The following is a 115343-nucleotide window of genomic DNA, read 5'->3' on the forward strand; positions in this document are numbered from 1 at the left end:
CCGGGCCAGCCCGGGTCCCTCGACATGGCTCAGTTTGCTTGTCCGGGTGAGGATTTCTTGGACCATCAACGCGGGCAGCTCGCCGTCGTGGTCGACGAACGTCAGCGCCACCTGGCGATCGAGCGCGATGTCGAGCGCATGCCAGAACTGCAGATCGGGTGGACCACCGTGGAAGACGAGCAGGCGGTAGCGGCCGTCGGCGACGACCGCGCCGGCCCGCAGCGCGGCATCGTCGCCGCTGCCTGAGGTATCCGAGATGTGGGCGGATCCCTGGTCCGCGGGTGCGTCGGTCACCGCAAATCCTTTCCGAAGCCCGCCCGTGGTACCACCTTCCGGGTTTGTCCCGCCTGTGGCGGACGCGCCGGGCCGCCGTGGTACCGGAGATGAATTGCCGTGTCCAGGGTACGGGACCGCGGTCCGTCCCGAGTCCGGTACAGCCGAGCTGACCTGGACTGCGGGAGTCGGTGCCGGCGTGCCGCGGCCTAGTCGGCGCCGCACGAAAGCCACCGCGGCCAGGGCATCGGGCACCTTGGCCGCCACCAGTACCGCCACGATCACCGGCAGCATGATCAGGCCGAGCAGAAACAGCCGCAGCAACGATCCAGCGGCGCCGCCGTGCTCGGTCAGCCCATCGAACCCCAGCAAGCGGTCGGCGACGTAGGCCAGTAGCCCCGAACCCAGGGAGGCGCAGATGGTTACGAGGATGGTCCGGATCACCGGCAGCTCGATCATCCGGCCGCGCGGCGGCCGCAGCGCGGACCGCAACAACACGTAGCCGACGGTCGCGCCCGCCAGGAAGCCCAACCCGTTGGCCAGGCCCAGGTACCCGGCGACCAGTTCCCGGTCATCGGTCAGGTGGGGTGCGATGAGCGAGCCGACGATCTTCACGATGGTGATCACGACGATCAGGACGATCGGGATCCACGGTTGTTCGCGCGCGTAGAACACCCGAAGTTCCAGCAGCACCATGGAATACGGGATGAGGGTGAACGCCGACAGGGTGATGGCCATGCCGAGATAGCCGGCGTCGGCGGCACCGAAGTTGCCGTACGCGAACAGGGCGGTGCCGATGGCGGGGCCACCCACGGTCATGAAAGCGACGATCGGGATCAGCGTCACCATGGTCAGCCGGGTGGCCAGCGAGAAGTCGGCGAGCACGGCGGGGTTGTCGTTCGCGGCGGCGTTGCGGGACAGCCGCGGCATCACCACGGTCAGCACCGTCACGCCGATCATGCCGAACGGCAACTGCAGCAGCAGCCAGGCGTAGTTGTAGATGGCGGGGCCGGATGCGGCTGCGTGGCTGGCGATTTCGTTGCCGACGATCAGGCCGATCTGGCTGATCAGGACGTACAGCATCATGGCGACGGCCATGGTCCCGAACTTCTTGAGCCGGTCGTCGATACCCCACAGTGGCCGGAGGTCGACGCGGTGCTGGTGCAGTGAATACAGCAGCACCGCGGCCTGGGCGACGACGCCGAGGGTGGTGCCGATGCCGAGCACCAGCAGCTTGGCGTTGCCCATCTCGACGGGATCGATCGAGAGTTCGCCCGGGACAAGCACATACACGCACAGCGTGATGATCGCCACCACGTTGTTGATCACCGGCGCCCAGGCCGGTGGCCCGAAGACGTTGCGGTTGTTCAGGATTGCCATGTAGACCGAGGTCAACCCGTAGAAGATGATCTGGGGCAGCAGCAGATACGCGAACGCGGTGGTGAGCGGCTGATTCACCTGCGGGTCGCTGCCCAGCATCAGTCGCACCAGCAGCGGTGCCGCCGCGACCGACAGCACCGTCGTCACCAGCAGCAGCGCCGTGGCGAGCGTGACCAGGCGCCGGACGAACGCGGCGCCGCCGTCAGGGTCGTCGCGTTCGGCCCGGGCCAGCACCGGCACGAAGATCGCGGTGAAGGTGGCCTCGAGCACCAGGGCGGCCACCATGTTCGGCAGCTGGTTGGCCACCGTGAACGAGCTGGACAGTGCCGCACCGAGAATCGCGGCGAGCAGCACGATCCGCAGGAAGCCGGTGATGCGGCTGACCAGGGTGGCCAACGCCATGCCCCAGGACCGGGAGACGACGGCGGCGTCGGACAGCTCGGCTCGTCGCGGCGGCGGACCGGCGGCAGCGGCGGCAGCACGGGGACTGCGCGGCGCGCTCATGAATCCTCCGGAGCGTGCGCGATGGCGGTGTCGAGAGGATCGGGCCGGATCGGCCGGGCATGGTGTGGACGGTCCAGGTCGGCGCGGTCGGGCTGACCGCGGAACCGGTGCCACAGCCGTCGGCCGGCCAGCAGGAACAGCACCGCGCCGGCTGACAGGGTGATGAAGAACAGCACCTTGCCGTAGGCGTTGGAATGCACCGACAGCCGGACCGGTTCGCCGAGCGTCAGTCCGTTGGCGGTGCGCAGGGCGACGTCGACGGCGACGCGCTGGGTGAAGTGCACCTCGATGGGCACGCGCAGCGGCAGGTAGCCCGGAGGCAGTTCGATCTCGCCCATGTCGGTGACGGTCATGCCGGGCGGCGCGTCGATGACCAGCCGCACCCGGATGGGCAGCGGCAGATCGTTGCGCAGGGCCAGGGGGAGGGGACTGCGTTCGGTGGCCAGCGTGTACGAGCCGCCGGGGTTGACGACGGTGACGGCGTGGAAGAGGTCGTTGATGGTGTGCTGCGTGGTGGTGATGCGCTGCTGGGCCAGGGCCTCGCGGACGCTCGGCGGCACCGACTGGGTCAGTGCCCGCAGCATGTCCTCCCGCAGCGGCGCCGTGTACTGGTCGCCCGTCAGCCCGGTCTGGGTGTTGACGGTCAACGCGGCGGTCAGGCCCCAGATCCGTTCCATGGTGGTCGAGATCTGGCTGGTGATGCCGTCGCCGTAGCGGGCCTTGGGGTTACCCGTCCCGTTGTCCGGCGGGGTGGCGGACGAGGTGGGCGGCAGGGCCTGGGCATCGGCGATCACGGCGGGCATCGGGCGGGCGACGGCCAGCCCGGAGTGGATCGCGGTGGCCACCGACGTCAGGATCGCCTGGGCGTCGTCGGGTGTCACGTCCCAGGCCAGCGGCGGCATCAGGATCTGGTTGCGGGGCTGGGCATCGGGTTGCAACCCACGCCACAGCACGGAGGCGATGGCGTCCTGGCGACGCGCCACCGGTGAGTCATGGATGAGCGGCACGTGCAGCGAGGTGTCCAGGTATCCCGGCGAGATCGGGGTCCGCCCGGCGCCGGCCAGGGCCGCGGCCACGCACGGGTCGAACGGCGCGACGGTGACCTTGCTGCTGTAGCGGCGCGGTGCGGTGTCGGCGGGCTGGCCGGACTCGTCGGCGGTGACGGGGGCCGCGGCGATTGCGACGGTCGGTTCGGGCTGCGCGGACAGCAGCCGCACCGCCGGGCCGGTGAGCGGGCCGTCGCCGACGACCGTGGCGCCGCGCAGGGACTGGATGCCGAGCAGCTGATTGACGATCGGGCCGGTGTCCGTGGTGGCGGTGGAGCTCAGGACGGCGTCGCCGACGCGTTGCAGCGCGCGCAGGTCGGCCTGGGCGTACACGGTGGGGGTGACACACACCCGCTGGGCGAGTTGCCGCAGCCGGTTCAGCCACTCGGTCGCGGCTTGTTGTCCGGTGCCCGGGTGGGTGGGTGAGTTCAGGCCGGCCGCCGGGTCGTCGGATACGACGTAGCCGCCGCTCATCGCGTTGACGGTGATCAGCAGGTCGGGGTCGATGGCCAGGCACATCGCGCCGCGCATCAGGCCGCCCGGATCCACCTGGTCGTTGGTGGCGAAGTCCGCCGCGGCCAGCAGGGTGTCGAGGCGGCCGCCGTTGGCCAGCGACGTGGCGAGATCGTCGTCGGCGAGGCGGGCGGGTTCGGTGCGTCCGGGGACGCCGCCAGCCAGGTGCGGGCGGTCGGCCAGCGGCCACAACAGGGTCAGTGCGACGGGGTGCGCGGTGTCCGGTGGCACGACGGCGTCGATCGGCTGCTGGCCACCGGTGCCGCCCGGGGTGGCCGGGGTGGCGGGCACGCCCAGGACCGGCAGCAGGAAGCGGGCGTCGTCGAGCCGGGCGGCCGACCCGTAGTCGGGTGTGCCGTTGACGTTGACCAACAGCGGATAGACACCGGGACGGTCGATGCCCAGGGCGGGATGTTCAGCCGACCGTACCGGGTACGCCAGCCGGAACGGCACGCTCTGGCCGCGCGCGAGATCCTGCGAGACCGTGGTGAAGTCGCCGACGGCCGAGAAGTCGGTCGGCTCCCCGGCCAGCGTCGTGCGCAGCCCGGACGACGACGTCACCGCGGATGCGTGTTCGAGACGCACCATGACGTCGTGCACCGGACGGTCCCCGACGTTGGTGACGGTGCCGCTGACCGTCACCACCGGCTCGCTGGTGGTGGTGACGACATCAGGGGTGACGTGGTCGATGCGCAGCTGCAGGAACGTCGTCCCGCCCGGCTCCCCGGCCGACGAATGCGGCGTGACCGGAGCGGTGAGCAACAACAGCAGGGCGGTGACCGCAAGCACGCGCAGCAGTGCTGTCGAGGCCAGCCCCGACAGCACCGACCTGACGTTCACGACCCGGGTCCGCAGCCGTTCGCGCGGCGGCCGGGCTGAGTATGGGCGGAGTCGTCGGTGCGATGGTTCCGCGTGCGGGAATGGGTCTGTGGGCGGCGGCGCGGCGCGGTGCGCGGCAGCGGCGGCAGGGCGCCCGGTCCATCGGTGTGCAGCTTGTCGATCAGTTCGCCGGCCACTTCGGCGAGCTTGCGCTCGTCGGCGTAGGCCAGGCGGGACGGCAGTTCGCGCAGGGGTACCCACGCCACTTCGGTGACCTCGACGTCGTCGTCGGAGAGTTCGCCGCCCAGGAATCGCATCAGGTAATGGTGCACTGTCTTGTGCACGCGCCGGCCCTCGGTCACGAACCAGTAGTCGATGCTGCCGAGTGCGGCCAGCACGCTGCCCTGCAGTCCGGTCTCCTCGGCAACCTCACGGATGGCGGTCTGTTCGGCCGTCTCGCCGAGTTCGATGTGCCCCTTGGGCAGTGACCACAACATCCGGCCACGCCGGTCGATGCGGCCGATGAGCGCGGCCATCTGGGTATCTTTGGGGCCGTCGAGGCCGTCGATCACCAGCCCGCCGGCCGACGTCTCGTGGACGGTGCGCAGCCGATCGTTGTTGGCCTTGCGGGCGGCCGGTGCCACGGGAGCCGCGGCGGCAGGGACCGGTTGTGCGTTGTTGTTGCGGGGGGCAGCAGCCGAATCGGAGTCGGTGCGCTGGGCGCTGTCGCTGGGCGGACCTGCCGAGCGTCGACCGCGACGTCGCCCGCGGCGCCGTCGTGGTTTGGCACGCTCGCCTTCCGACACCCAAGCGATAGTAGCTGCTCAGGTTGGGCGCTCTATCCCCACTCGCCGGTCAGTGGCCCAGTTGTGACCGTGCCGCGATGGTCGGTACTCCGGCGGCGGGGTGGGCGCATTAGGCTCATCGGACGTGCCGAACGATGCAAGTGCCGATGCCGGGTTGCTGACCGCTGCTGCGGTCGCACTGAACAAGCATGCGGATTTGCTCGTGGACTTGGGCCGGGTGTTCGCCGCGGCGGGCCATGAGCTCTATCTGGTGGGCGGCAGTGTGCGTGACGCGCTGCTGGGCCGCGAGCTGAACGACCTGGATTTCACCACCGACGCCCGCCCGGCGCAGCTGCAGAAGATGCTGCGCGGCTGGGCAGAAGCGTTGTGGGACACCGGGATCGAATTCGGCACCATCGGTGCGGCGAAGTACGGGGAACGCATCGAGATCACCACGTTCCGGGCCGACAGCTATGACCAGGTGTCGCGCAACCCCGAGGTGGTGTTCGGCGACCGGCTCGAGGACGACCTGGTGCGCCGGGACTTCACCGTCAACGCGATGGCGGTCCGGATCAACCCGGATCTGCCCGGCGGCATCGGCGAGTTCCACGATCCGCTGGGCGGGCTGACCGCGCTGGCCGGCAAGGTGCTCGATACCCCGTCGGCGCCGCAGGTGTCGTTCGGTGACGATCCGTTGCGGATGTTGCGGGCCGCCCGGTTCGTCTCACAGCTGGGGTTCTCGGTGGCGCCGCGGGTACTGGAAGCGCTGCTCGAGATGGCGCCGCAGCTGGGCCGGATCACGGTCGAGCGGGTGGCCGCCGAACTGGACAAGCTGATGTTGGGCGCCGACCCGATGGCCGGTGTGGACCTCATGGTGCAGACCGGGCTGGGCGACGTCGTGCTGCCCGAGGTCGGTGCCATGCGGATGGCGATCGATGAACACCACCAGCACAAGGACGTGTACCACCACTCGCTCACCGTGCTGCGGCAGGCCATAGACCTCGAGGATGAGGGACCCGACCTGGTGTTGCGTTGGGCCGCGCTGCTGCACGACATCGGCAAGCCCGACACGCGTCGCCACGAGGCCGACGGCGGCGTCAGCTTCCACCACCACGAGGTCGTCGGCGCCAAGATGACGCGCAAGCGCATGCGCGCGCTGAAGTACTCCAAGCAGATGGTCGACGACGTCTCGCAGCTGGTTTACCTGCATCTGCGGTTCCACGGCTACGCCGACGACAAGGGCACCGGCCAGTGGACGGACTCCGCGGTCCGGCGCTACGTCACCGACGCCGGCCCGCTGCTGAGCCGGTTGCACAAGCTGGTGCGTGCGGACTGCACGACGCGCAACCGTCGTCGCGCCGCGCGCCTGCAGGCCAATTACGACGGTCTCGAGCGGCGCATCGACGAGCTGGCCGCTCGGGAGGATCTGGCGCGGGTGCGCCCGGACCTGGATGGCAACGAGATCATGAGGCTGCTGGGCATTCCGGCCGGGCCGCAGGTCGGCGAGGCCTGGCGGTTCCTCAAGGAGCTCCGGCTGGACCGCGGCCCGCTGGACCACGACGAGGCCATCGCCGAATTGCAGAAATGGTGGAACGCCAGGGGCTGATCAGCCGTCCATTCAGGTATGGACTATTGCCTGAGTGATGGGGATGGGTCGGCGTCGTGGTGGCCGGGGGAGCCGGCCGTGGACGCCGACGGTGACGGCACGCTCGACGGCGTGCGGCTGGATGTGGACGGCGACGGGTTGTTCGACGACGCATTGGCCGACTTCGACGGTGACGGCCGGGCCGACCACGCCGTCGTCGACGTCGACGTCGATGGGGCGCGGGTGGCGTTCACCGATGACGGGTCGGGTACCTGGGCCGTCGGCTCGGGGCTGCGGTGGTTCGGCTTGGACGGCACCGAGCAGAGCGGGGGAGCGGTCGTCGACTTCGACGGTGACGGTGCGGCCGACGACCGCCTGATCGACGCCGACGGCAACGGGCTCGCGGACCGGGTGCTGGCCGGACCCGTCGCCTACGCGGACACCGACGGCGACGGGCGGTGGGACGTGCAGCTGTCCGACGCCGACGGCGATGGGGCGGCGGACGGTGCCGCGGCGGTGAGCCCGGCCGAAACAGGGAGCGCCCACAACGGGCATCCGCCGAATTAAGGTCACCCTAAGTTGCGCCTGAGGTAGGCGCGGGGAGGGTGATCGTGACTGTCGGACCCGGCTTTTCGCTGATCGTTGGCTACGGCACCGACATGGGTAATGCCGAGGACGCCGCGATGTCGTTCGCCGAGGCTTTCCAAGAGGCCACCGGGATCACCACCGTGGCCACCGAGCTGAACCAGGTCGACGTCGCCGCGCTGGCGTCGGTCAGCCATTTCGTGGCGGTCACGTCGACGTTCGGCGACGGCGAATTTCCCGACACGGCAACGCTCTTCTGGGAAGCGCTCAGCGCTGACACGGCCGGCCGCCTCGAGCAGTTGAGCTTCGCGGTGCTGGCCCTGGGGGACAGCGGTTACGACTTGTTCTGCCATGCGGGTCGGCTGCTGGACGAACGACTCGAGGCACTCGGCGCGACCCGGCTGGCGGGCCGCGTCGACATCGACGGCCCCTACCGGGAAGAGGCCGCAGCCTGGACCACCGAGGTGGTGAAGCTGCTGATCGAGGCGCAGCCCACCGCGTCCACCGACCGAGTCGTTGCGCCGGCGACCCCGGAACGTGCGGGTCGGTCCGACCCGAATCAGCCGGTCGACGTGCGGATCGCGGTCAATCGGTTGCTGACCGCGCCCGAGTCGGACAAGGAGGTCAGGCACTACGAGCTGGATCTCGCCGGCACCGGGATCAGCTATGCGGCAGGTGATTCGATCGCGGTGCATGCCATCAATGACCCGATTCTGGTCGAGGAGATGCTGACCGCGCTGGGCGCCGATGGCGGCGAGGTCGTCGACGGCCAGGACGTCCCGCTGCGCGCCATGCTCACCGAGCAGCTGGAGATCCGGTTGCCGTCGCGAGCCTTGCGATCACTGGTGGCCGGCCGGGTGGCAGAGGCGCCCGACGCCGATGAACTCGGCGACGGGCCGGGCACGTGGTGGTACGGCAAGGATGTGCTGGACCTGATCCGGCTGGCCGAGCTGACCCTCGACGAGGTGCTCGACACCCTGCGGCCGTTGCAGGCCCGCGACTATTCGATCGCCTCGAGCCCGCTGCGCCACGCCGACACCGTGCATCTGACGGTGGCGACGGTGCGGTACGCCGAGGCGGATCGCCGCCACGGTGGTGTGGCGTCCACGTTCCTGTGCGACCGCGCCGAGACGACACGGGTGCACCTGCGGCCGAACCATCATTTCCGGTTGCCTGCCGCCGACGTGCCGATCATCATGGTCGGCCCGGGGACGGGGATCGCGCCATTCCGGGCCTTCCTGCAGGAGCGGGCCGCTGCGTCAGCGCCCGGCCGGTCGTGGTTGTTCTTCGGCGACCGGCGCCGGGCCACCGATTTTCTGTACGCCGACGAGCTCGAGGGCTTCCTGGAATCGGGCACCCTGACCCGACTCGATCTGGCGTTCTCCCGCGACGGTGGGACGAAGGAGTATGTGCAGCACCGGATGTGGGAACAGGCGGCGGAGGTATTCGACTGGCTCGAAGCCGGCGCGTACTTCTGCGTCTGTGGCGATGCCGAGCGAATGGCCAAGGACGTCGACGCGATGCTGCACCAGATCGTGGCCGACCGCGGCGGGCTGGACCCGACGGCTGCGCACGCCTACGTCAACGATCTGATCAAGAACCACCGCTACCTGCGGGACGTCTACTAGGCGGTCAGCCCCGGCCCGCTCCCGGCGGCCCGGCGAAGGCCTGGGCGATGGTCAGCCACTTCTGGGCGTCTTCGCCGACGGCCGTCACGTCCAGCTCGCGAAGCGGCCGTCGCTGGGTCACCAGCAGGCAGAAATCCTCGGCTGAGCCGGTGACCCGCTGCGCGGCGTCGTCCGGACCCCAGGCCCACACGCCACCGTCGGGTGCCGAAAGTTCCACGTGAAACACGTCGGCCGGCGGGGTCAGCTCATGGAGTGAGAAGGCGAAATCCCTTGTCCGCACGCCGATGTGCGCGATGGACCGCAGTCGGGCCGTCGGCTCGCGCCGGACCCCGAGGGTGTCGGCGACGTCAGCGCCGTGCGCCCAGGTCTCCATCAACCGGGCGCTGGCCATGGACGCGGCGCTCATCGGCGGGCCGAACCAGGGCAGTTTGCGGCCGTCGGCCACACCTTCCAGCGCGTCGTGCAGCGTGGTCCGGGTGGCGCGCCACTGCGCCAGCATCTCGGCGGGCGGAGTCTGCGCGAGTTCCTCGGCCGCCACGTCGACGAACCCGAGCGGGTTCTTCCACGCCTCGGTGAGCGTCGCGGCGAAGGCGTCTTCGTCGGTCACCGCCAGCACGGACACCTGGTCCGTCCACCACAGATGTGCGATCTGATGGGCGATGGTCCAGCCTTCGGCCGGGGTGGCAGTGGCCCATTCGGCGGGCGGCAGATCGGCCACCAAGCGGTCCAGGTCGTCACTCTCGGCACGCAGATCGGCGATCACACCGGCAGCAGCATTGGGGGCCATGGCAGCACCCTAGACGGTACCGGCGGTCCTGCTGCGCTTGGCCAGTGTCGCGTGCAGGGCCAGGCCCACCAGGTAGACGACGGCACCGCTGGCCATCAGCGCCGAGGACTTGCCGTCGGCCGGAATCACGGCCGCGGACACCGTGATCGCGGCGATGAACGCCATCCAGAACAGCGCATCCTGGACCGCGAACACGTGGCCGCGCAGGGCGTCGTCGACGTCGAGCTGCATCGCCGAATCCGCGCACAACTTGACCACCTGCCCAGCCGTGCCCAGAACCAGACTGCACGCGATCAGCACCGGGATCTGCAGGCCCGCACCGGAAAGCTGAACCACCGCGGCGATGGCGAGGGCCCCGTTCGCGGTGGCGTAGCGCCCCCAGCGTCGTACCGCGGCCGGCATGACGACGTTGCCGAGAAACGACCCGAGGCCCGCGGCGGCCACGAACACGACGGTCACCGCGAAGCCCGCGACGTGTTCGCCGCCGCCGTGCCGGACCAACACCAGCACCATGAGGGTGTTGATCCCGAACACCATGCGGTGTGAGGCCAGGCCCGTCAGCGTCGCGGCGACCGTCGGCACATTGACCACCGACCGCAGTCCGTAGACCCAGCCGGTGACGACGGCGTAGAAGGCCGACCCGTGGACCGCGCGGGCGCTGTCATCAGGTCCCAGGAGGTGGGGGTGGAAGCGCACCACCAGCCACAGCGCGAGAGCGACCGGCAGCGCCGCCAGCCAGATCACGACGGCCGAGCTGGCGTCGCCCGCGCCGAGCAGCCACCGTGGCAGCAGCATCAGGTTGGCGCCGGCGAACGCTGAGACGGCCCCGCACGCGGTGACCACCGAGTTCATCGACACCACCTGTTCGGTGGGTACGACGTGCGGCAGGGCGGCCGACATACCCGAGGAGACGAAGCGGGTGAAGCCGTTGATGATCAACGCGCCGAACAGAATCGACGTGTCGCCCGAGGCGGTGGCCAGCAGCGCGCCGACGCCGATCATCAGGAGCAGTCGCGCCAGGTTTGCGACGATGAGCACCTGCCGGCGATCCCAGCGGTCCAGCAGCGCGCCGGCGAACGGACCCAGCAGTGAATACGGCAGATACAGCGCCGCGAAGGCGCCGGCGATCGCCCACGGGTCGGCCTCGCGCTCGGGATTGAACAGCAGGCCGCCGACCAGACCGGCCTGGAAAAGTCCGTCGCCGAACTGGCTGACCACGCGCAGTTCCAGCAGCCGGCGAAAGTCCGGCAGCGCCTGCACCGCATGCAGGACGACGTGGTGGGGGCGGCGGTCGGTCACTGGAATATTCGTGTCCTGATTTGTGAGTGCCGGGCGTGATTGAAGCGACCTGCTCCACAGTACAAATATCCTGGCAAGCCGTGTGCGTTGGTCACGGCGAGCGCCTGTGGATGCCATGATGGAGGCGTGGCGCAGTCAGAGGAACCGGAGGATTTCATCGCCCCTGCCACGCACCGGATTCGGGCGGGGACGCTGCTGCTCGCCAACACCGATTTGCTGGAGCCGACCTTCCGGCGCAGCGTCATCTACATCGTCGAGCACAACTCTGGTGGCACGCTCGGCGTCGTCCTGAACCGGCCCAGCGAGACGGCCGTCTACAACGTGTTGCCGCAGTGGGCGAAGCTCGCCACCAAACCCAAGTCCATGTTCATCGGCGGTCCGGTGAAGCGTGATTCCGCGCTGTGCCTGGCGACCATGAAAGTCGGCGTCGACGCATCATCGGTGCCTGGGCTGCGGCATGTGCAGGGCCGCATCGCGATGGTCGATCTGGACGCCGAACCCGAGGACATCGAAGACGCCGTCGAGGGCGTCCGGATCTACGCCGGCTACTCCGGGTGGTCGGTGGGCCAGCTCGACGGTGAGATCGAGCGGGACGACTGGATCGTGCTGTCGGCGCTGCCGTCGGACGTCCTCGTGGAACCGCGCGTGGATCTGTGGTCGCGGGTGCTCCGGCGTCAGCCGATGCCCATGGCGATGCTGGCGACGCACCCGATCGATGTGAGCCGCAACTAGCGGCAAATTCAGCTGCAGGACAGCGTGCAGCTGGCGCAGCTGCCGGCGCAGCTGTCAGCGGCGGGGGCGTTGTCCCGGGCCATCATGGCGGCTCCGGCCTTTGCGCCCTGGTAGCAGCCCGCGGCGAAGGTGCCGACGGCTCCGATGACGCACACCATCAGCACCATCACACCGGTGCTCGGCGGTGCGACGAGAGCGACGGCGCCGCCGGCGGCCAGCATCACGGCCGTCGCCAGTTGGATCGGCGCCACCGAGCGCAGCACGCGCGGCACGGTGTCGGTGGAATCGGGGCGACGCAGCGACCAGGCGCCGACGCCCGCGGTCACCACGGCCGCGCACAGGCACAGCACCGCGGCGATCAGCATGCGTCTCAGAATAGGGGCGGCCGGGCGGCCGCTCCAAACCGGCGACCGGTCAGCGGCCCACGCCGGGGATCGACGCGGTGAGGGGCACGGCGCCTGCGGTGTGCGGCACGACAGCGGCCGGTGCCGGAACCATCGGGGCCGGGGCGGGAGCCGGTGCGACAGGTGCGACAGGTGCGGGCACCGCGGCCGGCGCGGGTACGGCGGCCGGAGCGGGTACGGCGGCGGGTGCAGGAACAGCGGCCGGTGCGCCCGGCACGCTGACCTTGAACCCGTTGACGATGGCATCGGTCGCGTTGCCGGAGGCGACGGTCACCTGCGCACTGGTCGTCACCGACAGCGTCACCAGGTAGCGGTCCGCGCCGGACGTCGCGATGAGGTGTCGCCGTGAGGTGTTCAGCGTCATGTTGTTCTCGCGGAACGTGCCTTCGATGATCGCCGACGGCATGCCGTAGAAATCGGCCATCGAGCCGTCGGTGGACCGCCACGCGACCTGCTGCTGGCTGTCGATGAAGCCGTGGCTGATGGCTTCCCTGGGATCGAAGTCGCCCGCCAGCTTGTAGACCTGCAGGGCGGCGTTCGAGGTGTAGAGGCCGTCGCCGCCGACGCGGTCTGCGATCACGGCGAACGCGTCGGGCACGTTCGGATCCGGGACCGGGGCCCAGCCGGGAGGCACCGGCAGGACGATGTTCAGCGCCGTGAAGCCCGCGGGCGTCTGCCGCTGCATGGCGACGTTGTGGGCGCGGAGGTATTCGGCAATGGTGCCCGAGGCGGCCGGCGCGATGGTCGGCGTGGGCACCGGGGCCGGCGCGATGACGGGTTGGGCCACGGCAGGCTGGGGAAGCGTGGCCGGCTGGGGGACCCCGGCGGGCTGACCGGCGGGGATGAAGGCGGGGCCGGCGGGCTGCGCGGCCGCCACCGGCGCCGGCGCGGCCTGCACGGTGACGGTCTGGGTCACGGTCGCGGGTGCCGGGAGGACGGGCTGGGGTGGCAGCGGGTCAGCGGAGGCGGTGCTGCCGGCGAAGCCGACGACGCCCGCCAGGCCTGCGGCGACTCCTCCTGCCAGCAGTCGCCAGTGGCGGGCGTTCTCGAACATGTGGCGCCGGTCCTTCCGCTTCACTTCTGCATCACGCGTTGCACTCGAGCCGACTGTATGTAGGTGGGTGCCCTGCCCACCAGGTCCGGCGCGCACCTGCAACCGTGCTCTGACCGCACTGCAACGGAACCGAGACCAACGCCGATCGGCTGGCGTGATGCAGGTCGCGCCGGGGGTGTTGACTACCCTGTGCACGTGAGCGAATCCACGAATGCGCAGGCCAACGCGCGTCCCGAGGCGGCTGTGGCCGTAGACGCCGACAGCCCGCAGCACCGTTACACCGCCGAACTGGCCGGCGCGATCGAGGCCGACTGGCAGCAGGTGTGGACGGACCGCGGCACCTTCAACGTGCCGAACCCGGTCGGCTCGCTCGCGCCCACCGATGGTTCGCCGGTGCCGGCGGACAAGATGTTCGTGCAGGACATGTTCCCGTACCCCTCGGGTGACGGCCTGCACGTCGGGCATCCCCTGGGCTACATCGCCACCGACGTGTACGCCCGCTACTTCCGGATGACGGGCCGCAACGTCCTGCACGCCTTGGGTTTCGACGCCTTCGGCCTGCCGGCCGAGCAGTACGCGGTGCAGACGGGGACGCACCCGCGCACGCGCACCGAGGCCAACATCGTCAACTTCCGCAGGCAGCTGGGGCGCCTCGGCCTGGGGCACGACGCCCGGCGCAGCTTCGCCACCACCGACACCGACTTCTACAAGTGGACGCAGTGGATCTTCCTGCAGATCTACAACGCCTGGTTCGACGCGTCGGCGCAGAAGGCCCGCCCGGTCTCTGAGTTGATCGCCGAATTCGATTCCGGTGCAAGGTCTCTCGACGACGGCCGGGACTGGTCGGCGCTGTCTGCCGCTGAGCGCGCCGAGGTCATCGACTCGTATCGCCTGGTCTACCGCTCCGACTCGATGGTCAACTGGTGCCCGGGCCTGGGCACCGTGCTGGCCAACGAAGAGGTCACCTCCGACGGCCGCAGCGAGCGCGGCAACTTCCCGGTGTTCCGGAAGCGCCTGCGGCAGTGGATGATGCGCATCACCGCGTACTCGGACCGGCTGCTCGAAGACCTGGACGTGCTGGACTGGCCCGACAAGGTCAAGGCCATGCAGCGCAACTGGATCGGCCGCTCCACCGGTGCCGCGGTGCTCTTCTCGGCCGGTGACGCCGACATCGAGGTCTTCACCACCCGCCCGGACACCCTGTTCGGCGCGACCTATCTGGTGCTGGCCCCCGAACATGACCTGGTCGACTCGCTGGTGGCCGATGCCTGGCCCGCCGATGTCGACGCGCGCTGGACGTCCGGCGCGGCCACCCCGGCCGAAGCGGTCGCCGCCTACCGCGCCGCCATCGCGGCCAAGTCCGACCTGGAGCGCCAGGAGAACAAGACCAAGACCGGCGTCTTCACCGGCGCCTACGCCACGAATCCGGTGAACGGACACCAGGTTCCGATCTTTATCGCCGACTACGTGCTGGCCGGCTACGGCACCGGCGCCATCATGGCGGTGCCCGGCCACGACCAGCGTGACTGGGAGTTCGCCACCGCGTTCGGGCTGCCCATCGTGGAAGTCATTGCCGGAGGCGATCTTTCGGAGTCCGCCCACACGGGAGACGGCGCGCTGGTCAACTCTGACTACCTCGACGGCCTTCAGGTTGCCGATGCGAAAGCGGCGGTCACCGAGAAGCTGGTGGCGGCCGGCCGCGGACAGGCCCGTGTCGAATTCAAGCTCCGCGACTGGCTTTTCGCCCGCCAGCGGTACTGGGGCGAGCCCTTCCCGATCGTCTACGACGCCGACGGCCGGGCCCACCCGCTGCCGGACTCGGCGCTGCCCGTCGAACTGCCGGACGTGCCGGACTACTCGCCGGTGCTGTTCGACCCGGACAACGCCGACAGCGAGCCGTCGCCGCCGCTGAACAAGGCCACCGAATGGGTGCACGTCGACCTGGATCTGGGTGACGGTCTGCAGCCGTACACGCGCGACACCAACGTCATGCCGCAGTGGGCAGGCAGCTCCTGGTACGAGCTGCGCTACGCCGACCCGCACAACTCGGAAACGTTCTGCGCCAAGGAGAACGAGGCCTACTGGATGGGTCCGCGCCCCGAGACCCACGGCGCCGACGACCCGGGTGGTGTCGACCTGTACGTCGGCGGCGTCGAGCATGCGGTGCTGCACCTGCTGTACTCGCGGTTCTGGCACAAGGTGCTGTTCGACCTCGGCCACGTGTCGTCGCGCGAGCCGTACCGGCGCCTGGTCAACCAGGGCTACATCCAGGCGTTCGCCTACACCGATGCCCGCGGCGCCTATGTGCCGGCAGCGGAAGTCGTTGAGCGCGAAGGCAAGTTCTTCTGGACCGGCCCGGACGGTGAGATCGAGGTCAACCAGGAGTTCGGCAAGATCGGCAAGAGCCTGAAGAACTCCGTCTCGCCCGACGAGATCTGCGAGGAGTACGGCGCCGACACCCTGCGCGTCTACGAGATGTCGATGGGCCCGCTGGAGGCGTCGCGGCCGTGGGCGACCAAGGACGTCGTCGGCGCGCACCGGTTCCTGCAGCGCGTGTGGCGCGTCGTCGTCGACGAAACCACCGGTGAGCCAAGGGTTTCCGATGACGCCCTGTCCGACGACACGCTGCGTCAGCTGCACAAGACCATCGCCGGGGTGAACGAGGACTACGCGGCGCTGCGGAACAACACCGCCGCGGCCAAGCTCATCGAGTACACCAACCACCTCACCAAGGAGGGCGTCACCGCCCGCGCCGCGGTCGAGCCGCTGGTGTTGATGGTCGCGCCGCTGGCCCCGCACCTGGCCGAGGAACTGTGGCGCCGGTTGGGCAGTGCCGCGTCACTGGCGCACGGCCCGTTCCCCGTCGCCGACGAGCGCTACCTGATCGACGACACCGTCGAGTATCCGGTGCAGGTCAACGGCAAGGTGCGCGGCAAGATCGTCGTCGCCGCCGATGCCGACAAGGCCACGCTGGAAGCCGCCGCCCTCGCCGACGAGAAGGTGCAGGCCTTCCTGGCCGGCGCGGCCCCCAAGAAGGTCATCGTGGTGCCCGGCCGGCTGGTCAACATCGTCGCCTGACTCGTGATTTGTGCACGATTTTCCGCGGTCGGCGCGGAAAATCGTGCACAAATCCCACGGATCAGCGCGGGCGGATGATCACCTCGTGCTGGTGGGCGTCGTCGGGGGTGGCCACCACCTGCGCGATCACCTGGGCGACGGTCGAGGGCTTCAGGAACCGCTCGGGCTTGTACTCGCCGCCTTCGTAGGCCACCAGGTTCCATTGCATGTCGGTGTCGATCCGTCCCGGGTAGACCGTCGTCACCCGCAGTGACGGTTCGTCGGTGCGCAGGGCGTCGGCGAAGGCCCGCAGCGCGAACTTGCTCGCCGCGTACGACGCCAGGCCGGGGGACGGGCTGCGGCCTGCGCCGGAGTTGACGAAGATCACCTGACCTCGGGCCGCGCGCAACGCCGGTAGCAGGGGCAGCGTAAGTCCCACGGCGCCAATCACATTCACTTCCATGGTGGCCCGCCACTCTTCGACGGACGATTCGCCGACCCGGCCGGGGTACGCGACGCCGGCGTTGTGCACCAGCACGTCGAGCTCGACGATCGGCTCGACCGTCGCCTCGACGCCTTCATAGTCGGTGAGGTCCATGGGCCAGGTGGTCGCGCCGAGTCGCTCGGCGACGGCGTCGAGTTCGGCCGACGGCCGGCCCGCCAGGAACAGCGTGTGGGTCGGGGCCAAGGCTTCGGCGATGGCCAGTCCGAGGCCCCGGGAAGCGCCGGTGATCATTGCGGTCGGCATGGCGCGAGCCTACCGATCAGCGAATCCCGGAGCCGCGACGCACAATGGACAGCGATGCCACCCGACCACAGCTTCGCGCCCACCCAGCTCTCCGCCCGCGCCGCCTACCTGCTGCGCGGTAATGACCTGGGCGTCATGACGACGGCGGCGCCGCTGCTGTACCCGCACATGTGGAGCTGGGACGCCGCGTTCGTGTCGATCGGGCTGGCGTCGCTGACCGTCGAGCGCGCTGTCGTCGAACTGGACACGTTGTTGTCGGCGCAGTGGGCCAACGGCATGATCCCGCACATCGTGTTCGCCAACGGCGTCGACGGCTACTTTCCCGGGCCGGCTCGATGGGAGACCTCCACACTGGCGATCAACGCGCCGCGCAACCGGGACACGTCCGGCATCACGCAGCCTCCGGTGCATGCCATTGCGGTGCAACGGATTCTGGACCACGCGCGCACCCGCGGGCGGTCCACCCGGGTGGTGGCAGAGTCGTTCCTGGACCGCAGGTGGGACGACCTGGTGCGCTGGCACCGCTGGCTGGCCGAGGCGCGTGATCCGCAGGAGCGCGGCCGGGTGACGCTGTATCACGGCTGGGAATCCGGCATGGACAACTCGCCACGGTGGGATAGCTCCTACGCCAACGTGATTCCGGGCGCGGTGCCCGAATACCAGCGCGAGGACAACGCGATCATCACCGACACCAGCCAGCGCCCGTCCGACGTCGAGTACGACCGGTACCTGTGGTTGCTGGAGGAGATGAAGTCCGTCCGGTACGACGACGCGCTGCTGCCGAAGGTGATGAGCTTTCAGGTCGAGGATGTGTTCGTCTCGGCCATCCTGTCGGTGGCGTGCACGGTCCTGGCAGAGATCGGCGAGGACTACAAGCGGCCGAATGCCGATGTGCGCGAACTGTATTCGTGGGCCGAGCGGTTCCGTCAGGGTGTGGTGGCGACCACCGACGAACGCACGGGCGCGGCCCGCGATTTCGATCTGCGGGCCGACAAGTGGATCCCGAGTGAGACCGTGGCGCAGTTCGCCCCGTTGCTCTGTGGCGGTCTGCCGCATGACCGCGAACGCGCGCTGCTGCGGCTGCTGGAGGGTCCGCGGTTCTGCGCGCACCCCGACCTCAAGTACCCACTGATCCCGTCGACGTCACCGGTGTCCCGCGACTTCCGCCCGCGGGAGTACTGGCGCGGCCCGGTGTGGCCGGTGATGACGTGGCTGTTCTCGTGGTGTTTCGCGCGCCGCGGGTGGTCGGAGCGGGCATCGATCCTGCGCCGGGAAGGCCTGCGGCAGGCCAGTGACGGCACGTTCGCCGAATACTACGAGCCCTTCACCGGGGAACCGCTCGGCAGCATGCAGCAGTCGTGGACCGCCGCGGCCGTACTGGACTGGCTGGGTTGAGCTAGGCCGTATTGCCGCGCTTCTCATCGCGGCTCGTTCCTCGCCGCTTGATCCTCGCGCGGCTAGTCGTCGTTGCTGGTGGCCAGCTTCTCCAGTGGCGCAAGGGCCTTGGAGATGTTGTCGATGTCCTCGGGTGTCAGCTTGGCCATCATTGCGATCAGGACCTTGCGACGGGCCTCGAGGGCCTCACGGTGCTGCACGAGTCCGCGCGGCGTCACGTTCACCAGGACGGCGCGCAGATCGGAAGGGTCACGCGACCGCTTGACCAGTCCCAGCTTCTCCAACCGGCGGATCGCCACCGTGGTGGTGGGCGTGCGGACCCGTTCGTGCGCGGCCAACTCCGTCATCCGGATGGGGCCGCGGTCCAGCAGGGTCAGCAGGATGGACAGCTGCGCCAACGTCAGATCGGCACCGGCTTCGGCGTCCTTGGGGATCTCGACGCGTCGGCGCATCACGTTGAACAGCTTGGAGAGGACCTGTTGCAGGTCTCCTGCAAGGTCCGCCACCTGCGGCTCCGTCGACGACATAGTTCGATAGTCTAACGTGTATGCCGGATACTGGTCGGTATTAGACAACCTGCGCCAGAAATTGACGTAAACGTTGAGTTTCGGCGGATTCGAAGATGTGTTCGGGCGTTCCGGTCTCGATCACCCGGCCGCCATCCATGAACACCACGGAATCTGCCGCTGACCGGGCGAAACCCATCTCGTGGGTCACCACCACCATGGTCATGCCGTCCGCTCCGAGTTCGCTGATGAGCGCCAGGATGCCCTTGACCAGTTCGGGATCCAGCGCCGAGGTGGCCTCGTCGAAGAACATCACCTGGGGGCTCATGGCCAGGGCGCGGGCGATCGCGACACGTTGCTGTTGCCCGCCGGAAAGGGTTGCCGGGCGCACGTCGGCCTTGTGTTTGAGCCCCACGCGGTCCAGCAGTTGCAGCCCGAGTTCGCGGGCCGCAGCGCCGTCCAGGCCCTTCAGTTTCCGGGGCCCCAGCGTGACGTTCTCCAGCACCGTCCGGTGCGGGAACAGATTGAAATGCTGGAAGACCATCCCGATCCGCTGACGCAGCTGATCGGGGTTGTCCTTCAGCACCGACCGCCCGTCGAGCAGGATGTCGCCACGATCCGGCTCGTACAACCGGTTCAGGGTGCGCAGCAGCGTCGACTTGCCCGAGCCCGACGGGCCGATGACGGCCGTCGTGGTGCCGGCGGGCACGTCCAGGTCGACGCCCCGCAGGACGGTGCTGGTACCGAAGGAGAGGTGAATGTCGTTGGCGGCCAGGGAAACCGGCTGCGGGGCGGTCATGCGATCTCCTCGGTCGCGGCGGTGAGCTCGGGTTCGGCGGGCCGACCTTTACTGAGTCGCCGGTCGATGTAGTTGACCAGGTGGGTCAGAGGCACGGTCAGGGCCAGGTAGAACAAGCCGGAAGCAACCAGGGGAGAAAGGTTTCCGGTCTGCGCGTTGAGGTCGCGGCCCACCTGGAACAGCTCGCGCTGACTGGCGATCAACCCGAGGAAGTACACCAGCGACGACGCCTTCAGCAGCGAGATGAACTGGTTCATCAGCGCCGGCAGCACTCGGCGGACGCCCTGCGGCACCACCACCAGCCGCATCGATGCCGGGTAGCCGAAGCCAAGCGCACGCGAAGCCTCGAGCTGGCCGGCGTCGACACTCTGAATACCCGAGCGCAGAATCTCCCCGATATAGGCGCCCGCCATCAGACCCAGCGCGGCAATTCCCAAGGGGTACGGGTTGTTTCCGGTCAGCGATCCCACCACCGGACCGATGCCCAGCCCGATCACCAGGATGATCACCACTTCAGGCAGCCCGCGGAAGATGTCGGTGTACACCCGCGCCGGCCACCGCAGCCAGCGTGACCGGGAGATGCCCGCGATGGCCAGCGTCATACCTATGATCAGGCCGATGATGCTGGCGCTGACGGTCAGGATGAGGGTGTTCGGCAGGCCGGTCTTGAACAGATCCGGGATGGCCTGCCGATACAGCCGCCAGTCCAGGAATGCGTCTTTCAGTTGGGACAGGGTGGATTTCGGTGCGGGACCGGACGTCGGCGCCGTGGACGCATGCGACGCGGCGATGGCGTTGAAGTCGGGCAGTTGCGGCAGCGGAGCGGCCTTCGATCCGGGCTTCCAGCCCGGCGGCAGGGCTCGCGGCACCCAGTCCGAATAGAGCCGCGCCCAGGTGCCGTCGGCGATCACCGCGTCGAGGCCCGCGTTGAGCGCGTCGATCAGCGGCTTGTTCTCCTTCGCGACCGCGTAGGCGACGAAATTGTCCAAGCTGAAGGTGTTTTCGACGATCCGCGCCGGGTCACCCGGCTGCACGGTGCCGGAGGCCTGCTGCGAGGGCGCCACCCAGGCATCGATCTGCCGGGTCTTGATGTTGGCGTAAACCGTTGCGTAGTCCGGGAATTTGACCGGTTCCAGGTGCAGGGTGTCGACGACGTAGGCCTCCTGCACGGTGCCCTGCACGACGCCGATGCGCTGTCCCGCCTTCAGTGCACCGAACCCGTTGATGGCCGACCCGCTCGGTACGACGAGCGAAAAGTAGCCGAAGTCATAGCCATTGGTGAATCCGACGGTGCGGCGGCGGGCGTCGGTGGTGGTGATCGATGACGACCCGACATCGAATCGACGGGAGGCGACCTGGGCGAGCAGCCCGGCGAAGTCGGTGCCGACGAAGTTGACGCGCAGCCCGATCTTCTCAGCGATGGCCCGCAGCAGCTCGTTGTCGAAGCCGGTGAATTGGCCGCCCGAGTTGATACAGATGCTCGGCGGCGCATCGGACAGCGTGCCGACGGTCAGCACCCCGGGGGTGCCCAGCCCCAAGGTGTCCGGCCGCACTGTCGAAAGCGGTTGGGTACCAGGCGTCGTGTACTTGTCGGTGCCGTCGCCCTGGGCGGCGGTGGCCAGGTTGGTGGGCAGCGCGCTGGCGCTCTGCACGCCCGGCGGAGCGCACTGGTCGGTGGTGGCGCGGGCCGGGACGCCCACGGACAGCGAGCAGACCAGGAGTGCCACCAGTATCGCTACCGTCGCACGCAGGAAAGAGGTCACGCAGGTCAACCTAGCGGGTGCCCGGCCGAATGCAGCGGCTTCAGCTCGCCCGGAATTGATCCGGCCGGGCCGCGTCGGTTACTGGCTGTCGCGCCACCGGCACAGGGTTTCGGCGTGGCTCAGGTCGTAGTCCGGTCCGTTGACGCCCACAGTCAGCAACGAAACACCCAGCGCGGTCAGGGCTTCGGCGTTGGCGATCAGGCCGTCGCCGCTGTCGTCCACGCCGGCCGAGCGGACGATGGTGCTCGGGTCGCGGCTGACGTCGGCGCAGTGCCGGTCCAGCACGGCGGCCTTCTCCGGATACGTCGACGCCGTGGTGAAGCTGTGCCACATCTGGGCGTACTGGGCGACGAGCTTGAGCGTCTTGCGTTCGCCCTGGCCGCCGATCAGGATCGGGATCTCGCGCACCGGGGCCGGATTGAGCTTGCCCAACCGCGAGATGATGCGCGGCATCGCCGCCGCCAGGTCGTCGAGTCTGCTTCCGGCCGTGCCGAATTCGTAGCCGTACTCGTCGTAGTCCTTCTCTTTCCAGCCCGATCCGATGCCCAGGATCAGCCGCCCGTCGGAGATGTTGTCGACTGTTCGCGCCATGTCCGCCAGCAGTTCCGGGTTGCGGTACGAGTTACAGCTGACCAGCGCACCGATCTCGATCCGCGAGGTCTGCTCGGCCCACGCGCCGAGCATGGTCCAGCATTCGTAGTGCGCGCCGTCGGGATCGCCGTACAGCGGGAAGAAGTGGTCCCAGTTGAAGGCGACGTCGACGCCGAGGTCCTCACTGCGACGGACCGCGTCGCGCATCAGGCCGTAGTTGGGGGAGTGCTGGGGCTGCAGTTGAACCCCGATGCGGATGGGAAAGGTCATGTCCCCACGCTAGCGGCCGAGGACGCCCCGCAGGATGTCCACGAGCGCCGCGGGCTGATCGCCCTGCACCGAGTGCCCGGAATCGGCGACCAGGTGGGTCCGCTGGAAACCCGGCGCACCGGCGGCGAAGGCGGCGGCATCGTCGTCGTTGACGAAGTACGACTTGGCGCCGCGCACCAGGGTGGTCGGCATGGTGATGGACGGGACGTCGTCCCACAGTCCGGCAAAACCGTCACCGACGCGGAGCGAATCGTAGCGCCAGGTCCAGGTGCCGTCGTCGAGTTGCTTGGCGTTGTGAAAGACGCCGCGGCGCAACGAGTCCCGGCTGCGGTGCGGGGATGCGGCCATCGTGACGTCGAGCATCGCGGCGAAACTGGGGAAGCTGCGGTCGCCCTTCACCAGCGCGACCGCGCCCAGCTGGGCCTGGGTCATCTGCTCGTGCCGCTCCGGCGCCGACGGGGTGACGTCGATCAGGACCAGCGAGGGCACCAGGGCAGCCTCGGTCGCCGCGATGCGCAGCGCGGTCAGCCCACCCAATGACATCCCGACCACCAGCCGGGCCGACGGGGCGTGCGCGCGCAGCACCGGCCGCAGGGTTTCCGCGTTGAGCTTGGGCCCGTAGTCGCCGTCCTCGCGCCAGGCCGACCGCCCGTGCCCGGGCAGGTCGATCGCCAGCGCCGGCACCCCGAGACCGAGAATGACCGTGTCCCAGGTGTGCGCGTTCTGCCCGCCGCCGTGCAGGAACACCACCTCGGGTTCCGAGGTGCCCCACTTCAGCAGGCTGATCGGCCCGTCCTCGATCCGGGACACCGCGGGCAGCGGACCGGTCGCGCCGATCTGCTCGGCGTTCTCGGGCAGCAGCGCGAACTCGTCGAGCGCCAGCAGGTCGTCGTCGGAAATCTCGAGGGCCACGTTTCGGACACTACCCCCGGTGCCGGGGAGCGCTCAGCTGCCGACCGGGGCGGAGGTCCGGATCAGGTGATCGAACGCCGACAGTGCCGCTGTCGCACCGGCTCCCGCCGCGATGACGATCTGCTTGAACGGCACCGTCGTGCAGTCGCCGGCGGCGAACACGCCGGGGACCGACGTCTGGCCGCGCTCGTCGATGACGATCTCGCCGCGCTTGGACAGTTCGACGCTGCCTTCGAGCCACTCGGTGTTGGGCAGCAGGCCGATCTGGACGAAGACGCCCTGCAGCTCGAGGGTGTGCGCCTCGCCGGTGGTGCGGTCCTGGTAGGTCAGGCCGGTGACCTGATCGCCGTCGCCGAGCACCTCGGTGGTCAGCGTGCTCAGCAGGATGTCGACGTTGGGCAGGCTGCGCAGCTTGCGCTGCAGCACCTCGTCGGCGCGCAACACCGAATCGAACTCGATCAGCGTCACGTGGGAGACGACGCCGGCAAGGTCGATCGCGGCCTCCACGCCGGAGTTGCCACCGCCGACGACGGCGACGCGCTTGCCCTTGAACAGCGGTCCGTCGCAGTGCGGGCAGTAGGTGACGCCCTTGTTGCGGTACTCGGCCTCGCCCGGCACGTCCATCGAGCGCCAGCGGGCGCCGGTGGACAGGATGACGGTGCGAGCGGTCAGCGAGGCGCCGCTTTCCAGCGAGATCTCGATGAGCCCGCCCTCGTCGATCGCGGGCAGCAGCTTCGCGCCGCGCTGGGTGTTCATCACGTCGACGTCGTACTCGCCGACGTGGGCTTCCAGCGCCGCGGCGTACTTCGGTCCTTCGGTGTGCGGGACGGAGATGTAGTTCTCGATCGCCATGGTGTCGAGGACCTGACCACCGAATCGCTCGGCGACCACGCCGGTGCGAATTCCCTTGCGGGCAGCGTAGATTGCGGCCGCCGCTCCTGCGGGTCCGCCGCCGATCACCAGCACGTCGAAGGGGTCCTTCTCGGCGATCGCTTCGGCGGTGCGCTGCGCTGCGCCGACGTCGACCTTGCCGATGATCTGTTCGAGGGTCATCCGGCCGGAGTCGAACACCTCACCGTTGAGGAAGACGGTGGGCACCGCCAGTACCTTGCGCTGCTCGACCTCGTCTTTGAACAGCGCGCCGTCGATGGCGACGTGGGTGATGCGCGGGTTGAGGATCGCCATCAGGTTCAGTGCCTGCACCACGTCGGGGCAGTTCTGGCAGGACAGCGAGAAGTAGGTTTCGAAGTGCAGGTCGGCGTCGAGGCCTCGGACCTGTTCGAGCAGTTCGGGGGCTTCCTTCGACGGGTATCCGCCGACCTGCAGCAGGGCCAGGGCCAGCGACGAGAACTCGTGGCCGAGGGGGATGCCGGCGAACCGGACCTCGACGTCGGTGCCGGCCCGGCGGATGGCGAACGATGGCCGACGGGCGTCGTCGTCTGCACGCGAGTAGGTGATCTTGTCCGACATCGCCGCGATCTCGGTGAGCAGTGCGGCGAGTTCGGTGGACTTGGGGCCGTCATCGAGGGAGGACACCAGCTCGATGGGCGCGGTCAGGCGCTCCAGCAGGGACTTCAACTGGCCGGCGAGTGAGGTGTCGAGCATGCGGATCAACTCCATCGATGAGAGGACTGGCAGGGCCATTCGTGGCCCGAAAGATATTGGTGGAAAACAGTTTTGATGGGCGGTGCGGGCCGGACGAACCAGACCCGCACCGTCAACCAACAGTGCAGAGCTAGATCTTGCCGACGAGTTCCAGCGACGGGGCCAGGGTCTCTTCGCCCTCTTCCCACTTGGCCGGGCAGACCTCGCCCGGGTGGTTGCGCACGTACTGGGCGGCCTTGACCTTGCGGACCAGCTCGGCGGCGTTGCGGCCGATACCCTCGGCGGTGACCTCGGTGAACTGGACGACGCCGTCGGGGTCGACCAGGAAGGTGCCGCGGTCGGCCAGGCCCTGGTCCTCGCGGAGCACCTCGAAGTTGGTGCTGATCTGCAGGGTCGGGTCGCCGATCATGGCGTACTGGATCTTGCCGATGGTGTCGGACGAGTCGTGCCACGCCTTGTGGGTGAAGTGGGTGTCGGTGGACACCGAGAACACCTCGACGCCGAGGCGCTGCAGCTCCTCGTAGTGGTCGGCGAGGTCGCCGAGCTCGGTCGGGCAGACGAAGGTGAAGTCGGCCGGGTAGAAGAAGAAGATCGCCCACTTGCCCGCGATGTCGGCGTCGGACACGGGGATGAAGGTGCCGTTCTTGTACGCGGTGGCGGAGAACGGCTTGATCTGCTTGTTGATCAGGGCCACGGGAACCTCACTTCGGGTCACTATCGGATGTTGGTTACGAGTCCGTAGCTTAGTCCCATTTTCTGGACTAGTTCCAGTTTGAGGAGGGCGGTTGTGGCCAGTCTCACAGCGCCGGACCCGATCATCCCGGCGTACCAAATACAAAGTGGGCGGCCAGGTTTCACCTGGCCGCCCACTCTGACGTCGATATTTACCCCTCGATGAAGGCTTCCAGCTGAGTGCGGGCGAGGTCGTCGGCGACCTGCTCCGGCGGGCTCTTCATCAGGTAGGCCGAGGCCGGCAGGATCGGGCCGCCGATGCCGCGGTCCTTGGCGATCTTCGCGGCGCGCACGGCGTCGATGATGATGCCGGCCGAGTTGGGGGAGTCCCAGACCTCGAGCTTGTACTCCAGGTTCAGCGGCACGTCACCGAAGGCGCGGCCCTCGAGGCGGACGTACGCCCACTTGCGGTCGTCGAGCCACGCGACGTAGTCCGACGGGCCGATGTGGACGTTCTTGTCGTAGACCTTGTCGGCCAGCGAGCCGGTCAGGTTCGAGGTGACGGCCTGGGTCTTGGAGACCTTCTTGGACTCCAGGCGCTCGCGCTCGAGCATGTTCTTGAAGTCCATGTTGCCGCCGACGTTCAGCTGGTACGTGCGGTCCAGGGCGACGCCGCGGTCCTCGAACAGCTTGGCCATCACGCGGTGGGTGATGGTGGCGCCGACCTGGCTCTTGATGTCGTCGCCGACGATCGCCACACCGGCGTCCTCGAACTTCTTGGCCCAGACCGGGTCGGAGGCGATGAACACGGGCAGCGCGTTGACGAACGCGACCTTGGCGTCGATGGCGCACTGCGCGTAGAACTTGTCGGCCTCTTCCGAGCCGACGGGCAGGTAGGAGACCAGAACGTCGACCTCGGCGTCCTTGAGTGCCTTGACCACGTCGACGGCCTCGGCGTCGGACACCTCGATGGTCTCGGCGTAGTACTTGCCGATGCCGTCCAGGGTCGGGCCGCGCTGCACCGTCACATTGGTGGGCGGCACGTCCGCGATCTTGATGGTGTTGTTCTCGGAAGCGAAGATGGCCTCGGACAGGTCGAAGCCGACCTTCTTGGCATCCACATCGAACGCGGCCACGAACTTCACGTCGCGCACGTGATACTGGCCGAACTTCACGTGCATCAGTCCCGGCACGATCGTGTTCTCGTCAGCGTTCTGGTAGTACTGCACGCCCTGGACGAGCGATGCCGCGCAGTTGCCTACGCCGACGATTGCGACCCGAACCTCGTTCGACTCAGACATGTGACGGTCTCCTTTTCCTACTCTTTCAGTGCGTTCGCCGGGGCGTGAGCGCTCAGGTTTGGTCGGCGTGACCCTGCGCCACGCGCTCGGCTGCAATCAGTTCGTTGAGCCATTTCACTTCGCGCTCACTGGACTCGAGACCGAGCTGATGCAGCTGGCTGGTGTAGCGGTCGAGTGAACTACTGGCCCGTGCGATCGCCTCGCGCAGACCTTCGCGACGCTCCTCGACCTGACGGCGCCGCCCTTCCAGGATTCGCATCCTGGCTTCGGCGGGCGTCCGATTGAAGAACGCCAAGTGCACACCGAATCCGTCGTCGGTGTAGTTCTGGGGGCCGGTGTCCGCGACGAGTTCGGTGAACCGTTGCTTGCCGGTATCGGTGAGTTGGTAGACGCGGCGCGCGCGGCGCACCTTCGTCGAACCGAGCGGTGCGGCGTCTTCGACGATCAGGCCGTCGGCCTGCATGCGACGCAGCGCCGGGTAGAGGGAGCCGTAGGAAAAAGCCCGGAAGGCTCCCAATAGTCCGGTCAGGCGCTTGCGCAGCTCGTAGCCGTGCATGGGGGACTCCAGCAGAAGCCCCAGGATGGCCAGCTCCAGCACAGTGTCACCTCCCGATTTGACTGACGGCGTTACCTATCAGGCGCTACGACGCCTCAACACCTCGCACAATAGTATCGCGCCGATATATACGGAGCCAATCGAGCGCTCACATGGAGATGAACGGCATTCGATGCGGGCGTCAACGCGGCCCGAACATGGGGCGAATCAGCCGGGGTAGTTGATCTGCTTCTGGTTGCCGTCCGGGTCGAGATTGATGTAGCCGCTGTTGTTGAACTTGCCGGACACGTAGATCGAGATCTCGACGGTGTCCTGCGGCGCCGTGATGTCCTTGCCGGCCTTGATCGAGATGTAGACGGTGTTGATCTCGTTGCGCTTGATGCCCAGGGTCTCGGGGGCGCCGTGCAGGATTCCGGCGATCTTCTCGACGTTGAACTTGCCCAGGTCGACGACGCGCTCGTCGCTGCTCACCGAGGTGGTGTCGGGGTCGTCCCAGCCTCCGCGGTAGTCGTACCGCAGCACTCGGCGCGGTTCGCCCGGGTCGGGGCGCTCGAGGATCGCGTAGTCCCCGTAGATGTTCAGCTCATAGCCGGTGGTGTCGCCGAACTTCTTCTTCATCTGGGTCAGCAACCCGGTCAGCCCGCCGAGCGACTGCAGCTGGCGCGGCGGGGTCAGCACGATCGGCGCGATCCCGTCGGGCTTGGCGCCGGGGTCTTCGGCTGCGCTCAGCGGCGACTGACCGGGCGCGGCGTAGACACCCCAGCCGATCGCGAGACCGACCACGAGCATCACCGCGGCGCCGGCGGCCAGCACGCCCCAGCCGGTCGACGGCACCGCGCGGCCCGCGCCCGTCTTCAACTTGGGCAGCTTGACCGACGAGTTCCCGGTCTGCAGATCGGTCACCAGCGAGCGCAGCTCCCCGAGGGTGACGGCCTTGGTGGCCGTTGCGACGCGCTGCCGGTGCTCCTCGGCCGACAACTGGCCGTCGGCCAGCGCCGTGTCCAGAATCTGGCAGGTGTCGTTGCGGTCGCTGTCTTTCGCCCGGGTCGCTGCGGTGGCCACCGGGAAAGAGTAAAGGTCAGGTGGCACGGCCGCGTGAGCCCGGCCACAAGCCGTCTACCACTGCACCTCTCAAGCTGGCTACAACCCGGCTACATGCGTGCCATCACGCATCGGCGTCCAGCTGCCCGACGTACTCTGGTCAACGTGCGATTGCAGCGGCAGGTGGTCGACTATGCGCTCCGGCGCAGGTCGCTGCTGGCCGAGGTCTACTCAGGCCGTACCGGCGTCACCGAGGTGTGTGACGCCAATCCCTACCTGCTGCGCGCAGCAAAATTTCATGGCCGGTCCAGTTCGGTGATGTGCCCCATCTGCCGGAAGGAACCACTGACATTGGTGTCGTGGGTGTTCGGCGATCACCTCGGGGCGGTGTCGGGTTCGGCCCGCTCCACCGAGGAGCTCGTCCTGCTGGCCGCCAAGTTCGACGAATTCGCGGTTCACGTGGTGGAGGTATGCCGCACTTGCAGTTGGAATCATTTGGTCAAGTCATATGTATTAGGGACGCCGAGTCCCCCGAAGTCGGCGAAGCCTCGTGGCACGCGCGCGGCGCGCTCGAAAGCGCGCACCGCCAGTGAGTGACGGAGTGAGTGGGGCTGGGCGTCACAGCCGGTCCGGCGACGACGCGACCAGAGGAGCGGCCGCCGGCGCGCAGCAAGGTCGCCCTGGCCCCGTGCCGCCGGATGACCGGCGCACCATGATCCTGCCGTCGGTCGGGAAGGCCGACGACCCGCGGCTGCGGGATCCGATCGACGCCGTGAAGGCGGCGCTGGACGGCACCAAACGGCCGAGCCAGCCCCCGATGAGCGCGGGCGGCGGCATGAACCCGCCGCCGAAGTCGCCGCCGCCACCGCCCCCGCGGACCGGCGGCGGAAAGTCCGGCGGACCCCAGCTGCCGAAGTTCAAGTGGAACTGGAAGCTGTTCCGGCGGCTCTGTTACGCCGGCATCGTCGTGTTGCTGGTGCTGCCGATCGTCACGTTCGGCATGGCGTACCTCATCGTCGACATCCCCAAGCCGGGTGACATCCGCACCAACCAGGTGTCGACCATCCTGGCCAGCGACGGCACCGAACTGGCGAAGTTCGTCCCGCCGGAAGGCAACCGGGTCGACGTCAACATCGACCAGATTCCCGTGCATGTGCGCAACGCGGTGATGGCCGCCGAGGACCGCGATTTCTACACCAACCCCGGTTTCTCGTTCTCCGGCTTCGCGCGCGCGTTCAAGAACAACATCTTCGGCGGCGACCTGCAGGGCGGGTCGACGATCACGCAGCAGTACGTGAAGAACGCGTTGGTCGGTGATGCCCGCTCCGGCATGGGCGGCTTGGTCCGCAAGGCCAAGGAGCTGGTGATCGCCACCAAGATGTCCCGGCAGTGGTCGAAAGACGAAGTGCTGCAGGCGTATCTGAACATCATCTATTTCGGCCGCGGCACCTATGGCATCGGCGCGGCGTCGAAGGCGTACTTCGGCAAACCGGTCGAGCAACTCGACGTGGCCGAGGGCGCGCTGCTCGCTGCTCTGATCCAGCGGCCGTCGACCCTGGACCCGGCCGTCGACCCCGAGGGCGCCGCCGAGCGCTGGAACTGGGTACTGGACGGCATGGTGACCATGGGCGCGTTGTCCAAGGAGGACCGCGCACAGCAGAAGTTCCCGGCCACCGTGCCGCCGGAGCAGGCCCGCCAGGAGAACCAGACCGAGGGCCCGAACGGCTTGATCCAGCGGCAGGTGATGAAGGAGCTGCAGAGCATCTTCAACATCAACGAGCAGGCGCTGAACACCGAGGGGCTGCAGGTCACCACGACCATCGACCCGAAGGCGCAGTCGGCCGCCGAGGATGCGGTGTCGAAGTACCTGGACGGCCAGGCGGACGACATGCGGGCGGCGGTGGTGTCGGTCGATCCGCACACCGGCGGCATCAAGGCGTACTACGGCGGCTCCGACGCCAACGGCTTCGACTTCGCGCAGGCGGGTCTGCCGACGGGTTCGTCGTTCAAGGTCTTCGCGTTGGTGGCGGCGCTGGAGCAGGGCATCGGCCTGGGTTACCAGGTGGACAGCTCACCGGTGACGGTCAACGGCATCAACATCACCAACGTCGAGGGCGAGGGCTGCGGCACCTGCAGCATCGCCGAGGCATTGAAGCGGTCGCTGAACACCAGCTACTACCGGTTGATGCTCAAGCTCAAGCACGGCGCGCAGGATGTCGCCGACGCCGCGCACAAGGCCGGCGTCGCCGACAGCTTCCCCGGCGTCGAGCACACGCTGTCCGAGGACGGCAAGGGCGGACCGCCCAACAACGGTGTGGTGCTGGGTCAGTACCAGAGCCGCGCGCTGGACATGGCGTCGGCGTACGCGACGCTCGCCGCGTCCGGTCAGTATCACAAGCCGCACTTCGTGCAGAAGGTCGTCAACGGCGACGGGCAGGTGTTGTTCGACGCGTCGTCGCAGGACGGCTCGGGTGAGCAGCGGATTCCGAAGGCCGTCGCCGACAACGTGACCTCGGCGATGCAGCCGATCGCCGGATACTCCCGCGGCCACAACCTGGCCGGCGGCCGGGCCTCGGCGTCCAAGACGGGCACCGTGCAGCTCGGTGACACCGGCGCCAACCGTGACGCGTGGATGGTCGGCTACACGCCGTCGCTGTCCACCGCGGTGTGGGTCGGCACGACGGCCGGGACGCAGCCACTGGTGAACAAGGGCGGCGGACCGGTGTACGGCTCGGGGCTGCCGTCGGACATCTGGAAATCCACGATGGACGGCGCGCTGAAGGGCACCGACAACGAGTCGTTCCCCAAGCCGACTGCCATCGGTGGGTACGCGGGCGTCCCGCAGGCCCCGGTGATCAAGCCACCGGCGCCCGATGACCCGCAGGGGCCGCCGCCGGGCGCGCCATCGGAGACGGTGGTCCAGCCGACGCTCGTCATCGCCCCGGGTATCACCATCCCGTTCGGTCCGCCGACGACCATGCAGGTCGGCCCGCACCAGGATGCGCCGCCTCCTGGCGGCGGTGACCCGAACCAGCCTGGCCCCCCGCCGCCGCCGTGACGGTCGAGGAACCAGACGAGCCCGGCGCCCCGACGGTCTCGCCGGCCCGGCTGGCCCGGGACCTGCGCAGCGCCGACGACCGCGACCTGCCCAGCCGCACCGACGTCCTGGGTGCCGCGCTGTCCGGTGTCGTGGGCGGGCCGGTGGGCCGGCACGCCATGATCGGGCGGGCGCCGTTCCTGACCCCGTTCCGGGTGATGCTGCTGATCGCGCTCGTCTTCCTGGGGCTGGGCTACACCACGAAGGCGCCGTGCCTGGTGACGACGGGCTCCGGCACCGCCGATCAGCGGGTGGCGAACTGGCAGAACCAGCGGGCCTACTACGAGTTCTGCTATTCGGACACCGTGCCGCTGTACACCGCGGAGCTGCTGAACCTGGGCAAGTTCCCGTACAAGTCCAGCTGGATCGAGACCGACAGCGCGCACAAGCCGCGCATCCAGTACGACGGCACGCGCGCCATCCGCTACATGGAATACCCGGTGCTGACGGGCATGTACCAGTACGCGTCCATGTCGGTGGCCAAGACCTACACGGCGCTGTCGAAACTGGTCCGGATACCGGTGGTCGCCGAGGTGATCATGTTCTTCAACATCTCGGCATTCGGGCTGGCCCTGGCGTGGATGGCCACGGTCTGGGCGACGATGCGAATGTCCGGCCGACGGGTCTGGGACGCCGCGATCGTGGCGGGGTCGCCGATCCTGATCTTCCAGGCGTTCACGAACTTCGACGCGCTCGCGACGGGGTGCGCGGCCGGCGCCATGCTGGCCTGGTCCCGCCGCAAACCGGTGGTCGCCGGGGTGCTCATCGGGGTCGGCGTGGCCCTGAAGCTCTACCCGCTGCTGTTGCTGATCCCGCTGGCGATGCTGGCGGTGCGGACCGGCAAGTGGCGGCCCGTGGTCAAGACCGCGATCGCCGCGCTGGTGACGTGGATTGCCGTCAACCTGCCGATCATGCTGATGTACCCGCGCGGGTGGTCGGAGTTCTTCCGGCTCAACACCCGGCGCGGGGACGACATGGACTCGCTGTACAACGTGGTGAAGTCCTTCACCGGCTGGAGCGGCTTCGACACCAACCTCGGGTTCTGGGAACCGCCGACGGTGCTCAACACCGTCACCGCAGTGCTCTTCGTCCTGTGTTGTGCGGCAATCGCTTACGTCGCGTGGACGGCCCCGCAGCGGCCGCGGCTGGCGCAGCTCGCGTTCCTGGTCGTCGCGGCGTTCCTGCTGACCAACAAGGTGTGGAGCCCGCAGTACTCGCTGTGGCTGGTGCCGCTGGCTGCGCTCGCGCTGCCGCATCGTCGAATCCTGTTGGCGTGGATGACCATTGACGCACTGATCTGGATTCCGCGGATGCTGTATCTGTACGACGACCCCAAGCTCGGGCTGCCCGAACAGTTCTTCACCACGACCGTGCTGCTGCGGGACATCGCGGTGATCGGCTTGTGCGCGTTGGTGATTCGAGCCATCTACCGGCCGGAGGTGGACCTGGTCCGCTGGGGCGGCCGGGTGGACGATCCGTCCGGCGGCGTGTTCGACGAAGCCGACGACAATCCGCCGCGCTGGTTGCCCGCCCGGCTCCGTCCGCGCCCGGCGGCCGTCGCAGAACCCGATCCCGCGTCCGAGCCTGAACCGGAGCTTGCGCCCACGGCATAAAGGGGCTGCGTTCTGTCGCGCTCGGTGGCAGGGTCGAGGCGTGACTGACCTGACCTTCTCCGATTCCATCGTCGTCGACACCGATCCCGAGACCCTCTATGCGCTGGTCTCCGACGTGACCAACATGGGCCAGTGGAGCCCGCAGTGCAAAGAGTGCTGGTGGGAGGACGAGGACGGCGGCCCGGTGGCCGGCGCCTGGTTCAAGGGCCGCAACGAGGAGGGCGACCGGACCTGGGAGACCCGCAGCCAGGTGGTCGTCGCCGAGCCCGGCCGCGAGTTCGTGTGGGAGGTCAACGGCGGCTGGGTGCGGTGGGGCTTCACCGTCGATCCCGTAGACGACGGCACCCGGCTGACGCAGTCGTGGGAGTTCCTGCCGGCCGGTATCGAGGGCTTCCACGGGCGCTGGCCCGACGACGCCGAGCATCAGATCGCACTCCGCACGAAGTACGCGAAGGAAGGCATCCCGGTGACGCTGGCCGCGATCAAGAAGACGGCCGAGTCCTAGGTTCTCGTCCGTCGCTCTCTCCCTTGGCAACTTCGATCTGGAGCCGTCAACTTTCCTTGACGTCAAGGAAAGTTGACGGCCCGGAATCGAACACGCCGGGGAGGGCCGGCCCCGACTCAGCCCTGATACGGCGGGTAATACGCATACTGCGGAAGTTGTTGTGGTGCAGCCTGACTCTGCCCCGCTCTGATCCACGCGGTGGTTGACGGCAGCAGCACCAGGACCATCGTGATGATCGGAAATGCCAGGCCGACAAAGGCACTGACGACACTTTCGGGCGAGTACCGGCCATCCGACGTCACGGCGGTGGTGAAGACGGAGGTCATCAGGTTGCTCACGATGGCGACCGCACATCCACTGACCACGAGCCACCGGCCGAGCATCTTGCGTCGAAAGAGCAGCACTGCGCCGGCGATGAGCAACACGCTCAGCAGCGTGCCGAGCACGAACCCGATGATCACCACGGCGACCATTCCGATGGCAAGGACGCCGAAGATGCTGTCGAGGAGTTCGAGATCAGAATGGTCGAAGTTGCTGCCGATCGATGCGATGGCGATCAGGAAGAACAGTGAGACGGCGGTGAGGCCGAGGCCGAGCAATCCGCCCAATGCCGCCAGCACTCCGGCGGTGATCGCGGTGCCGCCGCTCGGTTGGGCCGGTGCCGCCGGCGGGGCGGGGTAGGCGCCTGGCTGCGGGTACTGCGGATACGTCATGTTTCCCCTCTGACCCCAGGTTGATCCATTTAGCCCTGGTACGGCGGGTACTGCGGAAAGTACTGCGGCGCCGCGGGATTCTGCTTGGCCTGAATCCATGCCGTGGTCGAACGCTGCAGGACCAACGCCATGGTCAGGATCGGGAAGACGAGGCCCAAGAATCCGAATCGGGGGCCGCCTTGGTACTCCGTGATGGCGGCGTGCAGGCCGAAGCTGATCAACGTCCCCAGGATCACCAGACCGCATCCGGTTGCGACGAGCATGCGGCTGATCGGCTTACGCAGCAGCAAGGTCGTGGCACCGGCCAGGAGGAGGAGTCCGGCCACCACGCCGATCAGAGTGAAGACGAGCGCGAGCGCGTAAGTCCCGCCGGAGAAGTTGACGGGGGAGTCGTTCTTGATCGCGATGACGGCGAAAAAGCCAGACAGCCCGATACCGACATTCACCAGTCCGCCGAGGATCGACAGCACCGCGGCACTGATTGCCGTGCTCCCGCTAGGCGACGCGGGCGGCATGGGCGCAGGCGGAAAACTGCCCGGATAGCCGCCGGGATAGGCACCCGGCTGCGGGTATCCCTGCTGGTAGCCGGGCTGTGCCGGGTAGCCCTGTGGATACCCCGCCTGCTGCGGATACCCCGGCTGCCCCGGAAATCCCTGGCCATAGGGCCCCTGTGGATACGTCATGCGTCCCCCTCGCTGACAAAACGCTGTGAAGTCAGCCTATCGGCCGTGACGCGTATGCCGGGGTGACAGAAGACTCCTGCGTTGATTGTGAACTGACGCAGCAGAAGGTCGAGTGAGTGTCTGCGTAGACGCACGGTCAACGCCCCGTGCGGACGGCTGGCCCCGACTCAGCCCTGGTACGGCGGATACTGCGGAAAGTACTGCGGCGCAGTGAGATTCCGCTTGGCGTGCATCCATCGGGTGGTCGAGGGTAGGAAGGTCAGCACGACGGTCGCCACCGAAAAGATCACGATCGGGAGGGCGATCACCCCGACAGGGCCGGCCCCGTCCGCATTCGCCGCCAGGAAGGCTCCCAGCCCGAACGCGAAGATGGGCACGCATCCGATGCCGATGAGCCACCGACTGGCCGGCTTGCGCGACAGCAGCATGAAGCCTCCGACCAGGATCAGCAGGCCGCCGACGACCGACATCGCAAGGAACAAGTGGCCGACGTGCGACGAAGAGCGGGTGGTGAAGGGGCCCGGTTCTTTCGTGAGGGACTCCGCCAAGGCCATGGCACCGAGGCAGCCATGCAGCAGTCCGCCCATGATCGACAGCACGCCAGCGATGACTCCACCGACCCCGCCAGTCGACGCGGGCGGCAGGGGTGCGGGCGGAAAACTGCCCGGATGGCCGCCGGGATAGGCGCCCGGCTGCGGGTATCCCTGCTGGTAGGCGGGTTGCGCGGGGTAGCCGGGCGGATACCCCAGCTGCTGCGGGTAGCCGGGCTGCCCGGGGAACCCCTGGCCGTAAGGCCCCTGCGGATAGGTCATGCGTCCCCCTCGCCGACAACAATCGTGCACCCAGCCTATCGATCTTTACGGCTCCGTCAGTGCGGCACTTCTGAGCGCCGATTTCGCAGCTCAGGGGCTCTTCGGGTAACCTGACCCGGTTGCCGACGCAGGCGACCCTCCTGCCACGGAACACGCCGTGGCCGACACGACCATAGGAGGTGATGGGTTCCACATGCGTCCATACGAAATCATGGTCATTCTCGACCCCACACTTGACGAGCGCACCGTAGCTCCGTCGCTGGAGACGTTCTTGAACGTCGTCCGCAAAGACGGCGGCAGCGTCGAAAAGGTGGACATCTGGGGCCGCCGCCGGCTGGCTTACGAGATCGCCAAGCACGGTGAAGGCATCTACGCGGTTGTCGACGTGAAGGCCGAACCGGCCACGGTCAACGAGCTCGACCGTCAGCTGAACCTGAACGAGTCGGTGTTGCGTACCAAGGTCCTGCGGACCGACAAGCACTAGAAGCACCGAAGCTCTGCGGATTTGTCGCGAGCCTTGCGTAGGCTCGCGCCTAATTCACTCAATCCGTCCCAGGAGGATCTCGTGGCTGGTGACACCACCATCACCGTTATCGGAAACCTGACCGCTGACCCGGAACTGCGCTTCACGCCGTCCGGTGCTGCCGTTGCGAACTTCACCGTGGCCTCGACGCCGCGGATGTTCGACCGGCAGAGCAATGAGTGGAAGGACGGGGAGGCGCTGTTCCTGCGCTGCAACATCTGGCGGGAGGCGGCCGAGAACGTCGCCGAGAGCCTGACCCGGGGGTCGCGTGTCATCGTGACCGGCCGGCTGAAGCAGCGCTCGTTCGAGACCCGTGAGGGTGAGAAGCGCACCGTGATGGAGGTCGAGGTCGACGAGATCGGCCCGTCCCTGCGGTACGCGACGGCGAAGGTGAACAAGGCCAACCGCAGTGGCGGCGGTGGTGGCGGCTTCGGTGGCGGCGGCGGTTCCCGCCAGCCCGCCGGTGGCGGCGGCGCTCCGGCCGACGACCCGTGGGGCAGCGCCCCGGCATCGGGTTCGTTCGGCGGCGCCGACGACGAGCCGCCCTTCTGATCCACGTAATTGGCTGGGAAACCAGCTAGACCCAGAAAGAGAAACACATGGCTAAGGCCACCAAGCGGCGTCCGGCCCCGGAAAAGCCGGTCAAGACCCGCAAGTGCGTGTTCTGCTCCAAGAAGGCGCAGATCATCGACTACAAGGACACCGGACTGCTCCGGACCTACATCAGTGAGCGCGGCAAGATCCGTGCCCGTCGCGTCACCGGTAACTGCGTGCAGCACCAGCGCGACATCGCCATCGCCGTGAAGAACGCCCGTGAGGTTGCGTTGCTTCCGTTCAGCTCGTCGACGCGATAGGGAGGACTGAGAAATATGAAGCTCATTCTGACCACCGAGGTCGACCACCTGGGTTCGGCCGGCGACGCCGTTGAGGTTCGTGACGGCTACGGCCGTAACTACCTGCTGCCCCGCGGCCTGGCCATCCTGGCCAGCCGTGGTGCCGAGCGCCAGGCCAACGAGATCCGTCGGGCGCGCGACGCCAAGACGGTTCGCGACCTGGACCACGCCAACGAGCTGAAGCAGGCGATCGAGGCCCTCGGCCCCGTGTCGCTGGCTGTCAAGGCCGGTGCCGACAGCGGCAAGCTGTTCGGTTCGGTGACCGCGGGCGACGTCGTCGCCGCGATCAAGAAGGCCGGTGGCCCGAACCTCGACAAGCGCACCGTCGAGCTGCCCAAGGCGCACATCAAGTCGGTCGGCACCCACAAGATCGCGGTGCGTCTGCACCCGTCGGTCAACGTGCCGGTGTCGCTGGCTGTCGTCGCCGGATAGGCATGCAGTAGCTCAAACAGCAGAACGCCCGGGTGGAGTCAATCTTTGACTTCGCTCGGGCGTTTTCTGTTGACAGCGGGCGAATTTTTTCAGCCAATCTGCAAACAGTGATCTACGCCGGCTGTTAACCTGCGCGGCCCCTTTCTGCTACGCGCCCGCAACACAACACGCCCGAGATGGCTACCCGGCACGACACGCCGCACCAATTCTCATGCACAGGCTCAGAGCCGATATATAGGCCGTTGACCTGGAAGTTCGGGAATTTACTCGCGGGTATTCCACAAGTTCTCCCCAAGCGCTCAACATCGTTGTCCACGTCTTTCCACATTTCATCCACAGGGTTGCTAACAGGGGCGGTTCCGGACTGCTCCAGCAACGCCTAACGTGGTGCGTCGCACGGCAGGTGAGCGGCTTGCGAGCCCGGTCTGTCGGCAGGGTGAAGTACGGTCACGAGTAGCTCGTTCGAACGTTTGTTTGCTGTTGGTTTTCGGGGGAAGAGGAGCGCTTCGTGGCTGTCGCTGACGACCTGGGTCGGTCCGACATGGAGGAGCCGCCCAGCGAGGATTTCGGCCGGCAACCGCCGCAGGACATGGCTGCCGAGCAGTCGGTGTTGGGCGGCATGCTGCTGTCCAAGGACGCGGTCGCCGACGTCCTGGAGCGCCTTCGCCCCGGCGATTTCTACCGGCCGGCACACCAGAACGTCTACGACGCCATCCTCGACCTGTACGGCCGCGGGGAGCCCGCTGACGCCGTCACTGTCGCCGCGGAGCTGGACCGTCGCGGTCTGCTCAAGCGCATCGGTGGCGCGCCGTATCTGCACACCCTGATCTCCACCGTGCCCACGGCCGCCAACGCCGGCTTCTACGCCGGCATCGTCGCGGAGAAGGCCACGCTGCGCCGTCTCGTCGAGGCCGGCACGCGCGTCGTGCAGTACGGCTACGCGGGCGCTGAAGGCGCCGATGTCGCCGATCTGGTGGACCGGGCGCAGGCCGAGATGTACGACGTCACCCAGACCCGCAGCAGCGAGGATTTCACCGTCCTGGAGGAGCTGCTGCAGCCCACCATGGACGAGATCGACGCCATCGCCTCCAATGGTGGTATCTCGCGTGGCATCCCGACCGGCTTCACCGAGCTCGACGAGATCACCAACGGTCTGCACCCGGGGCAGATGATCATCGTGGCCGCGCGCCCCGGTGTGGGTAAGGCGCTGGCGCTCGACACCCCGCTGCCCACGCCCGGCGGCTGGACCACCATGGGTGACGTCTCGGTGGGCGACGAGCTGATCGACGCCAGCGGACGGCCCACCCGCGTGGTCGCCGCGACTCCGGTGATGGAGGAGCGGCCGTGCTACGAGATCGACCTCTCGGATGGCACCACCATCGTGGCCGACGCATCGCACCAGTGGCCGACCGGCCGCGGCATCGTCACCACCGCGACCCTGCGGCCCGGCGCGGACCGGCTCGAGCCGGCATTGACCGCCGGTGGGCTGGCCGTGCTCACCCGCCCCGTGACGATTGCCGATGTGCGCCGGGTGGATTCGGTGCCGGTGCGCTGCGTCGAGGTCGACAACCCGGCCCACCTGTACCTGGCCGGGCGGTCGATGGTGCCCACGCACAATTCGACGATCGGGCTGGACTTCATGCGGTCCTGCTCGATCAAGCACCAGCAGGCCAGCGTCATCTTCTCGCTGGAAATGAGCAAGACCGAGATCGTCATGCGACTGCTCTCGGCCGAAGCCAAGATCAAGCTGGGCGACATGCGCTCGGGCCGCATGAGCGACGACGACTGGACCAAGCTGGCCCGCCGCATGAGCGAGATCTCCGAGGCGCCGCTGTACATCGACGACTCGCCGAACCTGACCATGATGGAGATCCGGGCCAAGGCCCGTCGTCTGCACCAGAAGGCCCAGCTGCGGCTGATCGTCGTGGACTACATGCAGCTGATGACCTCGGGTAAGAAGTTCGAGTCCCGGCAGCAGGAAGTCTCGGAGTTCTCGCGGTCGCTGAAGCTGATGGCCAAGGAACTCGAGGTTCCGGTGGTCGCGATCAGCCAGCTGAACCGTGGTCCCGAACAGCGCACCGACAAGCGCCCGCAGGTATCGGACCTTCGTGAGTCCGGATCGCTGGAGCAGGACGCCGACATGGTCATGCTGCTGCACCGCCCGGACTCCATCGACCGCGACGATCCGCGCGGTGGTGAAGCCGACATCATCCTGGGCAAGCACCGTAACGGCCCGACCGCGAATATCACTGTGGCACACCAGCTTCACTTCTCGCGGTTCACGAATATGGCGCGGTAGGTTTCACGCTCCAACTACGTTCCGATCGCGGTGGGCTCGGTTTCGTGCTGCGGATACGCGAACGACCTCGCTCGGCCACGCAACCCGAGGAAGACCCAAATAGGTGCATTGATGGGGTCGCGGGTGGATTTACGATTGGGTGTGTGGCGGGGGTGTTGCGGGTGGTTCCGAAGGCACTGCGTGATGCTGCGCTGGCGCAGACAGAGGTAGCGACGTTCATATCGACGATGGCGGTACATGAGTCGATGAGCAGCGCTGGGGAGGGAGTGTCTGGGCTCCATAGTGAGTCCGGGTGCCGACTAGTCGGCGAGTTGTTCAATGCCGCGGCTACGGCGGCGCACGAGGAGTTGGCGTCACATGCCGGCAAGTTGTCGACGGCCGCTGACAAGTATCAGCGAGCCGATAAGGAAATCGGTGAGCGCTTGCACCGGCTTATCCGGTGATCGTCTGTGCCGCTGTTCAATCGGCTGCTGCTGAGGCCCGGGGACGCTGATGACGGTGACGGTGCCGCAGGTGGAGGCGTCGCGGCCGGAGTCGTTGACTGAGTCGGCAGCTGAACTGGGTGGCAAGGCGTCGCGGCTGGCCGGCCAGATCGACGCGCAGCGCGCCACGATCGATGGGCTGCGGGGCAGCTGGCAGGGCACCGCTTCTGATGCCGCGGTCGCCAAAGTGCAACCGACTATGGCACGGATGCAGAAGATCCACGATGCCCTCGGCCGTGCGCAGGCGGTGCTGCAGGTTGGCGGCACACAACTCGCAGCGGACCGGGTCAACGTGGTCAATACGGTCAGTCAGCTCACTGGTCAGGGCTGGCAAGTCTCCCCTGACGGCGCGGTCGGGGTGCGTCCGGGCGGCCCACTGGACCAATACGCCAAGGCCAGCACCGTCAATGAGATGAAAGTGCTCCAGCTCGCGGCGAGCAACTCCGTCACGGTCAAGGCGCTGTTGGCCCGCTTCGACACCACCGACCGGCAGCTGAGCCAGAATCTGCGCACCGCGGTTGGCGGCCTGGACGGCTCGCCGGCCAAGCTCGGCTTCGGCGACCTACCGCAGGACAAGCCACCCTATGACGACGGCTCGCAAATCCCGACCGACAAGAGCCCCGAGGACGTCAAGAAGTGGTGGGATTCGCTGCCGCCGGACAAGCAGGCCGAACTGCGGGATAAGTGGCCCGACAAGTTGGGCAACCTCAACGGCATTCCGATCGTGGACCGGGATAAGGCCAACCGGAAGGTCTGGGAGCGCGACCTCCATCTGCCTGACACCATCGCGGAATCCCGCGGCGTAACCAGGGATGAGGTTCTCGCACACCCTGAGCTCTACGGGCTGACCGGCCCCACCATGGATCGCTACAAAAACGCCTGCAAAATCAACGAAGCATTCGTCAAGGACGCCGACGCGAAGGACGCCCGCGGCAAGACACCCCAGGCCTTCCTGGTGAAGTACGACCCCGAAGCATTTGGTGGCAAGGGTTCGGCTGCGATCGCGCTTGGTAACCCCGATGAGGCCAAGAACACCACGGTGATGGTCTCCGGCTTCACCACCTCCGTGGCAGGCGGGGCGATGGCAGACGGCACCGCCGTCAACGTGTTCAACGAGGCGAACAAGGCGGATCCAGGCAGCTCCACGGCGGTAATGCAGTGGATGGGGTACGACGCTCCGGGCCTGGACCTCAAGGGCATAGGGGTAGCCGAGCCGTTCATGGCCCGCGACGGTGCACAGATTCTTGCTGCGGACGTCAATGCGTTGGGGGTCACGCACGAGGGCGCGCACTCGCATACCACGGTGATCGGTCATTCATATGGGTCGACCACGGTCGCCGACGCGGCGGCCGGGTACGGCATGCGCGCGGACGACGTCATCCTGGTCGGGTGCCCCGGAACTGACCTCGCGAAGTCGGCAGCCGATTTCCATCTGCCGCCCGGTGGACACCTCTATGTGGGGGCGGCCTCGTCGGATCCCGTCACGAATTTTGGGCGGGAACATATCAACGTGCCCGGCGTCGGGTTAGGGGCCGACCCAGCCATGGATGGGTACGGTTCCACCCGATTCCACGCAGAGGTGCCGGGCGTCAGCATCAATCCGATCCATGACCACAGCGAGTACTTCACGCCTGGATCGGAGTCGTTGTTCAGCGTCGCCGACATCGTGTCGGGGCACGGTGACGCGCTCGAGCATGACGGCATGACCGCTGAGCATCGCCACAAGACGTACTTCCCGCCGTTTCCGGGGTCGCCCATTCCCCCGGTGGTCGATCCGGAACTGCCACGTATTCCCCACAACGACCATCGCCATACGGTGCCCCCGGGCACTTAGCCTTGAGGCCAAACGGACAGGGAGAAATGACGATTGACACGCATACGAGTTTCTGCGGCGCTGCTGGCGCTGCTGGCTGTGACGGGGTGCTCTGATTTCGTGCTGAATCCAATTTCTCCGCAGGAAGCGCGCCGCCAGGTCATTGACGTCTCCCGCCAGGTGGTTACCGACCTGGGTGCCGAGGTGGCTGAGGCGAAGTTCGGGTACGACTCGTGCAACGACTACGGCAAAGCACCGTTCCGAGGTCACGTCAGTATGGGGTTGTGGATGCCTGGGGCCGACCGGTCCCGTGAAGTGACTCCCGAATCAGTCCTCAGCCGATTGCGGGAACGTGGTTGGCGGACGGATCCTGACTTTCATTCGCACGCTGCCACATTCAAACGCGATGGCGTCGATGTGCAGGTTTGGGTGATACCGCCACCGCTGCCCAATGACCCACCGGTTGCGCACGTCAGCGTTGATGTTCTTGGCGAGTGCCGCGACAATTTCGACCACCGAAGCGACGGGACTGCCGCAATGTCGACCGATGTCAAGGGAGAGCTCAAGTCCGGATAGCCCGCGGTCGGCTGTCGGGTCGTGCTGGAGCAACCCTCACTTGGGATTTCGCCGCACAGGCTATCGACATCGCCGACGATAGCCAGGCCACCACGAATGTGCCGTGGCTCAGAATCGTTGCCATTAACTGGGCGCGCGCTCAGAGCGATCGCGACTTGATGGCAAGGTTGTTCGTGTATGTGAGGCGCCGTCGGCCACGCCCATTCGGCGGCCCGATGGCGGCAGCGACATCTCGCAGTGCACAGTGTGGACGCCGGCTATATCGCCGAAGGATTTGCACTGGAAGTGCGCATCAAATATGTTGTGGTTCAACATCATTGGCTCAACTAGCGAGTAGATCAAGCTGTTTGAGGCGCCGGACCAGCAGACTTGGGAGCCATTGGCCAGTCGATGACGCTGTGATGTTCGAGGTGTGGTCAAGTAGGTGACTGAGCACGATCCTTGCCTCCAGCCGGGCGAGTGCCGCTCCCACGCAGAAGTGCGCTCCCTTTCCAAAGGTGATGTGCCCCTTGCCTGCTGGCCGGTCGAGCCGGAATTCGTCGGGTTCGATGAACTGTGCCGGGTCGCGGTTGGCGGCGCCCCATAACAGGAGCAGCCGTGATCCCGCTGGAAGCTGCATCCCACCGAGTTCGGTGTCGTTGACGACGTGGCGGTAGTGCCCGCGAAACGGCGGTTCGTAGCGCAGGACTTCTTCAAGGAACACGCCGAGTTGTTCCGGCTGCTCGCGCAGTTGGCGCTGGATATGTGGGTGGGTGGTGAGTATCGAGGCGGCTGAGCCGATGAGAGATGCGGTCGATTCTCCGCCGGCGCTGAACAGCGTGATCATTATGGCCAACGCGACCAGGTTGTCGAGTTCGCCGGTGGCGCATCCGGTAGCCAGGTCGCCGAGCAGGTTGTCTTGGGGGTTCGCTGCGGCGTGCTCGAACTGATCAATTATGTAGGCGGCCAGTTCCATGACCGCGACACCTGCGGCATCCATTTGTTCTTGTGTCACAAGACCTTCGACTATTTGTGTGGCCGAGTAGCCCCATTGGATGAGTTTGTCGGTAGCGTCGTCGGGCACGCCGATGATTCTGCCGACGATCATCATCGGCAACCTGTTGGCGATGCTGCCCATCCATTCGATATGCCGGTCGTTGAGATGGGTGTCCCAGAGGCGAGCGATGGTGTCGGCGATGAACGGTTCGAACGCCAGGATGCGTTTGGCCGCGAGCTGCGGCAGGAGTGCTTTGCGATGGATGGCGTGAGCGGGCTCGTCGGCGGTAGCAAGTATTTGTGTCTGTCCACCGAGTTCGCCGACGTGAAATGCTGAGATAGTTCCGTTGGGCTGATACATCATGGTGGCCGTCAGGTTCGAGGAGAAGTCCCTGCAGCGCGTGACAGCCTCGTTGACCGCTTCCCAGCCACTGACCGCGTAGAAGCTGGATGCTCCTATTCGATGCACCGGTCCAGCCCGGTGCATCTGCGCATAGAGCGGGTGCGGGTTCTGAACGTACTGGTCATCGAACAGTGTGAGGCCGAGCGCGCCGTCGGACGTAGTCATCGCTTCACGCTGACCGTGAAGTCATCTGTAGGTCAATGGAGCTGGCGCAAGTCGCAATGTGCAGCATGCGGCTGTTTTTGCTCGTGTCTCATTGCGCGTGCGTTGATCAGCGCCGATACTGATACATGACGATCAATTCGTCTCAGATTTGAGAAACGACGCCTGCATCGACACGCGGAGGGACGCTGCATTTGATGGTGCGCGAGGACTGGGTAGTTGGCGGTGACCGACAAGCTGCGGCGGCTGATCGTATCTACGCGGCAGCTACCGACCTGGTCCTGGCCAAGGGCTTGGATGCCTTCGGCATTGATGCACTCGCGTCTCGATTGCATTGTTCTCGCGCAACGATCTACCGATATGCCGGTGGCAAAGCCCAGATACGCGATGCGGTGTTACTGCGCCTGGCGGCAAGCATTATCGACACCGTCCGCAGCGCCGTGGTCGGCATGAGCGGCCAGCAGCGGGTCATCGTGGCAATCAGCGTGGCTCTGGAACAAATCAGATCCGATCCCCTGCGGCGCGTGATGCTTGAGTCTGGCCACTCACCTCAGCCCGGCGAATTGCACGCCTCACCCATGCTCAGCCACCTTGCCGCTGAGCTGACGGGCATCACCAACGATCCCGAGGCTGCGCAATGGATTGTGCGCGTGGTTGTTTCGCTAGCCCTGTGGCCGACACCCAACCATCGTGCCGAGCAAGCCGCACTCCAACGTTTCGTAGCCCCTGCCTTTGCATGACAACGCCACTCCGAGTTGGCCTCGGTCACCCATTGACGCCTGCCGAGCTAATCTGCCGCAGAGTCCGGATGCCGGCTCCGAGCTCGGCTCTCGACACCACCGTTCAGCGGACCGGCCGTCATGGTGCCGTCGCGGTGAGGTCGGTATCGATACCCTGAAAGCGCAACTCGACGCCCAGTCGCCGTTGCAGGTCGGCGACGGACACGCCGAAGGTCTCGATCACCGTCACACCGCGCGTAACGGACAGGTCGATGATCGCTATGTCACTGTAAATCCTTCGAACGCAGCACTTTCCGGTGAGCGGGTAGGTGCGCGCGTCCACGAGCTTCGCCGATCCTCCTTCGGTTTGTCAGCTCTGGTGTTGGCGCACCATGCATCTCACCTCCTGCTACGTGTGCCTGTCGGTGTTTCGTGCGCCACTGCGTCTGGATGATCTGGGCGTGCGTGTGGGTAGCGGGGTCTGTTGGCCAGCCTGTAGTGCGGCGTTGCGCAGTTCCAATGCGCTGTTGTCCGATGCGAGTTGGCTGTTCTGATCTTGAAGGTCGCCGTTTTGGTCTTGTAGGTCCAGGATGCGGCCGATGCCGGCGATGTTGACGCCGGCGGCGACCAGGGTGACGATCCGTTCGATGCGGGCCAGATCATCGGCGCTGTATCGGCGGGTGCCGCCCTCGGAGCGGGCCGGGGACAGGAGACCGTGACGTTCCCACAATCGGAGTGATTGTGTTGGGGCGCCGGATAGTTCAGCGGCCACGGTAATCCCGTACACCCCGTGGCCGGGTGCGGGCATCCGCTGTCCGGGTGCCGGGTTCGGCAGGGCGGCGCCGTCGTTGGTCAGGTCCACAATCTTTTTCTCGTTCCCCACTTGCATCTGATATCTGCCAGTGCTATATAAAAATCTATACCAGATGGCACAGATAAACCAGTCTGGTTGACGCAACAGATGGCACAAGGGAAAGGACAGATGGAGGTGGCCACGATGCTGATGCGTACCGACCCGTTCCGGGAGTTGGACCGGTTCACCCAGCAGGTGCTGGGCACGGCAGCACGCCCGGCGGGCATGCTGATGGATGCCTGGCGCGACGGAGATGAGTTCCATGTGGAGTTCGATCTGCCGGGTATCTCCGCAGATTCGCTGGATCTGGATATCGAGAACAATGTGGTGACCGTGCGCGCCGAACGCGCCCCGGTGGATCCGGCCCGGGAGATGTTGGCCGCCGAGCGCCCCCGCGGGGTGTTCTCTCGCCAGCTGGTGCTGGGCAACAACCTCGACACCGGCCGGATCACCGCGGACTACCACGACGGGGTGCTGCGCCTGGTGATCCCAGTGGCCGAGAAAGCCAAGCCCCGCAAGATCACCGTGGGCCGCCCCGATGCGACCAAATCGATCGATGACACCACCGTGATCACCGAGGACGGCGAGCAGGTGCGCGGCGGTAGTGCGGTCAGGGAGCCGGTCGGCGCCTGACCCAGGTTTGTCCCCTCCGGGGAACCGGGCTGCTGCTCCCTCGCCCAGCCCGGTTCCCCGGGTCCCAGTCGCCGTCAATGACCGGTTTATTGCTGCCGCAGCGACATTCGGGGTCTCGCGCGGTCGCATCCCACAATCTTGAATGGCCGACCTGCTGACAACAGGAAGAGGAGGTGAGCACTGATGCAGAGCACAACGATGGCGGCGCCGGCAGCGCCAAGCCCCACCGAGCCAGAGCTACTGGCCATGTCCCTGGGTGTCGATGACCCCACGGGGGTGATGGCGCTGATCGCCGAAGTCGACGCCATCTTCCGCGTGCCTGCGGAAGCTCCCCGGTGTCGGCGGCCGGCACCACCAGCGGTCGGGTGCGCCCTTCGCGGGCCCCGGCGCGCTGGTCGGTCTTCCAATCGCTCGGCGCCGCGACCGCACAGTGAGCCGGTCCAGCGTATCGATCCGATGCAGCGCAGCCCTCCGATGCGCAGATCACCGGCCCCGCAACGCAATCCGATGACTCTGCGACCAGTTCCGTGAAAGCGAGGTGATGGCATCACCGCGACAGCGGCCGGGCCGGCCCACCCACCCGGGCCACATCCTGGGCGTCGTCCCCACCCACGCCGGGTACGTTCGGACGAGCCAAAGCCCAACCGAGGCAACACTTCCCCCATGGCGGGTGGCCCCGGCCGCTGCCGTCACCGATCACGTGGACGGTGACAACCGCGAATCACGCCCCACCCCAGGAGAACCACCCATGACTGCCGAGCCCGAACAAACCGGTGTCACCGACGAGCGGACCGCGCAGCATGCACACGCAATACATCTTCAGCGCGTGCGCAAAGCAAACGCGGCCGTCCGGGAGGCGCAGACCGCCCTGCGCAACACTGTCGAAGATGCCCGCAAGGCCGGCCGCACGTGGGAAGACATCGCCGCAGCCTTCAACAGCACCGGTCATTCTGCTACCCCCGACATTCTCGGCATCAGTGATATTCCGAGCATCAGTGACATCGTCCAGACCGTGCTGGGAACGAGCTAAGCCGATCGGCTAAATCTGCTGCCGCTCAATCCAACCCGCCAGGCTCTGCGGGTAGTCGCCACGGCGAGATGATATTCCTCAACCAGTCGATCTCCGAGGCGCCGCCGTATATCGATGACTCGCCGAACCCGACCATGATGGAGATCCGGGCCAAGGCCCGTCGTCGGCACCAGAAGGCTTGTTAGAAACATCCTCGCCGGGCCAACCACAGCTACAGCCGCGACCGAATGGCCTTGAACAGGCCAGCTTGAGTTGCGTGCCGGTCCTGTGTGCCTCGGATCACGTAATACCGACGTTCGGTTCCGGCCACGGTTCACGACTAACCACATGTAGCGGTGGCTAATTCCATGAAGGTTCAGGCGTTCCGGAACCTTCGCGGCGAACCCACCGCTTACGCACAACCCAGATGGCCCGGGAGAACCCCTCCTCGGCGGGGACATTCTCGAAAGGGGAACTGGAGCAGCATGTTTAGTCGTCTACTGTCGCTCGCCGGCGCCGCAGCGGTCCTCGGCGCGTTGCTATCCACCGCAATCCCTGTGCACCTGGGCTCTGTGGACCGGGCCGGAACTCCAATTCCCTGCGGCAACGGCTTTCACCCACGCCTCGAAGTCGCCCAAGAACAAGACCAACTCAACTTCGATCAGCACACCAGCGGCGGGCCCATGTTCGTGACGAGCAACTATGTCGAGCAGTGCCAATCGATACTGTCTGATCGCCAATCAACCACGCTCCCGGTCGGCGCCGGTGGCGCTGCAGCGCTTATCGCCGCCATTGTCCTGTGGAGTCACCGTCGTGCCCACGTGGGCCAGGACCCTGCCGTGGCACCGATGTTGATCCGGCCGATCAACCGAGAGCCTGCATTGTTGTAACAGCGGGTGTGGCACTCGGACTCACGCCGGTCGTCTTCTTGAAGGCTAGAGCGGTCTAATGAACACATGGCAGAACGCGATCGCGATGAATCCGGGCGGCCTCGCAACGATCGACCCCGCGACGCGTTGGGCCGCCCCCTTCCGGCGGGCAGCGAGGGCATTCCCCGCGTGCCAGACGACCTTGAGCTGTCACCGACCGAAACCCTCGCCTATGCCCAGGGTCTATTGAACGAGGGTTTCGCGTTCAAGGCGCATGAGGTTCTCGAGGCCGCGTGGAAGAACGGCCCAGACGACGAGAGACCGCTGTGGCAAGGCCTGGCCCAGCTCGCAGTCGGCATCACTCACGTCCAGCGTGGCAACCGCAACGGTGCAATCGCTCTGCTTCAGCGCGGGTCTGGTCACCTGGGCGAGGTGCGCCAGCCGGCGCCGCACCGTGTTGACATCGACGGCCTAGGCTCCTGGGCCGGTGCGCTGGTAACCGACCTTGGCGCAGATGCCGAGATCTCACCGACGCGTCTGCGCCCGCCGCTGACGACACGTTAGCGTGCGCTGCTGCCCTGAGACAGTCTGCAAACGGCTAAGTCAGCCCTCACGGGGACACTGCGGTCGTGAGACGCTATTGCGGACAAACCAATAGTGCCCAAGTCGCCCAAAAAGGCTTCAGCACAACGCTTCTAGGGCGTCGATCCGCTGAATACCAGCGCTGCCGCATCGGCGAAACGCTGTGCAGGTGATGCGCCAGCGTCTCGTTGGCGCGGGCGATCGACGCTAGCTATCCAAAATATCCCGCAGGTCGTTATCACGATCGTGACCACTAGAACCACCGGCACCCGCCACCAACGACTGCGACACCACCACGTCCGGTCGCCCGGCGAAAGGACCTCCATGACAGTTCCCTCTGAATCCACGCGGTCTGATATCCGACCTCAATGTCAGACACGTTCTTGCAAGGTGTAGTCGGGAGTCCGTCCCGAAACCGAATGCCACCCGGTGGTGACCTAGCACACAGCAAACGACAGTGCCGGCAACCCAGCGCGGCTTGTCGGTATCTCATGGCATCTCGAAGTCATCGGCGCGCAATAGGTTTCGCCGGCGCGATGTGCGTGACGGGTGATACGTCGATCGGGCTCATGTGAGCCCGAACACCATGCAGGCGCGAGAGTTTCGGCAAGCCGCCGGTACAGCGTTTAATGACAGGGCGCTCGGCGCCAGCGAATCAGCAAGGAGGCGCAATGGCCGGTCCCGACTCGACGGAAGACGGCGACGCGCTGCCGCCGCCGCCGATCGCCGAGGGGCAGGTCCACGCCCCGTTGAACCCTGACCGGTCACCGCCCTACCGCGCGGCAGCGCTGGGGCTGGTGCTGTTCGCTGTGCTGGTGCTGGCGCTGACTTGGTCCCAGTTCCGAGGCTATTTCGACACGAAGGCAGTGCTGTATGTGATGTACAACCGGTCCGGATTGTCGATGGATCCCGGTTCTAAGGTCACCTACAACGGGGTGCCGATCGGCCGGCTGCAGGCCGCTGAGGCCCAAAGCGGTAGCGACGGCCGGACTCAAGCCAAACTCGTCCTCAACGTCGATCCGCGGTACGTGAGCCTGCTGCCCGCCAATGTGGACGTCAAACTGTTGGCCACCACCGCCTTTGGCAACAAGTACATCTCGTTCACCTCGCCGGCGAACCCGTCGCCGCAGCGCATCAATAGTGGTGACGTGATCAACGCCAGTGGCGTCACCACCGAGTTCAATACGCTGTTCGAGACCATCACCGCGATCTCCGACCAGGTCGACCCGATCAAGCTGAACGCGACGCTGACCGCGGCCGCCCAGGCGCTCGACGGGCTGGGGGACAAGTTCGGGCAGTCGTTGGTCAATGGCAACACGATTCTGGCCGACCTGAACCAGCGGATGCCGACCTTCCGGCACGACATCACGGCCCTCGCCGACCTATCCGACGTGTACGCCAACGCGTCCCCGGATCTGTGGGACGGCTTGGCGAGCGGGGTCACCACGGCTCATACCTTCAACGACCAGCATGCCAACCTGGACCAGGCGCTGATCGCCGCGGTCGGTTTCGGCAACACCGGTGGTGACATCTTCGAACGGGGCGGCCCGTACCTGACCCGGGGCGCCGAGGACCTGTTGCCGACCGCCCGGTTGCTGGACAAGTACAGCCCTGAGCTCGACTGCATGTTCCGCGGTTTCGCCACCGGCGCGCCGGCCGCGGCCAAGGGCGTGGGCGGTAACGGCTACTCGCTGGCGATGAATCAAGAACTGGTCGGCGCCGCCAACGCGTATGTCTATCCGGACAACCTGCCCCGCATCAACGCTTCCGGCGGTCCGATGGGTCGACCGGGCTGCTGGACAGTCAGCAAGGACATCTGGCCGATGCCGTACATGGTGATGGACACTGGCGCGTCGATCGCGCCGTACAACCACCTCGGCCTGGGTTCGCCTTTCGCGTCCGAATACGTCTGGGGCCGTCAAGACGGTGAGTACACCATCAACCCATGACCCGAGTGTCGCCCGGCGGCAGCCGGCGAGCCCGTGGAGCGGGGCAAGACTGTCCTCGTCGTCGAACAGGCGAACGCTGCCAACCTGACGGGTCAGTGTGCGGTCGGGGCGCGGCCGCCTGCCATTGGGTTTCCCAGGGCACCTAAAGGGGATGTTGGCCGCAGGTGCTCTCGCAGCTTGCCTGCCGACCACGGCGTCAGCCGGAACCGGCCGTCTCGAATGACGGCAACAGCGACGTCGTCAACATCCAAGCCCGAATGGTTGTTGGGCGAGAAGGCATATCGGCCGGCGGCCGTCACGCACGTCAGCGTTTCCATCGCGTCCCTGACGGCATCACGTTCCTCGGTTCCCGCGGCTTCCACTGCTGCCGCGATGAGTTTGGCGGCGATGTACCCGTCGACGGCGAACTGAGATGGCAATGCGCCATGGCGCTGCTCGAAAGGTGCGGTCAGGGCCTGGATCGCGAGGCGCGTCGCGGACTCCGGTACATCCGAACCGACGCTCACCAACGAAGTTGCGACGATCATGCCGTCGGCGACGGGTCCGACCGAGTCCACAAATCCCGGGCTTGCTGCTCCGAGGCCCATCACCATCGGCATGTTGTGGCCGGCAGCTCGAAAGGCACGCGCCAAACCCGTCGCCGGAGGCCCGGTCACCCACGCCATCAAAGCTTGCGCGGGGCTCTCGGCGATCCGACGGAGTGCTGGACCGAAATCCTCGGTGTCCACGTTGACGTACTCGATGGCGGCGGCCGAAATGCCGTGACGCCCCAGCATGTTCTTCTGAGCCGTCCAAGCGTCCCGGTTGAATGCGCTGTCGGAGTCGATTACGACGGCGATCTCGGTGATGCCACCGCCGCGCAGGAACCGCAGCAGTTGTTCGGCGACGAGATGCCCCGGCGGCGGCGTCATGAACGCATAGGCCCGCACCGGGTCGACCTGGGTGTGGGCAGCACCGGTTGAGACATAGAGCAATTGGCGTTCGTCGGTGTATGGCAGGACGGCGAGGCTCGCATTGGAGAAGGACGTGCCGATGACCGCGACTGTCGACTGACCGGCGAGCCGACCATAGGCGTCGACGGCACCCTGCGGCAGGCTGCCGTCGTCTTCGACATGCAGCTCGACGCTGCGTCCGAGTACGCCGCCCGAGTCGTTGAGCTGTTGCACCGCCAACTCGGCGCCGACCATGTTCTCCAACCCCATGTAGTTGGAGCCCGTCAGGGACGCGATCTGACCGAACACGATGGGGCGCCGTGCCTTGAGGGACACCATTGTGTGTTCAGCGCGGCGCGACGGTTTGGGCGTGCGCGGGCGCGTACCGGTCGCCCACGATGGTTCCCGGCGCGAAAAGTTCTGAGAGGTAGGCGGTTTCGTCGGCGCTGAGGGCGACGTTGGTGGCGGAGAGATTCTCTGCCACGTACTCGGCGCGCTTGGTGCCGGGAATCGTCACGACGGGGAACGAGCGTGACAACAGCCAGGCCAACGCCAGTTGTCCTGGCCGACAGCCCTTTTGATCGGCCAGGGCGTTGAGCGCGGCCACTGGAGCCAGGTTCGCGCCCAGGTTCTCCGCGGTGAAGCGCGGGTTGGTGGCGCGCAGGTCGCCCTTCGCGAAGGTCGCGTCTGCAGCCAATGCTCCGGTGAGCGCGGAGCGGCCCAGCGGGCTGTAGGCGACCAGTGTGATCCCCAACGCGGCACAAGTCCCGGCGATGTCATCTTCGATGCCGCGCTCCCAGAGGGAGTATTCGCTCTGCAATGCGGCTATCGGATGCACCGCGTGTGCTTGGCGCAAGGTCTGCGACCCCACCTCACTGAGGCCGATCGCGCGGACCTTGCCCGCGGTTACCAGATCAGCCATCGCCCCAACCGTTTCCTCGGCAGGGACGTCTGGATCCAGGCGGTGGTAGTAGTACAGATCGATCACATCGGTGCCGAGCCGACGCAGGCTGGCCTCGCACGCGGCGGCCACGTACTCAGGCCGTCCGTGGATGGCGATCCCGTCGTTGGTTTCGTTGATCCGGGCGCCGAACTTCGTCGCCAGCACGACGTCATCCCGACGCCCGGAGATGGCCTTGCCGATCAGTTCCTCGTTGTGTCCGAACCCGCGGATCGGGACGCCCCAGGTGATGTCGGACGCTCCGTAGACGTCAGAGGTGTCGAGGTGGTCCACCCCCAGGTCGAGTGCCGCGCGGATGGTTCCTATCGAGGTCGAATCGTCGGCTTGCCCATAGCTTTGCGACATTCCCATGCATCCGAGACCGACCGGCCGCACATGCAGGTCCGAATGGCCGATCCGTGTCCGTGCCATGCCATCAACTGTCGTCACTGTCGGACCCCTCCACTCATAAGTGATAGTTTCACTATCAGATGATACGCCCGGAAAGGGATTTGACGATGAGACGAGATGCGGCAGCCAACCGCAGCCGATTGGTCGCCGCTGCCGAGGACGTGTTTGCGCGGTACGGAACGCAGGCGACCCTGGAGGATGTCGCTCGGGCCGCCGGGACCGGCCCGGCGACGCTCTATCGGCGGTTCCCGAACAAGGAGGCACTGGTCCGCGAAGTGTTGAGTGAGTTCTTCGGGCGTCTGCTGACGGCCGCTCAGGAAGCGCACGCGGCACCTGACGAGCGCTGCCTGGGTGTCTTCCTCCACACCGTGGGCGCTGAACTGGTCCGCAAGAGCGGGCTGTCCGCCTACCTGTGGGGCGACCTCGCGCCGCAGCCACTTGTCGAGGAGCTCCGGCAGCAGTCTGAAGCTTTGCTTTCGCGCGCCCAGCGCGCCGGGGCGGTCCGGCATGACGTGACGTCCGCGGATGTGACTGCGACGGTGTGGGCGCTGCGCGGCATAGTCGCGGCCGGTGGTCCCGATGACCTCTGGCGGCGACACCTCGACACCGTGCTGCGCGGGTTCCATCCCTGAACGGAATCCGATAGTCGCGCCGAGTCGACCTCGTAAAGCCTTTCGTACCAACCGAACCGGCGGTCTTCCGTCGCTAGAGGCGTGCGCGCATCCAGTCCACGAGGGCCGCATTGTCGTCGTCGGACAACTCGACGCCGAAGGTGTCGGCCAACAACGCCGGCACGTCGCCGACCTCGACGTCACGTGTGAAGCAGGATCCATCGGGATTCGTTGTGGTCCAAGTGGTTCCGTCGAGAACATGCTGGACGTCGGCGGCGAATCGCTGGACGAACGGCCGGGCTGTGAACGGTGATCTGGGCGAGGTCGACACGAAGTGGTTGCCGACCGCATAGTCGATCGGATACTGCGGGTCGAGTGTGAAGACGTGCCTGTCGAGCCATGCGACCGTGCCGTCCACACTCGACCGCTGCCACAAGGTCCACTGGTCGGGGTGTAGTACTTCAGTGCTGGCGCCGAGCGGCGCACGGGACAGTCGCAATTGCCATCCGTCTTGATCGACCTCGTTACCCGCGATGAGTTCGATGGGTTCGAGTGGCCCGCGGCCGAATCCGACATCGCAGAGCCAGCGTCGATCGTCGTCGAATTCGACGACGATCAGCGCGTGCGTTCGCGGGCGCACGGCCTCCGCGCCCAGCGTGACGCGGCCGGCGAGCGCGGTGAACCGGAAACCCAGTCGCTCCAGCGCCGCGGCGAACACCGTGACGTGTTCGTAGCAGTAGCCGCCGCGGTTGTGCCGAATCAGCTTGTTCTGAAGGGAATCCAGATCGAGGACGATCGGCCGGCCGAGCATGATCTCGAGATTCTCGAACGGGATCGACGTGGTGTGGGCGCGGTGCAGTGCCGCCAAGGTCTGGGCCGTCGGGTGGCGCTCGCCATCGAAACCGATGCGCGTCAGGTAAGCATCAAGGTCGAGTTCGTCGCCATGCCAAGTGGTCACAGCCCCACGATAGATGGGCTGGCCCTATGCCTGTTTGCGCGACGCTGAGTCAACTGCCGGCAGGTAGATGAGGTCGACCAGCTCGGCCAGGCTACTGGATTGAATTATGTTGCGCCCAAACAATAATTCGTTACGCACGAGTGCCAGAATGCTCGTTGCCACGCGGTCGGGAATTCTGGCAGGTCCTATCTCGCCTCGATCTCGCGCGGCGTCCAGCGTGCGGCGAATCGTGTGATCCGTGTGTGCGGCCACCTTCGCCTGGAAAGTGTCCAGGGTGGCGTCGTCGGCTTCGGCGATGAGACTGCGGAAGGTGTCGAGTCCGATCTCTCGCCACTCATTGACCAGGGAATTGACCATCGTGAGGATGTCCTCACGAAGGTTCTGAGACGAAGGCACCTCGGCGGGTGGGGTGCGAAGCGTCGGCAGGGCGTCGGTGACCATTTGTGCCCGAGAACTATAGCGGCGGTAGAGGACTGGTTTTCCGGTCTTAGCGCGGCGGGCGACACCTTCGAAGGTGACACCGGAGTATCCGTGATCCGTCAGCTCCGCCCAAGTGGCGTCGCGGATGGCGGACATCAGTGCGTCGTCCCGGCGCCGTGAAACGGGCTCGGGCGGCACTGCCGCTTCTCGATTAGACACGTTGCGTATCTTAGCGAGCCGCGCTACCCTCATCAATAGGAAACGCTCCGTTTCTTATGAGCGGCGCCGAACAAGACTCTTTTGGAGCGAAGGTGAGGACTCGTGGCTGTTCAACTGCCAAATGTGGAGGACCTGGACTCGGCGCAACGCGAGGTCTACGAGCTTTTCCCGGCGAACCTGTCGAGGGGCTTGGTCATGACCCGGTCCAGCGCGAAGCCCTATCTGGCACTGGGTCTTTCGTTCCGTACGGGTGCACTGTCCGCCGACACGAGGGAGCTGGTGATCTTGCGTGTCGGTGCGGTGACGAACGCTTCCTACGAGATCCATCACCATGTGCCCGAGGCGCGGGCCGTCGGGGTTTCGGATTCGACGATCGACGACGTGCTGTCGGGGGCTACGTCGTTCGGGGACCGGTCCGTCGATGTGCTCATCGGGTTTGTTGACGACTTGCTGGCGCGGATCAAGGGCGACGGAGCCGACCCGACTGCCATGCAGGAGTTCTTCTCCGACAACGAAATTGCCGAGGTGACGCTACTGGTCGGCCACTACGTGATGACCGCGATGTTCATCAAGACCCTCGGCATCGTCCCCGAAGAAGGTGCCGCTGATGTCGCGAACATTCTGGCCGACGCCACCGCCAAGCTGCACGACGAGCGAGCAAAGGACGGACAGTGACCGACGAAATCCCTTTTGAGGAAGGCTTATTCGACCTCGGCGGTGGCGCGCACGCCTTTCTCTCCGGCAATGAAGCCCTCGGGTTGGCCAACGCGGGCTTGGTGGTGAGCGCCGGCGAAGCACTGGTCATCGACACGCTCTACGACGTGCGACATGCGCGGGCCATGTGCGCGTCCATGGACGAACTGACCAAGTCAGCGCCGGTGCGGTACGTCTTCAACACCCACACCGATGGCGACCACTTCTTCGGTAACCAGGTGTTCTCCGCCGATACCGAGATCATCACCACCGAAGCTGCCAGTGCGTTGATGACGCAGGAACATGCCGACCTCACTGCGAAACTGCTGAATACCGACACCCAACCGGGCGGCGCCCTGCAGGCCCTCGCACCGCTCGGGCGGCCATTCAACTTCTCCGAGGTGCAGGTCCGGGCCGCTGACACCACGTTCAACGGCGAAAAGGCGCTCAGAGTAGGCAAACTGGATGTCGAGCTCCACGAACTCGGACCCGCGCACACGGTAGGTGACGCCGTCGCCTACCTCCCGGAGCTGGGCGTGCTGTACGCGGGAGATCTGTTGACGCACAACCCCGTTGCGGTCACGTGGTCGGGTTCGATCCCGAATTGGATCAAAGCACTGGAGCGCATTCGCGCTTTCGACGCCCGGAAGGTCGTGGCCGGTCACGGTCCCGTACTTGTCGGTGGCGAGATCAACGCGGCCATCGATCGCGGAATCAGATTCTGGTCGAGCCTGCATTCCGACGCGACGCGTCTCTTCGACCAGGGTGTGCCAGTGGCTGAGGCGGTGGCGCGAATGAACATCGAAAACTATCCGGAAGCTGTTGCGACACTGCCGGTCATCGTCACCGCGATCTACCACGAACGTGACCCCAACATCCCGTACTTGGACCTGACACAGGCAATCGAGTCCATCGCCTCCCAGCTCACGCACCACGCCCGCCAGTAAGCGTCGGAACTGCGTCCCAAGAATTTCCCAAGGCGATCACGGCAACCTTGATGCTGACATGGTGGAGCGACAACAGCGGATGCGTCGTGAAGTCGGCGGCGGGCTGATGCGCCGGCTGATTCAAACTCGAGGGAGTCTGATGTCTGCAGCAATTCGGTTGACTGCGTTGATGGGTGCGGCCGTGATTGCCGCGGCTACGGCGTGCCAAACGCCGAGCTCTCCGTCAGTGACGACGACGGTCACAGCGCCTCCATTGGCGACCACCACTGTGTCTGTATCGACCACCACCGCGAGTGCGACACTCAGCGCCACTGCGAGCGCGGCGCCGAGTCGCACGGCTGCGCCAACAACCGCGGCGCAGACGACGCATCCGTGCGACCTGCTCACCCCAGACGTCGCCAGGAAGTACGTGGGCGACGATGCCCAAAGGCAGTTCTCCTACGACGGTCACCCGCCGGTGCCTGTCGGCGATGGCGCCTGCTACTACACGGGCGCCACCCGCGAAATCGAAGTGTCGATTCGGCCGAGGCCAACTGACCCGACCGCCCCTATCAACCATTTCCATGTCATCAGCCCGGACAACCGAGTCGACGCCCTCGGTTTCGAGGCCTACTGGTTCGGCCCCGGTGAGAGCCTCGTAGCGGTCAAGGACGGACTGGTGGTTTCCGTGAAGGTCGCAAATATCAAGGGTGACTGGTCAGATCAGGATCGCGCCGATGACGTCGAACTCGCGAAGCTGGTCGTTCCGGGCGTCGGCTGACGGCGTACTCCGGCGTGCTAACACTGCCCGCGTGATCGCCGATAGGACAGGCATGATTTCACCGCGTCCTGCCGCAGCTCTTGTCGCCGCACTGTTGGCGCCGTCGCTGTCGGTGGCGACGGCCAATGCCGACGCCTTCGCGCAACTTGCAGCGGTTCCGGTCGTGGCCTCCCCGACGTGCGGCGGCACCGTCAGCGCCGACGCGCAGGCGGCGCCGGTGCAGATCGGTGACCAGGTGGGGCATGGCGTCGGCGTATCGATTCGCTACGACGCCGGCATCTACGACGGTTCGTGCACCCTCACCGTGACGGCCGCATGGAAGAACCTCGACACCGGTGCCGCCGGACGCGGAGACATCACCTCGGTGTCGACGATCGACGGCCATTACGGATTCATCGGCTACGCGAGCACCTCGTTCGCGACGGGCAGCGGCACCGTGGCTATCACGCTGAGTTCGCACCCGGGCGCTGAAATGCGCGTCACGGCGTAAGGCGACGGTCAGTCGATGTCGTGCGGCGCCTGGTGCTCGGGCAGGGCCGCGACGTCTTCGCCCTCGTCCACCAGGCAGGCGCGGCAGAAGTCGACGCCGAACGGCGTGAGATGGATCGAGCGACGGACGACCTTGTGCGCGCGCACCGAGTGCATCGCAGCCAGGACGTCCGGTTGCGCCTCGACGACCTGGTACTCGAGCGGGTCGCGCAGTTGCTCCTGCGAGAACCAGATCAGTCCCAGCCGGAACAGATTGTTGAGGTAGGCGGGAACGTTGTCCAGATAGCGCAGCCCAGCCCGCGGGCCGATCATGTTGAGGCCCGGAGCTACCAACCTCGAGGACACCATGCCGATGGGGCCACCCGTGCGGACGTCGACCGCCGGCTGCGGCCCGCCGCGCAGGAGTAACAGCAGGATGCGGGCCTCGTCGGGAGCCATCTCCTCGAGGATGCGGGCGTAGGCGGGGTGGCCGCGCTCGGTGTTCCACACGTCGCGTGAGCGGGTCAGCAGTGCCTGCCCCTGAGCCCGCAACGACTGCTCCATCTTGAGTTGGCGCTCTTGCTCTTCCTGCTGATGCGACACGTCGTGCGTCGTCGTCACCGTCTCGGTGAGCGAGGCACTGACCTGGACGACGGCCTGTGACACCGAGACACCGTTCGAGACTGCCTTGGCCACCTCACCGAAAACAGCGCCGGCCTGGGCGACGCCGGCGATCAGCTCGCGGGCGGAGTCGGCCGCGGATGCCGGGTCAGCGGCTATCTCGAGTGCGCGACGACCGGTTTTGAGCCCCGCAACCAGCGTCCACTCGGCTGTACGCACCCAGGCTGTCGCGGCCAGGCGGACCAGGCCGGGCAGTGCTTCGCCGACGCCGGTGGGGATGAGCGACGAGGACGGCTCCGCTGGGGGAGAGAACGTGGCGCTGAACGGTCCCCACTGGGCGTGGCGCCGTCCGGAACCCTGACGTCGGTCGTCACTCATGCCACACCAAGTCCCAAGAAAATGCCGTAGTGAAGGAAGCCACCCGCCGCGCCCATGATCGCGCCGTGAGCGTAGAGCATCCACTCATCTTCCTTGATAGCCGACCGCAGCATCTCTACGAAGTCGGTGGGCGGAAGTTCTTTGGTGCGTTGGGCAATCAGCGTGCGGATTTTCCCTGACTGCGCCTTCGAGAACTCTTCGTCCTTGAAGGGTGTCAGCGTCCGGCCGACGGCCTCGGCGGCGAAGCCTGCCTTGATCGAGTCGTAAGCCTGGGCTCCGAGTGCTACGCGTGCGGCGCCCCGGATCGGGCCGGCTGCCCGGTCGATGGCCGGGCCCAGCGCGGCGCCCATCAGCTGGCGGGTGCGGTCGCCGCTCGGGCCGTCGATCAGGAAGTCGCCGATGCGTTCCAGCGTGATGACGTCGTCGGCGATGATCCCGGCGTAGACCTCGGCGGCCTGCTCTTGCCGCCGCAGGAACAGCCCCTGGACCTTGATGCCGAAGTAGCGGGTCGGTTCGGTCGGTTCGAAGATGAGCCACATACCGAGCGCGTTGGTGATCCAGCCGACGAAGACGCCCAGCGTCGGGAGCATCCACCACGTGTGGAACCAGTGATCGATGAACGCGACGGGAATGCCCAACACGAACCCGAAGATGAAGCCGAAGTTGACCATCAGGTTGAGCTCGCGCTGGCCGATGTCCTTGAAGACGCGGATGACCAGGTCAGGGTTCTTGCGGAAGTGCTCGATGACCATGATCTTGGGGTCGAGCAACTGGTCGATGTGGATGCCGATCTCGGTGGTGATCGACTGCACCACTTCCGGTAATTGCGACTGGACCCGGGCGACGATCGCGCGTTTGCCGACGGTAGGTAGGTCGCGCCAGAACTGCGGGTCGTTGGCGACCATCACTTCATCGACGAGCTGCGGGATCTCGGGCTGGAAAAGCCGGACGATGTGCTCGGCGATCTTGTCCGGCTCGAGCTGCTGATAGAACTCCGCAGGCGTACCGAGCTTGGCAATGGCCTTGTCGGACGCGATCGAGCCCATCTTGGCCGCGCGCGCCGGCACGATGCCCTGCCAGCCGACACCGCCTTGCAGGATGCCGGGGATTTCCTGCAGTTTGTGCGGCAGCAGCCGTGCCAGCTCTCGCATCCCCGGGATTCTGAACCCGTGGAAGTTGACCGGGTAGAACAGCATGATCAGGCCGGTCCAGTTGATGAGCCAGCCGATCACCGCGGTGAACAACGGGATGCTGAGGAACGCGAACCACTCCATCGGGGTGTGGATCTGGCTCAATGTCCAGTCTCGATTGACAAACCAACTCCAGAATTCGCCGAACGTAGTCCTCACCGCCTTTCGTCGAGCACGTTGATCCGCGACCATGCGTGGCTTTGCCGCCTGTGCGAGTGCACATTATCTGTTGGTGCCGCGTCAGGTTGCTGTACTGAGCCACGCTTTCGCCTCAGCCCGGTATCAGTCGGAGTGGACACACTCACCGTGACCGCCGCGCGGACTCGTACTCAACCAAAAGGTTGACAAAGCTCGGTGCTGGCGCGCACACTCGTACTCAACCAAATAGTTGAGGAACAGAATGACGGACCAGTTGTCGAAAGTATTTGCGGCGCTGAGTGATCCGCTCCGTCGGGACATCGTCGCCCGGCTGACGACGGCCGACGCCACGGTCAGCGAACTCGCCGAACCGTACGACGTCAGCATGCAAGCGGTCTCCAAGCACCTGAAAGTGCTCGAGGATGCGGGACTGGTCAGCCGGGGCCGTGCGGCACAGACCCGGCCGGTGCACTTGGAAGCGCAGGTGTTCGACCTGATGACCAAGTGGATCGAGCGTTACCAACGGCAGGCCGAACAGCGTTACCAGCGCCTGGATGCGGTGCTGGCAGAGATGAATGACACCGAAGCGAAACCGCGACGAAAGGGCAAAGCATCATGAACACCGCACAGGCCGTGATCGAAGCCGACAAGGATGTGCCACTCATCCGCATCACCCGCGATTTCCATGCCACCCCAGCGCAATTGCTGAAGGCACATACTGATCCGGAGGTGTTCGCCCGCTGGGTCGGACCCGACGGTATGGACACCCGGATACTGGAGTGGGACGCCCGAGACGGCGGCAGTTGGCGTTATGTGGCGAGCCGCGACGGCCAGGAGTTCGGCTTCCGCGGGTGCTTCCACACCGTTGGCGAGGACAAGATCGTGCAGACCTTCACCTTCGAGGGCATGCCCGACGACGTTTCCCTCGAGACGTTGTGGTTCGAAGATCTCGGTGACGGCCGCACCAGGCTGCATGCGCAATCGTTGGTGGACAGCTTCGAAGGACGCGACGCTTGGCTGGCGTCCGGGATGGAGACGGGCGTCGACCAGGGCTACGCGAAACTCGACGCACTGGTCGGCGGTCTCTGAGCGCCGTGGTCGCCGTCAGCGAACTCACGCCCGCCGACCGGCACCGCGCCGTCGCCGCTGGGTTCACCGAACATGCTGCGGTAGTGCGGGATTGGTCAGCTCCAACGCCGGTGGCCGACTGGACCGCGGGCGACATCGTCGCGCATCTGGTCGGTTGGTTCACGGGGTTCCTCGGTGCGGGTGGCGTGGCGTTGCCGGTCGGTCCGCCCGTCACCGACGACCCGCTCGCGGCGTGGATCGCACACACCGCGGCGGTGCAGGGTCTGCTCGACAGTGACGCAGCCGACGGCGATTTCAGCCATCCGATGGCTGGTTCGCATCGGCTTGCCGACGCTATCGACCGGTTCTATACCGCCGATGTGTACATGCACACCTGGGATCTCGCCGCTGCCGGCGGCCGAAAATCGGGACTGGACCCCGAATTCGCCGCGCAGATGCTCGCCGGGATGACCGAAATCGAGGACCTGCTGCGCTCATCGGGGCAGTACGGGCCACCCGTCGCGGTGGCGGACGATGCGGACCCGGTTACCAGGCTGATGGGGTTCATCGGTCGGGACCCGGCGTGGTCGGGCGGTACGCGCCAACCCGCGTAGGGGCTTGCCCGGTATCGGCGTGCCGCCGTGATGCGACCATTGACCCATGACCGCAACGCTTGTCACGAACAATCTGGCCGGCGGATTTGCCCACCGCACGCTCTTCGAGCGGCTCGACCTGACGGTGGCACCCGGCGATGTGATCGGTGTGGTCGGCTCGAACGGTGCGGGTAAGAGCACGCTGCTGCGGATTCTGGCTGGGGAACTCGCGCCGCTCGATGGGGTGGTCAGCCTGGCGCCGGCCGACGCGTTCGTCGGCTGGCTGCCGCAGGAGCACGAGCGGGTGCCGGGGGAGACCGTCGCCGCGTACGTCGCGCGCCGGACCGGATGCGCCGCAGCGACGCAGGCGATGAACGCGGCGGCAGAGGCGCTGGCAGATCCGGCGGGGGATGCGGACGGCTACTCGGTTGCGCTGGATCACTGGCTCGCGACCGGCGCGGCGGACCTCGACGAACGACTGCCGGCAGTACTGGCGGACCTGGGGCTCGATTCTGACTCGGTGCGGCCGGAATCGACCCTGATGACCGCGTTGTCGGGCGGCCAGGCCGCGCGAGTGGGGCTGGCGGCGCTGATGCTGTCCCGGTTCGACATCGTCCTGCTCGACGAGCCGACCAACGACCTCGATCTCGACGGACTTGCCCGGCTGGAAGAGATCGTCGGCAACCTGCGCGGTGGGGTCGTGCTGGTCAGTCATGACCGAGAGTTTCTGGCCCGCACCGTAACCCGCGTCCTTGAACTCGATTTGGCGCAGAACAGGACCACCATCTTCGGCGGCGGTTACGAGAGCTATCTGGAAGAACGCGAGGTCGCCCGTCGGCACCGCCGCGAACAGTACGACGAATTCGCTGATAAGAAGGCCGATCTCGTGGCGCGTGCACGCACGCAGCGGGAGTGGTCCAGTCAGGGTGTGCGCAACGCGATGCGCAAGGCGCCCGACAACGACAAGAACCGGCGCAGCGCACAAACCGAGTCCAGCGAGAAGCAGGCGCAGAAGGTGCGGCAGATGGAGAGCCGGATCGCCCGCCTCGAGGAAGTCGAGGAGCCCCGCAAGGAATGGACGCTCCAGTTCACCATCGGTGCCGCACCGCGGTCGAGTTCCGTTGTCGCGACACTGGACAACGCCGTTGTGCGCCAAGGCGATTACGTGCTGGGGCCCGTGTCTCTGCAGGTCGACGCCGGCGAGCGGATCGGTATCACCGGCCCTAATGGGGCGGGAAAGTCGACCCTGCTGCGGCTACTGCTCGGCCGGCAGCAGCCCGATGAGGGCCGGGCGAGTCTGGGCGCCAATGTCGCCATCGGCGAAATCGACCAGGCGCGGGCAGATTTCACGGGTGCCAGCCGACTCGTCGATCGCTTCGAGCAAAACGTACCGACGTGGCCGACCGCGGATGTGCGTACTCTGCTCGCGAAGTTCGGGTTACGCGCCGACCATGTGGAACGCACGGTCGACGAGCTGTCGCCCGGTGAACGAACCCGCGCGGGCCTTGCCTTGTTGCAGGCGCGCGGGACGAACGTGTTGGTGCTCGATGAGCCGACCAATCATCTCGATCTGGCGGCCATCGAGCAGCTCGAGGAGGCGCTCGAGAGCTATGACGGGGCACTGCTGCTGGTGACCCATGATCGCCGGATGCTGCAGAACGTTCGGTTGGACCGATCGTGGCTGGTCGACAACGGGCGGGTTACGGAGCCATAGCCGGCGCTGCCGCCTCACGGATGCAGGTTCCACTGCCCGACGTCGGAGGCCAGGGCGTCGCTGACGTCGACTTCGAGCCCACCCACGACCGGGCCCGGGTTCGACGCGGTGCTCACGATGCGTTGGTACATCACGGCGGCCGGGTAGATCTTTCCGCCGGACCAGGATCGGGTCTGCCACGCCCACACGTGACCGGGCGTGGTCGAGCGGCCGATGACACCGTCGGCCGCGGCCCACTGGCACGTGTTGATGCCGCCGTAGACGCCGGTGCGCTGCGCACCGATCACCGAGTTGATGCCCCGAAACCACGGCAACGCAACGTTGTTCCACGTTTCGCGGTTGATGTCGTCGTCGACGGAGAAGAAGATCGGTGCGCTCTGGCCGCCGCCTGCCGCGGTGTGCAGCTGCCAGGCGGTGCGCGCATCGGCGACGCCGCCCGCATATCCGCGGGTGAAGTCCGACGGCGCGGTCCCACCCGGCTTGCCGTATTGATAGTTGCTCACGATCGCCAGTCCCGCCGCGGTCAGGGACTTGGCGTAGGGCAGGGTGATCGGCTTGGCGCCCATGGTCGAGCCGGGGCGCGACGTCGAGACGTAGTTGACGACGCCGGCGTGGCCTGCGGCCCGAATGTCTTGCGCCGGAATCTGCTTCATGGCGAAGTCGATCAGCGTGGGAGCGGCGGCTGACGCCGTCGGTATGCCGAGCCCTGCTGCGCCGAGGCCGGCCAGCGCCGATGCGGCGCCGGCATAGCGCAGCGCGTCACGTCGCGAGAACGGGCGCCGAAGGCCGGTGGTCTCCGGGAAGTCCTGCATCTCGAGATGTTAACAATGCGACAGATGTGAAAGTTGTGGCCGGTCCTTGCTGAGTTCAGATCGTGACCGGACTGTTTCATCGGTCAACGCGACGGCTCGCTTCGATTCAGAGTGACGCTAACGATGTCCATGGCGACCTTCCTCGCGGACACTTGAGCCCGGATCGACAAGGGAGAGTGGATGTATCAGGGCCGCACTGTCCGGGCATCGCAGCTGGTGCTGACGGTGGAGCTGCCCACCACGTCCGGCGATGCGCTGGCGCAGGTGACGACCCTGATGGATGAGTTCAGCGCGTATCTCGCGTACCGGGTGCCTGGCGCCCGGGTGGAGAAGTCGGCCGTCGCCGCGGGCCCGGCTCGTAGTGCTCCACCGGCGCCGATAGGTGGATTGGTCATCGACCGAACCACCCGGCAGGTCAGCGCCGACGGTCGCCTGATCGCGATGGCGTACAAAGAATTCGAACTGCTGGCATATCTGGCGCAACATCCCCGGCGGATCGTCTCGCGAGAAGAGCTGATCGAAAACGTGTGGGACGCGGGGTTCGCCTCGATGCGGACCATCGATACCCATGTGCGACGACTCCGGGTGAAGCTGGGTGTGCATGCCCTGACGTTGACGACTGTCCGGGGCAAGGGCTATCGCTTTGATCCGCAGCCTTCGACGCGGTTCCGGGATCAGCGTCCGATCCGGTCTGCCTGATCGTCAGAACGCCGGCACGACGAGGTCTCCGTACGACCGGGCGATGAACGATCGTACGGAATCTGATTGCAAGGCTTGGGCCAACATTCTGATGGGTTCGCTCTGATGGTTGTCCGGTCGCGCGACCAGGTATTCGGCATAGCCGCGATTCGCGCGATCGCAGTAGAGGGCAGACTGCAGGTCGATCTGGCGGTCCATGGCGTAATTGCCGAAGAGGAACACCAGATCGAAGTCCGCGAGGACATCGGCCAGCTGGGCACTGGCGATTTCCTTGAACAGCAACCGTTTTGGATTCTCGGCGATCGAGTCGATGTCGGGGATGGACAGTTCGTCGTCACGCAGGGTGACCAGGCCCAGGTCATGAAGGATGCGCAATGCCCGCCCCACGTTCGCGGGATCGCCGGGCAGCGCGACCTGTGCGTATTGTGGCACCTCGCCAACGGCGGCAATCGATTCCGAATAGAGCGCGAACGGTTCGATGTGTACCGGTGCGACAGCGACCAGCCGCTGGGCCGACGAGGCATTGAATTCGTCGAGGAATGGCAGGTACTGAAAGAAGTTGGCGTCGATCGCCCCGGCGACCAGGTGCTGGTTCGGTTCGTCGAAGGTATCGAACACTTCGATGTGGAGGTCGATTCCGTCGCGTGCCAGCGCAGGGCGGACGTGGTCCAGGATTTCGGCGTGCGGTACCGGGGTCGCGCCCACGCGTAGGACGCGGCCCCCGCCATGTATCGATCGAATGGTCCCCACGGACAACCCCTTTGGCTGATGCGCGCACGGCGCGTTGTCTCGAAGACTACCGACCCAATCCCGAATCTGACGTGCCGAGTGTTACCGCATGTGACGCAATGTCAGCGCCGGTGTCCCGCCGGCTGGAGCTGGCCAGCGATGGCCAATAGCTTTTGCATACAACAATATTCGCCGAATAGTGAGGGGTCCGGCCATGGCGGTCGAACATACTGCGGTGCGTACCGGCGGTGGGCCTCCTGCCGTCGCTCAGCGCCTACGCGGGAATTTGGGAATTCCGGCCATCGTCTTCATGGTGTTGGCCGCCGCGGCTCCGCTGGGCGTCATCGGGGGACCGGTGCCGTTGGGGATCGCCACCGGCAACGGGCCCGGGTTCCCGGCCACGTTCGTCATTGCCACCGTCGTGCTGCTGCTGTTCGCCATCGGCTTCACGGCGATGACGCCCTTCGTTCGCGAGGCGGGCGCGTTCTTTTCGTATGTGCAGCAGGGCTTTGGGGTCACTGCGGCCATCGGCGCTGCCTTCGTGGCGATCCTCACGTACGCCTCGATGGAGGCTGCCGTCTACGGCTTGTTGGGGCCGCAGCTCGGTGGATTGTTGAGCTTGGTCGGCGTACCGCAGTTGCCGTGGCCGGTGTGGGCGCTGGCCGGGCTGGCGGTGATCACCTACCTCGGTTATCGCAACATCGAGCTCTCCAGTCGAGTACTCGCGGTTCTTCTTGTCGCCGAGATCGCCATCGTCGTTGTCCTCGACGCGGTCATCATCGGCCGCGGCGGCGACCATGGACTGTCGACGGGATTGCTCAACCCGGCGCAGATCGCCTCGGGGGCACCAGGAATCGGACTGCTCTTCGCGATCATCTCGTTCCTCGGATTCGAGGCGACGGCCATCTTCCGGGATGAGGCTCGCGATCCGGACCGCACCATTCCCTATGCGACGTACCTCGCGCTGGCCGTGATCGGCATCTTCTATGCGGTGTCGAGTTGGGCACTGATCTCGGCGTGGGGTGATCGCGAAGCCGTTGAGCGCGCGACGAATTCGGGTGGGACCATGCTCGTTGATACCGCGCAGCGCTACCTGGGTGTGGTGGGAGCCGACGTCATTCAAGTTCTGTTCGTCACCAGCCTCTTCGCTTGCATCTTGGCCTTCCATAACGTGGTGTCCCGCTATCTCTTCGCGTTGTCCGGACGAGGTGTGCTGCCCGCTGCGTTCAGCCGGCCGCACGTCCGCCACGGCTCGCCGCATGTCGCGTCGCTGGCCCTGTCGGCCCTGATCCTCGCGGTCATCGGCGTCGCGACGGTGACTCAGCTGGACCCGAGCACGGAGTTCTACACCTGGCTGTCCGGGATCACCACGGTCGGTGTGCTGGTTTTGATGGTGCTGACGAGTGCGGCGGTGCTGGCATTCTTCGCGAAGGACCGACGGCACTATTCGGTCTGGCGCGTCCGAGTGGCCCCCGCCCTCGGCCTGGCCGGGCTGGTCGCTTTCCTTGGGCTCATCCTGGTGAACCTCAAGGATCTGGTCGGCGGCTCATCGGGTCTGGCGCTGGCCGTAATCCTGGTGCTCGTAGTGGGTTTCGTGGGCGGCGCCGTGCTGGGCTACCGCCGCGCCCGAGCAGAGTTGCCCACCCCGGTCGGAGCGGAGGGCTGAGATGTCTGTGACCACCGAAGCCGCAGCGGACCAGCGGCACAGGAGCGTTGTCGATCTGCTCGACTCCGGAGTCATCACCGAGGTCGAGGTGGCGTGGAGTGATCAGTTCGGCCACGCGCTGGGCAAGCGGGTGCCCGCCGACCAGTTCCGCGGTCGCGCCGAAACATCCGGGTTCGGCTTCTGCGATGGCGCGCTCGCGTGGAACTCCAACGCGCGAGTCATCGAAAGCCTCCGGTCGACCAACTGGAACACGGGCTACCCGGACGCTTTCGCGGTTCCCGACCTGAGCACCTTCCGGGAGCTGCCGTGGCGGCCGGGCGTGGGACACGTCATCTCCGACATCGTCACCCACGACCGGACGCCGTCACCGCTCGATCCGCGCGGTGTCTTGCGGCGGGTCATCGAGCGTCTCGAGGCACTCGGATACACGGCCAAGGTCGGCGCCGAATTCGAGTTCTATCTGCTCAACCCCGACGGATCGATCTTCCAGAACGACGTCCACGCCTACTCGCTGCAGAACGCCAACACTCTCGAACCCCTACTCAGCGAGCTCTATTCGGTGTTGCGCTCGTTCACCTCACTGGAGGGCTTGCTCACCGAATACGGTCCCGGGCAGGTCGAAGCGAACCTGGTCTACAGCGACGCACTCGATGCCGCCGACAACAGCGCTCGGCTCAAGTACGCGGTCAAGGAGATCGCCCGCCGCAACGGCAAACTGGCCACGTTCATGCCCAAACCGTTCTCCGAGCACTCCGGAAGCTCTGCGCACCTGCACATCTCGTTGTGGCGAGATGGCGAGCCGGTCCTCGCCGGCGCCGACGGTACCGAGAGCCAGGTCAGCCTCCATGCCATCGCCGGCCTGCTCGAACACCTGCCGTCGATCACGCTGTTCGGGGCGCACTCGGTCAACGCGTACCGCCGATACGTCCCCGGATCGTTCGCCCCCGCAACCTTGACGTGGAGTCGGGACAACCGGACGTCCGCGGTCCGGTCCCTTCTGGAGTCGACGCCGCAGGCCACCCGGATCGAGCTGCGTACGGGCGCGTCCGACGCAAACCCGTACTGGCTCATCGCATCCGCTTTGGCTGCTGTCGTGGCGGGCCTGGAAGCCAGACGCAATCCGCCCGAACCACTGACCGGCAACCTCTACGACGTGGGGGTGCGGCTACCTGAATCGCTTGGCGTCGCCATCGCGCTGGCGCGTAGCGATGACGCCATCGTGGACATCTTGGGCGCGGACTCCGTGCATGACTTTGCCGAGATCGCACAGAGCGAGTGGGATGAGTATTCCAGTGCGGTCACTGACTGGGAGTTCCGGCGCTACCTGGAGAATTCATGACCGCCATACTGGCCGCGCCCCGATTCGGGGTCTGGGCGCCCGTATACGGAACCTGGGGCGCCAGAACGCATCCCACCGAGATTCCCGACGCCAGCTACCGGCGGACGCGCGATCTCATCGTCAGGGCTGAAGAGCTGGGCTTCGATTCAACGTTGGTGGCCCAACACGTGCTCCATCCTGGTGGCGCTGAACACGATGTGCTGGAAACCTGGTCGACGCTGGCCGGGCTCGCCGAGGCCACCAGCCGGGTCGAGCTGATCGGCGCCATCAAACCGTTGCTGTTCAATCCGCTGGTCTTCGCGAAAACCGTTGCCAACATTGAGGAAATCGCCGCCGACCGATTGGCCATCAACCTCGTCAGCGGCTGGTTCCTCCCTGAACTGGAGGCGATCGGCCTCGGGGACGTCACCCACGGCGACCGCTACGAATACTCCCGCGAATGGCTCGACGTCGTGGGCCGGCTGTGGCGTGGCGATGCCATCGAGTCGGGACTGGACGGAGCCGTGGCGGCAGGTGCTCAGCTGCGGCCGGCACTCGAGCGCACACCCCGGGTGTACCTCGGCGGTGAATCCGAAGCGGCGCGCGCCTTGGCGGCCGCGCAGGCCGACGTCTTCTTCCTGAACGGACGCCCGCCACAGGATGCCGCAGACCTCATCGATGACATGCGGCGTCGTGAACGGAACAAGCCGGACCCCTTGCAGTTTGGCTTGTCTGCATTTGTGATCGCCCGAGAGTCGGCGGAGGAGGCGGAGCACGAGTTCCGGTACTTGCAAAGTCTCGTCGGCGGGGAGGGGCAACGGGACCGCACCGCTGGAGCCGATCCCGCCACCGCGATGTTCAAGGTGCATGAAGGTGTTGCGCGGGTGGGCACCAACGGCGGCACCCTGGCCGGCCTCATCGGCAGTTACGAGCAAGTGGCCGAACGGATCACGACGTTCGCCAATCTCGGTATCGACCTGTTCATGTTGCAGTTTCAGCCTCTGGAAACCGAGATGGAACGTTTCGCGACCCACATCCTGCCCCTGTTTCGATGAGCTGAGAAGGAAACCCCATGACTGTTACGGCGTTGGCCGTAGGCTCCGTCGCTGACCGGCGGTCGCTGTTGGCGTCGGTCGTCAAAAAGCTCGGCGGCGACGACGCCCACCATGAACTGAACCGCACGTTGCACCACGAGTCGACTCGGGCGATCGCCGACACTGGAGTACTGGCACTGCGGATCCCCCAGGAGTACGGCGGCCCAGGCGGTTCCATCGTCGACGTCGTCGAGACGGTGATCGACATTGCGCAGGCCAGCTCCAACGTGGCGCAGGCGCTCCGTGCCCATTTCGGATTCGTGGAACGGCTCCTGGGCAACCGGGGCGATGAAGGTCTGCGCGCCCAGTGGTTCCCCGAAGTCCTCGGCGGAAAGATCGTCGGCAACGCGATCACCGAAGCGGTAGGCGCGTCCCCGGCGGCAGTCGGCACCACATTGCGTTCCACCGGTGACGGTCGGTATCGGTTGGACGGCAAGAAGTTCTACTCGACCGGAACCCTGTACGCGGATCTGATCGCGGTCTCCGCCGAACGGGAAGATGGTCGCGAAGTGCACGCGATCATTCCCGTCGATCGGCAAGGCGTGACGCTGTACGACGACTGGGACGGCTTCGGACAGCGACTGACCGCCAGCGGTGCAACAACATTCGATGCCGTGCCGGTCTACGACGATGAGGTCTCGCTGGTCCCTGAGGACCACCGGCTCGCCCACAGCCAGACTTTCCTGCAGCTGTACCTGACTGCGGTGGCAGTGGGAATTGCCAACGGCGTCCTGCGCGATGCCATCTGGTTCGTCCAGAACAAGGCGCGCCCTGCGGCACATGCGCTCAACCCCGCAGCGACGCAGGATCCGTTCATCCTGCAGGCAGTTGGGGAGATCGCGGCCTGGACGTCGGCGGCCACGGCGGTCACCCTCCACGCCGCGGAGGCGCTGGATCGCGTGGTGGACGCCGGGCAGATCGACGATCAGCGCGCCATCGGTGAAGCCGCGATCGAGGTGGCGAAGGCCCAACTCGTCGCGGAACGACTCACTCTCGACGCCGCGCAGCGGCTGTTCGACACCGGCGGTGCGTCGGCCACCGCGCGAACACTGAACCTGGACCGGCACTGGCGCAATGCGCGAACCATCGCAAGCCACAACCCGCTCGCCTACAAGGCCTGGGCGACAGGAGATTTCGTCGTCAACGGCGCGCTTCCGCCCAACTCCGGATACTTCTGATCCCGTGGCGACAGGAGTGGCCGGACCGGTTGTCGTCGTGCCCCGCCGGTTCTCACTGGGAGACGACCCACGGGTCGTCGCGGCGAATGAGCTCTTCGACCGGATTGTCGATCTGGTCGCCGATGCCGGGCTGACGCCACTGGTGGTCGACGACCCGTTCGTCGCACTGTCCGGCGTCAGTGGACTCGTGCTGCCCGGTGGCGGCGACATCAACCCGCGTCGCTATGGGCAGGTCACTACCGCTGCGGTGTACGACGTCAACGACGAGCAGGACGAACTCGACTTCACCTTGGCGGCACGGGCACAGGACGCCGGCTTGCCGGTGCTCGGCATCTGTCGTGGAGCGCAGGTACTGAACGTCGCTAGGGGCGGTGATCTCCAGATCGACCTGGTACCAGGCGAAGTCCCGCACCAGAGCGTCACCGCCGGTGAGGTGTTCGGGTGGCATCCGCTTGCTCTCGCGGCCGGCAGTCGAGTCCAAGCCGCACATGACGCTGACCGGATCGTCGTGGCGTCGGCGCACCACCAGGGCATCGCATCGCTGGGCGCCGGGCTGGTGGCGACGGGCTACGCGGCCGACGGCCTGATCGAGTCGTTCGAGGCCGCCGACGGATGGGTCCTTGCGGTGCAGTGGCATCCGGAGGCACCGGGCACCAGTGACGCGGTTCAGCGCGCGCCATTCGTGGCGTTGGCGCGGAGGATCGATTCAGCTGCCACGTCTGGTGCGGCAGGAGATGGACGCTTTCTGTAAAGAAGGTCGTCAGCCGTGTACGGATTCCGTTAGCATCCCGTCCGCCGCTCCGCCGAGCGAGTAGACCGACATACATGGAGAACCCGCGCTACTGGGTCGGCGGTGATCGCTGGCCCCAGCCGCTGCCCAGTTGGACGCCTGCCTCCAGGCGGTGGTGGACTCGCCTGCTGGACGGCGACCACATGTGGGGGTCGTTGAGCGTCTCACCCACCCGCTACGGCGTCACACGCTATTGGCTGGTTGTGTACCCACCCGGCATCGACAATGTCGAGCGCCGATGGCTGCGCGCGTGGCGGGCCTGGCCGACGTGGGGCACCGTCCTGTGGTTGTTTTCCCTTCTGCTGCTTGGCGCCGCAACATCGTGGCTGCAGTTCGTCATTCCCACCGTCGTGTGGCTGGGAGTTGGGGTCGCACTCTTCGCCCGGGTCGCACGCTCGCACGCTCAGATTCGGACACGGTGCGTCACACGGTTCGCCGGCCGACCAGACGAACAATTCGAAGCGGAGTACGCCGAGCTGAAAGTACTGGTGGGCAAGCTCCGGGCCGCGGACATGTTGCGTGATCACGGCCGATTGTCGGCAAGCGCTCACGAAGCGATCTGGTGGCAGGTCTACGACCGGCTCGGAGCAGCCCAAACCGCCAACGAACATCACTGTCCCTGAACGGTTTCGACTGAATCTGACAGACGGCCGTTCCACCTCACATCAAGGAGATTCTCAATGGTCATGGTTGCACGTCACCACCACGAAATGACGACTTCGCTGCTACCTTCGTGGATTGCATTGGCGCGACAGGGATTTCGACGCCTGTGGGCCCGACGGAATTTGACCCTCCAAGAACGGGCCAACTTGTTCGCTTCCTACACGCCACCAGCGCTGATCACGGCCTCGCTGGGCGGGCACATCCGTTGACCTGCGACGGGCCACCCGACGTCATGGCCTGCACCGTCACCGTCGGTCGCGACGCTGCTTCCTGAAGGCGCTTACGCCGCGGATTGCGGTCACATAGTGACTGCAATCCGCGGCATAGGCGTCGGTAACCGTAGGCAGCACCATCTACGGCGCGTTGTCCTGCGAGGAAGCCCAGGCACTCACTGATGAAGTGAATAGCTCACGGTAACAACAGAATTACGCGGCTGCTGCCAGCTCCGGCGTGGCTGCCGGTGCCCGCCGCAACCGGAGGCGCGGCAAGCGCATCGTCGCGTATCGGTTGGGCAGGGAGAGCCGGAACACCTTCCGCCACGCCGACGCAACCTGTCGCGGCAGTGAGCCGCTGGTGTAGGTCAGCCCGTAGCGCTCGAAGAGTTCGGCGACCTGCGGCGCGATCTCCTGGTAGCGATTACTGGGCAGATCGGGGAACAGGTGGTGCTCGATCTGGAACGACAGGTTGCCGGTCATGAAGTGCATCCACCGACCGCCGGAGATGTTGGCCGAGCCGAGCATCTGCCGCAGGTACCACTCGCCGCGGGTTTCGCCCTCGATGGACGCCTTCTCGAACGTCTCGACGCCTTCGGGGAAGTGTCCGCACATGATGACCGAGTGGGTCCACCAATTGCGGATGAGGTTGGCCGTCAGATTCGCGGTGAGCGTGGTCAGTGCCGACGGTCCCGACAGAAGCGGGTGCAGGACATAGTCTTTCAGCGCCTGGCGGCCGGTCTTGGCCAGCACTTCCTTGCCCTGACGGCGGAACTCTTCCTTGTCGGTCTTGCCCTTGAGGTAGCGGCCGATCTGCAGGTCGTACGCGGCGATGCCGTATTGGAAGAAGCAGGCGTTGATGAAGTTGGTCAGCGGCTGCATCAGGTAGAAGGGACTCCACCGCTGATCTTCGTCGACGCGCATGATGCCGTAGCCGAGGTCCTGGTCCTTGCCGAGCACGTTGGTGTACGTGTGGTGCAGCTCGTTGTGCGAGTGCTTCCACATCGCGGCGGGCGACGCGCTGTCCCATTCCCACGTCGTGGAGTGAATCTTCGGGTCGCGCATCCAGTCCCACTGGCCGTGCATCACGTTGTGGCCGATTTCCATGTTGTCGATGATCTTCGACACGGCGAGCCCGGCGGTGCCGGCGATCCATGCCGGCGGGAACAGCGAGAACAACAGCACGGCGCGGCTGGTCAGCTCGAGCTTGCGCTGGCCGGCGATGACCTTGCGGATGTAGGCGGCGTCTTGTTCGCCGCGGCTGGCGATGACGTTGGCGCGGATCGCGTCGAGTTCGATGCCGATGTTCTCGATGTCGGCCTCAGAGAGGTGCGCGACGGGGTTGTTGAGTTTGCGTTGGATTGCGGTCATGGCGTAACTCCTTGTGTGAAGGCAGTTTTCGATCAGATGTCGATATCGCAGGCGCCGGCGGCTGCGCTGATGCAGGTTTGGATTGCGACGCCGTCGCCTTCGACGGCGGTGGTGAGGTCGCCCGTGCGCACGTCGCGCACTGCTCCGCGGCGGAGGGGGACGACGCAGCCGAAGCACACGCCCATCCGGCAGCCCGAGGGCATCAGGACGCCGGCGGCCTCTCCGGTGTCGAGCAGCGTCTGATCTCCGGCGGCCTCGGTGGTGGTGCCGCTCTTGCTGAATGTCACGGTGCCGCCGTCGCCGGTGGCGAGGATTTCGGCGCGGAACCGTTCGGTGTGCAACCGGTCGGCCATGCCGGCTGCGGTCCAATGCTGTTGCAGCGCATCGAGTAGTCCGGCGGGTCCGCACGCCCAGGTATGGCGCCCGGTGAGGTCGCCGACCAGTTCCTGCAGGCGCGTCACGTCAAGCCGGCCGTCGGTGGCGGTGTGGACCTCGATCAGCCGGATCCGGCCGCGCGCAGCCAGTTCGCGCAGCTCGCCGGCGAAGATCATGTCGTCGGGCGTCGGCGCGCAGAGCACGACCACCGCGTCGGAGTCCGTGCTGTCGGCGAGGTTGCGCAGGATGCCCATGATCGGGGTGACGCCGCTGCCGGCGGCGACGAACAGCAGTTTGTCCGGCGCAGCGGCGGGAAGGACGAAGTCGCCGGCGGCCTGGTCGAGGTGCACCAGCGTGCCGACAGTGGCGCGATGCACCAGGTAGTTGCTGACCGTTCCGTCTGTGATGGCTTTGACGGTGATCGCGATGTGCCCATCGGGGCGATCGGTGTGCGAGGTCAGCGAGTAGGTGCGCCACTGGCGTACCCCGTCGACATCGATCCCGATTCGGGCGTACTGGCCGGGGATGTGCGATTGCCATCCGCTGCCGGGCTTGATCGTCACGGTGACGCAGTCGCGCGTCTCGGGATGTACAGCGGTGATCCGGCCGCGCAGCGGGGCTCCGGAACGCAGGGGTGCGACGAGGTCGAGGTAGTCGCCGGGCAGCAGTGGGGTGGTGATCCGCTCGGCCAGCTCGAGCACACGCCGGCGCAATCCTGCAGCGGTCGGGCGAACTGATGTCGTGGTCATGCTCTTAGCTTCCATGAGCAGGCGGTACAAAGTCCTATGCTGGGAGGGTGATAGATCCGGAGCAATTTGTTCGGAAAGAACAGTTATGACGGATCCCGCTGCCCGATTCAGTGGCCTGGACCTCGATGAGGAGATAGTCCGGGCACTGGAAGGGGTGTTGCCTCAGATGGCGGAGCGGACCGTCGCGGCGGTCACGGCCGAGGTGCCGAGCTACACCGACGCGTTCAGCGGCCCGATGGGGCAGACCATCGAGAACGCGGTACAGCTGGCACTGGGAGCGTTCCTGCGTCTGACCACCCGGTCCCACGACACCGATCCGGGGCCGAGGCTGTCTCCGGCGCTTGACGGTGCCTACGACCTGGGCCGGGGTGAGGCCCGCACCGGCCGGTCGATCGATGCGCTGCTGTCGGCCTACCGGGTCGGCGCTCGGGTGTCGTGGCGAGAGCTCTCGGCCACCGCGGTCGCAGCCGGACTCTCTGCGGCGACCACGGCGAGGTTCGCCGAAATGGTGTTCGCGTTCATCGACGAACTGTCGGCGGCCAGTGTGTCCGGCCACGCCGATGAACTCGCCGCCGCCGGCCGGGTCCGGCAACGCCACCTCGACCGGCTCGCCGCGGAATTGCTGGCGGGCGCGCCGATGAACCAGCTGCTCGCCAGTGCCGAGCAGGCCGACTGGAAGCCGCCGAGGACGCTGAGCGCGGTGTTGCTGCCCGAGGTCGACACCCGCAAGCTGTCCGTCCTTTTCGCCCAGGAAACCCTCCACACGAGTCTTGACGTGTCTGAGGTGGACGCCGGTGAATCGCTGGCCGTGGTGCTCGTCCCCGACGCCGACGGTCAGCAGCGGCAGCGGGTCCTCGACGCCATGACCGGCAGCCGCGTGATCGTCGGACCTTCGCGTCAGTGGTGGCAGGTGAAATCCTCCTACCTGCGCGCGATGCGCACCCGGACCCTGGTGGCAGGTGGCGCCAGTGTCATCGACACCGAAGAACACCTCGTCGACCTGGTGCTCAGCGCCGACCACGACGCCGTCGACGACCTGCGTCGGCGCGTGCTGGCGCCGCTCGCCGGGCTGCGACCGAGCACAGCCGAACGGCTCGAGGAAACGCTACGGGCCTGGGTCCTGCACCTCGGCCGCCGAGACGCCGTCGCCGAGTCGCTGTTCGTGCACCCGCAGACGGTGCGTTACCGCATGACCCAGCTGCGCGACTTCTACGGCGAGCGGCTCGACGATCCAGATGCGGTATTGGAAATCACTGTGGCACTTGGCCTTACCGGCGCGCGGGCACCTGCAGCCACCACGACGCCGGAATCGAGCAGCGGATCAGCTGGCGGCGTTGGGTAGCAACGGAGGGCAGTCCCCGTGGGCATCGGTGGCCAGCTCGAAATGCCAGAGTTCGTTGGCGTAGATCTGACACAAGCCGAAGCGCCCACCATTGGCGATCAGCCACTTGTCGGCGCTCTGGCCGCCGATGTCGACGGCCTGGCCGCTGACGTGCTTGGACTGCTGCGGCGTCTGGACGTACTGCCGCGCGGCGTTGTAGCTGCCGTAGGTCTGGATCGCGTCGTCGAGCAATTGCTGCTGGAACTCTGGAGAGCGCCAGCCGGAGGTGATCGTCATGGGGATCCCCTCGGCGGCCGCCGCGGTCGTCGCATGCTGGACCGCTGCCAACAAGGCCGGATCAAGCCGGCCGACCGCCGGATCAGAAACATCGAAGGGGCTCGCCGCATCGGCGGACGCGGATGGCATCGGTCCGAGCAGCGTGAGCGCACCTGCCAAGGCCAACGTGGTTGCAGCGAGTCGCATGGGAGCCAACACTACCCGGCCGCGCCGATCCTATTCTCCCGCAGCGAGATCGGCGGCGTAACGGCGGCTGCGAGCGATTGCGCGTCGATCGTCTGACACCGGTACGGGAGTGTCTCCAGCCGTGCCGTCATCGTGCCGAGCGGATCCTCGAGCACCCCGGTGGTTCCCGACAGGAACGCCCACTCGTGCTCGTCGCTGCCGAAATAGACCACGGTGGCGAAGGTTTCGCCGAAGCGCTCCCACGATCGGATGAGCGTCTCGTTGCGCCAGAGCGTGGGGCAGCCCGCCTGGCCGACCACGATGGCGCCGATGTCGCCGCACAGCTTCATGAAATCGGCGCCGTAGAGGCGGTTGTGTTGGGCGGGCTCGGGTCGTTCGTCCGGCAGGTCGATGACGACGACGTCGTAGCGGGGGCCGGTGTGGTTGGCGACGAACTCGTATCCGTCGGTGTAATGCACCGTGACGGGGCCGAGTCCGGCTTCTGCGCTTGCCAATTCAGCGGGGGTGTAACCGTAGGGCAGATGTTCGGCACAGAGCCGGACGGCGTCGCGGTCGATGTCGACGTGATCGACGTGGGTGGCGCCGGCAGCGACCGCCATCTGGCTGGCCACGCCCTCACCGGAGCCGATGATCAGTACCCGATCGACCGCCTCGGCCAGCAGCATCGCCGGCACCATCAGAGCTTCGTGATAGACGAGCTGGCTCAATTCGGTGCTCTGCCGGTCCGAGTCGCTGAACAGTGAAATGCCCTGCTCCGTCTGGCCGATCACCAGATGCTGGAACTCGGTGTGGACGTCACACAGCACGTCGGTCAGCTGCCAGGTGCGGACGATGCCGGGTGCCATCGGCTCGACGATCTGCTTACCGGCGCCGCGAAACACGGTGTGGACGTGAGCATCTGCTGCGCCGACAGCGTGGCGCAGCAGCCGGACGGCCTCCTCGGCGTCGGCGGACTCGCCGCAGGTGAAGACGTCGACGAACATGGCGCCGCGCTCCGGGTAACTGTGGATCGAGGCGTGCGACTCAGCGAGCAACGCCAGCACCGTCACGCCGTGCGGCTCGAAACGCTTGTCCACCATGTCGCACACAGTGGCTCCGGCGCGTTCGACCGCGGTGCGCAGTAGGTGGCGCAGCCGCACGCGATCGTTGGCCAGTTCGCGATCGACGCCAGAGAATTCGGCCAGCACGTGACAGCCCGCGAAGCTGCTACCCGGTTGTGACTGCATCATCGACCTCCACGAATTCTGTTGCCAAAAACGCAAATCCATTGAATGACGACGAATAGCTCGTCGTATACGCGCCGGCCGATTCGATCTCGGCCAGATCGCCCGGACGTAGCGTCACGGGCAGCGGATACCGCCGATACAGCACGTCGTCGCCGTCGCACGTGGGGCCGGCGACGACGGCGTCGTCGACGGGATCACCATCGCGGCTGGTGCGCAGCCGGTACCGGATGTATTCGTTCTCGGTTTCGGCGAGCCCGCCATAGCGCCCGATGTCCAGGTATACCCAGCGGCGGCCATCGGTGCCGGTCCGCACCGACACCACTTCGCAGTAGAGCGTGCCCGCCGACCCGACGATCGCGCGTCCCGGTTCGATGACGATGTGGGGGAGCGCCGGGAAATGGCGCTCCAGTGCGTCGGCGATGGCGTCGCCCACGACCCGGACGCTGGGCACGCGCGAATCGTACGAGACCGGGATTCCGCCGCCAAGATTGAGCGTGGCCATGCCGGGTACAGCGTCGAAAACATCACGTGCGCAACGGATGCCGATCTCCCACGCTCCCGGGTCGAGCTGCTGTGAGCCGACGTGGAAGGCCAGCCCGTCCCCTCGCAGACCCAACCGGGCAGCCTGGCTCAGCAGCCCCACCGCCTCGTCCGGTGCGCAGCCGAACTTGTGCCCGAACGGTGTCACCGACGAGGGGAACGCCGGTGCGATGCGACATTCGACGCTCGACCCGGGTGCGTTCTCGGCGATCGCCTCCAAGCCGGCTGCGGTGTCGAACGTGAAACGCCGCACGCCCCGCGCAAACGCGTACGCGACCTCGGCGGGCTTCTTGAGCGGGTTCCCGAACGTCATCAGGGCGCCGTCGACCCCGGCCGCCGCGCACAGGTCGATCTCGCCGACGGACGCGACGTCAAACGTGCAGTCAAGGTCGGCGAGGAGCCGGAGGACGGGTTCTGCCGGATTGGCCTTCACCGCGTACCGAATCTCGGCCGTGGGCAGCGCACCGCGCAACGCAGCAACGTTCCTGCGCACCGTCGCGAGGTCGATCCTCAGGTAGGGCCTACTGGGCACAGGCGGCAGACTACTGAACAGTTCCCGTCGGCGCGCCGTGATGACTCCGACCTGGCGATCAGCGTTGCACCGGTTGCTCGATCTGCTCCCGCAGAATGTCGCCGTGACCAGCGTGCCTGGCGAACTCTTCGATCATCGCGAGCAGGGTCCATCGCATGCTCACCGTGCCTTCGCGAGGGATGTCCAGGGTGTCGTCCAGGGCGAAGCGCCCGGCGATCTCCCGCGACCGTCGGCTGGCGCGCTCGAACTCGGCGATCACGTCGGGCAGCGACTCGTCGTCGGAGACCGCGAACGTGCCTTCGTCTCGGTTGGAGTAGCCGTCGCAGTCAGCCTCATCGAGCCCCGCCCAGAACCGCTGAAACCAGATTCGTTCCGCGGCCGCCGCATGCTTGATCAACGAGATCGGAGTCGTCAGCGACGCCACGCGCCGCTGACGGGCCTCGGCCTCGGGCAGACCTCGTACCGTCGCGATGAGTGCCTCGCGGTTGCGGTCGAGCATGTTCTCGAGGAGCGCCCGTTCGGCGCCATTGGTAATTCGGTTGGTATTCATGGTTGTTCGACCCGATCTGTGGTTGCGATTGAGGACATCGCCGTCGGCGGTATGTCGTGACTGCACCGACGACAACCGGATGCTGGATGCAGGACACCGGATTCGGCCGAGTCGTGAAGGCGGCCGCGCGTTGATCGGCGAGCGGAGGATTCAGCCGACGAGGTTGATCACGAGATTGATCGTGCACGCGATGATCACGGTGCCATAGATGTAGCTGAAGAGACAGTGCCGGAGGACTTCGGCCCGAATCTGCGAGCTCGTGACGTCGGTATCGGACACCTGGTAGGTCATCCCGAGGTTGAACGAGAAGTAGTAGAAGTCGCTGTACTGCGGATCGACATCGGGACTGTTGAAGTCGATTCCGCCGGGTTCGTCGTCGTAGTAGATGCGGGCGTAGCGCGCCGTGTACATGGTGTGGAGCAACGCCCACGTCGCGAGGATCGCGGCCAGCGACATGCCTGCGTACGACGCCTTGTCCGCGTCGTTGGCGGACAACAGGAGGATTCCGATGGAGGTCAGGCTGGCCGTCAGGATGAGGAACAGGACCAGATCGCCGATCTCGTCGTCGACGTCGGCTTCACCCGCGTGCTCCTTTGTCTGCTCGGGGCCCATCCGCCAGAGCGCCACGAGCGCCCATGAGACATAGCACGCCGCGGTGACGATGACGACCGCCAGCAGGCCGACGGGCCAACGCTGCAACAGCAGCCCGGTCGCCAGGCCGACGCCGAGGCCCGCGGTTAAGCTGATCCAGAATCTGTTCGCGCCGGAGATTGAGGTCACCCACGCATTCTCCTGCGGTGGCGGTGATTTCGGCGCGCTTCTGGCGGCGTCAGTTCCCGTAGAGCCGCAGCGCCCGTGCGGCCTCCGTGGCGATGTCGCCGCTCAGCCGCGCGATGGGCGGACCGCCGCGTTGGTGGATCACGTTCGCCAGCACCACCACGTAGGTGTCGGACTCAGGGTCGATCCAGAGGGTGACGCCGGTGAAGCCGGTATGGCCGAAGCTGCCGACGGGAAACACCATGCCGCGCGGTCGAGAATGCTCGGTGTCGATGTCCCAGCCGAAGCTGCGCAGCTCCTGCCCCGGGATCGCCGGGTAATTCGGCGCGAGCAGCGGATCCGTTGTGTTGGGGTGCTTTTCGATGGCGTACCGACTTGCGGCATTCGCCGCCTCAACTTGCGACGCCGTGTGCCCGGGCTGTTGCGGAGTCGCCATCAACTCCGCGGTCGCCTGTTGGAGTGGGAACGGGCTCGGGCGGCCGGCGAGACGGTCGAGCAGAGCCTGCGCGTAGCGGCCGATGTCGGCGACCGTCGAGAACACGCCCGCGCTCCCTCCGGTGCCGCCCATGCGTCGAGCCGTCGGGTCGTGCACCGTCCCGCGGATCAGGTGATCGAAGTCAGGGTTGATGCCTGGAGTGTCGTCGTCATGCGCCGTCGGCGCGACGCGCGCCAACAGGTCGGTGCTCCACGTCCCAGCCGGGCACGGACCGGAGGGAACGCCCTCGAAAACGATTGCCGTACCGCGAACTTGGTGCGGGCCACAGGCCTTGGTGGCCGGGAGGTAGCGGGTATCGGCAAGCCCGAGCGGTGCAAAGACGTTGTCCTGCACGTAGTTGTCCAAAGATTCGCCGGTGATCTTCTCGATCAGCGCGCCGAGAATGATGAAGTTGAGGTCGGAGTAGTGGAATCCCTCGCCGGGGCCGAACTCCAACGGCGCGGTGAGCGCACGACGAATACCCTCGGCCTTGTCGGCACTCGTCAGCCCCCACGGGCCCTGGTGACTGAGGTCGCCGCCGGTACCGGACGTGTGCGTCAACATCATCCGCACTGTCACCTGGGCACGCCGCGGGTCGTTGGTGGCGTTGAATTCCGGAAAATACGTCTGGATGGGCTCGTCGACCTGCACCAACCCTTTTTCGTACAGTTGCAGGAAAGCCACCGTCGTCGCGATGCTCTTCGACAACGATGCGAGATCGAAGATGGTGTCGTCGGTCATCGGCTCGGCCGGGGACGCAGACCCGTCCAGTCCGGGTTCGTCGCCGAGCCTGCGCGCACCATAGGCCTGCCGGAAGACGACCTGCCCGGCGTGCCCGATCTGAATCACCGCGCCGGGCAACCGATGTGCCTCGATCGCGTCATTGACCAGGCGGGAGACCGCAGCGAACGGGCCGGCGGGGACGACGGTCGGTATCGGGACGGGACTCGGCGCCGCGGCAGCCGCGCGCGAGGCCGGCGGTGACGTGACGGATGCCGGTGGCGGCGTCGGATGCCCGCATGCCGCGAGGGCAAGCGCGACGGCGGCCAGCCGTGCGCAGTGAGACACCTTCACCGGTCCGACGCTAGCGCCTGACTCTGCTCAGCACGAACCCGACGATGAGCAGCGCGCAGAACCACAGAGGCAACGCGATCGCTCCGGAGTGCGACGACGGGTCCTGGGTCATCAGCAGGTAGATGAGCGCGAAGTACCCGAGGCACAGGTAGTTCGTGATCGGTGACCACGGTGCCTTGAAGACGCCCGCGCCCTCGCGGGCCCGGAAGCGCAGGTGGCTCAGCACGATGATGCTCCAGGTGATCAGTTCGCTGCCGACCACGACGGGAATGAGGATCGCCAGGGCCTTGCCGGGGAGCACGATGTTCAGCAGCACTGCCACGGCGACGAATCCGGAGTTGAGCAGGAGTGCGCGCACGGGCACGCCTTGCTTGTTGGTGTGCGCGAGGAACCGGGGGGCCTGGCCGCTGGCGGCGAGGTCGTACAGGACCCGCGCGTTGCTGTAGGTCATGACGTTGGCGACGGACAACGCGGCGGTCAGCACGACAACGTTGAGCAGCGTTGCGGCGCCGCCGATTCCGAGGCCGACGAGCATCAGCACGAACGGGCTGCCCTCGGTGCCCACCTGGTCCCACGGCCAGATGATCAGCATGACGCCGATGGCACCGACGTAGAAGACCAGGATTCGCAGCAGAACCTGGTTGATGGCGCGGGGGATGTTGCGGGCGGGTTCTTCGACTTCGCCGGCGGCGGTGCCCAGCGACTCGATGCCGCCGAACGAGAAGGTGATCGCGACCAGCGAGATCATAAAGGCGCCGAGCCCCTTCGGGGCGAAACCGCCATGCGCCCAGAGGTTTTGCAGGCCGTGCACGTTGTAGTCGCCCGCGCCGAAGATGATCGCGATGCCGAGCCCGATCATGGCGATGACGGCCGTCACCTTGATCAGCGTGAAGTAGAACTCGAACTCGCCGAATGCCTTGACGTTGATCATGTTTGCGGCGGTGATCAGCACGAGACAGACGGCGGTCGTGATCCAGCGCGGCAGACCGGGGAACCAGAAAGCCATGAACTCCGAGGCCGCCGTCAACTCCACCATGCAGACGACGACGCAGACGTACCACCAGTTCCAGCCGGCGATGAACCCCGCTGGCTTGCCGAGGTATTCGCGCGCGTAGGCCGACCATGACCCGGCCACCGGATGCGCGACGGCCATCTCGCCGAGCATCCGCATCACCCCGTAGAGCACGATGCCGGCGATGGCATACCCGACGAGAACGATCGGCCCCGCGGTCTGCACCGACGTACCGGAGATGAGGAACAGCCCGGTCCCGATCGCCGAGCCGAGCGAGATCATCTGCAGGTGCCGGTTTTTCAGCTCGCGGTGCATCGGGGCGTCAGTCGTGGTGACGGCGACCTCCGGTCCCTCAGTGGGACGGGTGCTCGGAGCCATCGGGTTGCCTTCCATTCGCCGGATGAGTCCGTAGAGGCTATCCCGACGCGCTGGCGTACCGATCTGAATCACGGCACCGGAGTGAGTGCGACACTGGTGCCGTGACGACACCGGACCCGATCGAACCCGATACCAAAGACTGGACGTGGGTGCTGTCGCGCGCCTGCCCGGACTGCGGTTTCGATGCGTCGTCCCTGCAGCCCGCCGACGTCGCCGCCAGGATTCGCGACGATGCCGCCGACTGGGTGCACCGACTCGCGTCACCCGCTGTAAGGACCCGACCCCAGCCCGGCGTGTGGTCGACCCTGGAATACGGGTGCCACGTCCGCGACGTGCACCGAATCTTCGAGCACCGCGTCCGGTTGATGCTCACGGAAGACGATCCGCGGTTCCCCAACTGGGACCAGGACGAGACGGCGCTCGCCGATGACTACCCGTCGCAGGACCCCGCCGTCGTCGCGACGGAACTCTTCGATGCGGCGAACATCGTCGCCACCACGTATGCCAACGTGCCCGCCGAATCCTGGGGCCGCCGCGGATTGCGCAGCAACGGAAGCGAATTCACCATCGCGACCATCTCGCTGTACCACCTGCACGACGTCGTTCACCATTCCTACGACGTCAGCCGCTGACTACTCGGCGGCGGCTTTGATCGCCCGCAGCGTTTGACGCATCCCTTCGCGCATGGATTCGGTGAAGGCGTCCTGCCCGCCGAGGTAGGTGGCGATGACCTGGACCGTCTCGTCCGGGCTGCCGTCGGGGCTCTCGCGCCGCTGCGTCAGTTTGGTCCCCTCCGGGGTGGGCTCCACGTGCAGGGACCAGATGGCCCAGTTCTCCTTGATCCGGAACGCGATCTCGCGACCACTGTCCAACCGCACCACGGTTCCGTGGGTCGTCCATTGGAAGCTGCCATTGGTGTTCAGGTTGGTGAACTCGACGCCGTCGGCGACCTGCTCGGCACCGTTGCGCAGCCGGGTTGATTCGACCTGTGGGCTCCAGTCCGCCATGCGGCGGACATCGCTGACCAATGTCCACACCGTGTCCGGATCGGCGGCAATATCGACGCTCTCCTCGAGCACCGGTTGCGGATTCGAAGTCATGTGGGCACCCCAATCGCGAAGTTAAGCGTCCGATCGGACGCATTTTGGAGCCTAGCGATCGCAGAGATTTACGTCCAGTCGAACGTATAAAATGCAGAGGTGGCAACCGACGATCAGCTCGATGGGCGACGCGCCCGCGGCGACGCGACGCGGCGGAAGGTCGCTCGTGAGGCGGCCATGATCGCGACGACGCACGGGCTCGACTCGATCACGGTGGGCGCGTTGGCCACAGCCACTGGGGTCAGCAAGAGCGGCATCCTCACGGTGTTCGGAAATCGTGAGGCCATTCAGATCGCCGCGGTGGCCGAGGCACGGCACATCTACCGCGAAACCGTGCTCGCCAAGGTGTATGAGGCCGCCCCCGGGGCGCCGCGACTGCGCGCATTCATCGACATCTGGACCGACTACCTGCTCGCCGGGGTGTTCCGGGGCGGATGCTTCATCGCCGCGACCACGGCCGAATACGGCCGCCGCGACGGCCCGGTAGCGGACGAGGTCAGGAAGCTCAAGCGTGGCTGGCTGACGTTCTTGGAAACCGAGCTGACGGCCGCGGGCTCGACGAACCCAGCTGTCGACGCGTTCAAGATCGATGCGTTTCTCAACGCCGGTAATGCCCGGCGGGAACTGTTTGCCGACGACACCGAGTTGGTGTGCGCCAAGGACCTCGCGCTGGGCGTCGTCGACGCACTGGGCGACTAGTTCCTGCATTCCTGCTACTCGTGCGCTTTGCCGGCGTAGCTTCAGGTGCATCTGACGATGGGAACTGGGGGTTGCTATGGCGTCGAGAACGAGTGGCCTGCTGGCCGCGGGCGTCGGGCTGGTGGCCGTTGCCCTATTGGGCGCGAACCCGCCGGCGCACACGTCGCTGGCGATCCAGCCCGCTCCCGCCTGCTGGCCGTGGGAACCGCACTGCAGTGCCGGGGACTGGAACACGCCGGCCGACGACGGCATTCCGGGAGACAACGCGGCAGAAGGCGGCATCCCGGCCCCGGCCATGGTGCCCAACGTCGACGGCTCGATGAGCCCGCCTGGCATGCCGGGGGCCATGTAGCCCAACGCGGCTTGGCGGTGCCGTCAATTAATTCGCCAATTCCGATTTCGTGCGGGTTGTCCGGCGTAACTTGAGCTACGCCGAACGTCCGAACGAAGGGACGACTCTCATGGCGGCCGATGTCGACTTTTGTGTCGTGGGTGCGGGCTTCGCCGGGTTGACGGCGGCGCTGCGCCTGAAGCAGGCGGGCCATTCGGTGGCCCTGCTGGAGGCCCGGGACCGGGTCGGGGGCCGCACTTTCACCGAGATGCTCCCGGACGGGACGTGGATCGACCGCGGTGGTGCGTGGGTCGGACCGGGACAGGACCGCATCAAAGCGCTGATGGCCGAATACGGGGTCGGCGAATACAAGGAGTACGTCGACGGCGACGCCATGATGATCGTCGACGGCAAGAAGCACCGGTACTCCGGGACGATCCCCTGGGCGATGAGCCCATGGGCCATCGCGAACCTCGGCGCCGGCCTGCTCGAGATCAGCCAGATGTGCAAGGCGATTCCGTTCGATGCTCCGTGGGAGGCCAAGAAGGCCGCCGAATGGGACCGAATTACCTTGGGGGAGTGGCTTCATCGGAACATCCGCTCGCACCAGGCGCGCGAGATGCTCGACATGGCCATGGCCGGCATCTACACCTCGGCGGCTTCGGAGACGTCATTGCTGTGGGCGCTGCACCAGATGGGCTCGGGTGGCGGACCGACGTTCGTCATCTCCAACTCCGGCGGCGCGCAGGATGCCCGGGTGCGCGGTGGCATGGGAGCCATCTCCGGGCCCATGGCCACCGAACTCGGTGACGCGCTGCATCTTTCGCGGCCGGTGGACCTCATCGCGCAGGACGACGACGGCGTCACGGTGCACTCGGCGCGGCTGACGGTCCGTGCGCGGCACGCGATCGTCGCCGTCCCGCTGGCCGTCGCCACCCAGATCGATTATGAACCAATGCTTCCCGTCGACCGGACCTTCCTGCACCGGCGGATGCCCGGGGGTGCCGTGTACAAGATCTCGATCGTCTATGAGACGGCGTTCTGGCGTACGGACGGTCTGTGCGGGCAGTCGGCCGCACCGGGCAGTCCGGCCACCCTGACCATCGACGCCTGCACGGACACCGGTACCCCGGGCATCATGTGCGTCATCACCGAAGGCCCCGCCGCGCGCAAGCTCGGGCTGCTCGATCCGGCGGAACGCAAGGCTGTCGTCATCAACGAACTGGTCGACCGGTTCGGGCCGAAGGCCTCGTCTCCGGTCAGCTACCACGAGCAGAACTGGACCGTCGAGCGCTACTCCGGCGGCGGCATGATCAGTCACGCACCGCCCGGCGTGCTCACCGAGTTCGGCCACGCGCTGCGCACCCCGTGCGGACGGATCCATTGGGCCGGGACCGAGAGCTCAGCCATCATGTGCGGCTGGATCGACGGCGCGGTGCGGTCGGGCGAACGCGCCGCGGCCGAGGTGATGGCCGCCGAAAGCGTTGTGGCCCAGTAAGTCAGCGGCTCGCGCGCCAGCGGGCGATCTCGCGGCCGATCTCGGTCTCCGGTGGGCCGTCGAGGAACCACTCCTGGCCGATCCGGTACCAGTTGTTGGTGCTCTGCAGATGTCCGAGGGTGCCGAACGTGAGGAAATCGGCGCGCCGGGAAAAGACGTGCTCGGGCGGCAGCATCTGCTGCTTCATCCCGGCGAATTCGGTCTGGCGCGGGTCTATTGCTGACATGACGGCACCGGTGGCCAGCTCGGGGGTGATGGTGAGGTCCTCGTCGACCATGTGCCATTCGCTCGCAGCCCAGATGTAGTCCAGGCAATCCTGCGCTGTCACACCGGATTCCGCGTCGACGATGCCGCGGTCGAGCATCAGGCGGTACAGGTCGTCGGCGCGGCCTTCGATGGCGGTGTGGAAGCAGTCCAGCTCGAACGCGACGTTGACCGGATCCATGCGGTTGTACAACCCGAAGTCGACGAAGCCGACTCGGCCGTCGGCGGCCAGCATGATGTTGCCGGGGTGTGGGTCGCCGCAGAACTCGTGGTTGGTGAACAGTGACCCGATGTAGAAGCGGTAGATCAGTTCGCCGATGTGGTTGCGGTCCGCAGCCGGAAGCGTCCGCATGTGATCGAAGCCCGCGGCGTCGAGGTATTCGGTGACCAGCACCCGGGGCGTACAGAACTGCGGCACGCTGTCGGGGACGACGATGAACGGGTGCCCGCGATACTGCTCGGCCACCAGGTGCTGGGTGTCGGCTTCGCGCAGGTAGTCGAGTTCGCTTTCGAAGTTTCGGGTTATCTCGTCGAGCATCGCGGTGTTCGCCGACGGCCACAGCCGCCAGAGCTTCATCAGCAGCGCGAGGTTGCGCATGTCGGCCTGGATCGCCCGATCCACACCCGGGTACTGCACCTTGACGGCGACCTCGCGGCCGTCGTGCAACCGGGCTCGGTACACCTGGCCGATTGACGCTGCGGCCGTGGGGTTTTCGTCGAAATCGGCGAACGCGGCCGACATCGAACCCAGGTCGGCTTCCATCACTGCACGCATGGCGCTGAACGGCGCTTGCGGTGCCTGATCACGCAGTGCGGCAAGCTTTTGCCGGAACTGCTCCCGGTGTGATTCGGGCACCAGGTCCAACTCGATCACCGACAGCATCTGGCCGAGCTTCATCGCGGCGCCCTTCATGGACCCCAGCACCGTCACGAGGTTCTCGGCCATCTCGATGGTGGCGCGCTCGGACAGCAGCTCCTTGGCGCGTTCCGACCGGCCGACCATGGACAGTCGGGTTCGGCCACCGCGCACTGCTTGTTTGGCGGCCAGGGCGCCCAACTTCCCGCCCCGCGCAATACGACCCTCAGGTAGTCGGCGTGCCACGCTGCCTCCCACGGAATCGGTGCGACGATCCCCTCAACGTACCGGCCCGATCAGGCGGGAGTCTCGTGCGCCCAGGACTCGGCTTCGCGGGCGATGCGTTGCCAGGCTTCCAGGCCCGCGAGCCGGGCCCGGGTTTCACTGTCCAGCACGGCGGAAAGCTCGAGCGCCTCCACAACAACGCCTTCGGCCATGGCCACCTCGAGTACGTGCACCACGACATCGACGTCGGAGTGCCCGAGCAGTTCGGTGACCGCAGGCTTCGCGAGCGCGGGGTCGATCCGGTTCAGCAGCGACAGCAGCGCGGCCAGCACGTCTGGTTTGCCCTCCGCGGCCGTCCGGGCCATCCGCAGCGATCGGCCCGGTCCGGCCGCTCGCATGATGTCGTTCATGACCTTGGTGTCCGATACCAGGACGCCGGTCAGGATGATGCCTTCGTCATCGTCGATGGCCTGCTCGAACGCCACGATGTGGTCATCGGTGGCGAATTCGACGAACCGCGACGCCGTCAGGTAGTCGCGCCGACGCAGCAGCTCCTTCGCTGCCGGGATCAACAGCTTGGCGGGCAGCCGTGGGGCGAAGTGCGGGATGACGCGAGGATCGACGTACGGCGCCGCGTCGGCGAGGTAGGCCGGCTTCATGCCGGACAGGACACCGATGGCGCGGTCTCCGTGCGCCAGTCCCACTGCACCGCCGACGCGCCCCGCGACTTCCGGCGGCACTGCTCGATGAGCGACGGTAACCACCAAGGCATTTGGCACCAGTGGCGCCAGCTTGCTCACGCGTGCGAAGGCCTCGGCCTGTTCGTCGAACAGGGCGTCGGAGAGGGCGCCACGTAGGGCTTTGAGATCGTCGGCGCCGAGTCGCTCGAGGCTGGACAGGTTTGCGGCATCGGTCTGCAGCAGTGCGGCGAGGAGCGACAGCTGTGCGCGGGTCAGGATATCGGCCATCAGCGGGTCACCTTCCGAACAGGATTTTGCGAGCGGCGGGCCGGATCAGCCGGGGCAGGATTTTGAGCCCGTCGTCGAGTGAGTCGTTCAGGCTGCGCTGGTGGGCCACCTTCGCCTTCCTGAGCAGGCCGAGCAGCTGCGCTGATTCCTCGGGGGTGAGCTTCTCCAGCACCGCCCTTGGTTGTCCGAGCTCGTCGAGCAGGGGATTGTCGGCAGCTGCAGTGGCCATGTCCATCCTAAATAACTAGCACATTGGGATTGTAATGCTATCCGAAGGTGTGCGATCTAACGAAAAAGTGCCCTTAAGCTGGCTGGTTATCTGGATAGCGGTAGTATCGAGGCTCGTTGCACGGAGGAATCGGAGGATGTGGTGGCTGCTCGTAAGGTGCTGACTCGGGCGGAGAGCCAGGCGCAGACGCGGCAGGAATTGCTGGACGCCGCGGAGCAACTGTTCTACGCAAACGGGTACCACGCCACCTCCCTGGCGGCGATCGCGGCGGAAGCCGGACGCACCATCGGCGCGGTCTACAGCAACTTCGAGGGCAAAGAAGCACTGTGCCTCGAGGTGATCCGCAATCGTTCCATGGCTGAACTGAATCAACTCCTGGGGCCGCTGGTGGCTGCCGGTGTCTCGACTGACGAGCGGCTCGCGGCCCTCGCGAGTTGGTGGGCACGCATCGGTGCGGAACCCAACCTCGTCGTGCTGACCGCTGAATACGTGACCAGTACCTTCCACAATCCAGAGCAACTCGCCAAGGCTCGTGAGGCGCTCGAACGGTTCAAGGAATCGACCCGGGTCCTGCTCGAAGACGCGGTGCCGGAAGGCGTTCCCGCCGATCACCCGCTGATGGACGACGCCATCGAGGTCGCCGTGGCCACCGGTGCCGGCATTGCCATGGCCCAGGCGCTGGGGACGATCGACGCCGCGCGGGGCGCCTCGCTGATGGTGGCCAGCATGCGGTTGTGGTTCGACGCGCTCGCCAACGGCACGTCTGACTAAGCCGTCAGCCTCGGCCGGGCGGCGGCGCGAAGTGCGCCGACCACGTCGGCCCCCGCGGCCAGGTCGGCGGCGTACCGTGCCCGGTGTTCCCACGTGACCCGTCGGCCGCCCTGTTCGACGACGAACACTCCACCGAGCCGGTTCGGATCGCCGGTGCGTTGATACGGGTAGATCCCGGCCCGGACGAACTTGATGAAGGCAGTCGCATTGCGGATCGGGCTCAGCAGCCGCCGTCGGGAGGCCAATCCCATTGTGCGATAAAGTGTGTGGTCCTCGGTGACCATCACCGGAAAACGGGAACCGGCCCGCTTCCGGAAAGTAAAGCCCTGGATCGACGTACCGATTCCGATCAGGATCAATTGTGCCCCAAGCGCTTCCACCTCGTCGAAGCGGGAGGTCAACGCCCTGGCCTGCGCCAGGCCGAAGGCGCTGCCGAACTGCGGCAAGAACACCAGCGCCACCGGTCCGTCACGCCAGAAGTCCTGGAACTCGTGCAGGTGGTGACGGTCATCGAACACGCGCTCGTTGCTGATGACGTCGACGCGGCTCATATCCCCACTCCCACAACGGTGTTCGCATCGTCGGCTGAATCCGTGGCCGTGGGCGCAAAGGGGCACATCGTGCCGAGTTTGCCCTGCTGCAACTTCAGGCCCGGATCGTGCGACATCTCCACGAAGCCGCTGCTGTCGGCGTGCCGAATGACGTTGTGCAGGTAGCCCCACATCTCGGGTCCGAAGTAGGGGATGAAGAGCCGGTCGAAAATCGGATTCTCCAGCGCCTTGACGGTCGCCCGTACCAGGACCGAGCCCAGTCGTGGTCGCAACCGGTAGTCCTCGAGGCCGCAGATTTGTCGCACATACGGCGTCAGTAGCGGGATGGCTGCCCAGATCGCGACCCGCATGAGTATCCCGATGACCAGATTCGGGTACAGCGGCGTGACCGGCGGATGGGTCATGAAATCGGTGAGTTCCTGCGCCGGCCGCGTGAAGGCCATGAGCTCCTGCTCGGCGCGCTGCACCCAGGCTTCGACATCCTCGGGGGTGTCGGGCAATTCGTCGGCCGGCATCCCCATCAGCTGGCAGACCTTGACCTGCTCCCGGTAGAACTGCCGCTCGTCTGCGTCCGTCGCGTTCGGGTCGCCGAAGGTCTTGTACGCCCGCCACAGGTGCGGCCAGCCGACCACGTAGGTGAACTTGAGCGTCTCGACGTGGTTGGCTTGAAACAGCTCACCGGTCGCGGGAATCTCGCCGTTGATGTGAGAGTGCTTGCGGAACAGGTCAACTCCCACCTTCTCGGCGTTGACGGTATCGCCGGCGACGGCGCCGGCGAAGAAGTGCAGGCTACGCCGGATTCGGCCGATGGTGTCGTAGTAGTAGGTCGTGTGATGGCCGACGCCGTACGCACCGTCAGGGTCAAGGACCGAGATGAAAAGACCTGAGAGGGCGCCCATTCCGGCGACCATGACGTTCTCGTAGACCTTCCAGCTGATCGACTCTGGTCCGAAGTAGCCGTTGTCGATCCGCGGGGCCTCCGCGATCGCCAGCGCTTTCTTCCCGTTCTTGCCGTGCAGCTTCAACAAGAAGTCGTACCGCCGGTCGATTCTCTGCCGCTCCGCTTTGGGCATCGCGACGTCCTGCAAGCGAACTGCCTTCATGGTTCCTCCTGCTTTGAGATAGCCACGCTATTCGAATGGCGACGCTACCCCAAAATCAAGCGGCGAGACAAGGGTTTCCTGCCGTTGTTCCGTCTTGCGGTACGAAAGGGGGAGCCGGCATTCGCCCGCCAATAAGATGCCGGGCACCAACGCGAGGAGGGCCAGGTGTCAGGAGACGTACTGCCGGTTGCCGTGCAACGGCTGGTGGACGCCGAGGAGTTGCGGACGGGTCTGGGCACTTTCGCGCGCCTGGTCGACGGCAAGCAGTGGTCGGAGGTGTCGCAGGTCTTCGCCGACGACGTGACGTTCGACTACGGAGATCAGGGGCAGCAGTCAGGACTGCCGGCGTTGGTGGACACGTTCCGCCGGTATCTCGAAAACTGCGGTGGCACACAGCATCTCATCGGGTCTATCCAGGTCGAGGTGCGCGACGACGACACGGCCGTGACCCGGGCGTACGTGCAGGCCCGCCATCAGGGCCTCGGGCCGCTCGCGGCCGATACCTTCGACACCAACGGCGAATACACCGATACCTGGGCTCGCCGGCCCGAAGGCTGGCGCATCGTCAACCGGATCAGCCGGTGGTCGGCGATGTCGGGCAATCCGGCGGTGCTGTTCGCGCAGTAGTGCGCTCGCCCGAGATCAGCGGAAGCGGACGTCCATGGTGGCGAGTCCGAAGATCTTCTTGCCGCCCGACTTCGCGCCGACGATGACCACACCGGTGCGGGTCGCCGGGTCCAGCGACTTGATCTTGCCGGTGAACTCGATATCGCAGCCTTCGGTGGCGGGCACGACCGCGGGCGCGGACAGCCGCACCGTGTAGCGGGTGACGGCGCCGGGGTCGCCGGACCACGCCGACGCGTATCCGCCACCCAGGCCCATGGTGAGCATGCCGTGGGCGATCACGTCGGGCAGGCCGGCGAGTTGGGCCAGCTCCTTGTCCCAGTGAATCGGGTTGGCGTCGCCGGCCACGCCGGCGTAGTTGACGAGGTCGCCGATGGACAATCGCAAGTGGCTGCTGGGTAGCTCATCGCCGACGGCCACGTCATCGAACGACAGAGTGCCCGGCGTGCGCGCGGAGTCCTCGGCGATCCGGACCTCGCCCTCGGGGCGCACCGTCTTGTGGTACGCCTCGCTGCCGATGTCGAGGATGTTCATGTCGTGCATCATGGCCTTCTGCGCGGCTGCCTTGATGTCGGCGTCGACATCTTCGGCCGTCACGCCGACGACGGTGGTGTGCAGGGTGTGGACCCGCTCGCCCTTGGTGTCGGTGAAGGTGTTGGTCACGGTGATGAAGTCGCGGCCCGCGGTCCGGCGCACCGCTGTCAGCTCGACATCGATGACCAGTTCATCGCCCGCCACGATCGGGCGGTGCTGCTCGAAGACCTCTTCGGTCTGCAGGTAGGTGTCATAGCCGACGACGATCGTCTCGAACATCCGCCGGTTGCACTTCATGCCGGGGGTCGAGGTGAACGTGATGGGCGCGATGACATCCGCGTAGCCGAGCTCATTGGCAGCAGCGACGTCCCAGTGCGCGGGGTGGTAGTCCTGCACCGCGCGCGCGTACTCCCGGAGCTTCTCGCGGCCGACCAGATAGGTGCCATCCATCTGGTAGTGGTGGCCGATCCGCGCTTCGAGCGGCGACGCGTCTGCTGCTGTCGTCATAACTGTGCCCAACTTTTCTATCGGCATGTTCGCTGAGGCCGACCAAAGCACACTACGTGGCGAGGTGCCGACAACACACGTCGATCCGTCGTCTACCTGCGCCGAACAGGCACAATTGTGCGGAAAACCACGCGATTCAGGGGACATCCGTGGCTCTTCGCGGGTGTTGGCGGGTCCGTGCTTGACTGGCAGCATGGCCCGCACACCCACTTTGGCCCGTCGGTTGTTCGAGCGATTCGAACCCGTGCACGCGATCACCTACTTCGCACCCGAGTCGCGGGCCGCTGCCGTCGACCTCGGCTATCGCAGTTTCTGGAGCGGATACTTCGTCACCCGATCGGCGCCGCTGGGGCCGGTGCCTCCGCAGGTCGTTACGGCGATCTTCTACAACTTCGCCTCCCACCGCGTCGCGAAGTCGCTGGCCGGTGCATGGGACATCGCCACGCCGCAGCAGGCGCTCGCAGCCAGGGAAACGGGAGCGGTCGCCGCATTGAGCCGGTACGGCCTCACCGCTGACGACAACCTGCGCACCGCCGCCGACTTGCTCGGCCGCGTTGCCCGCGCCGCCGCGGTCGACGGCAGGCCGCTGTTCGCCGCGCTGTCTGCGGCGCCGTGGCCGGACGAGCCGGTGGCCGCACTGTGGCATGCGGCGACCCTGTTGCGCGAACAACGAGGTGACGCCCACGTCGCAGCCCTGGTGGCTAGCGGCATCACGGGCCGCCAATCCAACGTGCTGCACGTCGCCGCGGGGCGGACGACCAAGGAGAAGGTCATCACCACTCGCGATTACGACGAAGCCGAGTGGGCGGCGGTGACCGCACAGCTCGTCGAGTGCGGTCTGTTGACGTCCGACGGTGCGCTCACCGACGACGGTCGCGCCCTCAAACGCGACATCGAGTACCGCACCGACGCCGCCGCGTTGCCCACGCTCGACGTGCTCAGCGATGACGAGGTCGAGACCCTGTTCCAGGCGCTCACCCCGATCGCCCGACAGGTGGTCGCCGGCGGGGATCTACCGGTGATCACCCCGATGGCGCTGCAGCACAGCGATCTCGAGGATCCCAGCGCGCGCCTCGGCTAGGCGGCCAGGGCGCCGCGCTTGCGCAGCAGCGGCAGCACACCTTCGGCGAACCAGTAGGCCTCTTCGAGGTGCGGGTAGCCGGAGAGGATGAACTCGTCGAATCCGAGGTCGTGGTACTCGGAGATCAGCGAGGCCACCTCCTCGTGGCTGCCGACGAGTGCGGTGCCGGCGCCGCCGCGCACCAAGCCGACGCCCGCCCAGAGGTTCGGATAGACCTCGAGGTGGTCGAGCCGTCCACCGTGCAGCGCCGTCATTCGTCGCTGTCCTTCTGATTCGGAATTGGCGTGCAGGGCAGTGGCTTTGGCGATCTGTTCGGGCGTCAACTCCGCGAGTAGGGAATTGGCCACGGCCCAGGCGGCCTCGGAGGTGTCGCGGGTGATGGTGTGCAGCCGGATCCCGAACCGCAGGTTGCGTCCGCGGGCCTTGGCCAGTTCGCGTACCTGTGCGATCTTGGCGGCCGCCGCGGCCGGCGGTTCGCCCCAGGTCAGGTAGACGTCGACGTGCTCGGCGGCGATCGGCAGCGCCGCCGGCGACGAGCCACCGAAGTAGAGCTGTGGCAACGGGTTCGGCGGTTCGGAGACCCGGGCGTCGGTGACGGAGTAGTGCCGGCCGCGGTAGTCGACGGGCTGGCCGCGCCAGACGTCGCGCACGATCTCGAGGAATTCTCCGGTGCGCTCGTAGCGCTGGTCGTGGCTGAGCCAGTCGCCGAATCGGCGCTGCTCGACGTCGTCGCCGCCGCTGACGATGTTGAGCAGCAGCCGGCCTTCCGAGAATCGCTGGAAGGTCGCCGCCTGCTGGGCGGCCAGGGTGGGCGGCACCAGGCCGGGCCGGAAGGCGACCAGGAACTTGAGTCGGTCGGTCTGTTCGAGCAGCGCAGCGGACGTCAACCAGGCGTCCTCACACCAGGTCCCGGTGGGGGTCAGCACCCCTTCGAAGCCGAGTCGGTCGGCGGCCCGGGCCACTTCACCCAGATAGCGCAGGCTGGGCTTTCGGTATCCGGCAGGGACGGTGTGGTGCGACGACGCGTGCGACGCGCCGACGATCGAGCGGCTGTCACCGTTGGTGGGCAGGAACCAGAAGAACTTGGCAGACAAGGTGACTCTCCTATTTCTCGGTGTTCCAGAACTGCGACAACTGGTCGCCGAAACGGTTGTCGACGAAGTGCGAAAAGGTGGGCTTGTGCTCGATCTGTCCGGACTGTTCGAACACGTCGGCCAGCTGCTGCTCGGACGCGATCACCGCGTCGTTGATGGGGATGGCCAGGCGCAGGCTGCGTGACTGTGCGACGCGGGCGACCTGTGGATCGATTCCGATTGCGGCAGCGTACTTTTGGTACCACTGGTCAGGGTGGTCCTTGGCCCAGCGCGAAGCCCGGGCCACTCGCTGGACCAGATCGGCCAGCGCGCTGTTGCGCTTGGCGTCCTGCAGGGCGGCCACCGAAGCGATCCCGAATCCGTACCCATTGGTGACGCCTTGGGCGGTGACCAGGGTGCGCACCTTGAGCTGGTTCTGGGCCAGCGCCGTGTACGGATCCCAGATGGCCCACGCATCGGCCTGCCCCTGGCTCAGTGCGGTGAAGGCGTCGGCCGGCTGCAGGAACACCAACTGAATGTCCTTGACCGTCAGGCCGGCCTTCTGCAGTTGGAGCAGCAGATGGCCGTGCGCCGAACTGCCCTTACCGACAACGACCTTCTTTCCGCGGAGTTCGGCCACCGAGTGGACGGGCGAGTCGGCGGGGATGAGGATCTGGTCGCCGCCCGCATCGTTCGAATATGCGGCTATGACACGAATTTTCGCGCCGGCCGCGGCTCCGAAGACCGGTGGCGTGTTCCCGGTGACGGCGAAGTCGATCTTGCCCGCGGTGGCTGCCTCAACCTGCGGCGGCCCGGAGGTGAACGTCGAGAACTGGACCTTGTAGGGCACATTGTCGAGCTCTCCGGCGGCACGCAGCAGCGCTTCGGTGCCGCCCTTCTGATCGCCCACCTGGAGCGTCAGTCCGGACAGGCCCGATACCGGAACCGTTTGGGGCACCGCCAGTTCGTCTTTGGCGTCGCGACTGGAAACGCAGGCAGTGAGCAGTGCGCCGGCGGCCAGAACTGATAGCAGCCGCGATATTCGTGAATGCGTCACAGTCTTCTCCTGTCAGACACCGAGTTGCGTCAGCAACTCGGCGCGGTGTTCGTCGGTGCGTTGGTCCCGTACGCCAGGGGGCTGGCGGGGGTTGTCGATGTGCAGGGTGTGGGCCACTCGCCCGTGCTCGAGCACGACGATGGTGTCGGCCAGCGCGATCGCCTCGTCCACGTCGTGCGTGACCAGCAGTACCCCGAAGTTGTGCTGGCGCCAGAGGTTCAGCAGGAGGCGGTGCATGGAGAGCCGGGTCAGCGCGTCGAGTGCGCCGAACGGCTCGTCGAGCAGCAGCAGTTGTGGCTCCGCCACCAGCGCGCGGGCCAGTGACACCCGTTGCGCCTGCCCACCCGACAGGGTCAGCGGCCACGACTCCGCCTTGTCGGCCAGGCCCACCTCGGTCAGGGCCTGGTCGGCTCGTGAAAGTGATTCGCCGCGAGACAATTTGGCCCGCGTCAGGCCGTAGCGCACGTTGTCGCGAACGGACCGCCAAGGGAACAGCCGCGGCTCCTGGAAGGCGACGGCCGGCGCGCCCCGCACCTCGCGCTCGCCCTGAAAATCACCGGCCAGGCCGGAAAGGACGCGCAGTATCGTCGATTTGCCCGAACCGCTGCGCCCGACCAGCGCGACGATCTCACCGCGTTTCACCTGAAGATTGACGTCATCGAGCACCCGATTGCCGCCGTACCACTTGGATACCGAGCGCAATACCGCCGCGGGCGGCTCGGACACTTTGGGCGCCTCCACAGGGGCTTCGTAAAGTGTTGTCATGGCGTGCCTTTCAGACTCGATAGCGCAAGGCGCGGCGCTCCAGGATTCGCACCAGTGCGTCGGTGATGATGCCGAGCAGCGCGTATACGACGAGCCCGAAGATGATCACGTCGATGCGCAGGAAGTCGCGCGCGTTGTTGATGAGGTAGCCGACACCGGAGTCGGCGTTGATCTGTTCGGCGACGATGAGCGTGAGCCACGCGATGGCCAATGACTGCCGCAATCCGACCAGGATCTGGGGAGCGGCGCTCGGGATGACGACGGTCCGTAGCCGCTGTAGCGGTGAAAAGCCGAGTACTGCAGCGGTTTCGAACAGCTTCGGGTCGACCTGGCGAATCGCCGAGGAGGTATTGAGATAGAGCGGGAATGCCGCACCCAACGCGACCATGAGCACCTTCGGCAGTTCGCCGATGCCGAACCAGAGGATGAACAGCGGGATCAAGCCGAGGTGGGGCAGCGCGCGGATCATCTGCATCGTCGGATCGACAGTGGCATCGGCCCACTTCGAGAAGCCCACGAGGGCACCGAGGGCGGCGCCGATGACTCCGCCGAGGAACAGGCCTTCGGCTGCGCGGATGCCGGAAATGCGCAGTGCTTCGGCGAGCTGGCCGTTTCCAATCAGCTCGATGCCGGCCTCCGCGATCGTCTGAGGCGCCGGCAGGATCGCGGGATCGATGAGGCCCCAGGCGCTGCCGGCCTGCCACAGGATGAGGATCGCCAGCGGCGACAGCCAGCGGAGGATTTCCCAGCGCCGTGCATGGACGCGGCCCCGCCAGGAAATTGCCTGCACCGCAGCAGGTTCGGTACCGGGGGCCGCGGCGGCCACCGGGGCCTCGCGGGTGGTCATCACGCTCCTTACGTCGACGGCAGTTGGTCAGGCGGGTACGCCGTGACACCGAACGTAGGAGGCCGGTCGCGGGACGTGAAGATTTTGGGTCGCCCTGATTCCACGGGAACGGGCGCCGCCACCTGGCAAACGTGCCGGCGGTGGATGCAGGGCGCGTAGTCTCACGGCTGTCAGATGAACCCAGACCGAGGGGCTACAGGTGGTCTACGTCGAATCAGCCGTCCGGGGCAGGCAGATCATTGCCGCCGCGCGCGACGTGCTGGTTCGCGACGGTGTCGCCCGGACGACCATGCGGGCGGTGGCCGATGAGGCGCAAATCCCCTTGGGCACACTGCAACACGTCTTCCCGACGAAACAGAAACTCCTGCGGGCCGTGATCGAGGACGTGGTCGAGGAGATCGCGGAAGTCCTGCGTACTTCGGCCGATCTCGATGACGGGCTGGAACACGCTGTCCGGCAGGGCATTCGCGGCTTCTGGAACACCCTGGTGGTGGGCCACAACAGTTTGCAACTGGTTCAGTTCGAGCTGGTGGTCCAGGCTCTTCGTACGCCCGGGCTCGAAGACCTGGCCCGCTGGCAGTACGAGCGGTACGTCGACGTCGTGGCGCACTGGTGCGAACAGGCCGCCGCGCTGGCGCAGGAGACGGTCGCGATCAGCTATCGGAGCATGGCCCGGACCATCCTCGCGGGTATCGACGGACTGATCGTGCAGTACGTCGTCGATCCCGATCGGGCCCGCGCTGATGAGGACCTCGACACGCTGATCACCATGATCCTCGGGGCTGCTGCGGTGCGGCCCGTCTCGTCTGACTGAGTCACCGCCCCCTTGCCACCAGCGGGTACGTGCCCTATCGTCAAAGTCAGTCAGTTGTATGACTTGGAACTGGGCAAGCGTCAGGAGAACTCCATGGATCGTGTCGACGTCGTCATTGTGGGAGCCGGACTGGCCGGGCTCAGTGCGGCCCGCAAGCTGACTCAGGCGGGCAAGACCGTCGTTGTGCTCGAGGCACGCGACCGCGTGGCCGGCCGCAATCTTGGCGGCATGCTCAGCAATGGAGTGCCGGTGGAGATGGGCGGACAGTGGGTCGGGCCTACGCAGGACGCGGTGCTCGCGCTCATCGACGAACTCGGGCTGGAGACGTTCGCTTCCTACGACCAGGGGGACGCGATCACCGTGTACGAGGGACAGAACCACCGCTACGCCGACGCGACGTTCGGACTGCCGCCGGAAACCCTGGCGGAAGTCGGACGGTTGTGGCTGGAGATCGAGCAGCTGGCCCAAACCGTCGACACCCACTCGCCATGGACCGCCGCCGGCGCGACCGACCTGGACCGTCAGACGCTCGATCAATGGCTGATCGACCACACCACCGATGCCGTGGCACTGCGGTTCTTCCGACTTGTGGTCCCGGCCTTGTTCTCCGCCGAGTCACCTGAACTGTCGCTCCTGCACTTCCTGTTCTACGTCAAATCCGGCACCAGCCTTGCGGTGCTCATCTCCACCACCGGCGGCGCGCAGGAGTCCCGCGTGGTGGGCGGCACCCATCAGATCTCCGAGCGCATGGCCGCTGAGCTCGGAGATGCGTTGTGGCTCAACACCTTCGTCAGCACCATCGCCCAGGATGCGTCCGGAGTCATCGTCACCTTCGACGGTGGGCAGATTTCGGCGGACCGAGTGGTGGTCGCCGTACCGCAGACGCTGGCCGGGCGGCTGCGCTACAGCCCGCCGCTGCCGGCGGCACGGGATGCACTCACCCAGCAGTTCCCCGCGGGCTCGGTCATCAAATTCAACATCGGATATCCGACGCCGTTCTGGCGCGAGGCCGGCCTCTCCGGCTTCGTCATGAGTCTCGATGACGAGTTCAACGTCGTGCTCGACAACTCACCCGACGACGGATCCTGCGGCGTCCTGGTCGGCTTCCTCGAAGGCGCACACGCCCGGCGGGCTGCCGAGCTCACCGCAGCGGAACGGCGGGACATCGTCATCCGAAATCTGGTGAAGTACTTCGGACCGCAGGCGGCTGAACCGTTCGACGTGCTCGAACAAGATTGGACCGCAGAGGAATTCACGCGTGGATGTTACGGCGGCCGGCTAGGGGCGGGCGTGTGGACGCAGTACGGCAAGGCGGTGGCGGCGCCTGTCGGTCGCATTCACTGGGCGGGTGCCGAGACCTCCGACGTCTGGAATGGCTACATGGACGGCGCGATTCGTTCCGGCTACCGCGCCGCTGACGCCATCCTGGCTGAAAGGGCCTGACCATGAGCGAATCTCAGCAGACCACGGTGGCGATTGTCGGCGCCGGCATGTCCGGCCTGATCGCTGCGCGCGACCTGCGCCGGCAGGGTATCGAGGTGCTGGTGCTCGAAGCTGCGGATCGGGTCGGTGGGCGGACGCTGGCCGAAACATCGGCTCTCGGTTCGCGACTCGACCTAGGCGGCCAGTGGATCGGCCACGGCCATCACCGGTTCGAACAACTCGCGGACGAGCTCGGTGCGGCCCGCTTCCAGATGCACACGCCGAAGACCCCCGCGATCTTCGACGGCGCACAGACCGTCTCGCCGACCTCGTCACCGATGCTCGCGGCCAATGCGGCGCTGGTTGGTGCCGAACTGCTCAGCAGGATTCCATTGGCGGGCCGGTGGAATACCGCGACCGTGCAGTCGTGGCTGCGCAAGATTCCATCTGACCGCGCGCGTCGACTGCTCGGTGTCCTGGTGGAGATCACGTCGTGCACAGGCCCTGAGCAACTCTCGGTGCGGGCGTTTCTCGAACTGATCCGCTATCAGGGTGGACTGCAGACCATGATGAAATCCCGAGGTGGAGCTCAGGATTCACTTGTGACAGAGGGTGCGGGGACCCTCGCCGAGCGGCTCGCCGCCGAACTCGGTGCGCGCGTACGGACGGGCTGCCGTGTCACAGCGATCCGTCAGACCGCCGACGGGGCAGTGCTCGACACCAGTGCCGGCGGAGTGGAGGCGCAGAGAGTCATCGTCTCGGTGCCGCCGCCGATGACGAAGCACATCGCCTTCGAACCACCACTGCCGGCCGAGCGGATCGCCTTGCAGCGCAACACCGTCATGGGGACGGTCTACAAGGCGATCGCGGTGTATGACACCCCGTTCTGGCGGACACGTGGCGATGCGGAATGCGTACTGCTGGGACAGCCCAACGTCGCTGTCTTCGACACCTCACCACCCGACGGACCCGGACATCTCTGCCTGTTGGTCGGCGGTCCGGCCGCCCGTGCCCTCGACGACCTCGATACCGACGGCCGACGTGCGCTACTGCTGCGTCAGCTGGCTCGCCATCTCGGTGACGACGTGGAGAAACCGGCAAGCTGGCACGAAAAGTCCTGGCACCAAGATGTATTCGCCGGAGGTGGCTACACGGCTCTGCCGGTTCCGGGTACCAGCGAGGGGTTCTACCCCGTGGCCTCCGCACCGACGGGGCGCATTCACTGGGCGGGCACAGAGACGGCCGCCGAACACGCCGGCTACATCGAGGGCGCCATCGAGGCCGGCAACCGTGCCGCCCGCGAAGTCGCCAAGACGATCACGCATGAATCTCAGACGAAAGCGCATTGATCGTCGCGCTTAGCGTGTCTAGGTTTTGACCTATGAAGACAGTGTTGATCACGGGTTGTTCGTCGGGCTACGGGCTGGAGATCGCGCGCCACTTCCACGCGCAGGGCTGGAACGTCGTCGCGACCATGAGAACCCCACGGCCCGAACTGTTGCCGGACTCGAACCGTATCCGGGTGCTGGCCCTCGACGTGACGGACTCGCAGAGCATCGCCGATGCCATCGCGGCGGCCGGCCCGATCGATGTGCTGGTGAACAACGCCGGCGTCGGGGTGGTAGGCGCGTTCGAGGCCACGCCGATGGCGACGACTCGGGAGGTGTTCGAAACCAACACCTTTGGTGTCATTGCGATGACGCAGGCGGTTGTTCCGCAGTTCCGCGAGCGGCGGTCGGGTGTCATCGTGAATGTGACCTCCAGTACGACGCTGGCCCCGATGCCGCTCGCCGCGGTTTACACCGCGAGCAAGGCGGCCATCGAGGGGTTCACCGGATCGTTGGCACTGGAGCTCGAATTCTTCGGTGTGGCAGCCAAACTCGTCGAACCAGGCTACGGGCCGGGCACCAATTTCACGGCCAACGGAGCCTCCCGGATGGACGGCTTGCTGCCACCGGAGTACCAGGATTTCGCGGCACCGGTCATGGCCGCTTTCGGGGATATCGACGTGTTCACGACGGCGGCCGACGTCGCCGAGGTCGTCTACGCGGCCGCGACCGATACGTCGGGCCAACTCCGGTTCGCGGCGGGCCCGGATGCGCTGGCCCTGGTCGCTGCGCAGGCCCATTGAGTGTCGCGAGTACCGTGTCGAAATGGCAACGGACCCGCTTGATTTCACCATCGCAGTGTTGCAGCCTCGCGCGGTGCGATCGAAGATCGTGGCGGGTGGCGGGCAATGGAGCATCCGCAAGCCGCGGTACGCCGATCCGTCCTTCTCTCTGATCCTCGACGGGACGTGTTGGTTCATCCCGGAGGACGGCGACGCCGTCGAGCTGCGTGCGGGTGATTTTCTGCTCCTGCCGGAGACACCGAGCTTTGTGTTGGCCAGCGACCCGGACCTGGCGCCGACGGACACGCCACTCGACGTCGACGCTGATGCCGTCTACGGCGACGGCGCGGCGACGATGCGGATGCTGGGCGGGTACTTCCAATTCGACCAGGCGAACGCCGCACTCATCGTGCAGCTGTTGCCGGCCGCGATGCTGATTCGCCGGGACGATCCGGGCGCCGCCCGGCTCGGTCGCATGGTGGAACTGATCGCCGAAGAGGCCGGCGAGCGAAACCGGTGCCGGGACCTCATCCTGGAGCGCCTGGTGGAGGTGCTGCTCATCGAGGCATGGCGATTCGAGACCGAACACGGTGCCGTGGAGCGGGGATTGCTTGGGGGACTGGCAGATCCAGCGCTGGCCCGCGTCCTGCGCGCGATACACGCTGACCTGGCCGAGCAATGGACGGTCGAGAAGCTCGCGCGCACCGCGGGGATGTCCCGGGCCGTCTTTGCCGAGCGGTTCTCCCGCACGGTCGGGATGCCGCCCATGCAGTACCTCACGGAGTGGCGGGTCGTGCGTGCCAAAGAACTGATGTTGGGCGGGAAGCCATCGCTGTCTGCCGTGGCAGGACAGGTCGGTTACGGCTCGGCGAGCGCCTTCAGTGCGGCGTTCACGCGGGTGGCGGGGTGTTCGCCGGCCGAGTTCGCTCGGCGGGCAAACCGCGATGGCGGGTAGTGCCGATCTTCATCGAAAAAGCTTCAGAGCCGGTACATTTCGCGCTCCATCGCAGCGTCACCGAGCAACCCGACCAGTGAGGGCGGGTAGTACTCATGTTGTCGTGGTCTTCGTGGGGCCCGGGTCCGGGACCACGAGGCTTCAGCAATGATTCGTGCGATCCAGCCTCGCAGCTGATGTCCGAGAGCTGGGACGTGTGCCTGTGTCATGTCATCGACGCTACGAACACACGCGGCCGCAGGCATCGCGCCGCGGACTGATCTTTGTCTCCGCCTACGGTATGGCTCGGTATTCGATCAGGGACGGATGCCGCCGCCCGCGACTGGCCAGATATCACACGCATCTGCTGAAAAAGCGTGCGCCAATTGGCCGCTCGGCGCTCGGTGCCTAACGCGCGGGGCCGACGAAATCGTCGAGCGCCGACTCGATTTCGTGTGCGAGTCGCTGCGGGGCGTCAGTGTCTCCGGTGATCAGGTCGCGCAGTGCGCGGTGGAAGAGGCCGTCGGCCGTCGCATAGACGATGGCAGGCGTCACGATGACAGAACTACCGGTCAGCCGCGCGTAGGCGGTGACTGCCTTCCAGGTGAGCGCGGCGAGGCTGTCGTCGATCTCGTTGATGCTCAAGGCGAAACGATCGTCGAAGAGCGCTTGGGTGCGCAGGTCGTACCAGAGTCGGTGCATCACGGCCGACTCGCGCAGTGAGTTGCTCAGCGCGGTACTGATCCGGGTCTTGAGCTCCGGGCCGGAACCGCCGTCGATGACGATGGAGCTGTACCGGTCGATGAAGTGGTCCTTGTATTGCCGCACGCAGCACATGACGAGGTCGTCTTTGTCGTCGAAGTAGTAGTGCAGAACGCCGAGCGATATCGCGCAATGCTGGGCGAGCTCGCGCATGCTGGCCCGCGAGAAACCCAGTTCAGCAAGCCCACTGGTGGCCTGGGTGGCCAGCGCCTGACGGCGCGCAGCGAACTTTTGCCCGCGCGGACCCGTCAGTCGTCCAGCGACGCGGCTCGAAGGGGTATCCACAGGGCTCCAGTGGCAGATGAGGTGTCAGTGAACTGGCGGGAAATTCTAAGTCTATTCCTCTGAGCAGGCACTTCTGCACTCGGCGGCAAAGTTTGGACGATCGTCTTGAAATGCCCCCGAAGAGTGGCGCAGACCACTATCATGCTCCGCGGGTGCTCGAAATTCAACGGAAATGGTGCCGATGAGCGAACAAGAAACCGCCGCGAGTTCCGCTGCGGACGACAGGTTGGCGTGGCTGCGGAAATCGGCGGCGGAGGGTCAATCGGGGGCAGTTGACTCGGCATGGAGCTGGATCGTCGAGCTGTCCACGTTGGCCGACAACGATGCGGACGCAGCCGAAGCGCAGCTCAACGACCTTTTTCGGTTGGGGGAACCGCCAGTCGATCTGGACGGCCCGACGGAGGGCATCCTGGTCATGACGACAACGAATCCGGCTCTCGACACCGTGACCCGGGCTGTCACGGCCTTGTGGATGCCGTGGCAAGGCAAACGCTTCGACTCGGACAGCGGTACCGGCGACAACCGGCTGACCCGCAGCACGGGTCTGGTCGGCAAATTGTTGTGGCCGCTGTATTCGATGCGTGACGCTGAATCCGGCAAACTCGCTTTCGATTTCGCCACGTACGTCGAGGCCGGCAAGGACGACCCCGACCGTCAGGTGATGGTCATCGACTACGCCAACGTGGAATCCAACCCGCGCCTGGTGATCCGCAGCATTCGCGACGAGCTGGTGGAGCTGGTACCGGGCATCTACCTCGGCAAGATTTTGTTCAACACCGGCTCCGACCGGTACAGCAAGATTGGATATTTTGCGCTGCGCACGCCTCGCTGACGGACCTCAGATCATCCGACGACCACCGACAAACTTCGAAAGAGAAACGGCGACAACATGATTCCGTCCCAGTGGCACGAATACCCCTCTCTCCTGCTGCAGCTGAACGCGCTGGCGAAGACCCGCGACGAGCTGCGCGAGCACAACCTGTACGAGGCGTACGGCATGCGGCCGTCCGACGACCTGGGCCAGCCCAACGACGAGGTGCGCCGCGCTCGTCAGCCTGACGGCACCTGGAACGATCTCCAAGATCCGCATATGGGCGCCAAGGGCACCGGCTTCGGGCGCAACGTGCCGCTGTCGATGACCGTCACCGACGTCAAGCGACTTCTCAAGCCGGATCCGCGCGTCATCAGCCGCAAGCTCATGGCCCGCGACGACTTCAAGCCCGCCGGCATCATCAACGCCCTCGCCGCCGCATGGCTGCAGTTCGAGAACCACAACTGGTTCTTCCACGGCGACGGTGTGCCCGACAAGACCATCGACATCCCGCTGAGCGCCGACGACCAGTTCCCCGAGAACCCGATGAAGATCCGGTGCACCATCCCGCTGCGCGGCGAGATCGCAGACGGTTGTCCCGCACCGGTTTTCGCCAACGCGGAGACGCACTGGTGGGACGGCTCCCAGGTCTACGGCAGTGGCAAGGAACGCCAATCGGAGGTCCGGACCTTCGTCGACGGCAAGGTCAAGGTCGACCCGAACGGCCGCCTGCCCGAGAGCGACATTCCGGGTATCGACCTGACCGGTATGAAAGAGAACTACTGGGTCGGCACCGGTCTGCTGCACACCATGTTCGCGCGCGAGCACAACGCCGTCTGCGACGCGCTGAAGAAGGCCTACCCGAGCTTCGATGACCAGCGCCTCTTCGAGATCGGCATGCTGGTCGTCTCGGCGCTGATCGCCAAGATCCACACCGTGGAGTGGACGCCGTGCGTGCTGCGCCACCCGGCGCTGCAGATCGGTATGAACGCGAACTGGTATGGGGCACTGGGGGAGACGTTCCAGGAGAAGTTCGGCCGGATCAGCGACAACGAGGCGATCTCGGGCATCATTGGCTCGCCGACCGATCACCATGCGGCGCCGTTCTCGCTGACCGAGGAGTTCGTCTCGGTCTACCGCATGCACCCGCTGATTCCGGACGACTGGAACTTCTTCTCGCTGGAGTCCGGTGAGCACCTGGTGAAGGCGGAATTCACCCAGCTGCAGGGCAGCTACACGCGTGACTTCATGGACAAAATCCAGATGGGCGACATGTGGTACTCGTTCGGCCTGGCCAGCGCCGGTGCCGTGTGCCTGCACAACTACCCGAATGCGCTGCGCAACCTCAAGCGCGTCGACGGTCAGGTCACCGACCTTGCGACCCTCGACATCGTGCGCGACCGCGAGCGAGGTGTGCCGCGCTACAACGACTTCCGTGAAGCACTGCGGATGCCGCGCCGCAAGACCATCGACGACATCACCCCGAACAAGCAGTGGGCGCGGGAGATCAACGAGGTCTACAACGGCGACGTCGACGCCGTCGACCTGCAGATCGGCATGCAGGCCGAGCAGCCGCCGAAGGGATTCGGCTTCTCGGACACCGCTTTCCGCATCTTCATCCTGATGGCGTCACGCCGGCTCAAGAGCGACCGCTTCTTCACCAACGACTTCAAGCCCGAGGTGTACACGCAGGTAGGCTTCGACTGGGTGAACAACAACACGATGAAGGACGTCATGCTGCGGCACTACCCGGAGCTGGATCCGGTGATCGGCGACGTCGAGCGGGTGTTCGCGCCGTGGCCGAAGCTGGGTGCACCGGTGCCGGGGAAGAAGAACCCGGTGGTGCAGCTGGCCGACTCCGTCCGCGCCTACCTGCCCTGGGGCTGACACGATGGCCGAGGATTTCCCGCACGCATCCATCGTCGAAGGTGTTCGGTTCACCGCCCAGATCGGTGTGCCGAATGTCCTTCTGGGACTGTTCAACAAGCGAGAGTTGCCCACGCGCATCGCATCTGGGCTGAGTTCGGACTATCTGGGATACCAGCTGGTCGAAGGCATGGTGCGCAGCTATGGCCCCGGCCCGTTCTACGTCCGGGTCGTCGCCGACGAGGCGCTGCTGGTGCACCACCCTGATGATCTGGAGTTCGTGCTGGGCGGATCGCCCGATCCGTTCGCCTCCGACCCCAAGCCCAAACGGGAGGGCATGGCGGCGTTCCAGCCGGATGCGCTGACCATCTCCCGCGGCCAGCCGTGGGAGGACCGCCGCCGATTCGCCGAAGCAGTCCTGGACACCGGGCACCCGGTGCACCGACTGGCGCAGGCGTTCGTCGAGAAGGTCGCGCAGACGGTGGCGGGCCTCGAGTCCGGGGCGCTGAAGTGGTCGGACTGGAATGCCGCGTTCCAGCGTCTGACCCGGTGTGTGGTCTTCGGTGACAAGGCCGCCGACGACACCCGGCTCACCTCTCAGCTCAGCGAGCTGATGTCGGCGGGCAACGGCATGCCCGGCGAGCCCGCGCCGGGATATCCGGAGTTCCTGTCGCACATCGAGTCCTATCTGCAGAATCCGGAGCCGAACAGCCTGGCTGCGCTCATCGCGGAGACCACCCCGCCCGAGACCGCGAGTCCCGCGAGCCAGGTGATCCACTGGCTGTTCGCGATGGGGGACACCCTGGCAGCCAACGCTTTCCGGGCCCTCGCGGTGCTGTCCACCCACCCCGAGCATCTGCGCGAGGTGCGGGCGGAACTGGAGTCGGCCGACATCGCGTCGGGGCAGGGCATCGCCTCGCTGAAGTACCTCGGCGGATGCCTGCTCGACACCATGCGGCTGTGGCCGACGACGGGGCTGTTCGGCCGCGTCGCGACCCGGGACATCGAATTCCCCAGCGGTGCAGTGCTGCCCGAAGGGAAGCAGGTGCTCATCTACAACGTCTTCAACCACCGGAACCGGGACCGGATCCCGTACGCCGACCGATTCTCGCCGGGTGAGTGGGTCGGTGGGGACGCGGGAAGCGACTGGTCGTACAACTTCCTGAGTCACGGCCCGCAGGGCTGCCCGGGCGCCGGCCTGTCGGTGTTCCTCGGGCAGGCCTTCCTGGCGCACGTGTTGAAGGGGACCACTCCGGTGCTGCGCGGGGCTACGCTGAATCCGCAGAAGTCACTGCCGCACAGTATCGATCTGTACGGCATCAGCATCGAACGCTAGATGGACCATTCGGTCGTCAACGCGACCGTGCCACGGAGGGGACCCTTGTGACGACGACCGCCGAACATCTCCGCTACGCCCTCGACGGGCGTTGGCGCGAGGTGAAAGACCGTATTCGGCAAGAGCTTTCCGTAGACCTGTTCAAGCCGCACTACACCCCGGACACCGCGGTGGCCCGAGCCAAGGTCACCGAACAGATGAAGTACATGGCGTCGCGCGGCGCCGCCGAGGATGCCTTCGCCAAGGGCCACGGCGGCAACGGCGATGCGGGCGCCACCATCGCCCGCATCGAGATGCTCGCCATGAGCGACCTGTCGCTGATGGTCAAGGCCGGGGTGCAGTGGGGCCTGTTCGGCGGCGCGATCGACAATCTGGGCACGGAACGCCATCACGAGGCGTACGTGCGCAAGGCCATCGATCTGGATCTGGTCGGCTGTTTCGGCATGACGGAGACCGGGCACGGCAGTGACGTGCAGTCCCTGGAGACCACCGCCACGTACGATCCGGCCACCGGGGAATTCGTCATCGATTCCCCGACCCCCACCGCACGCAAGGACTACATCGGCGGTGCCGCCGAATCAGCCCAGGTGTCAGCGGTTTTCGCGCAGCTGATCACCGGCGGCGAGAGCCAGGGCGTGCATTGCTTCATGGTGCCGCTGCGCGACGAGTACGGCAACGACCTGCCCGGTATCCGGACCTCGGACTGTCACTACAAGGGCGGACTGCCCGGAGTCGACAACGGCCGCATCCAGTTCGATCATGTGCGGATCCCGCGGGAGAACCTGCTCAACCGCTACGGCGACGTCGCCGAGGACGGGACGTACACCTCGCCAATCGACAATCCGAACCGGCGGTTCTTCACCATGCTCGGCACGTTGATCCGCGGCCGGGTGACGGTGGGCGGAAGCGCCGCGGCCGCCGCCCGCGTCGCACTGGACATCGCCACCCGGTATGCGTTGCAGCGCAGGCAGTTCGAGGCGCCGAAGACCGACGACGAAGTCCTCATCATGGACTACCTCGTGCACCAGCGTCGACTGCTGCCGTTGATCGCCAAGTCGTACGCGCTGCAGTTCGCCCAGAACGAGTTGGTCTCGGACCTGCACGATCTGAGTGCGGTCGCCGAACCCGACGGCGAGGTACAGCGCGAACTGGAGGCACGGGCCGCGGGACTCAAGGCGGCCGCGACGTGGCATGCCACCCACGCCATCCAGGAGTGCCGCGAAGCCTGCGGCGGCGCAGGGTATCTGGCGGAGAACCGGCTCATCGCGCTCAAGGCCGATACCGACGTCTTCACCACCTTCGAAGGTGACAACCACGTCTTGACCCAGTTGGTGGCCAAACACCTGCTCACCGAGTACGCCGACGACATCAAGGGCATGAGCCCGTTCGAGTGGGTGAAGTTCGCCACCAGCACGGCCCGCGAGCGCGTGCGCCGGAGCACCGGCACCGAGACCATCCTGCAGAACCTGCTCGACACCCGGCAGGACAACGAGGAAGAGGGCAGCCTCTTCAACCGCGGCACGCAGGCGAAGATGTTCGAGGACCGGGCCGACTACCTGCTGTCGACGGTCGCCCGCCGCCTGCAGGCCAACTCCAAGGAGATGAGCGCGTTCGAGGCGTTCAACTCCGTGCAGGACCACGTGCTGCACGCGGCGTCGGCACACATCGACCGCATCGTGTTCGAGTCCTTCGCTGCCGGTATCGACGCGTGTCCTGATCCCGAGGCGCGCAAGATTTTCGAGCTCGTCTGCGATCTGTACGCGCTGTCGGTGATCGAGGAGGACAAGGCCTGGTACATCGAGCACCGCTTCCTGTCCACGGACCGGGCGAAGGCCGTGACCGCCGCGATCAACGACCGCTGCCGCAAGCTGCGGCCCTACGCCGAAGTGCTGGTCGACGGATTCGGGATTCCCGAGCAGTTGCGCTACGCCGAGATGCTGCATCCGGAGCGCATCCCGGACATCTGACGGGCGCAGGGGTCGGCAGGCGCGGCCCCGCGCGGACAGTGACGCGCGGCGGTAGTTTCGTGCACACACAGTCTGCGGACAGCGAAAGGGAACCGCCATGGATCTGAAGAAGAAGGCGACGCTCTTCGCGGCCGCAGGCGTGGCAGTGGGCATCCTGGTCGCCCCGGCCGCACAGGCCGACATCTGCGACCCCTCGGTCACCGTCTGTCAGGGCAGTGAAATCAGTGGTCCGACCTCGGTGCCGGCGGCTTCGCCATCGGTCATCGCGGACAACGACGAGTTCCCGTTCGGCGACGACGAGTGGTACCTCTATCCCGGTGCGGGCGTGATCAACCACTGGGGTGGCGGCGGCGGGCGCCGCTAGGACGAGTGCGGCTGTTCCTCGGCCCTGTTTCGCCGGGCGCCGTCAACTTTCCTTGACGTCAAGGAAAGTTGACGCCTTCAGATCGCGTGTGTTTGGGGGAGAGCCGACGCGGAGTTCATGGTGCATCGCCGGTGCTCGCGATCTTCTTGGCCAGGGCGGCGAGTTTGTCGTCCAACACAAGTGCCGCCGCCAGCAGCGGCGGGTTTTCCTCGACAACCATCAGCGACGACGGCTTGACGTAGGTCAGGGCGCTCCGGTTGTCGGCCTCTTCCGTCAGAAGAACTTCCACGGGAGCGAACAGCCCGGCTGTGAGGTCGTGACGAATCATGGTGATTGCGATGAGCGGATTGCCGAGTATGACGCGGAGGACCTTGCGTTCTACGCCGGCTGCTGGGAGCCAGGACCCGTGGTCGATCAGGTGCATCAACATGAAATCGCTCGGCCCGGCCTGGCGCTGGACGTCTGCCGCGAACGCGTTCCAGTCGCGATCGGCCAACGCCCGGAGATCCGTTATCTGCGCGGGTTCTGTACCGATATCGGCGAGCAAGTCGTCGCGCAGCTCATCGAACGTCTTGTCACTGTCGAACCGCGCCCGGACCCCGCTGAAGGGGAGCTCGTGAGCCTCACTCGTCGTCATACATACACACTGCGACTGATGGAGCCCGGTAGGAAGGCCGAGATGATCCTGGTGTTCGCGGGGCCAGGATGCGGGTCACCTCGCAGGGGAGTCGGCGCGGCAAGTCGCCACATCGATCACTCGCACACCAACTTTGGCCCCCGATTGGCGCTTATTGACCAACTCGAACTATTTTCCTTGAGGTGATCTCCTCAGCTGTTGGCGTTGTTGCCCGCTGGACTGCTCCTTTCCTCGCTGTTGCCGCGGTCGCGAGCGTGGGCCTGTCCCTCGACCCGGCTCCGCGCGCCGACGCCCCGGCGATCCGCCTGGTCGACGGCGGCAACCCGCTGGCCGGCCGGCCCTTCTACGCTGACCCCATCTCGAAGGCCCGGACTGCCGCCGCGCAGGCTGACCCGCCCAGCCCCGAGCTGACCGCCATCGCCAACACGCCGCAGGCCTACTGGCTGGATCAGGCGTTCCCCGCCTCCACGGTCGGCGGCACCGTCGCCGGGCTCACCGGCGCCGCTAACGCCGCGGGCGCCACGCCGGTGCTCGTTCTGTACGCCATCCCGCACCGCGACTGTGGCAGTTACGCAGCAGGCGGCTTCGGATCGGCCGACAGCTACCGGGGCTGGATCGACAGCGTCGCGGCAGGCCTCGGTGGCTCGCCCGCGGCGATCATCGTCGAACCCGACGCGCTCGCCATGGCCGACTGCCTGTCCGCCGGTCAGCGTCAGGAGCGCTACGACCTGATCCGCTACGCCGTCGACACCCTGACCCGCGACCCGGCCGCGGCGGTCTACATCGACGCCGGACACTCGCGCTGGGTGAGCGCCGAGACGATGGCCTCGCGGCTCAACGACGTCGGTGTCGCGAAGGCGCGTGGTTTCAGCCTCAACACGACGAACTACTTCACCACCGGTGAGGAAATCGGCTACGGCGAGGCGATCTCCGGACTGACCAACGGCGCGCACTACGTCATCGACACCTCGCGCAACGGTGCCGGGCCGGCCGAGGGCGACCCGATGTACTGGTGCAACCCCGATGGCCGTGCACTGGGTGCCGCGCCGACCACCGACACCGCGGGCGCGCACGCTGACGCGTACCTGTGGGTCAAGCGGGTCGGAGAGTCCGACGGGTCATGCGGCCGTGGGGAGCCCGGTGCGGGCACCTTCGTGAGGTCGTACGCCATCGACCTGGCTCGCAACGCGGCGCACTGATTACCGCGCGCCGGGACGGAGGTTTCGGCGAAAGGGCGATACCTTGCCGTCATGCATGGGTGTGGCCCTGACTGCGCCGACAGCGTCGACGCGATCTCCCGGCGGACCGCGATTGCCGCCTCGGTGTCGGCGCTGCTCGGCGGCGCGGCGCTGGCGACGTCGGCGGGCAGTTCAGCCGAGCCGCGGGGCAATGAGCTGCCGCAGAACGCACTGATCACGCTCGGGGTGCAGGCGGGTCCGCCGCCGGTGCCCAACCGGACGGGCATCTCATCGGCGCTCAAGATCGGCGGCGACGTCTACCAAATCGACTGCGGCCTAGGCTCTTTGAACGCGTTCACCAATGCGGGCCTGAGATTCGACCAGCTGCGCAGCCTCTTCATCACGCACCTGCACACCGATCACATCGTCGATTACTACAGCTTCTTCCTGTCCGGCGGCTACACCGCCTCGCCGGGCAAGGGCGCGGTGACGGTGTACGGGCCGGGCCCGGCCGGTGGTCTGCCGCCCAGCGAGGTCGGCAACCCCAACCCACCGACCGTCGAACCGGCCAACCCCACGCCGGGGATCGCGGCCATGACCGATGCGTTGCACCGGGCTTTCGCCTACACCAGCAACATCTTCATCCGGGACATGGGCACCGATGACATCCAAAGCTTGGTCAACGTGAACGAAGTCGTCGTGCCACCCGGCTCGGACTACCGGAACAGGTCGCCGCGCACCGACCCATTCTCGGTGATGGTGGACGACAACGTGCGGGTCACCGCGACCCTGGTGAGCCACTACGACGTCTACCCGGCCTTCGCCTTCCGGTTCGACCTGGTGAAATCTGGTGTGTCGGTGACCTTCTCGGGCGACACGACCAAGTCCGACAATCTGATCGCGCTGGCGCAGGGCACCGATATCCTGGTGCATGAGGCGCAGTTCAGCCTGGCCGACGGCGGTAACAACAGCAGGTTCCCGCCGGGATATCTGGTCCGTTCGCATACCTCCGCCGAGCAGGTCGGTGAAGTCGCCGCAGCCGCGGGCGCCAAGCATGTTGTGTTGAGCCACTATTCGCCCACCGACCTGCCCGACTCGAAGTGGCGGGACGCGATCGGCAGCCGTTACCAGGGCAAGATCACCGTCGCGCGCGACGGCCAAGTGTTCGCTCTCTGACCTATCCTCGGCCTATGCATCTGATCGCGCTGGAAGAGCACTACGCCTGGAATCCGGCGAGCGACGGCAACGTGGTCGCGACATGGCTGGAGTCCAACAACCGCACCGGCTTCGATCGGCTCTACGATCGCGGGCCGCTCCGGCTGGAGCAGATGGACGCCGCCGGCATCGACTTCCAGATCCTGTCGCTGTTCGACCCGGGGGTGCAGGAGTACGACGACGCCGCGCTCGCCGTCGACTACGCGCGCCGCGCCAACGACGATCTAGCCGAGACTGTGCGCCAGTACCCCGACCGGTTCGGGGGCTTC

At 66.3% G+C, this 115343-nt stretch carries 113 protein-coding genes (2 of these 113 running past the window's edge); 59 read left to right on the forward strand and 54 right to left on the reverse strand.

What is annotated here, in order from left to right; all coding sequences use genetic code 11:
• The 3 genes in view from murJ to A7G45_RS05950 are tightly spaced (each overlapping or abutting the next) and all read right to left on the reverse strand, a layout consistent with a single transcriptional unit that may run on beyond the window.
• Positions 1-2157, reverse strand: the 5' portion of a protein-coding gene (murJ, locus tag A7G45_RS05940; RefSeq protein ID WP_260934815.1) for a murein biosynthesis integral membrane protein MurJ. 1227 nt of this gene lie to the left of the window's left edge; only the first 2157 of its 3384 coding nucleotides appear in the window; the start codon lies at positions 2155-2157; its stop codon lies off the left edge, out of view.
• On the reverse strand, positions 2154-4556 hold the full coding sequence (locus tag A7G45_RS05945) for a hypothetical protein (RefSeq protein ID WP_260934817.1): 2403 nt from the start codon (positions 4554-4556) through the stop codon (positions 2154-2156). The genes murJ and A7G45_RS05945 overlap by 4 nt, the downstream gene beginning before the upstream one ends.
• Complete coding sequence (locus A7G45_RS05950; RefSeq protein ID WP_043391516.1) at positions 4553-5341, reverse strand: NUDIX hydrolase; 789 nt, start codon at positions 5339-5341, stop codon at positions 4553-4555. The genes A7G45_RS05945 and A7G45_RS05950 overlap by 4 nt, the downstream gene beginning before the upstream one ends.
• Before the next feature lie 124 nt (positions 5342-5465).
• Between A7G45_RS05950 and A7G45_RS05955 the strand changes: the two genes are divergently transcribed.
• From A7G45_RS05955 to A7G45_RS05965, 3 genes are read left to right on the forward strand one after another with little or no spacing between them, the layout of a single operon-like run.
• Positions 5466-6926: a CCA tRNA nucleotidyltransferase gene (locus A7G45_RS05955; RefSeq protein ID WP_043986334.1), complete on the forward strand. Its 1461-nt coding sequence runs from the start codon at positions 5466-5468 to the stop codon at positions 6924-6926.
• Between the two features lie 18 nt (positions 6927-6944).
• On the forward strand, positions 6945-7472 hold the full coding sequence (locus tag A7G45_RS05960; RefSeq protein WP_260934824.1) for a pullulanase: 528 nt from the start codon (positions 6945-6947) through the stop codon (positions 7470-7472).
• A gap of 44 nt (positions 7473-7516) precedes the next feature.
• A complete protein-coding gene (locus tag A7G45_RS05965) occupies positions 7517-9118 on the forward strand; it encodes a diflavin oxidoreductase (protein WP_260934827.1) in 1602 nt (533 codons plus the stop codon).
• A 4-nt stretch (positions 9119-9122) separates the two neighbouring features.
• On the opposite strand, the gene A7G45_RS05970 is transcribed toward A7G45_RS05965, so the two are convergent.
• Positions 9123-9905, reverse strand: coding sequence for a TIGR03084 family metal-binding protein (locus A7G45_RS05970; protein ID WP_260934830.1), 783 nt, complete (start codon positions 9903-9905; stop codon positions 9123-9125).
• 9 nt (positions 9906-9914) lie between these two features.
• Complete coding sequence (locus A7G45_RS05975) at positions 9915-11204, reverse strand: MFS transporter (RefSeq protein WP_260934833.1); 1290 nt, start codon at positions 11202-11204, stop codon at positions 9915-9917.
• 126 nt (positions 11205-11330) lie between these two features.
• Between A7G45_RS05975 and A7G45_RS05980 the strand changes: the two genes are divergently transcribed.
• Positions 11331-11936, forward strand: a complete 606-nt coding sequence (locus tag A7G45_RS05980; protein ID WP_043391524.1) for a YqgE/AlgH family protein — start codon at positions 11331-11333, stop codon at positions 11934-11936.
• A gap of 8 nt (positions 11937-11944) precedes the next feature.
• Here the strand turns inward: A7G45_RS05980 and A7G45_RS05985 are convergent, their stop codons facing one another.
• Both A7G45_RS05985 and A7G45_RS05990 read right to left on the reverse strand, forming a co-directional pair.
• Positions 11945-12301: a hypothetical protein gene (locus A7G45_RS05985; protein ID WP_260934840.1), complete on the reverse strand. Its 357-nt coding sequence runs from the start codon at positions 12299-12301 to the stop codon at positions 11945-11947.
• A 49-nt stretch (positions 12302-12350) separates the two neighbouring features.
• Complete coding sequence (locus A7G45_RS05990) at positions 12351-13394, reverse strand: LpqN/LpqT family lipoprotein (protein ID WP_260934843.1); 1044 nt, start codon at positions 13392-13394, stop codon at positions 12351-12353.
• Between the two features lie 243 nt (positions 13395-13637).
• Between A7G45_RS05990 and leuS the strand changes: the two genes are divergently transcribed.
• Entirely contained in the window at positions 13638-16472 is a 2835-nt protein-coding gene (gene leuS / locus A7G45_RS05995; protein WP_260938002.1) for a leucine--tRNA ligase, read from the forward strand.
• A gap of 61 nt (positions 16473-16533) precedes the next feature.
• On the opposite strand, the gene A7G45_RS06000 is transcribed toward leuS, so the two are convergent.
• Entirely contained in the window at positions 16534-17199 is a 666-nt protein-coding gene (locus A7G45_RS06000; protein ID WP_043986339.1) for an SDR family oxidoreductase, read from the reverse strand.
• Positions 17200-17253: 54 nt separating this feature from the next.
• Between A7G45_RS06000 and ggh the strand changes: the two genes are divergently transcribed.
• Complete coding sequence (gene ggh, locus A7G45_RS06005; protein WP_043986340.1) at positions 17254-18594, forward strand: glucosylglycerate hydrolase; 1341 nt, start codon at positions 17254-17256, stop codon at positions 18592-18594.
• 62 nt (positions 18595-18656) lie between these two features.
• On the opposite strand, the gene A7G45_RS06010 is transcribed toward ggh, so the two are convergent.
• From A7G45_RS06010 to A7G45_RS06055, 10 genes are all read right to left on the reverse strand, one after another.
• Entirely contained in the window at positions 18657-19121 is a 465-nt protein-coding gene (locus A7G45_RS06010) for a MarR family winged helix-turn-helix transcriptional regulator (RefSeq protein ID WP_043391536.1), read from the reverse strand.
• A 40-nt stretch (positions 19122-19161) separates the two neighbouring features.
• A complete protein-coding gene (locus tag A7G45_RS06015; protein ID WP_260934853.1) occupies positions 19162-19899 on the reverse strand; it encodes an amino acid ABC transporter ATP-binding protein in 738 nt (245 codons plus the stop codon).
• Complete coding sequence (locus tag A7G45_RS06020; protein WP_276554955.1) at positions 19896-21650, reverse strand: ABC transporter substrate-binding protein/permease; 1755 nt, start codon at positions 21648-21650, stop codon at positions 19896-19898. Before A7G45_RS06020 ends, A7G45_RS06015 begins: the two co-directional genes overlap by 4 nt.
• Positions 21651-21740: 90 nt before the next feature.
• Positions 21741-22523: an LLM class F420-dependent oxidoreductase gene (locus A7G45_RS06025; RefSeq protein WP_260934860.1), complete on the reverse strand. Its 783-nt coding sequence runs from the start codon at positions 22521-22523 to the stop codon at positions 21741-21743.
• 9 nt (positions 22524-22532) lie between these two features.
• Complete coding sequence (locus A7G45_RS06030) at positions 22533-23435, reverse strand: Rv0045c family esterase (RefSeq protein ID WP_260934863.1); 903 nt, start codon at positions 23433-23435, stop codon at positions 22533-22535.
• Positions 23436-23468: 33 nt separating this feature from the next.
• Positions 23469-25040, reverse strand: coding sequence for an alkyl hydroperoxide reductase subunit F (gene ahpF, locus A7G45_RS06035; protein ID WP_260934865.1), 1572 nt, complete (start codon positions 25038-25040; stop codon positions 23469-23471).
• Between the two features lie 130 nt (positions 25041-25170).
• Complete coding sequence (gene ahpC / locus A7G45_RS06040; protein ID WP_043391547.1) at positions 25171-25734, reverse strand: alkyl hydroperoxide reductase subunit C; 564 nt, start codon at positions 25732-25734, stop codon at positions 25171-25173.
• A 190-nt stretch (positions 25735-25924) separates the two neighbouring features.
• Entirely contained in the window at positions 25925-27013 is a 1089-nt protein-coding gene (locus tag A7G45_RS06045; RefSeq protein ID WP_260934868.1) for an inositol-3-phosphate synthase, read from the reverse strand.
• Between the two features lie 52 nt (positions 27014-27065).
• A complete protein-coding gene (locus A7G45_RS06050; protein WP_043391550.1) occupies positions 27066-27611 on the reverse strand; it encodes a PadR family transcriptional regulator in 546 nt (181 codons plus the stop codon).
• A 165-nt stretch (positions 27612-27776) separates the two neighbouring features.
• Positions 27777-28631, reverse strand: coding sequence for a DUF1707 SHOCT-like domain-containing protein (locus A7G45_RS06055; protein ID WP_260934872.1), 855 nt, complete (start codon positions 28629-28631; stop codon positions 27777-27779).
• A 144-nt stretch (positions 28632-28775) separates the two neighbouring features.
• Between A7G45_RS06055 and A7G45_RS06060 the strand changes: the two genes are divergently transcribed.
• From A7G45_RS06060 to A7G45_RS06075, 4 genes are read left to right on the forward strand one after another with little or no spacing between them, the layout of a single operon-like run.
• The gene (locus tag A7G45_RS06060; protein WP_043391555.1) at positions 28776-29207 is read left to right on the forward strand and encodes a DUF5318 domain-containing protein; all 432 of its coding nucleotides are present in this window, start codon (positions 28776-28778) and stop codon (positions 29205-29207) included.
• Positions 29208-29211: 4 nt separating this feature from the next.
• A complete protein-coding gene (locus A7G45_RS06065) occupies positions 29212-31668 on the forward strand; it encodes a transglycosylase domain-containing protein (RefSeq protein ID WP_407667529.1) in 2457 nt (818 codons plus the stop codon).
• Positions 31665-33320, forward strand: coding sequence for a glycosyltransferase family 87 protein (locus tag A7G45_RS06070; protein ID WP_260934875.1), 1656 nt, complete (start codon positions 31665-31667; stop codon positions 33318-33320). The genes A7G45_RS06065 and A7G45_RS06070 overlap by 4 nt, the downstream gene beginning before the upstream one ends.
• A 40-nt stretch (positions 33321-33360) precedes the next feature.
• Positions 33361-33825 (forward strand): SRPBCC family protein, encoded by a 465-nt coding sequence (locus A7G45_RS06075; protein ID WP_260934878.1) that lies wholly within the window; start codon positions 33361-33363, stop codon positions 33823-33825.
• Positions 33826-33941: 116 nt separating this feature from the next.
• Here A7G45_RS06075 and A7G45_RS06080 read toward each other — a convergent pair whose 3' ends face one another.
• The 3 genes from A7G45_RS06080 to A7G45_RS06090 form a co-directional block, all read right to left on the reverse strand.
• Positions 33942-34538 (reverse strand): hypothetical protein, encoded by a 597-nt coding sequence (locus A7G45_RS06080; RefSeq protein WP_260934881.1) that lies wholly within the window; start codon positions 34536-34538, stop codon positions 33942-33944.
• A 29-nt stretch (positions 34539-34567) separates the two neighbouring features.
• A complete protein-coding gene (locus tag A7G45_RS06085) occupies positions 34568-35221 on the reverse strand; it encodes a hypothetical protein (protein ID WP_260938200.1) in 654 nt (217 codons plus the stop codon).
• A gap of 167 nt (positions 35222-35388) precedes the next feature.
• The gene (locus A7G45_RS06090; protein WP_260934884.1) at positions 35389-36033 is read right to left on the reverse strand and encodes a hypothetical protein; all 645 of its coding nucleotides are present in this window, start codon (positions 36031-36033) and stop codon (positions 35389-35391) included.
• Between the two features lie 193 nt (positions 36034-36226).
• On the opposite strand from A7G45_RS06090, the gene rpsF reads away from it, so the two are divergent.
• From rpsF to A7G45_RS06125, 7 genes are all read left to right on the forward strand, one after another.
• Positions 36227-36517, forward strand: coding sequence for a 30S ribosomal protein S6 (gene rpsF / locus A7G45_RS06095; protein WP_043391567.1), 291 nt, complete (start codon positions 36227-36229; stop codon positions 36515-36517).
• 81 nt (positions 36518-36598) lie between these two features.
• Positions 36599-37108: a single-stranded DNA-binding protein gene (locus tag A7G45_RS06100; protein ID WP_043391569.1), complete on the forward strand. Its 510-nt coding sequence runs from the start codon at positions 36599-36601 to the stop codon at positions 37106-37108.
• Positions 37109-37155: 47 nt separating this feature from the next.
• A complete protein-coding gene (gene rpsR / locus A7G45_RS06105) occupies positions 37156-37410 on the forward strand; it encodes a 30S ribosomal protein S18 (protein ID WP_043391572.1) in 255 nt (84 codons plus the stop codon).
• A gap of 15 nt (positions 37411-37425) precedes the next feature.
• Positions 37426-37881, forward strand: coding sequence for a 50S ribosomal protein L9 (rplI, locus tag A7G45_RS06110; RefSeq protein WP_043391573.1), 456 nt, complete (start codon positions 37426-37428; stop codon positions 37879-37881).
• 508 nt (positions 37882-38389) lie between these two features.
• Positions 38390-40180, forward strand: a complete 1791-nt coding sequence (gene dnaB / locus A7G45_RS06115; protein ID WP_043986349.1) for a replicative DNA helicase — start codon at positions 38390-38392, stop codon at positions 40178-40180.
• Between the two features lie 161 nt (positions 40181-40341).
• Entirely contained in the window at positions 40342-40623 is a 282-nt protein-coding gene (locus A7G45_RS06120) for a type VII secretion target (RefSeq protein ID WP_260938008.1), read from the forward strand.
• A 55-nt stretch (positions 40624-40678) separates the two neighbouring features.
• A complete protein-coding gene (locus A7G45_RS06125; protein ID WP_260934895.1) occupies positions 40679-42496 on the forward strand; it encodes an alpha/beta hydrolase in 1818 nt (605 codons plus the stop codon).
• An 877-nt stretch (positions 42497-43373) separates the two neighbouring features.
• Here A7G45_RS06125 and A7G45_RS06130 read toward each other — a convergent pair.
• Entirely contained in the window at positions 43374-44594 is a 1221-nt protein-coding gene (locus A7G45_RS06130; protein WP_260934897.1) for a cytochrome P450, read from the reverse strand.
• A 194-nt stretch (positions 44595-44788) separates the two neighbouring features.
• Here A7G45_RS06130 and A7G45_RS06135 point away from each other — a divergent pair, with 194 nt between their 5' ends.
• The gene (locus A7G45_RS06135; protein WP_260934899.1) at positions 44789-45331 is read left to right on the forward strand and encodes a TetR/AcrR family transcriptional regulator; all 543 of its coding nucleotides are present in this window, start codon (positions 44789-44791) and stop codon (positions 45329-45331) included.
• Between the two features lie 118 nt (positions 45332-45449).
• Here A7G45_RS06135 and A7G45_RS06140 read toward each other — a convergent pair whose 3' ends face one another.
• Positions 45450-45653, reverse strand: a complete 204-nt coding sequence (locus A7G45_RS06140) for a hypothetical protein (protein ID WP_260934902.1) — start codon at positions 45651-45653, stop codon at positions 45450-45452.
• Positions 45654-45719: 66 nt separating this feature from the next.
• Positions 45720-46118 carry a MerR family transcriptional regulator gene (locus A7G45_RS06145; RefSeq protein ID WP_260938010.1) on the reverse strand — a complete coding sequence of 133 codons (399 nt, stop codon included), beginning with the start codon at positions 46116-46118 and terminating at the stop codon, positions 45720-45722.
• A 189-nt stretch (positions 46119-46307) separates the two neighbouring features.
• On the opposite strand from A7G45_RS06145, the gene A7G45_RS06150 reads away from it, so the two are divergent.
• The 4 genes from A7G45_RS06150 (at position 46308) to A7G45_RS06165 (ending at position 51205) form a co-directional block, all read left to right on the forward strand.
• The gene (locus tag A7G45_RS06150; protein WP_260938012.1) at positions 46308-46796 is read left to right on the forward strand and encodes an Hsp20/alpha crystallin family protein; all 489 of its coding nucleotides are present in this window, start codon (positions 46308-46310) and stop codon (positions 46794-46796) included.
• Between the two features lie 748 nt (positions 46797-47544).
• Positions 47545-47826, forward strand: coding sequence for a hypothetical protein (locus A7G45_RS06155; protein ID WP_260934905.1), 282 nt, complete (start codon positions 47545-47547; stop codon positions 47824-47826).
• A gap of 935 nt (positions 47827-48761) precedes the next feature.
• Complete coding sequence (locus A7G45_RS06160) at positions 48762-49238, forward strand: DUF309 domain-containing protein (RefSeq protein ID WP_260934907.1); 477 nt, start codon at positions 48762-48764, stop codon at positions 49236-49238.
• A 689-nt stretch (positions 49239-49927) separates the two neighbouring features.
• Positions 49928-51205, forward strand: coding sequence for an MCE family protein (locus A7G45_RS06165; protein WP_260934911.1), 1278 nt, complete (start codon positions 49928-49930; stop codon positions 51203-51205).
• Positions 51206-51297: 92 nt separating this feature from the next.
• Here A7G45_RS06165 and A7G45_RS06170 read toward each other — a convergent pair whose 3' ends face one another.
• On the reverse strand, positions 51298-52473 hold the full coding sequence (locus A7G45_RS06170; protein WP_260934916.1) for an ABC transporter substrate-binding protein: 1176 nt from the start codon (positions 52471-52473) through the stop codon (positions 51298-51300).
• 10 nt (positions 52474-52483) lie between these two features.
• Complete coding sequence (locus A7G45_RS06175; RefSeq protein ID WP_260934918.1) at positions 52484-53509, reverse strand: aldo/keto reductase; 1026 nt, start codon at positions 53507-53509, stop codon at positions 52484-52486.
• An 86-nt stretch (positions 53510-53595) separates the two neighbouring features.
• On the opposite strand from A7G45_RS06175, the gene A7G45_RS06180 reads away from it, so the two are divergent.
• Positions 53596-54120 carry a TetR/AcrR family transcriptional regulator gene (locus tag A7G45_RS06180; RefSeq protein ID WP_260934921.1) on the forward strand — a complete coding sequence of 175 codons (525 nt, stop codon included), beginning with the start codon at positions 53596-53598 and terminating at the stop codon, positions 54118-54120.
• 73 nt (positions 54121-54193) lie between these two features.
• Here A7G45_RS06180 and A7G45_RS06185 read toward each other — a convergent pair whose 3' ends face one another.
• Together A7G45_RS06185 and A7G45_RS06190 are read right to left on the reverse strand one after the other, a co-directional pair.
• Positions 54194-55057, reverse strand: a complete 864-nt coding sequence (locus A7G45_RS06185; protein WP_260934925.1) for an arylamine N-acetyltransferase family protein — start codon at positions 55055-55057, stop codon at positions 54194-54196.
• A 24-nt stretch (positions 55058-55081) separates the two neighbouring features.
• On the reverse strand, positions 55082-55633 hold the full coding sequence (locus tag A7G45_RS06190) for a TetR/AcrR family transcriptional regulator (RefSeq protein ID WP_260934929.1): 552 nt from the start codon (positions 55631-55633) through the stop codon (positions 55082-55084).
• A 165-nt stretch (positions 55634-55798) separates the two neighbouring features.
• On the opposite strand from A7G45_RS06190, the gene A7G45_RS06195 reads away from it, so the two are divergent.
• The 4 genes from A7G45_RS06195 (at position 55799) to A7G45_RS06210 (ending at position 58586) form a co-directional block, all read left to right on the forward strand.
• Complete coding sequence (locus A7G45_RS06195; RefSeq protein WP_260934932.1) at positions 55799-56371, forward strand: carboxymuconolactone decarboxylase family protein; 573 nt, start codon at positions 55799-55801, stop codon at positions 56369-56371.
• The gene (locus tag A7G45_RS06200; protein ID WP_260934935.1) at positions 56368-57336 is read left to right on the forward strand and encodes an MBL fold metallo-hydrolase; all 969 of its coding nucleotides are present in this window, start codon (positions 56368-56370) and stop codon (positions 57334-57336) included. The genes A7G45_RS06195 and A7G45_RS06200 overlap by 4 nt, the downstream gene beginning before the upstream one ends.
• Before the next feature lie 139 nt (positions 57337-57475).
• Positions 57476-58096: a hypothetical protein gene (locus tag A7G45_RS06205; protein ID WP_260934938.1), complete on the forward strand. Its 621-nt coding sequence runs from the start codon at positions 57476-57478 to the stop codon at positions 58094-58096.
• Between the two features lie 52 nt (positions 58097-58148).
• Positions 58149-58586, forward strand: a complete 438-nt coding sequence (locus A7G45_RS06210) for a hypothetical protein (RefSeq protein WP_260934941.1) — start codon at positions 58149-58151, stop codon at positions 58584-58586.
• An 8-nt stretch (positions 58587-58594) separates the two neighbouring features.
• On the opposite strand, the gene A7G45_RS06215 is transcribed toward A7G45_RS06210, so the two are convergent.
• Entirely contained in the window at positions 58595-59563 is a 969-nt protein-coding gene (locus tag A7G45_RS06215; protein ID WP_260934943.1) for an Abi-alpha family protein, read from the reverse strand.
• Positions 59560-60858 carry a DUF445 domain-containing protein gene (locus A7G45_RS06220; protein WP_260934945.1) on the reverse strand — a complete coding sequence of 433 codons (1299 nt, stop codon included), beginning with the start codon at positions 60856-60858 and terminating at the stop codon, positions 59560-59562. The genes A7G45_RS06215 and A7G45_RS06220 overlap by 4 nt, the downstream gene beginning before the upstream one ends.
• Before the next feature lie 295 nt (positions 60859-61153).
• Here A7G45_RS06220 and A7G45_RS06225 point away from each other — a divergent pair, with 295 nt between their 5' ends.
• The 4 genes from A7G45_RS06225 to abc-f are packed head-to-tail and all read left to right on the forward strand — an operon-like array spanning position 61154 to position 64266.
• On the forward strand, positions 61154-61510 hold the full coding sequence (locus A7G45_RS06225) for an ArsR/SmtB family transcription factor (RefSeq protein ID WP_260934948.1): 357 nt from the start codon (positions 61154-61156) through the stop codon (positions 61508-61510).
• Positions 61507-61980: an SRPBCC family protein gene (locus tag A7G45_RS06230; RefSeq protein WP_260934950.1), complete on the forward strand. Its 474-nt coding sequence runs from the start codon at positions 61507-61509 to the stop codon at positions 61978-61980. Before A7G45_RS06225 ends, A7G45_RS06230 begins: the two co-directional genes overlap by 4 nt.
• Positions 61981-61985: 5 nt before the next feature.
• Complete coding sequence (locus A7G45_RS06235) at positions 61986-62573, forward strand: TIGR03086 family metal-binding protein (protein ID WP_260934953.1); 588 nt, start codon at positions 61986-61988, stop codon at positions 62571-62573.
• A gap of 46 nt (positions 62574-62619) precedes the next feature.
• On the forward strand, positions 62620-64266 hold the full coding sequence (gene abc-f, locus A7G45_RS06240; protein WP_260934955.1) for a ribosomal protection-like ABC-F family protein: 1647 nt from the start codon (positions 62620-62622) through the stop codon (positions 64264-64266).
• A gap of 14 nt (positions 64267-64280) precedes the next feature.
• Here abc-f and A7G45_RS06245 read toward each other — a convergent pair whose 3' ends face one another.
• Entirely contained in the window at positions 64281-65078 is a 798-nt protein-coding gene (locus tag A7G45_RS06245; RefSeq protein ID WP_260934958.1) for a DUF1906 domain-containing protein, read from the reverse strand.
• A gap of 180 nt (positions 65079-65258) precedes the next feature.
• On the opposite strand from A7G45_RS06245, the gene A7G45_RS06250 reads away from it, so the two are divergent.
• Entirely contained in the window at positions 65259-65777 is a 519-nt protein-coding gene (locus A7G45_RS06250) for a winged helix-turn-helix domain-containing protein (RefSeq protein ID WP_260934961.1), read from the forward strand.
• Between the two features lie 3 nt (positions 65778-65780).
• Here the strand turns inward: A7G45_RS06250 and A7G45_RS06255 are convergent, their stop codons facing one another.
• Complete coding sequence (locus A7G45_RS06255; protein WP_260934964.1) at positions 65781-66527, reverse strand: MetQ/NlpA family ABC transporter substrate-binding protein; 747 nt, start codon at positions 66525-66527, stop codon at positions 65781-65783.
• Between the two features lie 193 nt (positions 66528-66720).
• Between A7G45_RS06255 and A7G45_RS06260 the strand changes: the two genes are divergently transcribed.
• From A7G45_RS06260 to A7G45_RS06285, 6 genes are all read left to right on the forward strand, one after another.
• The gene (locus tag A7G45_RS06260; protein WP_260934968.1) at positions 66721-68172 is read left to right on the forward strand and encodes an APC family permease; all 1452 of its coding nucleotides are present in this window, start codon (positions 66721-66723) and stop codon (positions 68170-68172) included.
• A gap of 1 nt (position 68173) precedes the next feature.
• Complete coding sequence (locus A7G45_RS06265) at positions 68174-69511, forward strand: glutamine synthetase family protein (RefSeq protein WP_260934971.1); 1338 nt, start codon at positions 68174-68176, stop codon at positions 69509-69511.
• Positions 69508-70545, forward strand: coding sequence for an LLM class flavin-dependent oxidoreductase (locus A7G45_RS06270; RefSeq protein WP_260934974.1), 1038 nt, complete (start codon positions 69508-69510; stop codon positions 70543-70545). The genes A7G45_RS06265 and A7G45_RS06270 overlap by 4 nt, the downstream gene beginning before the upstream one ends.
• A gap of 17 nt (positions 70546-70562) precedes the next feature.
• Positions 70563-71762, forward strand: coding sequence for an acyl-CoA dehydrogenase family protein (locus A7G45_RS06275; RefSeq protein WP_260934978.1), 1200 nt, complete (start codon positions 70563-70565; stop codon positions 71760-71762).
• A 4-nt stretch (positions 71763-71766) separates the two neighbouring features.
• Positions 71767-72513 carry a gamma-glutamyl-gamma-aminobutyrate hydrolase family protein gene (locus A7G45_RS06280; RefSeq protein WP_260934980.1) on the forward strand — a complete coding sequence of 249 codons (747 nt, stop codon included), beginning with the start codon at positions 71767-71769 and terminating at the stop codon, positions 72511-72513.
• Positions 72514-72587: 74 nt separating this feature from the next.
• Positions 72588-73175, forward strand: coding sequence for a DUF6611 family protein (locus tag A7G45_RS06285; protein ID WP_260934983.1), 588 nt, complete (start codon positions 72588-72590; stop codon positions 73173-73175).
• 465 nt (positions 73176-73640) lie between these two features.
• Here the strand turns inward: A7G45_RS06285 and A7G45_RS06290 are convergent, their stop codons facing one another.
• The gene (locus tag A7G45_RS06290; RefSeq protein WP_053854948.1) at positions 73641-74798 is read right to left on the reverse strand and encodes a fatty acid desaturase family protein; all 1158 of its coding nucleotides are present in this window, start codon (positions 74796-74798) and stop codon (positions 73641-73643) included.
• A gap of 32 nt (positions 74799-74830) precedes the next feature.
• Positions 74831-75922, reverse strand: coding sequence for a ferredoxin reductase (locus tag A7G45_RS06295; RefSeq protein WP_260934989.1), 1092 nt, complete (start codon positions 75920-75922; stop codon positions 74831-74833).
• A gap of 85 nt (positions 75923-76007) precedes the next feature.
• Here A7G45_RS06295 and A7G45_RS06300 point away from each other — a divergent pair, with 85 nt between their 5' ends.
• On the forward strand, positions 76008-77264 hold the full coding sequence (locus A7G45_RS06300) for a PucR family transcriptional regulator (protein ID WP_260934993.1): 1257 nt from the start codon (positions 76008-76010) through the stop codon (positions 77262-77264).
• Here the strand turns inward: A7G45_RS06300 and A7G45_RS06305 are convergent.
• The 7 genes from A7G45_RS06305 to A7G45_RS06335 form a co-directional block, all read right to left on the reverse strand.
• Positions 77244-77726, reverse strand: a complete 483-nt coding sequence (locus tag A7G45_RS06305; protein ID WP_020099757.1) for a M15 family metallopeptidase — start codon at positions 77724-77726, stop codon at positions 77244-77246. The two genes, A7G45_RS06300 and A7G45_RS06305, sit on opposite strands and share 21 nt — an antisense overlap.
• A gap of 11 nt (positions 77727-77737) precedes the next feature.
• Positions 77738-78952 (reverse strand): adenosylmethionine decarboxylase, encoded by a 1215-nt coding sequence (gene speD, locus A7G45_RS06310; RefSeq protein WP_260934996.1) that lies wholly within the window; start codon positions 78950-78952, stop codon positions 77738-77740.
• Positions 78933-80024, reverse strand: coding sequence for a type III PLP-dependent enzyme (locus tag A7G45_RS06315; RefSeq protein WP_260935000.1), 1092 nt, complete (start codon positions 80022-80024; stop codon positions 78933-78935). Before A7G45_RS06315 ends, speD begins: the two co-directional genes overlap by 20 nt.
• A 58-nt stretch (positions 80025-80082) precedes the next feature.
• The gene (locus A7G45_RS06320; RefSeq protein WP_260935002.1) at positions 80083-80574 is read right to left on the reverse strand and encodes a DinB family protein; all 492 of its coding nucleotides are present in this window, start codon (positions 80572-80574) and stop codon (positions 80083-80085) included.
• Positions 80575-80724: 150 nt separating this feature from the next.
• Positions 80725-81345 carry a DUF1345 domain-containing protein gene (locus A7G45_RS06325; RefSeq protein WP_260938016.1) on the reverse strand — a complete coding sequence of 207 codons (621 nt, stop codon included), beginning with the start codon at positions 81343-81345 and terminating at the stop codon, positions 80725-80727.
• A 58-nt stretch (positions 81346-81403) separates the two neighbouring features.
• On the reverse strand, positions 81404-82762 hold the full coding sequence (locus tag A7G45_RS06330; RefSeq protein ID WP_377041987.1) for a serine hydrolase domain-containing protein: 1359 nt from the start codon (positions 82760-82762) through the stop codon (positions 81404-81406).
• 148 nt (positions 82763-82910) lie between these two features.
• Positions 82911-84290, reverse strand: coding sequence for an amino acid permease (locus A7G45_RS06335; RefSeq protein ID WP_260935008.1), 1380 nt, complete (start codon positions 84288-84290; stop codon positions 82911-82913).
• 101 nt (positions 84291-84391) lie between these two features.
• Here A7G45_RS06335 and A7G45_RS06340 point away from each other — a divergent pair, with 101 nt between their 5' ends.
• Positions 84392-84922 carry a DinB family protein gene (locus tag A7G45_RS06340; RefSeq protein ID WP_260935011.1) on the forward strand — a complete coding sequence of 177 codons (531 nt, stop codon included), beginning with the start codon at positions 84392-84394 and terminating at the stop codon, positions 84920-84922.
• Here A7G45_RS06340 and A7G45_RS06345 read toward each other — a convergent pair whose 3' ends face one another.
• Positions 84923-85390 carry an SRPBCC family protein gene (locus A7G45_RS06345; protein WP_260935014.1) on the reverse strand — a complete coding sequence of 156 codons (468 nt, stop codon included), beginning with the start codon at positions 85388-85390 and terminating at the stop codon, positions 84923-84925.
• A gap of 99 nt (positions 85391-85489) precedes the next feature.
• Between A7G45_RS06345 and A7G45_RS06350 the strand changes: the two genes are divergently transcribed.
• From A7G45_RS06350 to A7G45_RS06360, 3 genes are all read left to right on the forward strand, one after another.
• Positions 85490-86089 (forward strand): TetR/AcrR family transcriptional regulator, encoded by a 600-nt coding sequence (locus tag A7G45_RS06350; protein ID WP_260935016.1) that lies wholly within the window; start codon positions 85490-85492, stop codon positions 86087-86089.
• Positions 86090-86165: 76 nt separating this feature from the next.
• Positions 86166-86441 (forward strand): hypothetical protein, encoded by a 276-nt coding sequence (locus A7G45_RS06355; protein WP_260935018.1) that lies wholly within the window; start codon positions 86166-86168, stop codon positions 86439-86441.
• 109 nt (positions 86442-86550) lie between these two features.
• Complete coding sequence (locus tag A7G45_RS06360) at positions 86551-87918, forward strand: flavin monoamine oxidase family protein (protein WP_260935020.1); 1368 nt, start codon at positions 86551-86553, stop codon at positions 87916-87918.
• 1 nt (position 87919) lies between these two features.
• Here the strand turns inward: A7G45_RS06360 and A7G45_RS06365 are convergent, their stop codons facing one another.
• Genes A7G45_RS06365 through A7G45_RS06375 form a run of 3 tightly spaced genes read right to left on the reverse strand, consistent with a single transcriptional unit; the run spans position 87920 to position 90460 of the window.
• On the reverse strand, positions 87920-89284 hold the full coding sequence (locus A7G45_RS06365; protein ID WP_260935022.1) for an ABC1 kinase family protein: 1365 nt from the start codon (positions 89282-89284) through the stop codon (positions 87920-87922).
• Positions 89285-89334: 50 nt separating this feature from the next.
• Positions 89335-90231, reverse strand: coding sequence for a hypothetical protein (locus tag A7G45_RS06370; RefSeq protein WP_260935028.1), 897 nt, complete (start codon positions 90229-90231; stop codon positions 89335-89337).
• Positions 90232-90238: 7 nt separating this feature from the next.
• The gene (locus A7G45_RS06375; RefSeq protein WP_260935031.1) at positions 90239-90460 is read right to left on the reverse strand and encodes a hypothetical protein; all 222 of its coding nucleotides are present in this window, start codon (positions 90458-90460) and stop codon (positions 90239-90241) included.
• Positions 90461-90601: 141 nt separating this feature from the next.
• Here A7G45_RS06375 and A7G45_RS06380 point away from each other — a divergent pair, with 141 nt between their 5' ends.
• Positions 90602-91231: a TetR/AcrR family transcriptional regulator gene (locus tag A7G45_RS06380; RefSeq protein ID WP_043391994.1), complete on the forward strand. Its 630-nt coding sequence runs from the start codon at positions 90602-90604 to the stop codon at positions 91229-91231.
• Here A7G45_RS06380 and A7G45_RS06385 read toward each other — a convergent pair.
• Positions 91228-91782, reverse strand: coding sequence for a peroxiredoxin-like family protein (locus tag A7G45_RS06385; RefSeq protein ID WP_260935035.1), 555 nt, complete (start codon positions 91780-91782; stop codon positions 91228-91230). The two genes, A7G45_RS06380 and A7G45_RS06385, sit on opposite strands and share 4 nt — an antisense overlap.
• On the reverse strand, positions 91779-92885 hold the full coding sequence (locus A7G45_RS06390; protein WP_260935038.1) for an oxygenase MpaB family protein: 1107 nt from the start codon (positions 92883-92885) through the stop codon (positions 91779-91781). The genes A7G45_RS06385 and A7G45_RS06390 overlap by 4 nt, the downstream gene beginning before the upstream one ends.
• A 165-nt stretch (positions 92886-93050) precedes the next feature.
• Between A7G45_RS06390 and A7G45_RS06395 the strand changes: the two genes are divergently transcribed.
• Positions 93051-93512, forward strand: a complete 462-nt coding sequence (locus A7G45_RS06395) for a nuclear transport factor 2 family protein (RefSeq protein ID WP_260935042.1) — start codon at positions 93051-93053, stop codon at positions 93510-93512.
• A gap of 15 nt (positions 93513-93527) precedes the next feature.
• On the opposite strand, the gene A7G45_RS06400 is transcribed toward A7G45_RS06395, so the two are convergent.
• Positions 93528-94550, reverse strand: a complete 1023-nt coding sequence (locus A7G45_RS06400; RefSeq protein WP_260935045.1) for a fused (3R)-hydroxyacyl-ACP dehydratase subunits HadA/HadB — start codon at positions 94548-94550, stop codon at positions 93528-93530.
• A 193-nt stretch (positions 94551-94743) separates the two neighbouring features.
• Between A7G45_RS06400 and A7G45_RS06405 the strand changes: the two genes are divergently transcribed.
• Entirely contained in the window at positions 94744-95631 is an 888-nt protein-coding gene (locus tag A7G45_RS06405) for an SCO6745 family protein (RefSeq protein WP_260935051.1), read from the forward strand.
• Here A7G45_RS06405 and A7G45_RS06410 read toward each other — a convergent pair.
• The 4 genes from A7G45_RS06410 to A7G45_RS06425 are packed head-to-tail and all read right to left on the reverse strand — an operon-like array spanning position 95628 to position 99373.
• Positions 95628-96725 carry an LLM class flavin-dependent oxidoreductase gene (locus A7G45_RS06410; RefSeq protein ID WP_043391695.1) on the reverse strand — a complete coding sequence of 366 codons (1098 nt, stop codon included), beginning with the start codon at positions 96723-96725 and terminating at the stop codon, positions 95628-95630. The two genes, A7G45_RS06405 and A7G45_RS06410, sit on opposite strands and share 4 nt — an antisense overlap.
• A 10-nt stretch (positions 96726-96735) precedes the next feature.
• On the reverse strand, positions 96736-97761 hold the full coding sequence (locus A7G45_RS06415) for an ABC transporter substrate-binding protein (RefSeq protein WP_260935058.1): 1026 nt from the start codon (positions 97759-97761) through the stop codon (positions 96736-96738).
• A gap of 12 nt (positions 97762-97773) precedes the next feature.
• Positions 97774-98526 (reverse strand): ABC transporter ATP-binding protein, encoded by a 753-nt coding sequence (locus A7G45_RS06420; protein ID WP_260935060.1) that lies wholly within the window; start codon positions 98524-98526, stop codon positions 97774-97776.
• A 10-nt stretch (positions 98527-98536) separates the two neighbouring features.
• Complete coding sequence (locus A7G45_RS06425; RefSeq protein WP_260935063.1) at positions 98537-99373, reverse strand: ABC transporter permease; 837 nt, start codon at positions 99371-99373, stop codon at positions 98537-98539.
• 199 nt (positions 99374-99572) lie between these two features.
• On the opposite strand from A7G45_RS06425, the gene A7G45_RS06430 reads away from it, so the two are divergent.
• The 5 genes from A7G45_RS06430 to A7G45_RS06450 all read left to right on the forward strand — a co-directional run bounded on the left by A7G45_RS06430 (position 99573) and on the right by A7G45_RS06450 (position 104674).
• Entirely contained in the window at positions 99573-100187 is a 615-nt protein-coding gene (locus tag A7G45_RS06430; protein WP_260935066.1) for a TetR/AcrR family transcriptional regulator, read from the forward strand.
• A 93-nt stretch (positions 100188-100280) separates the two neighbouring features.
• Entirely contained in the window at positions 100281-101630 is a 1350-nt protein-coding gene (locus A7G45_RS06435; RefSeq protein WP_260935069.1) for a flavin monoamine oxidase family protein, read from the forward strand.
• Positions 101631-101632: 2 nt separating this feature from the next.
• Positions 101633-102958: a flavin monoamine oxidase family protein gene (locus A7G45_RS06440; protein WP_260935072.1), complete on the forward strand. Its 1326-nt coding sequence runs from the start codon at positions 101633-101635 to the stop codon at positions 102956-102958.
• Positions 102959-102990: 32 nt separating this feature from the next.
• Complete coding sequence (locus A7G45_RS06445) at positions 102991-103740, forward strand: SDR family oxidoreductase (RefSeq protein WP_260935075.1); 750 nt, start codon at positions 102991-102993, stop codon at positions 103738-103740.
• A 22-nt stretch (positions 103741-103762) separates the two neighbouring features.
• Positions 103763-104674, forward strand: a complete 912-nt coding sequence (locus A7G45_RS06450) for an AraC family transcriptional regulator (RefSeq protein WP_260935077.1) — start codon at positions 103763-103765, stop codon at positions 104672-104674.
• A 387-nt stretch (positions 104675-105061) separates the two neighbouring features.
• Here A7G45_RS06450 and A7G45_RS06455 read toward each other — a convergent pair whose 3' ends face one another.
• Positions 105062-105700: a TetR/AcrR family transcriptional regulator gene (locus tag A7G45_RS06455; protein ID WP_071288633.1), complete on the reverse strand. Its 639-nt coding sequence runs from the start codon at positions 105698-105700 to the stop codon at positions 105062-105064.
• A 181-nt stretch (positions 105701-105881) separates the two neighbouring features.
• Here A7G45_RS06455 and A7G45_RS06460 point away from each other — a divergent pair, with 181 nt between their 5' ends.
• The 5 genes from A7G45_RS06460 to A7G45_RS06480 all read left to right on the forward strand — a co-directional run bounded on the left by A7G45_RS06460 (position 105882) and on the right by A7G45_RS06480 (position 112044).
• Positions 105882-106532 (forward strand): hypothetical protein, encoded by a 651-nt coding sequence (locus tag A7G45_RS06460; RefSeq protein ID WP_236737376.1) that lies wholly within the window; start codon positions 105882-105884, stop codon positions 106530-106532.
• A gap of 57 nt (positions 106533-106589) precedes the next feature.
• Entirely contained in the window at positions 106590-108398 is a 1809-nt protein-coding gene (locus A7G45_RS06465; RefSeq protein WP_071288631.1) for a peroxidase family protein, read from the forward strand.
• A 4-nt stretch (positions 108399-108402) separates the two neighbouring features.
• Positions 108403-109713, forward strand: coding sequence for a cytochrome P450 (locus A7G45_RS06470; RefSeq protein WP_260935084.1), 1311 nt, complete (start codon positions 108403-108405; stop codon positions 109711-109713).
• Between the two features lie 47 nt (positions 109714-109760).
• Positions 109761-111680 carry an acyl-CoA dehydrogenase family protein gene (locus A7G45_RS06475; RefSeq protein WP_260935086.1) on the forward strand — a complete coding sequence of 640 codons (1920 nt, stop codon included), beginning with the start codon at positions 109761-109763 and terminating at the stop codon, positions 111678-111680.
• A gap of 97 nt (positions 111681-111777) precedes the next feature.
• A complete protein-coding gene (locus A7G45_RS06480) occupies positions 111778-112044 on the forward strand; it encodes a hypothetical protein (RefSeq protein WP_071288628.1) in 267 nt (88 codons plus the stop codon).
• A gap of 115 nt (positions 112045-112159) precedes the next feature.
• Here A7G45_RS06480 and A7G45_RS06485 read toward each other — a convergent pair whose 3' ends face one another.
• Positions 112160-112681, reverse strand: coding sequence for a DUF302 domain-containing protein (locus A7G45_RS06485; RefSeq protein WP_071288627.1), 522 nt, complete (start codon positions 112679-112681; stop codon positions 112160-112162).
• Positions 112682-112863: 182 nt separating this feature from the next.
• Here A7G45_RS06485 and A7G45_RS06490 point away from each other — a divergent pair, with 182 nt between their 5' ends.
• The 3 genes in view from A7G45_RS06490 to A7G45_RS06500 are tightly spaced (at most 51 nt apart) and all read left to right on the forward strand, a layout consistent with a single transcriptional unit that may run on beyond the window.
• On the forward strand, positions 112864-113880 hold the full coding sequence (locus tag A7G45_RS06490) for a glycoside hydrolase family 6 protein (RefSeq protein ID WP_071288626.1): 1017 nt from the start codon (positions 112864-112866) through the stop codon (positions 113878-113880).
• A gap of 51 nt (positions 113881-113931) precedes the next feature.
• Positions 113932-115035, forward strand: coding sequence for an MBL fold metallo-hydrolase (locus A7G45_RS06495; protein ID WP_071288625.1), 1104 nt, complete (start codon positions 113932-113934; stop codon positions 115033-115035).
• A 14-nt stretch (positions 115036-115049) separates the two neighbouring features.
• On the forward strand, positions 115050-115343 hold the 5' end (the start) of the coding sequence (locus A7G45_RS06500) for an amidohydrolase family protein (RefSeq protein ID WP_260935089.1). It continues 687 nt past the right edge of the window; 294 of the gene's 981 nt are visible here — the first part of the coding sequence; its start codon is at positions 115050-115052; its stop codon lies off the right edge, out of view.

The organism is Mycolicibacterium llatzerense (assembly GCF_025331195.1).
In the GTDB taxonomy this organism is placed as follows: Bacteria; Actinomycetota; Actinomycetes; order Mycobacteriales; family Mycobacteriaceae; genus Mycobacterium; species Mycobacterium llatzerense.

Excerpts from the sequence above, each read along its gene's own strand:
- A7G45_RS05960 (WP_260934824.1), top strand. The coding sequence starts at position 6,945 with ATGGACTATTGCCTGAGTGATGGGGATGGGTCGGCGTCGTGGTGGCCG.
- A7G45_RS05970 (WP_260934830.1), bottom strand. The coding sequence starts at position 9,905 with ATGGCCCCCAATGCTGCTGCCGGTGTGATCGCCGATCTGCGTGCCGAG.
- A7G45_RS05985 (WP_260934840.1), bottom strand. The coding sequence starts at position 12,301 with ATGCTGATCGCCGCGGTGCTGTGCCTGTGCGCGGCCGTGGTGACCGCG.
- A7G45_RS05990 (WP_260934843.1), bottom strand. The coding sequence starts at position 13,394 with ATGTTCGAGAACGCCCGCCACTGGCGACTGCTGGCAGGAGGAGTCGCC.
- A7G45_RS06000 (WP_043986339.1), bottom strand. The coding sequence starts at position 17,199 with ATGCCGACCGCAATGATCACCGGCGCTTCCCGGGGCCTCGGACTGGCC.
- ggh (WP_043986340.1), top strand. The coding sequence starts at position 17,254 with ATGCCACCCGACCACAGCTTCGCGCCCACCCAGCTCTCCGCCCGCGCC.
- A7G45_RS06010 (WP_043391536.1), bottom strand. The coding sequence starts at position 19,121 with ATGTCGTCGACGGAGCCGCAGGTGGCGGACCTTGCAGGAGACCTGCAA.
- A7G45_RS06015 (WP_260934853.1), bottom strand. The coding sequence starts at position 19,899 with ATGACCGCCCCGCAGCCGGTTTCCCTGGCCGCCAACGACATTCACCTC.
- A7G45_RS06025 (WP_260934860.1), bottom strand. The coding sequence starts at position 22,523 with ATGACCTTTCCCATCCGCATCGGGGTTCAACTGCAGCCCCAGCACTCC.
- ahpF (WP_260934865.1), bottom strand. The coding sequence starts at position 25,040 with ATGCTCGACACCTCACTCGCCGGCCAGTTGAAGTCCCTGCTGGAGCGC.
- A7G45_RS06045 (WP_260934868.1), bottom strand. The coding sequence starts at position 27,013 with ATGTCTGAGTCGAACGAGGTTCGGGTCGCAATCGTCGGCGTAGGCAAC.
- A7G45_RS06080 (WP_260934881.1), bottom strand. The coding sequence starts at position 34,538 with ATGACGTATCCGCAGTACCCGCAGCCAGGCGCCTACCCCGCCCCGCCG.
- A7G45_RS06085 (WP_260938200.1), bottom strand. The coding sequence starts at position 35,221 with ATGACGTATCCACAGGGGCCCTATGGCCAGGGATTTCCGGGGCAGCCG.
- A7G45_RS06090 (WP_260934884.1), bottom strand. The coding sequence starts at position 36,033 with ATGACCTATCCGCAGGGGCCTTACGGCCAGGGGTTCCCCGGGCAGCCC.
- rpsF (WP_043391567.1), top strand. The coding sequence starts at position 36,227 with ATGCGTCCATACGAAATCATGGTCATTCTCGACCCCACACTTGACGAG.
- rpsR (WP_043391572.1), top strand. The coding sequence starts at position 37,156 with ATGGCTAAGGCCACCAAGCGGCGTCCGGCCCCGGAAAAGCCGGTCAAG.
- rplI (WP_043391573.1), top strand. The coding sequence starts at position 37,426 with ATGAAGCTCATTCTGACCACCGAGGTCGACCACCTGGGTTCGGCCGGC.
- A7G45_RS06130 (WP_260934897.1), bottom strand. The coding sequence starts at position 44,594 with ATGACTACGTCCGACGGCGCGCTCGGCCTCACACTGTTCGATGACCAG.
- A7G45_RS06135 (WP_260934899.1), top strand. The coding sequence starts at position 44,789 with ATGGTGCGCGAGGACTGGGTAGTTGGCGGTGACCGACAAGCTGCGGCG.
- A7G45_RS06145 (WP_260938010.1), bottom strand. The coding sequence starts at position 46,118 with ATGCCCGCACCCGGCCACGGGGTGTACGGGATTACCGTGGCCGCTGAA.
- A7G45_RS06150 (WP_260938012.1), top strand. The coding sequence starts at position 46,308 with ATGCTGATGCGTACCGACCCGTTCCGGGAGTTGGACCGGTTCACCCAG.
- A7G45_RS06155 (WP_260934905.1), top strand. The coding sequence starts at position 47,545 with ATGACTGCCGAGCCCGAACAAACCGGTGTCACCGACGAGCGGACCGCG.
- A7G45_RS06160 (WP_260934907.1), top strand. The coding sequence starts at position 48,762 with ATGGCAGAACGCGATCGCGATGAATCCGGGCGGCCTCGCAACGATCGA.
- A7G45_RS06165 (WP_260934911.1), top strand. The coding sequence starts at position 49,928 with ATGGCCGGTCCCGACTCGACGGAAGACGGCGACGCGCTGCCGCCGCCG.
- A7G45_RS06175 (WP_260934918.1), bottom strand. The coding sequence starts at position 53,509 with ATGGCACGGACACGGATCGGCCATTCGGACCTGCATGTGCGGCCGGTC.
- A7G45_RS06180 (WP_260934921.1), top strand. The coding sequence starts at position 53,596 with ATGAGACGAGATGCGGCAGCCAACCGCAGCCGATTGGTCGCCGCTGCC.
- A7G45_RS06190 (WP_260934929.1), bottom strand. The coding sequence starts at position 55,633 with ATGTCCGCCATCCGCGACGCCACTTGGGCGGAGCTGACGGATCACGGA.
- A7G45_RS06205 (WP_260934938.1), top strand. The coding sequence starts at position 57,476 with ATGTCTGCAGCAATTCGGTTGACTGCGTTGATGGGTGCGGCCGTGATT.
- A7G45_RS06210 (WP_260934941.1), top strand. The coding sequence starts at position 58,149 with ATGATTTCACCGCGTCCTGCCGCAGCTCTTGTCGCCGCACTGTTGGCG.
- A7G45_RS06215 (WP_260934943.1), bottom strand. The coding sequence starts at position 59,563 with ATGAGTGACGACCGACGTCAGGGTTCCGGACGGCGCCACGCCCAGTGG.
- A7G45_RS06225 (WP_260934948.1), top strand. The coding sequence starts at position 61,154 with ATGACGGACCAGTTGTCGAAAGTATTTGCGGCGCTGAGTGATCCGCTC.
- A7G45_RS06230 (WP_260934950.1), top strand. The coding sequence starts at position 61,507 with ATGAACACCGCACAGGCCGTGATCGAAGCCGACAAGGATGTGCCACTC.
- abc-f (WP_260934955.1), top strand. The coding sequence starts at position 62,620 with ATGACCGCAACGCTTGTCACGAACAATCTGGCCGGCGGATTTGCCCAC.
- A7G45_RS06245 (WP_260934958.1), bottom strand. The coding sequence starts at position 65,078 with ATGCAGGACTTCCCGGAGACCACCGGCCTTCGGCGCCCGTTCTCGCGA.
- A7G45_RS06250 (WP_260934961.1), top strand. The coding sequence starts at position 65,259 with ATGTATCAGGGCCGCACTGTCCGGGCATCGCAGCTGGTGCTGACGGTG.
- A7G45_RS06260 (WP_260934968.1), top strand. The coding sequence starts at position 66,721 with ATGGCGGTCGAACATACTGCGGTGCGTACCGGCGGTGGGCCTCCTGCC.
- A7G45_RS06265 (WP_260934971.1), top strand. The coding sequence starts at position 68,174 with ATGTCTGTGACCACCGAAGCCGCAGCGGACCAGCGGCACAGGAGCGTT.
- A7G45_RS06270 (WP_260934974.1), top strand. The coding sequence starts at position 69,508 with ATGACCGCCATACTGGCCGCGCCCCGATTCGGGGTCTGGGCGCCCGTA.
- A7G45_RS06275 (WP_260934978.1), top strand. The coding sequence starts at position 70,563 with ATGACTGTTACGGCGTTGGCCGTAGGCTCCGTCGCTGACCGGCGGTCG.
- A7G45_RS06285 (WP_260934983.1), top strand. The coding sequence starts at position 72,588 with ATGGAGAACCCGCGCTACTGGGTCGGCGGTGATCGCTGGCCCCAGCCG.
- A7G45_RS06290 (WP_053854948.1), bottom strand. The coding sequence starts at position 74,798 with ATGACCGCAATCCAACGCAAACTCAACAACCCCGTCGCGCACCTCTCT.
- A7G45_RS06295 (WP_260934989.1), bottom strand. The coding sequence starts at position 75,922 with ATGACCACGACATCAGTTCGCCCGACCGCTGCAGGATTGCGCCGGCGT.
- A7G45_RS06300 (WP_260934993.1), top strand. The coding sequence starts at position 76,008 with ATGACGGATCCCGCTGCCCGATTCAGTGGCCTGGACCTCGATGAGGAG.
- A7G45_RS06305 (WP_020099757.1), bottom strand. The coding sequence starts at position 77,726 with ATGCGACTCGCTGCAACCACGTTGGCCTTGGCAGGTGCGCTCACGCTG.
- speD (WP_260934996.1), bottom strand. The coding sequence starts at position 78,952 with ATGCAGTCACAACCGGGTAGCAGCTTCGCGGGCTGTCACGTGCTGGCC.
- A7G45_RS06320 (WP_260935002.1), bottom strand. The coding sequence starts at position 80,574 with ATGAATACCAACCGAATTACCAATGGCGCCGAACGGGCGCTCCTCGAG.
- A7G45_RS06335 (WP_260935008.1), bottom strand. The coding sequence starts at position 84,290 with ATGGCTCCGAGCACCCGTCCCACTGAGGGACCGGAGGTCGCCGTCACC.
- A7G45_RS06345 (WP_260935014.1), bottom strand. The coding sequence starts at position 85,390 with ATGACTTCGAATCCGCAACCGGTGCTCGAGGAGAGCGTCGATATTGCC.
- A7G45_RS06355 (WP_260935018.1), top strand. The coding sequence starts at position 86,166 with ATGGCGTCGAGAACGAGTGGCCTGCTGGCCGCGGGCGTCGGGCTGGTG.
- A7G45_RS06360 (WP_260935020.1), top strand. The coding sequence starts at position 86,551 with ATGGCGGCCGATGTCGACTTTTGTGTCGTGGGTGCGGGCTTCGCCGGG.
- A7G45_RS06370 (WP_260935028.1), bottom strand. The coding sequence starts at position 90,231 with ATGGCCGATATCCTGACCCGCGCACAGCTGTCGCTCCTCGCCGCACTG.
- A7G45_RS06375 (WP_260935031.1), bottom strand. The coding sequence starts at position 90,460 with ATGGCCACTGCAGCTGCCGACAATCCCCTGCTCGACGAGCTCGGACAA.
- A7G45_RS06385 (WP_260935035.1), bottom strand. The coding sequence starts at position 91,782 with ATGAGCCGCGTCGACGTCATCAGCAACGAGCGCGTGTTCGATGACCGT.
- A7G45_RS06390 (WP_260935038.1), bottom strand. The coding sequence starts at position 92,885 with ATGAAGGCAGTTCGCTTGCAGGACGTCGCGATGCCCAAAGCGGAGCGG.
- A7G45_RS06400 (WP_260935045.1), bottom strand. The coding sequence starts at position 94,550 with ATGACGACAGCAGCAGACGCGTCGCCGCTCGAAGCGCGGATCGGCCAC.
- A7G45_RS06405 (WP_260935051.1), top strand. The coding sequence starts at position 94,744 with ATGGCCCGCACACCCACTTTGGCCCGTCGGTTGTTCGAGCGATTCGAA.
- A7G45_RS06420 (WP_260935060.1), bottom strand. The coding sequence starts at position 98,526 with ATGACAACACTTTACGAAGCCCCTGTGGAGGCGCCCAAAGTGTCCGAG.
- A7G45_RS06425 (WP_260935063.1), bottom strand. The coding sequence starts at position 99,373 with ATGACCACCCGCGAGGCCCCGGTGGCCGCCGCGGCCCCCGGTACCGAA.
- A7G45_RS06435 (WP_260935069.1), top strand. The coding sequence starts at position 100,281 with ATGGATCGTGTCGACGTCGTCATTGTGGGAGCCGGACTGGCCGGGCTC.
- A7G45_RS06440 (WP_260935072.1), top strand. The coding sequence starts at position 101,633 with ATGAGCGAATCTCAGCAGACCACGGTGGCGATTGTCGGCGCCGGCATG.
- A7G45_RS06445 (WP_260935075.1), top strand. The coding sequence starts at position 102,991 with ATGAAGACAGTGTTGATCACGGGTTGTTCGTCGGGCTACGGGCTGGAG.
- A7G45_RS06450 (WP_260935077.1), top strand. The coding sequence starts at position 103,763 with ATGGCAACGGACCCGCTTGATTTCACCATCGCAGTGTTGCAGCCTCGC.
- A7G45_RS06460 (WP_236737376.1), top strand. The coding sequence starts at position 105,882 with ATGAGCGAACAAGAAACCGCCGCGAGTTCCGCTGCGGACGACAGGTTG.
- A7G45_RS06465 (WP_071288631.1), top strand. The coding sequence starts at position 106,590 with ATGATTCCGTCCCAGTGGCACGAATACCCCTCTCTCCTGCTGCAGCTG.
- A7G45_RS06470 (WP_260935084.1), top strand. The coding sequence starts at position 108,403 with ATGGCCGAGGATTTCCCGCACGCATCCATCGTCGAAGGTGTTCGGTTC.
- A7G45_RS06480 (WP_071288628.1), top strand. The coding sequence starts at position 111,778 with ATGGATCTGAAGAAGAAGGCGACGCTCTTCGCGGCCGCAGGCGTGGCA.
- A7G45_RS06485 (WP_071288627.1), bottom strand. The coding sequence starts at position 112,681 with ATGACGACGAGTGAGGCTCACGAGCTCCCCTTCAGCGGGGTCCGGGCG.
- A7G45_RS06495 (WP_071288625.1), top strand. The coding sequence starts at position 113,932 with ATGCATGGGTGTGGCCCTGACTGCGCCGACAGCGTCGACGCGATCTCC.